Origin of the sequence: Pseudomonas sp., assembly GCF_036387035.1 — a bacterium.
Classification (GTDB): domain Bacteria; phylum Pseudomonadota; class Gammaproteobacteria; order Pseudomonadales; family Pseudomonadaceae; genus Aquipseudomonas.
This window is the reverse complement of record NZ_DASVUM010000025.1, coordinates 1-98,252: the sequence shown is the minus strand read 5'-3', so window position 1 is coordinate 98,252 and position 98,252 is coordinate 1. Positions and strand designations below refer to the sequence as shown.

Annotated in this window: 100 protein-coding genes and 2 tRNA genes; 45 read left to right on the top strand and 57 right to left on the bottom strand. The window is 61.7% G+C overall.

Features of this window, described 5'->3' with window-relative positions; genetic code table 11:
- Positions 1–146 precede the first annotated feature (146 nt).
- Positions 147–1,541 carry a Si-specific NAD(P)(+) transhydrogenase gene (gene sthA, locus VF672_RS02645; protein ID WP_331101162.1) on the top strand — a complete coding sequence of 465 codons (1,395 nt, stop codon included), beginning with the start codon at positions 147–149 and terminating at the stop codon, positions 1,539–1,541.
- Positions 1,542–1,583: 42 nt separating this feature from the next.
- Here sthA and VF672_RS02640 read toward each other — a convergent pair whose 3' ends face one another.
- Positions 1,584–2,306, bottom strand: a complete 723-nt coding sequence (locus VF672_RS02640; RefSeq protein ID WP_331101160.1) for a glycerophosphodiester phosphodiesterase — start codon at positions 2,304–2,306, stop codon at positions 1,584–1,586.
- Between the two features lie 31 nt (positions 2,307–2,337).
- Positions 2,338–2,931 (bottom strand): PilZ domain-containing protein, encoded by a 594-nt coding sequence (locus VF672_RS02635; RefSeq protein WP_331101158.1) that lies wholly within the window; start codon positions 2,929–2,931, stop codon positions 2,338–2,340.
- A gap of 148 nt (positions 2,932–3,079) precedes the next feature.
- Between VF672_RS02635 and VF672_RS02630 the strand changes: the two genes are divergently transcribed.
- The 5 genes from VF672_RS02630 (at position 3,080) to queF (ending at position 7,815) form a co-directional block, all read left to right on the top strand.
- On the top strand, positions 3,080–4,330 hold the full coding sequence (locus VF672_RS02630) for a lipoprotein-releasing ABC transporter permease subunit (protein ID WP_331101156.1): 1,251 nt from the start codon (positions 3,080–3,082) through the stop codon (positions 4,328–4,330).
- A 7-nt stretch (positions 4,331–4,337) separates the two neighbouring features.
- A complete protein-coding gene (gene lolD / locus VF672_RS02625; protein ID WP_331101154.1) occupies positions 4,338–5,021 on the top strand; it encodes a lipoprotein-releasing ABC transporter ATP-binding protein LolD in 684 nt (227 codons plus the stop codon).
- A 78-nt stretch (positions 5,022–5,099) separates the two neighbouring features.
- Entirely contained in the window at positions 5,100–6,344 is a 1,245-nt protein-coding gene (locus tag VF672_RS02620; RefSeq protein WP_331101152.1) for a lipoprotein-releasing ABC transporter permease subunit, read from the top strand.
- Between the two features lie 3 nt (positions 6,345–6,347).
- The gene (locus VF672_RS02615) at positions 6,348–6,902 is read left to right on the top strand and encodes a cupredoxin domain-containing protein (RefSeq protein ID WP_414705560.1); all 555 of its coding nucleotides are present in this window, start codon (positions 6,348–6,350) and stop codon (positions 6,900–6,902) included.
- An 82-nt stretch (positions 6,903–6,984) separates the two neighbouring features.
- Positions 6,985–7,815, top strand: a complete 831-nt coding sequence (gene queF / locus VF672_RS02610) for an NADPH-dependent 7-cyano-7-deazaguanine reductase QueF (RefSeq protein ID WP_331101148.1) — start codon at positions 6,985–6,987, stop codon at positions 7,813–7,815.
- Positions 7,816–8,099: 284 nt separating this feature from the next.
- On the opposite strand, the gene VF672_RS02605 is transcribed toward queF, so the two are convergent.
- Positions 8,100–8,363, bottom strand: coding sequence for a DUF4404 family protein (locus VF672_RS02605; protein ID WP_331101146.1), 264 nt, complete (start codon positions 8,361–8,363; stop codon positions 8,100–8,102).
- 111 nt (positions 8,364–8,474) lie between these two features.
- Complete coding sequence (locus VF672_RS02600) at positions 8,475–9,110, bottom strand: HAD family phosphatase (RefSeq protein WP_331101145.1); 636 nt, start codon at positions 9,108–9,110, stop codon at positions 8,475–8,477.
- 201 nt (positions 9,111–9,311) lie between these two features.
- Here VF672_RS02600 and VF672_RS02595 point away from each other — a divergent pair, with 201 nt between their 5' ends.
- Positions 9,312–10,013, top strand: coding sequence for a VacJ family lipoprotein (locus VF672_RS02595; RefSeq protein WP_331101144.1), 702 nt, complete (start codon positions 9,312–9,314; stop codon positions 10,011–10,013).
- Between the two features lie 98 nt (positions 10,014–10,111).
- On the opposite strand, the gene VF672_RS02590 is transcribed toward VF672_RS02595, so the two are convergent.
- Positions 10,112–10,411 (bottom strand): PilZ domain-containing protein, encoded by a 300-nt coding sequence (locus VF672_RS02590; RefSeq protein WP_331101143.1) that lies wholly within the window; start codon positions 10,409–10,411, stop codon positions 10,112–10,114.
- Between the two features lie 262 nt (positions 10,412–10,673).
- Here VF672_RS02590 and rssB point away from each other — a divergent pair, with 262 nt between their 5' ends.
- On the top strand, positions 10,674–11,855 hold the full coding sequence (gene rssB / locus VF672_RS02585) for a two-component system response regulator RssB (protein ID WP_331101142.1): 1,182 nt from the start codon (positions 10,674–10,676) through the stop codon (positions 11,853–11,855).
- On the top strand, positions 11,855–12,337 hold the full coding sequence (gene rssC / locus VF672_RS02580) for an anti-sigma factor antagonist RssC (RefSeq protein ID WP_237253988.1): 483 nt from the start codon (positions 11,855–11,857) through the stop codon (positions 12,335–12,337). The genes rssB and rssC overlap by 1 nt, the downstream gene beginning before the upstream one ends.
- A 92-nt stretch (positions 12,338–12,429) precedes the next feature.
- On the opposite strand, the gene tal is transcribed toward rssC, so the two are convergent.
- From tal to VF672_RS02545, 7 genes are all read right to left on the bottom strand, one after another.
- The gene (gene tal / locus VF672_RS02575; RefSeq protein WP_331101140.1) at positions 12,430–13,356 is read right to left on the bottom strand and encodes a transaldolase; all 927 of its coding nucleotides are present in this window, start codon (positions 13,354–13,356) and stop codon (positions 12,430–12,432) included.
- A 340-nt stretch (positions 13,357–13,696) separates the two neighbouring features.
- On the bottom strand, positions 13,697–14,002 hold the full coding sequence (csgH, locus tag VF672_RS02570; protein WP_331101138.1) for a curli-like amyloid fiber formation chaperone CsgH: 306 nt from the start codon (positions 14,000–14,002) through the stop codon (positions 13,697–13,699).
- A 7-nt stretch (positions 14,003–14,009) separates the two neighbouring features.
- Positions 14,010–14,519: a curlin-associated protein gene (locus VF672_RS02565; RefSeq protein WP_331101136.1), complete on the bottom strand. Its 510-nt coding sequence runs from the start codon at positions 14,517–14,519 to the stop codon at positions 14,010–14,012.
- On the bottom strand, positions 14,503–15,405 hold the full coding sequence (locus tag VF672_RS02560; protein ID WP_331101134.1) for a CsgG/HfaB family protein: 903 nt from the start codon (positions 15,403–15,405) through the stop codon (positions 14,503–14,505). The genes VF672_RS02565 and VF672_RS02560 overlap by 17 nt, the downstream gene beginning before the upstream one ends.
- A 52-nt stretch (positions 15,406–15,457) precedes the next feature.
- Complete coding sequence (locus tag VF672_RS02555; RefSeq protein WP_331101132.1) at positions 15,458–16,462, bottom strand: hypothetical protein; 1,005 nt, start codon at positions 16,460–16,462, stop codon at positions 15,458–15,460.
- Between the two features lie 62 nt (positions 16,463–16,524).
- The gene (locus VF672_RS02550; protein WP_331101130.1) at positions 16,525–16,953 is read right to left on the bottom strand and encodes a curli assembly protein CsgF; all 429 of its coding nucleotides are present in this window, start codon (positions 16,951–16,953) and stop codon (positions 16,525–16,527) included.
- 11 nt (positions 16,954–16,964) lie between these two features.
- Positions 16,965–17,408, bottom strand: a complete 444-nt coding sequence (locus VF672_RS02545; protein WP_331101128.1) for a CsgE family curli-type amyloid fiber assembly protein — start codon at positions 17,406–17,408, stop codon at positions 16,965–16,967.
- Between the two features lie 491 nt (positions 17,409–17,899).
- On the opposite strand from VF672_RS02545, the gene dusA reads away from it, so the two are divergent.
- Positions 17,900–18,910: a tRNA dihydrouridine(20/20a) synthase DusA gene (gene dusA, locus VF672_RS02540; RefSeq protein ID WP_331101126.1), complete on the top strand. Its 1,011-nt coding sequence runs from the start codon at positions 17,900–17,902 to the stop codon at positions 18,908–18,910.
- A 12-nt stretch (positions 18,911–18,922) separates the two neighbouring features.
- Here the strand turns inward: dusA and VF672_RS02535 are convergent, their stop codons facing one another.
- The 4 genes from VF672_RS02535 to VF672_RS02520 form a co-directional block, all read right to left on the bottom strand.
- Positions 18,923–21,154 (bottom strand): xanthine dehydrogenase family protein molybdopterin-binding subunit, encoded by a 2,232-nt coding sequence (locus VF672_RS02535; protein WP_331101124.1) that lies wholly within the window; start codon positions 21,152–21,154, stop codon positions 18,923–18,925.
- Positions 21,155–21,168: 14 nt separating this feature from the next.
- Positions 21,169–22,152, bottom strand: a complete 984-nt coding sequence (locus VF672_RS02530) for a xanthine dehydrogenase family protein subunit M (RefSeq protein WP_331101122.1) — start codon at positions 22,150–22,152, stop codon at positions 21,169–21,171.
- Complete coding sequence (locus tag VF672_RS02525) at positions 22,152–22,823, bottom strand: (2Fe-2S)-binding protein (protein ID WP_331101120.1); 672 nt, start codon at positions 22,821–22,823, stop codon at positions 22,152–22,154. Before VF672_RS02525 ends, VF672_RS02530 begins: the two co-directional genes overlap by 1 nt.
- 358 nt (positions 22,824–23,181) lie before the next feature.
- Entirely contained in the window at positions 23,182–24,246 is a 1,065-nt protein-coding gene (locus VF672_RS02520) for an NAD(P)-dependent alcohol dehydrogenase (protein ID WP_331101118.1), read from the bottom strand.
- A 387-nt stretch (positions 24,247–24,633) separates the two neighbouring features.
- On the opposite strand from VF672_RS02520, the gene VF672_RS02515 reads away from it, so the two are divergent.
- Both VF672_RS02515 and VF672_RS02510 read left to right on the top strand, forming a co-directional pair.
- Positions 24,634–27,465: a sensor domain-containing phosphodiesterase gene (locus VF672_RS02515; protein ID WP_331101166.1), complete on the top strand. Its 2,832-nt coding sequence runs from the start codon at positions 24,634–24,636 to the stop codon at positions 27,463–27,465.
- A 230-nt stretch (positions 27,466–27,695) separates the two neighbouring features.
- Entirely contained in the window at positions 27,696–28,880 is a 1,185-nt protein-coding gene (locus VF672_RS02510; RefSeq protein ID WP_331101116.1) for a DUF2252 domain-containing protein, read from the top strand.
- A gap of 93 nt (positions 28,881–28,973) precedes the next feature.
- On the opposite strand, the gene VF672_RS02505 is transcribed toward VF672_RS02510, so the two are convergent.
- Both VF672_RS02505 and VF672_RS02500 read right to left on the bottom strand, forming a co-directional pair.
- A complete protein-coding gene (locus VF672_RS02505) occupies positions 28,974–30,245 on the bottom strand; it encodes a PAS domain-containing sensor histidine kinase (protein WP_331101114.1) in 1,272 nt (423 codons plus the stop codon).
- Complete coding sequence (locus VF672_RS02500) at positions 30,235–31,050, bottom strand: alpha/beta hydrolase (protein ID WP_331101112.1); 816 nt, start codon at positions 31,048–31,050, stop codon at positions 30,235–30,237. Before VF672_RS02500 ends, VF672_RS02505 begins: the two co-directional genes overlap by 11 nt.
- A gap of 235 nt (positions 31,051–31,285) precedes the next feature.
- Between VF672_RS02500 and VF672_RS02495 the strand changes: the two genes are divergently transcribed.
- Positions 31,286–31,762 carry a hypothetical protein gene (locus tag VF672_RS02495; RefSeq protein ID WP_331101110.1) on the top strand — a complete coding sequence of 159 codons (477 nt, stop codon included), beginning with the start codon at positions 31,286–31,288 and terminating at the stop codon, positions 31,760–31,762.
- Here VF672_RS02495 and VF672_RS02490 read toward each other — a convergent pair.
- The gene (locus VF672_RS02490) at positions 31,752–32,681 is read right to left on the bottom strand and encodes a polyprenyl synthetase family protein (RefSeq protein WP_331101108.1); all 930 of its coding nucleotides are present in this window, start codon (positions 32,679–32,681) and stop codon (positions 31,752–31,754) included. The two genes, VF672_RS02495 and VF672_RS02490, sit on opposite strands and share 11 nt — an antisense overlap.
- A gap of 200 nt (positions 32,682–32,881) precedes the next feature.
- On the opposite strand from VF672_RS02490, the gene fni reads away from it, so the two are divergent.
- The 5 genes from fni to VF672_RS02465 are packed head-to-tail and all read left to right on the top strand — an operon-like array spanning position 32,882 to position 38,843.
- Complete coding sequence (fni, locus tag VF672_RS02485) at positions 32,882–33,937, top strand: type 2 isopentenyl-diphosphate Delta-isomerase (RefSeq protein ID WP_331101106.1); 1,056 nt, start codon at positions 32,882–32,884, stop codon at positions 33,935–33,937.
- On the top strand, positions 33,934–35,208 hold the full coding sequence (locus tag VF672_RS02480; protein WP_331101104.1) for a glycosyltransferase: 1,275 nt from the start codon (positions 33,934–33,936) through the stop codon (positions 35,206–35,208). The genes fni and VF672_RS02480 overlap by 4 nt, the downstream gene beginning before the upstream one ends.
- Positions 35,205–36,365: a lycopene beta-cyclase CrtY gene (gene crtY / locus VF672_RS02475; protein ID WP_331101102.1), complete on the top strand. Its 1,161-nt coding sequence runs from the start codon at positions 35,205–35,207 to the stop codon at positions 36,363–36,365. The genes VF672_RS02480 and crtY overlap by 4 nt, the downstream gene beginning before the upstream one ends.
- A gap of 1 nt (position 36,366) precedes the next feature.
- Entirely contained in the window at positions 36,367–37,857 is a 1,491-nt protein-coding gene (locus tag VF672_RS02470; protein ID WP_331101100.1) for a phytoene desaturase, read from the top strand.
- Positions 37,854–38,843, top strand: coding sequence for a phytoene/squalene synthase family protein (locus VF672_RS02465; protein WP_331101098.1), 990 nt, complete (start codon positions 37,854–37,856; stop codon positions 38,841–38,843). Before VF672_RS02470 ends, VF672_RS02465 begins: the two co-directional genes overlap by 4 nt.
- Here the strand turns inward: VF672_RS02465 and VF672_RS02460 are convergent.
- The gene (locus tag VF672_RS02460) at positions 38,725–39,264 is read right to left on the bottom strand and encodes a sterol desaturase family protein (protein WP_331101096.1); all 540 of its coding nucleotides are present in this window, start codon (positions 39,262–39,264) and stop codon (positions 38,725–38,727) included. The two genes, VF672_RS02465 and VF672_RS02460, sit on opposite strands and share 119 nt — an antisense overlap.
- A gap of 698 nt (positions 39,265–39,962) precedes the next feature.
- On the opposite strand from VF672_RS02460, the gene VF672_RS02455 reads away from it, so the two are divergent.
- The 3 genes from VF672_RS02455 to VF672_RS02445 all read left to right on the top strand — a co-directional run bounded on the left by VF672_RS02455 (position 39,963) and on the right by VF672_RS02445 (position 41,443).
- A complete protein-coding gene (locus VF672_RS02455) occupies positions 39,963–40,793 on the top strand; it encodes a hypothetical protein (protein WP_331101094.1) in 831 nt (276 codons plus the stop codon).
- A gap of 127 nt (positions 40,794–40,920) precedes the next feature.
- A complete protein-coding gene (locus VF672_RS02450) occupies positions 40,921–41,169 on the top strand; it encodes a hypothetical protein (RefSeq protein WP_331101092.1) in 249 nt (82 codons plus the stop codon).
- Between the two features lie 58 nt (positions 41,170–41,227).
- Positions 41,228–41,443: a hypothetical protein gene (locus VF672_RS02445; RefSeq protein ID WP_331101090.1), complete on the top strand. Its 216-nt coding sequence runs from the start codon at positions 41,228–41,230 to the stop codon at positions 41,441–41,443.
- A 105-nt stretch (positions 41,444–41,548) separates the two neighbouring features.
- Here the strand turns inward: VF672_RS02445 and VF672_RS02440 are convergent, their stop codons facing one another.
- On the bottom strand, positions 41,549–43,957 hold the full coding sequence (locus tag VF672_RS02440; RefSeq protein ID WP_331101088.1) for a glucose/quinate/shikimate family membrane-bound PQQ-dependent dehydrogenase: 2,409 nt from the start codon (positions 43,955–43,957) through the stop codon (positions 41,549–41,551).
- A 254-nt stretch (positions 43,958–44,211) separates the two neighbouring features.
- Between VF672_RS02440 and VF672_RS02435 the strand changes: the two genes are divergently transcribed.
- On the top strand, positions 44,212–44,727 hold the full coding sequence (locus VF672_RS02435) for a hypothetical protein (protein WP_331101086.1): 516 nt from the start codon (positions 44,212–44,214) through the stop codon (positions 44,725–44,727).
- A 76-nt stretch (positions 44,728–44,803) separates the two neighbouring features.
- Here the strand turns inward: VF672_RS02435 and VF672_RS02430 are convergent, their stop codons facing one another.
- Both VF672_RS02430 and VF672_RS02425 read right to left on the bottom strand, forming a co-directional pair.
- Complete coding sequence (locus VF672_RS02430) at positions 44,804–46,159, bottom strand: ATP-binding protein (protein WP_331101084.1); 1,356 nt, start codon at positions 46,157–46,159, stop codon at positions 44,804–44,806.
- Positions 46,156–46,866 (bottom strand): response regulator transcription factor, encoded by a 711-nt coding sequence (locus VF672_RS02425; RefSeq protein WP_331101082.1) that lies wholly within the window; start codon positions 46,864–46,866, stop codon positions 46,156–46,158. The genes VF672_RS02430 and VF672_RS02425 overlap by 4 nt, the downstream gene beginning before the upstream one ends.
- Before the next feature lie 171 nt (positions 46,867–47,037).
- On the opposite strand from VF672_RS02425, the gene VF672_RS02420 reads away from it, so the two are divergent.
- Together VF672_RS02420 and VF672_RS02415 are read left to right on the top strand one after the other, a co-directional pair.
- Complete coding sequence (locus VF672_RS02420; protein ID WP_331101079.1) at positions 47,038–47,826, top strand: VacJ family lipoprotein; 789 nt, start codon at positions 47,038–47,040, stop codon at positions 47,824–47,826.
- A complete protein-coding gene (locus tag VF672_RS02415) occupies positions 47,816–48,133 on the top strand; it encodes a hypothetical protein (RefSeq protein WP_331101077.1) in 318 nt (105 codons plus the stop codon). The genes VF672_RS02420 and VF672_RS02415 overlap by 11 nt, the downstream gene beginning before the upstream one ends.
- On the opposite strand, the gene VF672_RS02410 is transcribed toward VF672_RS02415, so the two are convergent.
- From VF672_RS02410 to VF672_RS02350, 13 genes are all read right to left on the bottom strand, one after another.
- Positions 48,124–48,516, bottom strand: a complete 393-nt coding sequence (locus tag VF672_RS02410; RefSeq protein WP_331101074.1) for a RidA family protein — start codon at positions 48,514–48,516, stop codon at positions 48,124–48,126. The two genes, VF672_RS02415 and VF672_RS02410, sit on opposite strands and share 10 nt — an antisense overlap.
- A gap of 137 nt (positions 48,517–48,653) precedes the next feature.
- Positions 48,654–49,064, bottom strand: a complete 411-nt coding sequence (locus VF672_RS02405) for a RidA family protein (RefSeq protein ID WP_331101072.1) — start codon at positions 49,062–49,064, stop codon at positions 48,654–48,656.
- 85 nt (positions 49,065–49,149) lie between these two features.
- Positions 49,150–50,130 carry an agmatinase gene (locus VF672_RS02400; protein ID WP_331101070.1) on the bottom strand — a complete coding sequence of 327 codons (981 nt, stop codon included), beginning with the start codon at positions 50,128–50,130 and terminating at the stop codon, positions 49,150–49,152.
- 46 nt (positions 50,131–50,176) lie between these two features.
- Complete coding sequence (locus VF672_RS02395) at positions 50,177–50,944, bottom strand: amino acid ABC transporter ATP-binding protein (RefSeq protein ID WP_331101068.1); 768 nt, start codon at positions 50,942–50,944, stop codon at positions 50,177–50,179.
- A gap of 11 nt (positions 50,945–50,955) precedes the next feature.
- The gene (locus VF672_RS02390; RefSeq protein WP_331101066.1) at positions 50,956–51,600 is read right to left on the bottom strand and encodes an amino acid ABC transporter permease; all 645 of its coding nucleotides are present in this window, start codon (positions 51,598–51,600) and stop codon (positions 50,956–50,958) included.
- An 11-nt stretch (positions 51,601–51,611) separates the two neighbouring features.
- Complete coding sequence (locus VF672_RS02385; protein WP_331101064.1) at positions 51,612–52,268, bottom strand: amino acid ABC transporter permease; 657 nt, start codon at positions 52,266–52,268, stop codon at positions 51,612–51,614.
- Positions 52,265–53,650 (bottom strand): MmgE/PrpD family protein, encoded by a 1,386-nt coding sequence (locus VF672_RS02380; protein WP_331101062.1) that lies wholly within the window; start codon positions 53,648–53,650, stop codon positions 52,265–52,267. The genes VF672_RS02385 and VF672_RS02380 overlap by 4 nt, the downstream gene beginning before the upstream one ends.
- A 2-nt stretch (positions 53,651–53,652) precedes the next feature.
- Positions 53,653–54,468: a transporter substrate-binding domain-containing protein gene (locus VF672_RS02375; RefSeq protein WP_331101060.1), complete on the bottom strand. Its 816-nt coding sequence runs from the start codon at positions 54,466–54,468 to the stop codon at positions 53,653–53,655.
- Positions 54,469–54,527: 59 nt separating this feature from the next.
- A complete protein-coding gene (locus VF672_RS02370; protein ID WP_331101058.1) occupies positions 54,528–55,403 on the bottom strand; it encodes a MurR/RpiR family transcriptional regulator in 876 nt (291 codons plus the stop codon).
- Between the two features lie 321 nt (positions 55,404–55,724).
- Positions 55,725–55,991: a hypothetical protein gene (locus VF672_RS02365; protein ID WP_331101056.1), complete on the bottom strand. Its 267-nt coding sequence runs from the start codon at positions 55,989–55,991 to the stop codon at positions 55,725–55,727.
- Positions 55,992–56,163: 172 nt separating this feature from the next.
- Positions 56,164–56,586, bottom strand: a complete 423-nt coding sequence (locus VF672_RS02360; RefSeq protein WP_331101054.1) for a cupin domain-containing protein — start codon at positions 56,584–56,586, stop codon at positions 56,164–56,166.
- A 234-nt stretch (positions 56,587–56,820) separates the two neighbouring features.
- Positions 56,821–57,141: a hypothetical protein gene (locus tag VF672_RS02355; protein WP_331101052.1), complete on the bottom strand. Its 321-nt coding sequence runs from the start codon at positions 57,139–57,141 to the stop codon at positions 56,821–56,823.
- 88 nt (positions 57,142–57,229) lie between these two features.
- Complete coding sequence (locus VF672_RS02350) at positions 57,230–58,135, bottom strand: LysR substrate-binding domain-containing protein (RefSeq protein WP_331101050.1); 906 nt, start codon at positions 58,133–58,135, stop codon at positions 57,230–57,232.
- Positions 58,136–58,249: 114 nt separating this feature from the next.
- Between VF672_RS02350 and VF672_RS02345 the strand changes: the two genes are divergently transcribed.
- The 5 genes from VF672_RS02345 to VF672_RS02325 all read left to right on the top strand — a co-directional run bounded on the left by VF672_RS02345 (position 58,250) and on the right by VF672_RS02325 (position 62,445).
- The gene (locus tag VF672_RS02345; protein WP_331101048.1) at positions 58,250–59,392 is read left to right on the top strand and encodes an FAD-dependent oxidoreductase; all 1,143 of its coding nucleotides are present in this window, start codon (positions 58,250–58,252) and stop codon (positions 59,390–59,392) included.
- Positions 59,382–59,720: a (2Fe-2S)-binding protein gene (locus tag VF672_RS02340; protein ID WP_331101047.1), complete on the top strand. Its 339-nt coding sequence runs from the start codon at positions 59,382–59,384 to the stop codon at positions 59,718–59,720. Before VF672_RS02345 ends, VF672_RS02340 begins: the two co-directional genes overlap by 11 nt.
- Positions 59,713–61,134: an NAD(P)/FAD-dependent oxidoreductase gene (locus tag VF672_RS02335; RefSeq protein ID WP_331101045.1), complete on the top strand. Its 1,422-nt coding sequence runs from the start codon at positions 59,713–59,715 to the stop codon at positions 61,132–61,134. The genes VF672_RS02340 and VF672_RS02335 overlap by 8 nt, the downstream gene beginning before the upstream one ends.
- The gene (locus tag VF672_RS02330) at positions 61,131–61,487 is read left to right on the top strand and encodes a RidA family protein (RefSeq protein ID WP_331101042.1); all 357 of its coding nucleotides are present in this window, start codon (positions 61,131–61,133) and stop codon (positions 61,485–61,487) included. The genes VF672_RS02335 and VF672_RS02330 overlap by 4 nt, the downstream gene beginning before the upstream one ends.
- A gap of 175 nt (positions 61,488–61,662) precedes the next feature.
- On the top strand, positions 61,663–62,445 hold the full coding sequence (locus VF672_RS02325; protein WP_331101040.1) for an ABC transporter substrate-binding protein: 783 nt from the start codon (positions 61,663–61,665) through the stop codon (positions 62,443–62,445).
- 126 nt (positions 62,446–62,571) lie between these two features.
- Here the strand turns inward: VF672_RS02325 and VF672_RS02320 are convergent, their stop codons facing one another.
- From VF672_RS02320 to VF672_RS02290, 7 genes are all read right to left on the bottom strand, one after another.
- Positions 62,572–64,002 carry a DUF2723 domain-containing protein gene (locus VF672_RS02320; RefSeq protein WP_331101038.1) on the bottom strand — a complete coding sequence of 477 codons (1,431 nt, stop codon included), beginning with the start codon at positions 64,000–64,002 and terminating at the stop codon, positions 62,572–62,574.
- 41 nt (positions 64,003–64,043) lie between these two features.
- Positions 64,044–65,030 (bottom strand): lysylphosphatidylglycerol synthase transmembrane domain-containing protein, encoded by a 987-nt coding sequence (locus VF672_RS02315; protein WP_331101036.1) that lies wholly within the window; start codon positions 65,028–65,030, stop codon positions 64,044–64,046.
- Positions 65,027–65,779 carry an SDR family oxidoreductase gene (locus VF672_RS02310; RefSeq protein WP_331101035.1) on the bottom strand — a complete coding sequence of 251 codons (753 nt, stop codon included), beginning with the start codon at positions 65,777–65,779 and terminating at the stop codon, positions 65,027–65,029. The genes VF672_RS02315 and VF672_RS02310 overlap by 4 nt, the downstream gene beginning before the upstream one ends.
- Entirely contained in the window at positions 65,776–67,092 is a 1,317-nt protein-coding gene (locus VF672_RS02305; protein WP_331101033.1) for an FAD-binding oxidoreductase, read from the bottom strand. Before VF672_RS02305 ends, VF672_RS02310 begins: the two co-directional genes overlap by 4 nt.
- Entirely contained in the window at positions 67,089–68,540 is a 1,452-nt protein-coding gene (locus VF672_RS02300) for a UbiA family prenyltransferase (protein ID WP_331101031.1), read from the bottom strand. Before VF672_RS02300 ends, VF672_RS02305 begins: the two co-directional genes overlap by 4 nt.
- A 460-nt stretch (positions 68,541–69,000) precedes the next feature.
- Positions 69,001–69,180 (bottom strand): hypothetical protein, encoded by a 180-nt coding sequence (locus tag VF672_RS02295; protein WP_331101029.1) that lies wholly within the window; start codon positions 69,178–69,180, stop codon positions 69,001–69,003.
- Between the two features lie 101 nt (positions 69,181–69,281).
- Positions 69,282–70,718 (bottom strand): MFS transporter, encoded by a 1,437-nt coding sequence (locus VF672_RS02290; RefSeq protein ID WP_331101027.1) that lies wholly within the window; start codon positions 70,716–70,718, stop codon positions 69,282–69,284.
- A 113-nt stretch (positions 70,719–70,831) separates the two neighbouring features.
- Between VF672_RS02290 and VF672_RS02285 the strand changes: the two genes are divergently transcribed.
- Positions 70,832–72,151, top strand: a complete 1,320-nt coding sequence (locus VF672_RS02285; protein WP_331101025.1) for an Nramp family divalent metal transporter — start codon at positions 70,832–70,834, stop codon at positions 72,149–72,151.
- A gap of 227 nt (positions 72,152–72,378) precedes the next feature.
- Here the strand turns inward: VF672_RS02285 and VF672_RS02280 are convergent, their stop codons facing one another.
- A complete protein-coding gene (locus VF672_RS02280) occupies positions 72,379–72,837 on the bottom strand; it encodes a DUF2214 family protein (RefSeq protein WP_331101022.1) in 459 nt (152 codons plus the stop codon).
- Positions 72,838–73,199: 362 nt separating this feature from the next.
- Complete coding sequence (locus tag VF672_RS02275; RefSeq protein WP_331101020.1) at positions 73,200–74,318, bottom strand: GNAT family N-acetyltransferase/peptidase C39 family protein; 1,119 nt, start codon at positions 74,316–74,318, stop codon at positions 73,200–73,202.
- An 89-nt stretch (positions 74,319–74,407) separates the two neighbouring features.
- On the opposite strand from VF672_RS02275, the gene VF672_RS02270 reads away from it, so the two are divergent.
- Both VF672_RS02270 and VF672_RS02265 read left to right on the top strand, forming a co-directional pair.
- On the top strand, positions 74,408–75,991 hold the full coding sequence (locus VF672_RS02270) for a RimK family protein (protein WP_331101017.1): 1,584 nt from the start codon (positions 74,408–74,410) through the stop codon (positions 75,989–75,991).
- A gap of 4 nt (positions 75,992–75,995) precedes the next feature.
- A complete protein-coding gene (locus tag VF672_RS02265) occupies positions 75,996–76,928 on the top strand; it encodes a magnesium transporter CorA family protein (protein WP_331101015.1) in 933 nt (310 codons plus the stop codon).
- 91 nt (positions 76,929–77,019) lie between these two features.
- Here the strand turns inward: VF672_RS02265 and pbpG are convergent, their stop codons facing one another.
- The 3 genes from pbpG to VF672_RS02250 form a co-directional block, all read right to left on the bottom strand.
- Entirely contained in the window at positions 77,020–77,955 is a 936-nt protein-coding gene (gene pbpG, locus VF672_RS02260) for a D-alanyl-D-alanine endopeptidase (protein ID WP_414705559.1), read from the bottom strand.
- Positions 77,956–78,286: 331 nt separating this feature from the next.
- Positions 78,287–78,469, bottom strand: a complete 183-nt coding sequence (locus VF672_RS02255) for a hypothetical protein (RefSeq protein WP_331101013.1) — start codon at positions 78,467–78,469, stop codon at positions 78,287–78,289.
- Between the two features lie 242 nt (positions 78,470–78,711).
- A complete protein-coding gene (locus tag VF672_RS02250; RefSeq protein WP_331101011.1) occupies positions 78,712–79,062 on the bottom strand; it encodes a hypothetical protein in 351 nt (116 codons plus the stop codon).
- Between the two features lie 239 nt (positions 79,063–79,301).
- Between VF672_RS02250 and VF672_RS02245 the strand changes: the two genes are divergently transcribed.
- Complete coding sequence (locus tag VF672_RS02245) at positions 79,302–80,114, top strand: shikimate 5-dehydrogenase (RefSeq protein ID WP_331101008.1); 813 nt, start codon at positions 79,302–79,304, stop codon at positions 80,112–80,114.
- A 93-nt stretch (positions 80,115–80,207) separates the two neighbouring features.
- On the opposite strand, the gene VF672_RS02240 is transcribed toward VF672_RS02245, so the two are convergent.
- On the bottom strand, positions 80,208–80,885 hold the full coding sequence (locus VF672_RS02240; protein ID WP_331101006.1) for a YceH family protein: 678 nt from the start codon (positions 80,883–80,885) through the stop codon (positions 80,208–80,210).
- Positions 80,886–80,994: 109 nt separating this feature from the next.
- Between VF672_RS02240 and VF672_RS02235 the strand changes: the two genes are divergently transcribed.
- Positions 80,995–81,504 carry a DUF1993 domain-containing protein gene (locus tag VF672_RS02235; protein WP_331101004.1) on the top strand — a complete coding sequence of 170 codons (510 nt, stop codon included), beginning with the start codon at positions 80,995–80,997 and terminating at the stop codon, positions 81,502–81,504.
- Positions 81,505–81,691: 187 nt separating this feature from the next.
- On the top strand, positions 81,692–82,849 hold the full coding sequence (locus tag VF672_RS02230; RefSeq protein WP_331101003.1) for an MFS transporter: 1,158 nt from the start codon (positions 81,692–81,694) through the stop codon (positions 82,847–82,849).
- Here the strand turns inward: VF672_RS02230 and nhaR are convergent.
- On the bottom strand, positions 82,846–83,742 hold the full coding sequence (gene nhaR / locus VF672_RS02225) for a transcriptional activator NhaR (protein WP_331101001.1): 897 nt from the start codon (positions 83,740–83,742) through the stop codon (positions 82,846–82,848). The two genes, VF672_RS02230 and nhaR, sit on opposite strands and share 4 nt — an antisense overlap.
- Positions 83,743–83,858: 116 nt before the next feature.
- Here nhaR and VF672_RS02220 point away from each other — a divergent pair, with 116 nt between their 5' ends.
- Complete coding sequence (locus VF672_RS02220) at positions 83,859–84,623, top strand: TerC family protein (RefSeq protein WP_331100999.1); 765 nt, start codon at positions 83,859–83,861, stop codon at positions 84,621–84,623.
- 128 nt (positions 84,624–84,751) lie between these two features.
- Here the strand turns inward: VF672_RS02220 and VF672_RS02215 are convergent, their stop codons facing one another.
- Entirely contained in the window at positions 84,752–84,928 is a 177-nt protein-coding gene (locus VF672_RS02215; protein WP_331100997.1) for a hypothetical protein, read from the bottom strand.
- A 229-nt stretch (positions 84,929–85,157) separates the two neighbouring features.
- On the opposite strand from VF672_RS02215, the gene VF672_RS02210 reads away from it, so the two are divergent.
- Positions 85,158–85,856, top strand: a complete 699-nt coding sequence (locus VF672_RS02210) for a peptidase C39 family protein (RefSeq protein ID WP_331100995.1) — start codon at positions 85,158–85,160, stop codon at positions 85,854–85,856.
- Between the two features lie 155 nt (positions 85,857–86,011).
- Here the strand turns inward: VF672_RS02210 and VF672_RS02205 are convergent, their stop codons facing one another.
- A complete protein-coding gene (locus tag VF672_RS02205) occupies positions 86,012–87,295 on the bottom strand; it encodes an FAD-binding oxidoreductase (RefSeq protein WP_331100993.1) in 1,284 nt (427 codons plus the stop codon).
- Positions 87,296–87,531: 236 nt separating this feature from the next.
- Here VF672_RS02205 and VF672_RS02200 point away from each other — a divergent pair.
- Positions 87,532–87,608 (top strand) — tRNA-Val (locus VF672_RS02200).
- Positions 87,609–87,718: 110 nt separating this feature from the next.
- Here the strand turns inward: VF672_RS02200 and VF672_RS02195 are convergent.
- Both VF672_RS02195 and VF672_RS02190 read right to left on the bottom strand, forming a co-directional pair.
- Positions 87,719–87,940: a hypothetical protein gene (locus VF672_RS02195; protein ID WP_241043642.1), complete on the bottom strand. Its 222-nt coding sequence runs from the start codon at positions 87,938–87,940 to the stop codon at positions 87,719–87,721.
- Positions 87,941–88,087: 147 nt separating this feature from the next.
- Complete coding sequence (locus VF672_RS02190; RefSeq protein WP_331100989.1) at positions 88,088–88,411, bottom strand: hypothetical protein; 324 nt, start codon at positions 88,409–88,411, stop codon at positions 88,088–88,090.
- Positions 88,412–88,677: 266 nt separating this feature from the next.
- Here VF672_RS02190 and VF672_RS02185 point away from each other — a divergent pair.
- The 3 genes from VF672_RS02185 to VF672_RS02175 all read left to right on the top strand — a co-directional run bounded on the left by VF672_RS02185 (position 88,678) and on the right by VF672_RS02175 (position 90,003).
- Positions 88,678–88,754 (top strand) — tRNA-Val (locus VF672_RS02185).
- A 253-nt stretch (positions 88,755–89,007) separates the two neighbouring features.
- Positions 89,008–89,565 (top strand): DUF4174 domain-containing protein, encoded by a 558-nt coding sequence (locus tag VF672_RS02180; RefSeq protein WP_331100987.1) that lies wholly within the window; start codon positions 89,008–89,010, stop codon positions 89,563–89,565.
- 78 nt (positions 89,566–89,643) lie between these two features.
- Positions 89,644–90,003 carry a 2-oxoacid ferredoxin oxidoreductase gene (locus VF672_RS02175; protein WP_331100985.1) on the top strand — a complete coding sequence of 120 codons (360 nt, stop codon included), beginning with the start codon at positions 89,644–89,646 and terminating at the stop codon, positions 90,001–90,003.
- 73 nt (positions 90,004–90,076) lie between these two features.
- On the opposite strand, the gene VF672_RS02170 is transcribed toward VF672_RS02175, so the two are convergent.
- On the bottom strand, positions 90,077–90,718 hold the full coding sequence (locus tag VF672_RS02170; protein ID WP_331100983.1) for a DUF5666 domain-containing protein: 642 nt from the start codon (positions 90,716–90,718) through the stop codon (positions 90,077–90,079).
- Between the two features lie 276 nt (positions 90,719–90,994).
- On the opposite strand from VF672_RS02170, the gene VF672_RS02165 reads away from it, so the two are divergent.
- From VF672_RS02165 to VF672_RS02155, 3 genes are read left to right on the top strand one after another with little or no spacing between them, the layout of a single operon-like run.
- Entirely contained in the window at positions 90,995–92,089 is a 1,095-nt protein-coding gene (locus VF672_RS02165; RefSeq protein WP_331100981.1) for an ABC transporter substrate-binding protein, read from the top strand.
- Complete coding sequence (locus VF672_RS02160) at positions 92,076–93,074, top strand: ABC transporter permease (protein WP_331100978.1); 999 nt, start codon at positions 92,076–92,078, stop codon at positions 93,072–93,074. Before VF672_RS02165 ends, VF672_RS02160 begins: the two co-directional genes overlap by 14 nt.
- Complete coding sequence (locus VF672_RS02155) at positions 93,068–93,862, top strand: ABC transporter ATP-binding protein (RefSeq protein WP_331100976.1); 795 nt, start codon at positions 93,068–93,070, stop codon at positions 93,860–93,862. The genes VF672_RS02160 and VF672_RS02155 overlap by 7 nt, the downstream gene beginning before the upstream one ends.
- Positions 93,863–93,928: 66 nt before the next feature.
- Here VF672_RS02155 and dacB read toward each other — a convergent pair whose 3' ends face one another.
- On the bottom strand, positions 93,929–95,395 hold the full coding sequence (gene dacB, locus VF672_RS02150) for a D-alanyl-D-alanine carboxypeptidase/D-alanyl-D-alanine endopeptidase (RefSeq protein ID WP_331100974.1): 1,467 nt from the start codon (positions 95,393–95,395) through the stop codon (positions 93,929–93,931).
- Positions 95,396–95,777: 382 nt separating this feature from the next.
- Positions 95,778–96,122 carry a YggL family protein gene (locus VF672_RS02145; protein ID WP_065988787.1) on the bottom strand — a complete coding sequence of 115 codons (345 nt, stop codon included), beginning with the start codon at positions 96,120–96,122 and terminating at the stop codon, positions 95,778–95,780.
- A gap of 453 nt (positions 96,123–96,575) precedes the next feature.
- Between VF672_RS02145 and VF672_RS02140 the strand changes: the two genes are divergently transcribed.
- The coding region (locus VF672_RS02140; RefSeq protein ID WP_331100970.1) for a DUF6531 domain-containing protein at positions 96,576–98,252 on the top strand (1,677 nt) is incomplete at its 3' end.

Below are 98,252 nucleotides of genomic sequence, written 5' to 3'. Positions count from 1 at the left end.
CGGGGGACGCGACCAAGGGTTAATGGTCCTTTTCCTTCGGTGAGACTAGACTGCGCCGCGAGTTTCGACCTTCAAGCCGCCCGCGCGGCGGCATGATTCAGCCGGAGGCACCAGATGGGTGTCTCGGCCAGTTCTGAGGAGTACGCATGGCTGTCTACAACTATGACGTGGTAGTGCTGGGTTCGGGCCCGGCGGGTGAGGGCGCGGCGATGAACGCGGCCAAAGCCGGGCGTAAAGTGGCAATGGTCGACAGCCGTCGGCAGGTCGGCGGCAATTGCACCCACCTGGGCACGATCCCGTCCAAGGCCCTGCGTCACTCGGTCAAGCAGATCATCCAGTTCAACACCAACCCGATGTTCCGGGCCATTGGCGAGCCACGCTGGTTTTCGTTCCCTGACGTGTTGAAAAACGCCGAGAAGGTCATCAACAAACAAGTCGCTTCGCGCACCGGTTACTACGCGCGCAACCGCGTTGACGTCTTTTTCGGCACCGGCAGCTTCGCCGACGAGCGCAGCATCGACGTGGTGTGCAACAGTGGCGTCGTCGAGAAGCTGGTTGCCAACCAGATCATCATCGCCACCGGCTCGCGACCTTATCGCCCCGCCGATATCGACTTTTCCCACAAACGCATCTATGACAGCGACACCATCCTCAGCCTGGGCCATACCCCGCGCAAATTGATCATCTATGGGGCGGGTGTCATCGGCTGCGAATACGCGTCGATCTTCAGTGGCCTTGGCGTCGAAATCGAACTGATCGACAACCGTGACCAATTGCTGAGCTTCCTGGACTCGGAAATCTCCCAGGGCCTGAGCTATCACTTCAGCAACAACAACGTGATGGTTCGCCACAACGAGGAGTATGAGCGTGTTGAAGGGCTGGACAACGGTGTGATCCTGCACTTGAAGTCTGGCAAAAAGGTCAAGGCTGATGCCTTGCTGTGGTGCAACGGCCGGACCGGCAATACCGACAAGTTGGGTCTGGAAAACGTAGGCATCAAGGCCAACGGTCGTGGGCAGATCGAAGTCGACGAAGCCTACCGCACCAGCCAGCCCAACATTTATGGCGCCGGCGACGTGATCGGCTGGCCGAGTCTGGCCAGTGCTGCGTATGACCAGGGTCGCTCGGCGTCAGGCAGTGCGGTTGATAACGGCGCGTGGCGGTTCGTCAACGACGTGCCGACCGGGATCTACACCATTCCCGAGATCAGCTCGATCGGCCAGAACGAACATGACCTGACCATTGCCAAAGTGCCGTACGAGGTGGGCAAGGCGTTTTTCAAAAGCATGGCGCGTGCGCAGATTTCCAACGAGCCGGTCGGCATGCTGAAGATCCTGTTTCACCGCGAAACCCTGCAGATCCTCGGCGTTCACTGCTTCGGCGACCAGGCGTCCGAGATCGTGCACATCGGTCAGGCGATCATGAACCAGCCAGGCGAGGCGAACACCATCAAGTACTTCGTCAATACCACGTTCAACTACCCGACCATGGCGGAGGCCTATCGGGTCGCCGCATACGACGGCCTCAACCGGCTTTTTTGAGCGGCTCCGGCCGGTGGCCTGAGCCGGCCGGGGAAACCGATTTCAGTATTTCCCAAGGGTGGCGCTGGCCAAACCGGGAAAGTCTGTAATCAGGCTGTCGACGCCGAAGTCGGCGAGTCTGCGCATAAGCGCGGGCTCGTTGACCGTCCACACCGACACATGAAGGCCCTGATTCTGGGCCTTCTTCAACCGCTCGGGCGTGCACAGCGTCCAGTTCAGGGCGAGTATCTCGCAGCCATAACCCTGAGCGACTTTCAGCGGATCAAGCCAGGCGTACTCCGCCACCAGCCCGCGTGAAATGTCAGGCGTCAGCTCCAGGGCCGCGCGCAGCACTTCCCGTGAACTGGAGGTGATCGTCACCTTATCCAGCAATCCGTGACGCTGGGCCATTTCGCGTATGGCCAGCACGGTCGTCGCCGCACGGGTGCGTGATGCGCTTTTGACCTCCAGCTGCCAGTGATCGAAGGCGCACTTCTCGAACAGCTCCTCCAGGCGCGGTATGGGGCAGGGCTGCACCCAGCCCGGTCCGCCCTGGCGCGCGTCGTAGGTCACGAGGTCGACGGCGTCGTGTTCAACGACTTTGCCACGCCGGGCCGTGGTGCGCTTGAGGGTCGGGTCGTGAATCACCATCAGTTCGCCGTCACGGGACAAATGCAGATCCAGTTCGCAACGTTTGACGCCGTGCTTGAGGCATTCCTGAAAGCTGGTCAGAGTATTTTCCGGTGCTTCGCCCTTGGCGCCGCGGTGGCCGTAAATAATGGTCACATTCACTCCTTGGGTACGCGTAGGGCTGAAATCAGTTCGGTTTTACGTCGGGGTCGGCGTGTTCACGCGCCAGTCGTCTCTGCGCGGCTTGTCGTTGCAGGATGTGTCGGGCGAGCAACTGGCGCTGGGCGTCGGTGAGGTCGACCCACTCGGTGCCGACGTCAAAATCGCCGATGGCCAAGGCATCGCAATGGGTCACCCGGGCGCGCAGCATCATTCCCGACGCCTGGGGCATCAGGACCATTTTCACGGACAACAGGGTGCCCGCCGGGAAGGGTTGAGCGGTCTCGAATTGCAGGCCGCCCTCCGACATGACCACGCGCTGCGGGGCACCCAGCTTGCCCAGCGCAGTGTGCGCAACCACCTGGCCCAGCAGGTCGATGCGCTTGCTCATCGCACGAAGAAAGCTGTTGGTGGTGCGGTCGCGATCGTCCAGCTGGCGCAGCAAATGCTGGGATTCAAACTCGGCAACGTGCAATTCGCTCAACAGATCGAAGAGCGTGGAGGTGTCGTGGAACCCTGGATCACCTGCCGTGCCGAGGCCGGCAATGGGGTTAATTTCCAGTGCGACGCTGTCCTCGATACGGTAGTATTCGCGGCGTTCTTCTTCATCTAGTGTCGGCATGGCGAACCCATGGTAGCGGCGGTTGTCAGAGTGATTGCTCAAAATCATGGCTCAGCAAATCGAGCAAGATTGGGCTGTGCTTCGAGTGTAAAGCCGCTTGCCCAGGCCCGCCACAAGGACGTTCCCATTCCTCCGAACAAGCCCCTAAATGTTCAGACCTCTTTTCGTATTCATCGGCACGCGTTATACCCGTGCGAAGCGCCGCAACCATTTTGTCTCCTTCATTTCCCTGACGTCGATGATCGGCCTCGCCCTGGGCGTGGTGGTGATGATCGTCGTGCTGTCGGTCATGAATGGCTTCGACCATGAGATGCGCACCCGCGTGCTGGGCATGGTGCCCCACGCTACCATCGAGTCCGGCGAGCCCATCAGCGACTGGCCGGCCCTGGCGGCCCGCGTCAAGCAGAACAAACAGGTCGAAGCCGTCGCCCCGTTCACCCAGATGCAAGGCCTGCTGACCAACAACGGCAACGTGCAGAAGATCCTGCTCAATGCCATCGACCCGGCGCAGGAGCGCAAGGTGTCGATCATTGACGGCTTCATGAAGCAGGGCAGCCTGGACGACCTGGTCGCCGGGGGCTTCGGCGTAGTGATCGGCGACAAGGCCGCGACCAAGCTCGGTGTCGGCATGGGCGACAAAGTCACCTTCGTATCGCCCGAAGTCACCGTCACCCCGGCCGGCATGTTCCCACGCATGAAGCGCTTCACCGTGGTCGGCATTTTTCATGTCGGCGCCGGCGAGCTGGACGGCTACCTGGGCGTCACCAACCTGCAGGATCTGGCGCGGCTGCACCGTTGGAAGCCGGATCAGGTGCAGGGCTTGCGGCTGAAATTCACCGACCTGTTCAAAGCGCCGCGCACGGCGTACGAGATCGCCCAGAACCTCGGTGAGCATCAGTATTACTCCCGTGACTGGACCCGTACCCACGGCAACCTGTATCAGGCGATCGGCATGGAAAAATCCATCATCGGCCTGCTGCTGTTGCTGATCGTGGCAGTGGCGGCGTTCAACATCATTTCCACGCTGGTCATGGTGGTCAACGACAAGCGCGGTGACATCGCCATTCTTCGCACACTGGGCGCGACCCCGGGCCAAATCATGGCGATTTTCATGGTCCAGGGCACGGTCATCGGGGTGGTCGGTACGCTGATCGGCGCCGGTGTCGGCATCCTTGCAGCGCTCAATGTCAGCTCGGCGATTTCCGCGCTGGAAGGCCTGATCGGCCACAAGTTTCTCAACGCGGATGTCTATTTCATCGACTATCTGCCGTCGCAATTGATGACCCAGGACGTGCTGCTGGTGTGCGGCGCGGCGTTGGTCCTTAGTTTCCTCGCCACCCTGTATCCAGCCTGGCGTGCGGCGCGCACCCAGCCGGCGGAGGCGCTACGTTATGAGTGAGTCGGGCATGAGTGATAAAGCTGTATTGAGCTGCCGCAACCTGGGCAAGTCCTACGAGGAAGGTCCGGAATCCGTGGTCGTCCTGTCGGGCCTGCAGCTGGAGTTGCACCCGGGCGAACGGGTGGCGATCGTCGGCAGTTCGGGGTCGGGCAAGAGCACCTTGCTCAACCTTTTGGGCGGCCTCGACACGCCCACCGAGGGCAGTGTCTGGCTGGCCGGCGAAGAGCTTTCGGCGCTAAACGAGAAGGCCCGCGGCCTGCTGCGCAATCGCGCCCTGGGCTTTGTCTATCAATTCCACCACTTGCTGGCCGAGTTCACCGCGCTGGAAAACGTCTGCATGCCGCTGCTGATCGGCAAGACGTCCATTCCCGAAGCCCGGCAACGTGCTACCGCGCTGCTGGAGCGGGTAGGGCTCAAGCACCGTCTGGCACACAAGCCTTCGGAATTGTCGGGTGGCGAACGTCAGCGCGTCGCCATCGCCCGCGCGCTGGTCAATCAGCCGGGGTTGGTGATGCTCGACGAGCCCACCGGCAACCTTGACTCGCACACAGCGCAGGGGATTCAGGATTTGATGCTGGAGCTCAGCACGTCGTCGCGCACCGCCTTTCTGGTGGTGACCCATGACATGACGCTGGCCCGGCAGATGGACCGCGTGTGGCGTCTCGAAGAAGGCCGTCTGGTCGAAGCATGATCCGTACAGCCCCATGCTCGGGGTTTCCCGGGCATCGGCGTTTTTTACCTTTAGCTGCTTAGTTACGGTGCTCCACGAATGTTCAGACCGTTATCCATCTTTATCGGTACGCGCTACACGCGGGCCAAGCGTCGCAACCACTTCATCTCGTTCATTTCAATGACCTCGATGATCGGGCTGGCGCTGGGCGTGCTGGCGATGATCGTAGTGCTGTCCGTAATGAACGGATTCCAGCAGGAAATGAGCTCGCGCATTCTTGGCATGGTGCCCCACGCCGTGATTTCCGGGGTCAAGCCGCTGGACGACTGGCAGCCGGCTGCCAACGCCTCGCTCAAGGACCCACAGGTCACTGCCGCGGTGCCGTTCACCGAAATGGACGGCATGCTGTCGTACAAAGGCTCGATGCAACCCATTCAAATCAACGGCGTGGACCCGGCGCTGGAACCCAAAGTGTCGATCGTGACCCAGCACATCGTGCAGGGCCGTCTGCAGGATTTGAAGCCGGGTGAATTTGGTGTGGTGATCGGCGAAATCACCGCCCGACGCTTTCGTCTGAACGTGGGCGACAAGCTGACCCTGATCGTGCCGGAAATCAGCAGCGCCCCGGGTGGCATTACCCCGCGCCTGCAGCGGCTGACCGTGGTCGGGGTGTTCAAGGTCGGCGCTGAACTGGACGGCTCGATGGCGCTGGTCAACGTGGCGGATGCCGCGGTGATCCAGCGCTGGCAGCCCAATCAGGTGCAGGGGGTGCGCCTGGCGCTGACTGATCTGTATGCGGCGCCGCAGGTGTCCACGGCCATTGCCGCCGGACTCGGCGCGGACTACAAGGCAGATGACTGGACTCACACCCAAGGCAGTCTGTTCAGCGCGATGAAGATGGAAAAAACCATGATTGGCCTGCTGTTGCTGATGATCGTCGCGGTGGCGGCGTTCAACATCATCGCCACGCTGATTATGGTGGTGAACGACAAGGGCGCCGACATCGCGATCCTGCGAACGATCGGCGCTACGCCTGGACAGATCATGGCGATTTTCATGGTGCAGGGCACCGTGATCGGCATCGTCGGGACGGTCATTGGCGGCGTGCTGGGGGTGATCGCGGCGATCAACGTCAGTCAGATTGTCGGCTGGGTCGAGCGCGTGACAGGCCAGCACATCTTCACGTCGGACGTGTACTTCATCAGCAATCTCCCGTCTCAACTTGAAGGTAGCGATGTGGCGCTGATCTGCAGTGCTGGCTTCATTCTCAGCTTTCTGGCGACGATTTATCCGGCCTACCGCGCCGCACAGATCCAGCCGGCTCACGCCCTGCGCTACGAGTAGGAGATGCCCATGTCGCCCCGCTTTTTCGCCGCTGCCGCGTTGCTGAGTGTGAGCCTGTCGTCGCAGGCGAGCCCGGACGGGCATTACGCGTTCGGCCACCCGGCTGCCGCTGAGCAGGCAACGCGTACCGTCGAAGTGACGCTTGGCGACATGTATTTCGAGCCACAATCGCTGACCGTAAAAAAAGGCGAAACCGTGCGGTTTGTGCTGGTCAACAAGGGGCGGTTGCTGCACGAATTCAACCTGGGGGACGCGGCGATGCATGCGGCGCACCAGCAGGAAATGCTGAAAATGGTCGCCAGCGGCGTGCTCACTCCGACCGGCATGAAGCACGACATGGCCGGTATGCAACATGGGATGGCCCACGGCGCAGGCCCGGACGGGGACGCGTCCATGGGTGGCATGAAGCACGACGATCCCAACAGCGTGCTGGTCGAGCCGGGCAAGACCGCCGAATTGACCTGGACGTTTGCCGACGCCACGGGCCTTGAGTTCGCCTGCAATCTTCCGGGGCATTATCAGGCCGGCATGGTGGGCAAGGTAGCGATCAGTCGGTAAACGCTGAAAACCCGTGCCGAACCCGATAAACTCCGCGGCCTTGGTTTTTAACAGCCACTTTTTTCAGGTTCAGGTTCCCGCCATGCATCCCGCAGCCGAACACTCGCCGCTGGGCAAGTCCAGCGAATACATCGCCACGTACACACCGTCTTTGCTGTTCCCGATCCCGCGCGCTGCCAAATGGGCAGAGCTGGGTCTGACCGCCGAGACGTTGCCTTATCAAGGTGTCGATTTCTGGAATTGCTACGAGCTGTCCTGGCTGTTGCCGTCGGGCAAGCCGGTGGTGGCGATTGGTGAGTTCAGCATTCCGGCGGACTCGGCCAATATCATCGAATCCAAGTCGTTCAAGCTGTACCTGAACTCGCTGAATCAAACCGCGTTCGCCTCTGAAGCCGAGCTCATCGCAACACTGGTGAAGGACCTGTCCGCTGCGGCCGGCAAGCCGGTGGGGGTGCGCATTCGCAGCCTGAAGGACATTGAGGCCGAGGGTATCGTCGCGGTACCGGGTGTCTGCGTCGATGACCTCGACGTGACGATTTCCAGCTATGACCGCCCCCAACCCGAACTGCTGCGCTGCGATGCATCGCGGGTGGTGGACGATGCCCTGCACAGCCATCTGCTTAAATCCAACTGTCCCGTAACGAGCCAGCCCGACTGGGGCAGCGTCGCCGTGCACTACCGTGGCGCGGCGCTGGACCACGCAAGCTTTCTGGCCTACATCGTCAGCTTTCGCCAGCATTCGGATTTCCACGAGCAGTGCGTGGAGCGAATCTTCATGGACCTTCAGCGCCTGCTGAAGCCGCAGACTCTGACCGTGCACGCGCGCTACGTGCGACGGGGCGGGCTGGACATCAATCCCTATCGCAGCACGGAGAGGCTGACGCTGGACAACGGCCGCCTCGCGCGGCAGTGAGCCAGTGCTCCCCCATTTGTTGTAGCCGGCTTGGTGGGGAACGGGTGGGTCTTAAACGAAGCTGTCGACTGACCCACCGCACTCACGGGCAAGCGCGCTTCTAAAGGGGATCTCGGCGACGCAGGCGATCGTCGGCGCACACAAAATCCGTAGGAGCCGGCTTGCTGGCGAACCCGAATGCTCAGACGATGGGAGGGTGACTGACCCACCGCCTTCGCCAGCAAGCCGGCTCCCACAGAATTGAGCCGGCCTGTTTCAATGAGGTGAGCGCGCGGATGCCTGAATCAGATCCCCATGCTGCCCAGCGTCACCAGCACATTGCGCAGGGTGCCTGCGATGGTGGGGTGGTCGACCTCAAAGCGCTCGACCGCGAGGTTCACGCCATCGGCAATGCTAGGGTCCTGGGAGACGGTCTCGAGTTCGATCTGCGCCTGGATCTGCTCCATGACTTCGGTCAGATTCCCGCGCTCCTCCAGCGTCAGCTGTGGATTTTGCTCCAGCTGGTCGCGCAGGGTGTTGAGTTGTAGCTGCAAGTCACTGACGGACATGAGGTGTTCCTTACTCTGATTAGTCTCACGATGGACCGCAATGCGCAGGCAAAGGTCCTTGACCGCCTTAGACTAATCCACTCCGGCCCGCCGTGCATGACGTCAGTCAACTCAGGGCTTTTCCGACTTCTGTCGGCGCAGCGTGATATCGGCGAGGCACGATTCCAGCTCGCCCAGATGATCAATGACCGAATGCGCGCCGGCGGCGTACAGCTCCAGCGTGGCACGGCCGCGACGCCGCTCACGCTCCAGGCTGCTCAGCGCTTCCCACTGCTCGGGCGACAAACCGCACAGCGGGCCGCACGACGCCAGCCCGACGGTCCACAGCCCCGCATTGATGCCCGCCATGATCAGGCGCGGATCGCCGCTGACCAGCACGCAGCCGTCCAGCTGCTTGACGCCCAGGGTCATCAGCGCCTGCCAGCACGCATCAGGCGCCGGCCAGCGGTGGCTTGGCGCGCACGTGGGCAGAATCATCGTGTTGAGGGGCGCGGCCAGTTGATCGGTGATGGAGGAGGGGTATTCATCGAGCCACGCGCAGGGAATGCCACGTTGGCTGAGGTGCTTCAGTGCGTTGATTGCACCGGGTGCAAGCGTGGCGAACGGCTGGGCATGCTGCGAGACGAGGGACTTGCCATCGCTGCCCAGCAGCGTCCGGGTCTGGGCACCGAAATCGACGAGGCAGCCGCTCAGTCCGAACAAGACAGCGGTGAACGAAGGCGCAGCGACGGCGACCGGGGCGAGCATGGCATTCCCTCTCAAAGCCGTTGACGGTAGGGGATCGCCATGACAAACCGATGACTGAACGATGACAGTGCCACCGTCTGTTTATTGCCCTACATAACGCCGTCCATTTCAGCGACGTAAATAGTCACAGAAGGCTTTATACTCCCGCCTTTGGTTTGGGGCGTAGCGCCCGCTTGATTACTTTGACTGGGAGTCTCAGCTATGCCCGAGAACGGTGCTGGCTTTATCAATCGTCTGGTTCGAACGTGCGTGTGGGCCAGTCTGGCCGTGGCGCCGATGGCTGCAAACGCGGCGGACGAAGATCCATGGGAAGGCGTCAACCGTGCAATTTTCCGTTTCAACGACACCGTCGACACGTACGCGCTGAAACCCATCGCCCAGGGCTATGAGTTCATCACGCCGCAGTTTCTCGAAGACGGCATCCACAACATGTTCAAAAACGTCGGTGAAGTGACCAACTTTGCCAACGACGTGCTCCAGGCCAAGCCTGAAGCGGCCGGCGTTGACACCGCTCGCCTGATCTTCAACACCACCTTCGGCCTGCTCGGTTTCTTCGACGTCGGCACCAAGATGGGCCTGCAGCGCAACGATGAAGACTTCGGCCAGACCCTCGGCCATTGGGGCGTGGCCAGCGGCCCGTTCGTGATGCTGCCGCTGTTCGGTCCGAGCACGGTGCGTGACGCATTCGCCAAATACCCGGACACCTACACCCAGCCTTGGCGTTACATCGATCACGTGCCGACGCGCAACACTGCGCTGGGCGTGAGCGTCGTCGACACCCGCGCCAGCCTGCTGTCGGCTGAAAAGCTGATCAATGGCGACAAGTACATCTTCATCCGCAACGCTTACTTGCAGAACCGCGAGTTCAAGGTCAAAGACGGCAAGGTCGTCGACGACTTCTGATCCAGCCGTTCCGGAAAACGATGCTAAAAAGGCGACCTCAGGGTCGCCTTTTTTATTTTCGGTATTTTTCGGAAATGTGACGCGGTTCCCGGTGGCGGTTACTTCATTGCCAGAATCGTCAGGCCCAGTTTCTGTTCGCCGCCGTCAACGTCGGCGATCCAGACCACCTCCGTGTCGGCTTCCAGGCCCTTGAGTGCAGCGTGCTCGGAATCGATGCGCACGCTGATCTTGTCGCCGACCTGAAAGGTGCGGGGCGCCTGTATCTGCATGCCGGAGCTGGATAAGTCCACGCACACCGCCGGGATAATCTGGCCGGCGTAGATAAGGTTGATGTCCGCATCGACCCGCATGCGAATGTAATCCCGTTTTTCTTCGTAATCGCGATCGAGCTGGCCCATGACACATCCTTTGTTTTGATTGCTGATTTAACGGTTCTTATAACTCCGGGTGATTTGCGATGTAAAGACACCGCTCGGCAGCGGGGCTACGCTTGAAACGCCAAGCGGATGGGAGTACCGTCTGCGCCTTGAAGGGCAGCTCTGACATGCGAAGCGTTTGACCAAAAGTCCGCTACGCGCCAGAGAGGCTAGAAGCGAATCCAGTACGCGGCCTGACTGCAACCAGCCGCCTACGCCAACCTATCTGGCGCCGTTTGCCCACATGCAAAAAACCAGTGCCACGCTGCTGATCATCGATGACGACGAAGTAGTGCGCGCGAGTCTCGCCGCCTATTTGGAAGACAGTGGGTTCAGTGTTCTGCAAGCCGGTAATGGCTTGCAGGGTCTACAGACATTCGAGCAGAAAAAGCCCGATCTGCTGATCTGCGATCTGCGCATGCCGCAGGTGGGCGGCCTCGAGCTGATCCGTCAGGTCACCAGCCTTGCACCGGAAACGCCGGTCATCGTGGTGTCAGGTGCGGGTGTGATGAGCGATGCGGTTGAAGCGCTGCGCCTGGGTGCCGCCGATTACCTGATCAAACCCCTCGAAGACCTCGCCGTGCTGGAACACTCGGTCCGTCGTGCGCTCGATCGGGCACGGCTGCTCCAGGAAAACCAGGAATACCGACAGAAGCTGGAGACCGCCAACCGCGAACTCGAGGCCAGCCTGCATCTGCTGCAGGAAGACCAGGACGCGGGCCGTCAGGTGCAGATGAATATGCTGCCGACCAGCCCCTGGGCCATCGACGCGTTCGAATTCGAACATGAGATCATTCCGTCGCTGTACCTGTCGGGGGATTTCGTTGACTACTTCCGGGTAGATGAGCGCCGCGTTGCGTTCTACCTGGCCGACGTATCCGGCCATGGCGCATCGTCCGCGTTCATTACCGTGCTGTTGAAATTCATGACCACGCGCCTGCTGTTCGAGTCCAAGCGCGGCGGCAGTTTGCCGGAGTTCAAGCCGTCCGACGTGCTGGGCCACATCAACCGAGGGCTGATCAGCTGCAAGCTGGGCAAGCACGTGACGATGGTGGGCGGCGTCATCGACGAGGAAACCGGCCAGTTGACCTACAGCGTCGGCGGCCATCTGCCGCTGCCGGTGTTCTACACCCCTGGCGACACGCATTACCTAGAAGGCCGTGGTCTGCCGGTGGGGCTGTTCAATGAAGCAACGTACACCGATCATGTGATCGACCTGCCGGAGTCCTTTAGTCTGACGCTGCTGTCTGACGGCATTCTGGACCTTCTGCCAGGTGATACACTCAAAGAGAAAGAAGCCAACTTGCCCGAACTGGTCAAGGCGGCGGGGGGCAGCCTGGATGGTCTGCGCCAGACGTTTGGATTGGCCACACTCGGGGAGATGCCGGATGATATCGCCTTGTTAGTGTTGAGCAGGAACCTTTAATGAGTACCGGTAGAATCCAGTTCGCCGAGCAAGATGGCACGTTCGTCCTCAAATTTGTGGGTGAAGTGCGTCTGACACTGTGCTCGGCGTTGGATGCGACAATTGAACGAATCTTCACCTCGATGAACTTCTCGACGGTGGTCATCGATCTGACCGAAACCCGCAGCATCGACAGCACGACCCTGGGTCTGCTGGCCAAGCTGTCGATCCTCTCGCGCCAGAAGGCAGGGCTGTTGCCAACGGTCGTGACCACCCACGAAGACATCACGCGCCTGTTGCAGTCCATGGGCTTCGATCAGGTGTTCAATATCGTGGGTCGCCCGATTCCGCGTCTTGAAGCCCTTAGCGACCTGCCGACGCAGGATCAGTGCGAAGACGTGGTCAAGGCGAAGGTCCTCGAGGCGCACAAGATACTGATGGGCTTGAACGACTCCAACCGCGAAGCCTTCCGTGATCTGGTCAATGCCCTCGAACACCAATAGCAACGCCTGTAACGGCACGCCCCGGTCCTGAATTGAGGCGATAAAAAAGGGCGGTACCCCTAGGGTGCCGCCCTTTTTACATGCCTGACGCTTTAGGCTTTGGCCGACAGCATCTTTTCCAGCGCGACCTGGTCACGGGCAAACTGACGAATGCCTTCAGCCAGTTTCTCGGTGGCCATGGCGTCTTCGTTGGAAGCCCAGCGGAACTGGCTTTCGTTGAGGGTGACACGCGCTTCGCCGCCATTGCCCGGCTTGAGCTTCTGGACCAGCGGACCGTTGTCTTCGGCCAGCTTTTGCAGCAGGTCAGGGCTGATGGTCAGGCGGTCGCAGCCGGCCAGTTCTTCGATCTGGCTGAGGTTGCGGAAGCTCGCGCCCATGACCACGGTCTTGTAATCGTTGGCCTTGTAGTAGTTGTAGATGCGGGTGACCGACTGGACGCCCGGATCTTCAGCGCCGACGTAGTCTTTGCCTTCTGCTTTCTTGTACCAGTCGTAGATGCGGCCCACGAATGGCGAGATCAGGAACACGCCGGCGTCAGCGCAGGCTTGTGCCTGTGCGAAGGAAAACAGCAGAGTCAGGTTGCACTGAATGCCTTTCTTCTCCAGCACCTCAGCGGCCTTGATGCCTTCCCAGGTGGAAGCCAGCTTGATCAGGATGCGCTCGCGTCCGATGCCGAAATCTTCGTACAGGCCAACGATGCGATCAGCGCGGTCGATGCAGGCCTGAGTGTCGAACGACAGGCGGGCGTCGACTTCGGTCGATACGCGGCCAGGCACCACTTTCAGAATTTCACGACCGATGGCCACGGCGAAGCGGTCGCTGGCAACGTTGATGTCATTGTTGCTGCCGTTGAACGCTTCTTTCAAACGGTCGCTGTTGCTCTCGCTGGAGGCGGCTTTGAGCAACAGGGAAGGGTTGGTGGTGGCGTCAACGGGCTTGAGCTTTTCGATGGCGGCGAAATCGCCGGTGTCGGCGACGACGGTGGTGAATTGCTTGAGTTGTTCCAGCTTGGAAGTCATGAGCGTGCTCTGTCCTGTGGGTTTGCTGACCTTACCCGAGCCCCGCCGGTCACTCAAGGGCGTAAACCGCAACAGATACGCGGGTCTAGACGCCTGCGCTTGCGCAAACAGTGTGCCTGCGCGTTCGCCATGATCCGGGCGCTGCAAGCTTTTTTGAAAAGACAGCGCGGGGTCATGGTCTGTCGGTTCCCGAGGAGGACGGATACTCGAATCCAGACTGCTTGGAGCGCGGACGGCCCGGGATGTTCCCGCTGGCCGGCATCTTATCCGCCGATGGGCTGCTCCGGGCCCGCAGAGGGAAACAAGCGTCGAGTGCCGGCGCCCCTGTCGGATGCCAGGATCAGCGAATGGGCGCTTCCCGGCAGTCGCTGTCGACCGTCTGGATCTGCGTAGCCTGGTCGAAGACTTCGAGGTGAACCTGGCACGTCGCCTCGGCTGGCAGGGTCAGGCTCACGCTGTTCGCCGCGACGCCGGTCTGCAGGTCGCCCTGCTGGTTGATGGACGAGGTGCCTTGGGCGCTGGTCTGCCTGACCGTCATGCGGTAGTGCAGCGTGAGCGGGGCAGGGTTCTCGAGGCGCGGGCGGATGATCACCGTTGAACCTCGGTGCTGGATGTCCAGGCTCGCGATTAGCTGAGTAAAGTCCATCACAGGGTCACCGCTGCGTCGCGCTGGCGTTCATGTTGTCACCGAACTGCTTGATCGAGACGGCACCGCCGAACCCGGCCTGGCTGACGCTGGCCTGGTTGGCCTGACCGTACTGACCGACGAAAGCCTGATTGTAAGCGCCGGTCTGCACCACGCTGGCGGCGTTGTCAGTGCCGTACTGGGCAACGCCGGTCTGGTTGTTATTGCCCGACTGATTGACCTGCGCGGTGTTGGCCGTGCCGTTCTGCTGCGCGGTGATCGCATTGTTCACGCCGCTCTGGTTAACCACCGCCTGGTTGCGACTGCCGGTCTGGATCAGCGCCTGATTCTGCCGGGCCCCGCTCTGATCGACCCGGGCGTTGTTAGAGGCGCCGATCTGCGAAATGGTCGCGACGCTGTTGCCGACGGTGATGTCCGCGTAGCGTGCCTCGCGCACCAGGTCCTGCGCCTGGGCCAGCGTGCCGGTGAGCAGCAGTAGCGCTGCGGCCAAACCGAATCCTTTAGCGTTGCGTTCCATTCTTCTCTCCTGTGGCAACAATGTCCTTGTCCGCATCAGCCAGCGGCAAGGTGGTCATTTGTTCGTCGTAGCTCTGCAGATAGCTCTGCAGGAGCGGCTTGTTCAGGTCGCCCGGGTTTTTCAGATTCCAGCTGCCGTCCCGTGCACCTTGGGCAATCATGTGGATCAGCGCGGTCTCGATGGCTTCGCGCACGCATTGCTGCACGGGTTCGTTGCGCGACAGTCCGGTCTCGACCTCCAGCAAGTGCTTGAGGGAGACGAAGCGGAAGATGCCGAAATCGACCTGAATCGAGAAAACGGTTTTGGTGGTGGTGATGCTCTGGATGATGTCACCGGTGCGGATGTCCACCGCCCTCAGGTTGACGGTCACCTGATCCTGGCGGTAAAGCTCTGACGGCCCGACGCCGAGGTAGCGAACGCCGATGCCGCCGGTGCGCACGTTGCTCTCGTAGGCAACAATGGCGCCTTCGATGATCATGTTCGCCGGTCGCAGCGCAGGCAGTTGCACCTGCGCCTGATCCTGCGGCTGCTCCAGCGCGCGGATGATCTTGCGCTCGGTGAGCAGGTCCTGGAGGTTTTCCCGCTCCACCGGCTTGAACCAGCGGGAGTCGCGCAGCGCGCTGATCAGCAGCGACGCGGCGCCTTGGGTCACCGAGGTGGAAAACGAGCTGTCGGGTGACGGCTTGTACTGACCGGTCTGGTCGCGCAGGCCGTACACGGCGACGCTGATCGGACCGGCGGGTGGCGGCAGATGAGTCAGGTCACGCAGGCTCTGGGTCGCAGGCGAAAGCGTGGCCGGGGAAATGGTCGCGGCAGGGCGAGACGTGGTGCAGCCGGCAATCAGCATGACGGCGGTGAAAATCAACATGAGGGGACGGACGCGCATTCTTTCTCTTCCCGCAAGAAAACCCCGCCAGACCCTGGCGGGGTAAAACATCTTAATGTTGGTAGATCGAGGCGACGTTGCCGCTGCCGCCGGTCTGGCTGACGTTGGCGACCAGGTTGTTGCCGGACTGGGTCAGGCCGACGATGTTGGAGGATTGTGAAGTGCCAGTGCCGGTCTGACTCACGACCGCGCGGTTGTTGTTACCGGTCTGCAGCAGGGTTTCTTCGTTGTTGACGCTGGTCTGAGTGCTGGACGCGTAATTGTTGTTGCCGACCTGCTGCACGTCTGCGGTGAGCGAAGTGCCGTTTTGCGAAACGGAGAGCGTGTTGAAGTCGCCGCGCTGCTGAGCGGTGGCGGTGCTGAAGCTAGTACCCGTCTGCTGGATGGAGCCGACGTTGTTGTTGCCGGTTTGTTGCAGGGTGGCGGCTACCAGCGCCTGGTTACGCTCCTGCGAAACGGCCCCGGTATTGCTGTTGCCCGCCTGGGTGACTTTGCCAGTCACGCTGTTGCTGTTGCCCTGTTGCGAAACGCTCGCCAGGTTGTAACTGCCGGCTTGAGAAATGATCCCGCCAACGCCCGTGCTGTTGCGGGTTTGCGAAGTGCTGGCGGTGTTGTTGTTACCGCCGCCCTGGGTGATGGAGGCGCTGGTGCTGTAGTTGCCCTGTTGATCAATGGTCGCTTTGCTGTAACCGCCGGACTGATCCAGGCTTGCAATTTGCGGTTGTGGACCACCGGCGTTCTGAGTGATCGAGCCGGAGTTGTTGTTCCCGGCCTGCTTGGCGCCGGCGATGTTGTAGTAGCCGGTCTGATTGATGGTCAGGTTGCTGTAGGTCGCGCGCTGGCTGACAGGGGTGCCGCCATTGAGGCTGGAGCCAGCGGTGTTACGGCCGCCGTTCTGATTGACGGTAACGGTCGACTGGGTGGCGCCTTGCTGATCGACGGCCAGTTTGTTGTCAGAACCGGCCTGGCTGGTGTTGACGGTGCTCGAGTCGGCCATGGCCGCGCCGGAGACCGCAAACAGGATAGCCAGCGACAGTAAGGATTTACGTGCGTGCATGATGATCTTCCTTATCAATGTTGTAATGAGTGGGTGTTGCGGGCAAACGGTTGCGGCGGGTCTTACGGTTGATTCACTTGAAACTGGGTGGTCTGGCCGGTGTTCTTGTCGGTCGTGACGATCTGCAACAGGCCGCCCTGCAAGTTGGTGATTGCGATGCGAAAGTCAGTGGTTTCCACGGTGCCCGGCACCAGTTGGCCATTGGCGCCGACGATGCTGGAGGTCACGGCCGACGACACCCGGCTCAGGATGGCGCTCTGCAACATGCTGTTGAACTGGGTCAAGGCGGTTTGCCCCGAAGCGCCTGACGACGAAGACTTTTCGACGTAGTGGTTTTGCGCCTGCGCCTGATTGAGCAGCACCGGACCGTTCAAGGGGTTACCGCCAAACGACGGGTTGTTTGGCACATACGCCAGTTCACTGGCCTGGGCACTTGTACTGATACCGGCCATTAACGCGAGGCTGCCGACAACAAACCAACTGCGTTGCATAGTGAGTCCTCTCATAGCTCGTCTCGTCCCATGTCCGGGTCGCCAAAGAATTGCGCCAACTGATAATCAAGAATGGCCTGGTAGACCTGGCCGGCTGCGTCAGCCGCAATGGCTGGAATCAGCGTCCGGTTAGGCGGCAGGAACATTTGAAACAACCGGCGATTGCCGTAATCAACAAAGACCTGGCTGCCTAAACGGGCGGTCGGGCGTTCGGTAATGGTGACGGTAAACGTCTCGGCTTCATCTTTATCGCGCCAGGTGTTGGCGAAACTGTCATAAAACGTACGACCGGCCAGGGTCATGGTTTGTCCGATCACCATGCCGCCAACATCGCGGTGGTTAAGCGTTCGATGCTGTTCAACGGTCGCAGTCGTATTGACGCTCGGTTGGGCAAATGCCGTGGTTGCGGCGCACAGAAGCACCAGCGGCAGGCCGAGAACTTCAAGTCTTCTCATGGTGTGTACGATTAGGGGGGCAAGTGGTTATTCGTTATATATGAATAATTGTCTTTTGCTAGTACTTGGCCAAAATAAAGCTGCTTTATTTTATTGGCGTCAACTTCCACTAATATTGATGCAGGGCAGGTTGTAAAAGTGGTGACTGGCGGCGTTGCAAATCGGTGGCGTCAATTAATAATCAACAAGTGTTTATTGTAAGAGCGGCCTCTATCGAGCCGGCGATAAAGGCAAGTAAAAACGCCTTCTTGTTAGCGTGCTAACAATAAGGCGTGTATTAAAGCCGGTCAGTAGATTGACTGCGTTTCGGTGGGTGCGTTTTATGCGAATCACGACAATTAACGTTCTTTGCGAAAATCAATTTTGCGCACTTGGGTGGCCAACGCCAGCCTTTCAGCGGCTTCATCGTTCAGGCATTGCCGTTGCCTACAGCTCGCACCTGCGAACTGTTAGACTGCGCGTCCTCTTCGCCCGACCTCTTTATCTGCCTCATGTTGCCGACCACCGCACCTCACGCTGACCATCTGCCGTCCGAGCCTTCACGGCGTTTCTCCGTTGCCCCGATGATGGACTGGACGGACCGCCACTGCCGATTCTTCCTGCGTCTGCTGTCGAAAAACGCGCTGCTCTACACCGAGATGGTCACCACCGGCGCCTTGCTCCACGGCGACACCGAGCGCTTCTTGCGCCACGACGAGGCAGAGCACCCCCTGGCCTTGCAACTGGGCGGCAGCAATCCCGCCGACCTCGCCGCGTGCGCGCGTCTGGCGCAGGCAGCGGGCTATGATGAAGTCAACCTCAACGTTGGCTGCCCGAGCGACCGGGTGCAGAACAACATGATTGGTGCGGTGTTGATGGGCCATCCGCAGCTGGTGGCTGATTGCGTGAAGGCCATGCGTGACGCGGTGACGATTCCGGTCACGGTCAAGCACCGCATCGGCATCAATGGTCGCGACAGTTACGAACAGCTCTGCGCGTTTGTCGGCACCGTGCGCGACGCCGGCTGCACCAGCTTCACGGTGCACGCCCGCATCGCCATCCTCGAGGGCCTGTCGCCCAAGGAGAACCGTGACATTCCGCCGTTGCGCTATGACATCGCTGCGCAGCTCAAGCAGGACTTTCCCGAGCTGGAGATCGTCCTCAACGGCGGCATCAAGACCCTGGAGCAATGCCGGGAGCAATTGAATACCTTCGATGGCGTGATGCTCGGGCGTGAGGCATATCACAACCCGTACCTGCTGGCGGAGGTGGATCGCGAACTGTTCGGCAGCGACGCACCGCAGATCACCCGCGCCGAGGCTCTGTCGCAGCTACGGCCCTATGTCGCCGCGCACCTTGGCGAGGGCGGGTCGATGCACCACATCACCCGTCACGTGCTGGGCCTGGGCACCGGCTTCCCCGGTGCCCGCAAGTTTCGGCAGATGCTGTCCGTGGACATCCACAAGACGGACGATCCCCTGGGCTTGCTGGATCGCGCAGGGGAATTGCTGGAGGGGCGGTGAGTCCGCGGCCGTTTAGACCTTCATCGACGGCGGCCACTCCATCAGTTTATCCAGGGTGATCGGCAGGTCGCGGATGCGCTTGCCGGTGGCGTGGGAGACGGCGTTGGCGACCGCAGCGGCAAGCCCGGTGATACCGATTTCACCGATGCCGCGAGCGCCGAACTCGTTGAGCTCCAGATCCGGGTAGTCCAGCAGAATCACGTCGATGTCCGGCTGGTCGGCATGCACCGGCACCACGTACTCGGCGTAATTGTTGTTCACCGGCATGCCGTTGCGCTCATCAAAGTCGGTGGCCTCGAACAGCGCCATGCCCACGCCCATGACGATCGCGCCTTCCACCTGATTGAGCGCGGTTTTCTGGTTGATCACCTTGCCCACGTCAATTGCACTCACCACCCGCGCCACGCGCAGTCGTGAAATGCCCGGATCCCAGCGCACTTCGACAAAGTGCACGCCGAAGGAGCGGAAAGAGTGCTTGCTGGTGTCGTTCATCCCGGTTTTTGCTTCACCAAAAGCGTTGGCCTGCTTTTGCGCCTTGAGCACGTCGGCGATGGCAAACGCCTTGTCACCGCTTTTCAATTGACCCTGTTCGAAACTCAGCTGATCGGCTTTCGCCCCGGCAAACACGCCCTTGGGCGCGGTCGCAAACGCCTTCAACTGTTCTACGGCCTGGCGTGTGGCTTCAGCGATGGCGGGCAGAACGCTCGCGGTGGCCCATGACCCGCCCGAAACCGGCGCGGGCGGGAACGATGAATTGCCCAGTTCCACTTCGATCTTGTCCAGCGGGATGCCGGTGATGCTGCTGACCACTTGAGCGACGATGGTGTAAGTGCCGGTGCCTATGTCCTGCACACCGCAAATGGCCCAGGCCGTGCCGTCGGCGCGCAGCGACACTTGCGCCTCCGCCGGCGTCCGATAGGCGTCCCAGTTACAGGCGGCCATGCCGTAGCCGATGATCTCAGTGCCGTCTTTCATTGAGCCCGGCGTCGGGTTGCGTTGGCCCCAGCCGAAGCGCTCGGCGGCCTTGTCGATGCACTCCTGCAGGTGATTGCTCGACCACGGCAGGTTCTGGCTTTCGTCGCGCTCTGACACGTTCAGCTTGCGAAACTCCAGCGGGTCCATGCCGACCTGCTCGGCCATTTCGTCCATGGCCGATTCCAGCGCGAACAGCCCCGGCGCCGCGCCTGGCGCACGCATGGAGGTCGGCGTGCCGCGATTGACCTCGATGATCTTATGGGTGACCAGCACGTTCGCGCAGCTGTACAGGCTCTTGGTCGAGGTCCCGCAGTTTTCCTTGTACGGGTCGGTGAAGGATGTGGTGTTGATAGATTCGTGGCGCACCGACACCAGCTTGCCTTTGTCATCGGTGGCCAGGCGCATACGCTGACGGGTTTCCGGGCGGTGGCCTGTGGTAGTGAACATTTGCTGGCGCGGCACGACCAGTTGCACCGGCCGATTGAGCACTTTGGCCGCCGCGCAGGCCGCGACCGAATGGGGCCAGATCCACAGCTTGCTGCCAAACCCGGAGCCAATGAACGGCGCGCGCACCTCGACCTTTTCCGGGATCATGCCGAAGATTTTCGCCAGGGAATTGCGATGGGCAACCACGCCTTGAGTGGCCTCGTAAACGATCAGCCGGCCGTCTTCCCAACTGGCGACCGTGGCGTGCATCTCCATCGGGTTATGGGTTTCCACCGGTGTCGAATAGGTGGTGTCGATGCGGTGGGCCGCGCTGTCGAAGGCAGCGGCGGCGTCACCCCGGCTGTGGTTCGGGCTGCCGTCCTGCAATGAGCCGGCTTTCAAGCCTTGCTCCAGGTTCGCCACCGCGTCGGTTACGCTGTAACTGACCTTGATTTTGTACGCTGCGGCGCGGGCGTGCTCAAAGGTATCGGCCACGACCAGGGCGACGAACTGGCCGGCGTAATGCACGGTGTCGTCTTCGAACGGCAAACGGCTTTCGTCGGACTTGGCCGCCTTGAGGATCTGCGCGAACGACATGGGCAGTGTCGAGTTGTGGTAAAGCGGCGGGAAATTGCCGTGGTGCAGAATCTCCAGCACACCCGGCGATTTACGCGCCGCGTCCAGTTCCAGGCCAGTGATCTTGCCGCTGGCCACCGTGCTGAACACGCCGTAGCCGTACGCCATGTTTTTCAGGTGATGGTCGGACGCGTACATCGCGCTGCCGGTGACCTTGCGCTGGCCATCGATGCGGCGCGGTCCCGAGCCAATCATTGCGTCAGTCATGGTGAATCCTCCGGTCAGGCAGTCAAGGTGGCGAGGTTGCGCACGATGGCCTGTTGGCCTAAAGCGATCTTGTAGGCGTTGTGGCGATAGGCTTTGGCGCCTTTGAGGGCGATGGCGGCGACGTTTTCGAGGGTCTGCGGCGTCAGCGCTTGACCCTTCAACGCTTGCTCGGCTTCCACCGAACGCCAGGGCTTGGTGCCGACGCCACCCAGCGCCACGCGCGCTTCGCGCACGGTGTCGCCGTCCATCACCACGATCACGGCGCTGGACGCCAGGGCGAACTGGTACGAGGCGCGGTCACGCAGCTTCAGGTAAGCGGACTTGTTACCCGGCATGGGGGCGGTGAGCACCACGTGGGTGATCAACTCATCGTCCTGCAGGGCGTGCTCTTTCCACGGCGTCGCGCCGGGCAACAGGTGGAAATCGGCAAAATCGACACTGCGCGTGCCCTTCGGCCCCTGCACCTCGACCGTCGCACCGATGGCGGCCATCGCCACGCACATGTCCGAAGGGTGGGTGGCGATGCACTGATCGCTGGTGCCCAGCACCGCGTGAACGCTGCGGTTATGGCCGTCGATGGCGGCGCAACCCGAGCCCGGTTCGCGCTTGTTGCAGGGCGAATACCCGTCGCGAAAATAGTTGCAGCGCACCCGCTGCATGACATTGCCCGCCGTGGTGGCCTTGTTGCGCAACTGCGTGGTGGCACCGGACAGCAGCGCCTGGGACAGCACGGCGTAGTGCTCGACGACGTACGGGTGATGGGCCAGGTCGGTATTGCTGACCAACGCGCCGATGCGCACGCTGCCGTCCTTTTGCACCTCGACCTGCTTGAGCGAAAGGTGGTTGACGTCAATCACATGATCGGCCGGCATGATGTCCAGCTTGACCAGGTCGAGCAAGGTGGTGCCGCCGGCCAGGTAGAACGTCGCGGGGCTTTTCGCATGGGTCGCCACGGCCTGTTCGACGCTGTTGGCGCGCACGTAATCAAAGGCTCTCATCAGATCACCTCCCGGACTTTGATGCGCGCCGACTGGATCGCCGCGAGGATGTTCTTGTACGCGCCGCAACGGCAGATGTTGCCGCTCATGGCTTCGCGCACGCTGTGGTCGTCGGTGCCGATGTTTTTGTCTTGCAACAACGCGGCCGCGCTCATGATCTGCCCGGAGGTGCAATAACCGCACTGGTAGGCGTCATGCTCCCAGAAGGCTTCCTGCACCGGGTGCAGCGTGCCGTTTTGCGCCAGGCCTTCGATGGTGGTGATGCTGTCGCCTTCGTGCATCGCTGCAAGGGACAGGCACGAATTGATCGCCACGCCGTTGACGTGGACGGTGCAGGCGCCGCACTGGCCATGGTCGCAGCCTTTTTTGGTGCCGGTGAGCTGCAGGCGGTCGCGCAGCACGTCCAGCAGCGCCGCGTTGGCCGGCAGGTTGAGCGTGTGCGCCTGGCCGTTGACCTTGAGGGTCATGCGTCGCTCGTCAGCGGCAGGCGGGTCGAGGTCGTCGGCGACAGCGGCCTGTGCTTCCAGCGCCTGGGTCCAGATCGGCGCGGTCGCGGCAGCGAGGCTGGACACGCCGATGGACTTCAGAAAATTACGGCGGGAGGGAACGGTGAAGGCCTTGAGGTCGCAAGACGCTTCTTTTTTGTCGGGATGATCAGGCTGATCGGTCATGAACAGGTTCCTCGTCAGCGTTGGGACGGACCTGGCGGCCGACGGTGGGCGGACGCGCGGGCAGGGACGACAGATGGAGCGGCTGGAGTAACGGCAGTTTCCAAAGATAACCAATGCGCAGGCAGCGCATTCAGTAGAATTCGTGCATGCCGTTGTGAGTCTTGCTCACGAATCCGTGGGCGCTTGGGTCAGCAGCGAGGGCTGGCGCTTTTTGAGGATCCGTTAAACAAGCGGTGCGGCGGTGGCTAAGGTCTTGTGACCAATGCACCGGGGGATGGTTGCCGATATTTATCAGGCGGAAAAACCACAGCATGTTGCGGTTGACCCGGGCCGGCGAACCGGCCCGCGTCCGCAGGCGTCAGGCGGCTGACGCTTCTTCCTTCAAGGTTGCCATGTCGATGACGAAGCGGTATTTCACATCGCCCTTGATCATGCGCTCGTAGGCTTCGTTGATGTCCTTCATGTGGATCATCTCGATGTCGGAGACGATGCCGTGCCTGGCGCAGAAATCCAGCATTTCCTGGGTTTCCTGAATGCCACCGATGAGCGAACCGGCCAGGCTGCGGCGTTTGAAGATCAGGTTGAACACGCCCGGCGACGGGTGCGGCTGATCCGGAGCGCCCACCAGGGTCATGGTGCCGTCACGCTTGAGCAGGTTCAGGAACGGGTCAAGGTTGTGCGGCGCGGCCACGGTGTTGAGGATGAAATCGAGCTGATTGGTCTGGGTGGCCATTTCATCAGGGTTTTTGGACACGATGACTTCATCGGCGCCCAGGCGCAGGCCGTCTTCACGCTTGTTCGGCGACGTGGTGAACAGCACGACGTGCGCGCCCATGGCATGAGCGATTTTCACCGCCATATGACCCAGACCACCCAGTCCGACAACGCCGACCTTCTTGCCCGGGCCGACTTTCCAGTGGTGCAGCGGCGAGTAGGTGGTGATCCCGGCGCAGAGCAGCGGGGCGACCGCCGCCAGGTTGTCGCTGTGGGAAATCTTCAGCACGAACTTCTCTTTCACCACGATCTTTTCGGAGTAGCCACCGAAGGTGTTCTCGCCGCCAAACACCGGGCCGTTGTAAGTACCGGTGAAGCCGTTCTCGCAGTATTGCTCTTCGCCTTCGGCGCAGGACGCGCAGTGCTGACAGCTGTCGACCATGCAACCGACGCCGGCCAGATCGCCGATCTTGAAGTGGGTGACGTTGGCGCCGACTGCAGTGACCTTGCCGACGATTTCGTGGCCCGGCACCGAGGGGTAAAGGGTGTTGTTCCATTCGTTGCGCGCGGTGTGCAGGTCCGAGTGGCAGACGCCGCAGAACAGGATGTCGATCTGCACGTCATCGGCGCCCGGTTCGCGGCGCTCGATCTGCAACGGGGCCAGCTTGTCAGTGGGTTTTTGTGCGGCATAGCTGTAAGTCTTGATCATTGGAAGATCGTCTCCAGTGGGGCTAAAAAAGTACGACACCCTTCAATGACAGGCGCGGGCGCTCAAAGGTCAGTGTCGGAAGATGAAACCGTTACTGCCGGGCTATGGGTGGGCTATGTGAGGCGCTGCATGACGTGCTGTTCGAGGCGAGAGTGCCTGCTCAATCTTTCCATCCGCAGGCCGCTAAAGGTATAGGGTGAAGCGGAATGCCACCACACGTCGCGGAATTCATTTTTTTCGTCGCGATTAGACCGCAAATGCGAATATGCCGCTTGCAACCATCTGTCACACCCCATGAAGATAGCTCAGTCCCACGCTGGCAATGGAGCGCCTATGAATTCCCCACTCTCAACCCTCTCCGGGTACACGCCGATTGCCGACGCGCGCATGCACGCCTCAGGTAATAGCGGCGCGCTCGCCGTGGCTGGATTGACGGCGGAGAATTCGCTGGATGCCCTGCTTCGCGCCGCTCGGGATGCTGCCCCAACGTTGAATTGGGCCGCCTACCGCGCAGGGCAGCACATGCACTTGTTGGGGCAGGGGAGTCCCGCGACGGCCTGGCCAACCTTGATCCCGCGCGAGGATTTCGACAGTTACTGCCGCGGGCACCAGTTGCAGCGTTGGGTGACAGGCCATGGCGAGTCCGCACTGGGCTGGTTGCTGACCCCCGAGGTGCAGAGCGACGACCCGTTCTTCGCCGAGTTGGCCGGACGTCTTGGGCTGCGCCTGCAAACCGATGCGCTGGCGCGCGCCCAAGCCACCCAACGGGTGCTTTATGAAATCACTTACCTGGCCAGCTCGACCCGCGACCGTTCAGCGTTCCTCCAGGGCGTGCACAAACAGCTCTCGACCCTGATTGACGCGGAAAACTTCTACCTGGCGCTGTACGAAAGCCACAGCGGCAAAATCACTTATCCTTATTACATCGACATCACCGACGTCGATGCCCTCGAAGCGGAAACCTACGAGTTTCTCGATCCCGAGCGGCTGTCCATGACCGGTTACGTGCTGACCACCGAGCAGGCGCTGTTTGTCGACGGGGAGGCGATCGAGCGGGCGCGGGCGCTGGACCGGTTTCATTGCGTGGGCCATCGCCCCGAGTTCTGGATGGGCGCGCCGCTGAAAAACGCGTCTGACGACATCTTCGGCATGCTGGCGATGCAGGTCTACGATGTGGCGCGGGTGTACAGTGTCGAGGACCAGGAGCTGTTTCTGGTGGTGGCCCGTCACGTGGCCATGGCCCTAGACCGTATTCTGCACCGTGCGCAACTGGAAGAAACCGTTGCCCGCCGTACCCTTGAGCTGTCCCGGCTCAACGACGCCCTGAGAAACGAGGTGGCGGACCGCGAACGCGCCGAGCATCTGCAGAGCGCGCTGTTCCAGATCACCGAACTGTCCAGCCAGCCTGGCGACATGACGGACCTGTTCAAGAGCCTGCACGGCATTGTTGGCGAACTGCTGTTTGCCTTGAACTTCTATATCGCGCTGTTCGACGACGCCACCGGTGAGGTGACCTTCCCGTACTACGTGGACGAACGCCTCACCCGACGGCCCGACCCGCGCCGTGGTGAACGCGGCTTTACCGAATACGTCATCCGCCAGCGTCGGCCTTGCCTGATCGACGGCGTCGAGGCGCGCTGGCTGGAAAGCATTGGCGAAATCACCCTGCAGAACGAAGTCAATCGTTCCAGCTCCTGGCTTGGCATCCCCTTGTTCGACGGCAGTGTGGTGCGTGGCGTGCTGGCGGTGCAGAGCTATTCGTCCCACGTCAGCTATTCGCTGCGTGATCAGGAACTGCTGACCTTTGTCTCGCGCCACATTGACACGGCCCTGTCCCGGCGCAGCGCCGCCGAAGCTGTTCACACCGCCAATCTACGTCTGGAAGCGCGGGTTCAGGCACGCACCCGTGAGCTGGATTATGCCAACGCCAAGCTGCAACACGAAAACGCCCACGACGCGCTGACCGGGCTGCCCAATCGCAGCTATCTGCAACAGCGGCTCAAAGGCGCGTGGCAGGATTTTTGCGACAAGGGCGACGACCTGGCGGTGATGTTCATCGACCTCGACCGCTTCAAGATGGTCAACGACAGCCTCGGCCATCACTCGGGCGATCTGTTGCTGATCCAGGCCGCTGACCGCTTGCGCCATTGCATGCGTGAAGGCGATCTGCTCGCGCGCCTGGGCGGCGATGAATTCGCGGTGCTGGCCTACGGCGCACCGCCGGATGTGACGGTGGCGATCGCCGAGGGCATCCTGCTGGCGTTCGACATGCCGTTCTACATCGATGGCCACGCCGTGTTTTCGTCGTGCAGCATCGGCGTGGTCGGCGCTGACCTGCAGTTTCACAACGAGCCGGCGGACCTGCTGCGGGACGCCGACACCGCCATGTACCGGGTCAAGAACGCCGGGCGCGACAGCTACGCCGTGTTCAACCAGGAAGTGCGCCGCGAGGTGTCCGACCAGATGGAGCAGGAGACCGCGCTGCGCAACGCGCTCAAGCGCACCGACGAACTGCTGCCGTATTTTCAGCCGATCATTGATGTGGCGAGCGGCCGGATTCTGGCCCTCGAAGCGCTCATTCGCTGGCGTCAGGCCGATGGCCGGATCGTCGCGCCGGGGGAGTTCCTGCCCGCCCTGGAAGGCCTGCGCCTGATCGGCCGGCTGGACCTTTACATGCTGCAGCAGGTGGTGGTGATACTCGCCCATCCCGATCACGCCCATTGGCCGACGGTTCACGTCAACTGCTCCAGTTACAGCATCACCCGCCCCGAGTTTTCCAGCGAAGTGCTCGGCTTGCTGAGCCAGCATGGGGTGGCGCCGTCGCGCATTTGTCTGGAGTTGACCGAGGGCGCGCTGGTCGCCGAGCCTGAGCTGGCGCGCCAGGCCATGAAGCATCTGGCCGACAACGGCGTGTCAGTGGTGCTCGATGACTTCGGTGCCGGGTTCTCGTCCCTCAGTTACGTGCACCAGTACCACTTTAGCGGCCTGAAGATCGACAAGTCGTTCACCCTTGAACTGACCACCAGCTCACGTAGCCGGGCCATTGTTCGGGCGATCGTGCGCATGGCCGAATCCCTCGGGCTGACGGTCGTGGCGGAGGGTGTTGAAGACGCCGCGACGCTGGAACTCTTGCGGGAAATGGGTGCAGGGCAGGCGCAGGGGTATTACTTCTCGATGCCGGTGCCGCAAGACCGGCTGGATTTGAGCGCATTGCGATAGAGGGTCGCGAAAACGGCTCGTTATCTCCTCGATGCTGCCACCATGTCGCCCCGCCGGCAGGTGAGTGGTTGGGTGACCGGCGAGCGAAAACATGAATGGGATCGTGCCCTTTGTGTAAGCGGTGCAATGACCGTTGCACCTTGAGTGCTCAAAACGCGATATCCAGAAACATTCCGCAACATTTCTCTTCCCCACGAGTCAATGCTACACCTCCCTGCAAAGAATTCTTCATGAAGACCCCTCGACCCTCCGCACGCCTCGAACCGCTCAACGAGTTACGTAATCTGAAGATGGCCCGTTCTGCCCACGCCTACGTGCGCGGCAGCACGGTGCAGTTCTACCAATGGCTGCACAGCCAGTCGGGCCGACGCCTGCCCAGTGGTCCGCCGGTGTGGATCTGCGGTGATTGCCATGCGGGCAATCTGGGCCCGACCGGGGATTCCAAAGGCCGCATCGATATTCACATCCGCGATCTGGACCAGACCGTCATCGGCAACCCGGCCCACGATCTGGTGCGCCTGGCGCTGTCGCTGGCCACGGCTGCCCGGGGTTCTGACTTGCCCGGCGTCGCCACCGCGAGAATGCTCGAAGCGATGATGCAGGGTTACGAACTGGCCTTTGAGGATGGCGACGACGAGGAGCCCGCCCGCCCGGCGCAGGTGAAAGCGGGGATGCGCAGCGCGGTTCAACGGACCTGGAAGCACCTTGCCCAAGAACGCATCGAAGACACGCATCCGACCATCCCGCTGGGCAAACACTTCTGGTCGCTGTCCCGTGCCGAGCGCGACGCGCTGAAGACGCTGTGCACGACGCCGGAGATTCATGCGCTGGTGACGTCGCTGAAGGGCCGATCCCGGGACGACCGCGTCGAGATGCTCGATTGCGCGTATTGGGTGAAGGGATGCAGTTCTCTGGGGCTGCTGCGCTACGCAGTCTTGCTGAGCGTGGGCGATGACGAAGATCAGGAGTATTGCCTGCTCGACGTGAAGGAAGCCGTCGCGGCCGCCGCACCGCGAACCCCGCGTGCCGGGATGCCCCGGGACAACGGCAAGCGCGTGGTGGAAGGCGCGCGGCACCTGTCTCCGGGGCTGGGCAACCGCATGATCGCCACGCGCATCCTTGATCACGGCTTCTTCATCCGCGAGCTGCTGCCTCAGGACATGAAGCTTGAGCTCGATCAACTGAGTGAGCGCGAAGCCATGAAAGCCGCCGGTTACCTGGCCCGCGTCGTCGGCCTGGCCCACGCCCGGCAGATGGACCTGGCGACACGCTCGTCGTGGATGCGCGAACTGCAGCTCAACCGCTCGCAGACGCTCGACGCACCGTCCTGGCTGTGGAGCAACGTCGTGCAATTGGTGGGCAGCCACGAACAGGGGTATCTGGAACACTGCCGGCGTTACGCGCTGGCAAATTGATTCAGGCTTGGACGAGATGATGTCGGACTGATCGAGACAAGGCCTGTGGGAGCCGGCTTGCTGGCGAAAGCGGTTTGCACTCTGGACCCGGTGTCAGGTCCCCCGACGAATCCGGAGGCCGTTCGCTCCCGCACGCTCAGGCGCCGGCATCAACCCTGTCGGCGGGCATGATTCGACGACTTCGACGACTTCGACGGCACGCTGCGCAAACCGTACGGTAAAGGTTGTCCCGTCAACCGCATCCGACATCACTGACACATCGCCGCCATGGGCCCGGGCGATTTCCCGGACGATAAACAGGCCCAGGCCAACGCTGCGTAAATCGGCATGAATGTCCGCGCCGCGGATCAGCGGCTCGAACAGGCTGGCGCGTTGGTCTTCGGGAATAACCGGACCGAAGTTGTGCACGGAGATCACCACCGTGCCCGCATGCAGGGAGGAGGCGATGGTGACGGGCTTTGTGACGTCGCCATAGGCCACGCTGTTTGCCGTGAGGTTGCCGATCACCTGAAACAGACGATCGTTGTCCAGCTGCACGACCGCCGTGCCGTTCGAGCGGTGCTGCAGCTCGGCATGCGGGAAGGCGACACGCAGCTCCTCGACGCAGTGGCCGGTGAACGTGTGCAGGTCCACTTCCGTCGCATTGACGCTGATGCCCCGCCCGACCCGTATCACCGTCAGGTCGAGCAAGTCAGCGATCATCCGGTTGGCGCGCTGGACCGAGTCCCCGACATGCTTGAACAGTCGTTTTTCCTGCGCAGTGCGGTCGCCGCGAGCAAGGAGGTCGGTAGCCATCTTGATCCCGGTCAGGGGATTTTTGAGGTCGTGGCTGGCGATGGCGACCATTTGTTCAGCGAAGGTTGCGCGCCGCTGGGCAGTCTCGTAAGCCTCGCTAAGCTCCGCCTGAGCCTGATGCAACGCGGCTTCGGCAGCGGTTTTTTCCTTCAGCAGGTCTTCCGCCGCCTGACGTGCCTTCAGCAGCTCGCGTTCGTATTTGTCCCGATCGGCAGTGCCGAAAAATGCCAGTTCGTTGTAAGCCTTGCCTTCATGTTCCCGGCGCACGCCGTTGAGCAGCATGATGATCGGGCGCCGGTCGCGATGGATGATGCTCAACTTGACCTCGGCCACCGACCCTTGCAACCGCATCAATGGGGCCCAGTGGGTCTGGTGGAAAATGCGCCCCCCGACCGTGAGCAAGTTCTGAAACGGCCGGCCGCTCAACTCGGCGCTGGTGTAGCCCAGCCAGTCGCAGAACGTGCGGTTGGCGCGCAGAATCCGCCCGTCTTCATCAGTGACCACCAGCCCGCATGGCGCCCCTTCAAACAACTCGACGAGGTCTGGAGGGGTGCAGACGTCACTCGCCATGAAGGGTCACCCACGGTCCGAGAAAGTCGTCCATTGCATCTGAACACGCAGCCGGCGCGCTTAAGTGCGGACAATGCCCGACGTTGTCGACCAGTTTCAGGGTGCTGTCGGGCAGCGCGGCATGCAGGTAATCACCGACGGCAACCGGGGCGATCAAGTCCTCGGTCGACTGCAGGATCAACGTGGGCGTGGTCAGGCCTTCTACGTCCTGACGGTTGTCCGAGAGGAACGTGACCCGGGCGAACTGCTTGGCGATCTCCGGGTCGGTGCGGCAGAAGCTGTTGGTCAGTTCTTCGCCCAGCGCCGGTTGACCCGGTGCGCCCATGATGACCGGCGCCATGGTGCTGGACCAGCCGAGGTAGTTGCTGTCCAGGGTATCGAGCAGCGAGTGCACGTCCTCCTCGGAGAATCCACCGACGTAGCCATCGGAGTCAACGTAGCAGGGCGAGGGGCCGATCATCACATGGGCGGCGATCAGTCCCGGGGTTTGTCGGTCTGCCAATACGCCGATCATCGCGCTGACCGAATGGCCGACGAGGATGACAGGGCTCGTGGCGAACGCGCGGATGAGTTCGGTGAGGTCTTGGGCGTAGCCGTTCAACGTGGCGTATTTATCCCGGTCGTAGGCCCCGAACATCGAATTGCCCGCGCCCACCAGATCGTAGAGCACCACCTTGAAACGATCGGTGTAATGGGGAGCAAGAAAGCGCCACATGGCTTGATCGCAACCAAAGCCGTGAGAAAAAACAAGGGTCGCCCGGCCGTGACCCATGACTTGCACGTTGTTGCGCTGCTGAAGGTTCATGAGGGTCCGAAAAAATAGCCGTAGGCGCGAGAGTCCCGAGCCTATAGGGTTATCGGCGATAAATCACGCAGCAAAACCCATAACGAGCGAACCGCCGGGACCGCTTGCTGGTAAATTGCCGCACGCTTCGTTGGGTGATCCGGAAACTGGCTCCAGGAGACCACAGTGCTATTGGCTCGTCTGGCGCTGTTTGAACGCACCCCTTATTAATCTTCCTGCTAAAGGGATTTACACCATGCGGCAATTTGCGGCCCTTGCTCTGTTCTTCAGTCTCAACGCCTTCGCCCAGGACGCGCCTCAGCCGATCGCCAAATGGACGCTGCTCGACCAGTTCGACAAGGCCTACACGCTGGACGACCAGGCGCAGGTGCTGTTGATCGCGCGCAGCATGTCAGCGGCGAAGATGGTCAACGCCGCCCTTGAAGACGACCCTGAGGGTTATCTGGAACAGCGCCACGTTGTGTATGTCGCCGACATAGAAAAAATGCCGTCTCTGGTGAAAATGGTGGCGGTGCCGGCGATGCGCTCGGCCAAGTACCGCATTATGCTTGACCGTGACGCCCGGGTCGCCTCGGCCTATGACGGCGACCGCGACACCGTGCAATGGCTGATGCTGAAAAACGGCGCGGTCATCCGCCAGGAACGTTTTTCAGACGGCGAGCAACTCAAGCAGGCCATCGCCAGGCTGGCATCACAGTCCGCTAGCCGGTAACGGCGGCCTTTTCGAAAATCAGCCGCAGATAACCGGCGATCGTCGAGGCGTCGCCGTAGACCTCGCGCAAGGCGTGCTCGGCACTGGACAGGTGCAGCGCCAGTTGCCGCTTGACCTTGTCCTCCCCGTAGAGCGAGACGAAGGTCGACTTACCGTCGTCCTTGCCCTGGTCCTTGTCGCTGTCTGCGCAGCGGTCGCGCAGATCGTCGTACATCTGAAACGCTTGCCCCAGTTCCATGGCGAAGTTCTGCAGCCGCGGCCGCTGATCTTCCCGGGCGCCGCTGATCAGCCAGGCCATGTCCATGATCGCCCCGAACAGCACGCCGGTTTTCAGGTTGTTGGTCAGGGCGATCTCGTCAGCGTCGCGGCTGCGCTGGCCGTCACGCAAGTCCTGAAACTGCCCGCGGACCAAACCCTGCATGCCGACGGTGTTGGCCAGCACTTCGACCAGTTCGGTGCGGGTGGTGGCGGCGAGGTCGCTGATGGTGGCGACCACTCCGAACGCGCGGCTGAGCAGGGCGATGGCGGTCAGAATCGCGACGTCTTCACCAAACTTGAGATGGACAGTTGGCTGACCACGCCGTAGCGCGGCGTTGTCCATGCACGGCATGTCGTCGAGCACCAGCGATGCGGCGTGAATCATCTCGACGGCGCAGCCAAGGTCCACGGCCTGACGCCTGATCGTGCGGCTGTTGTCGCGCCCGTTTTCAACCAGCCCTTCGGCAGCGAGCACCAACAGCACCGGGCGCATGCGCTTGCCTGGGGCGAGTGTCGATTCCCGCATGGCCAGCGCTACCAGATCGCGCTCGTTGCCGGATTCGGGCAACAGTTCCGAGAGCCGTGTTTCGATGGCCGACCGGACGTCTCCCAGTCGCCCGGCGAAGCCCGATTTGATTGTTGTGTCGACGTTACCTGCCATCGGTCTTTCCCTATGCTTTAGCGGTAATACTTGTTCGTCGCGGACCAGTCAGGGGGTTCGAGGCTGGTCGTCACGGAACAACTGCTGTTTCTAAATGCCTCAAGATACGGCAAAGTTGTACAGGAAAATCGGTTTTGTACAAGATTGCGTTTTTAGAAGACCGTACAGACCGTTCAATAATTCAGCGGCATGGAGCGAGTATGACTCACAGCGATATGGGTCGTCGCAAAGACGATCACCTCGATATCGTGCTGGACCGGCGCGCCAGTGTGCGTTCGTCTTTCTCCGGACTGGACGACATTCGCTTCGAACACTGTGCGCTGCCGGAGTTGAACCTGGACGAGGTGGACGTCAGCAGCTCGCTGCTGGGCGTAAAGCTGCGGGCGCCGCTGCTCATCAGCTCAATGACCGGCGGCGCCGACCGGGCCACTGCGATCAACCGTCATCTGGCAGAAGCCGCCCAGGCGCTGGGCATCGCGATGGGCGTCGGTTCCCAGCGCGTCGCCCTGCAAAGCGGCGGTGATCAGGGCCTGACCCGGGAGCTGCGACGTCTGGCGCCGGACATTGCGCTGCTGGGCAATATAGGCGCCGCACAATTGATCGAGCCTGACGGGCTGGACATGGCCCGCCGTGCCGTCGACATGCTTCAGGCCAACGCGCTGATCATTCATCTGAACCCGCTGCAGGAAGCGGTTCAGGTCGGCGGTGACCGCCACTGGCAGGGCATTCTTGAGGCGATCCACCGCGTGGTGCTCGGTGTTGGCGTGCCGGTGGTGGTCAAGGAAGTCGGCGCGGGCCTGTCGGCGGAGGTTGCGGTGGCGCTGGTGGATGCCGGGGTGCAGGTGCTGGATATCGCCGGGCTCGGCGGTACCAGTTGGGCGGCGGTGGAAGCCGAGCGCGCGCAGAATCCGGCCGACCGCGAAGTCGCCATGGCGTTTGCCCAGTGGGGCATTCCCACCGCCGTGAGCCTGGCCATGGTCCGCCAGGCGTTGCCGGACACGCCGCTGATCGCCTCGGGCGGTATTCACAACGGCATCGACGTGGCCAAGGCCATACGCCTGGGCGCGGATGTCGTCGGTCAGGCGGCTGGGGTGCTGCGCAACGCGACCCTCTCGACCGCTGCGGTGATCGAACACTTCGACATCGTTATTCGTCAGTTGCGCATTGCCTGTTTCTGCACGGGATCGGCTGATCTTCGCGCGCTTCGGACGGCGCGGCTGGTCTCCCCGGGCACCTTGCAGTCGTTGTTGTCATGACCCATTTTGCCGTCGTGGCGCCAGCGTTCTATAGCCACTTTCAGGCGTTTCAGGCCCTGGCCGGGACGCTGATTGACCGTGGCCATCAGGTTACTTTTTTTCAGCAGGCCGATGCGCGACGCTGGCTGAGCGATCCGCGCATCGGCTTCCATGCCCTTGGCGCCATCAGTCACCCGCCGGGCAGCCTCGAAGGGGCGTTGCGCCGTGCCGCCTGCTCCAACAATCCGTTGCGCCTGCGTCGGGTGATCCGCGACCTGTGTGACACCACCCGAATGTTCTGCGCCGAGCTGCCTTCGGCGCTGGCGGCCCGCCAGATCGAGGCGTTGCTATGCGACCAGATGGAGGCGGCAGGGGGGATGGTCGCCGAAGCGCTGGGCTTGCCCTTTGTCTCGGTGGCCTGCGCCTTGCCGATCAACCGCGAGCCGCACCTGCCGCTGCCGGTAATGCCCTTCGCCTATGCCACCGACGAGCGCAGCCGGCACATGTTCGAAGGCAGCCAAAAGGTTTACGACTGGCTGATGCGGCCGCTGGCCAAGGTGCTGCGTGAAGCCTCGCGACGCCTGGCCATTGAGCCCCGCGCAGGCCTGCATGACTGCCTCTCGCCATACGCACAGATCAGCCAGACCATCCCCGGTTTCGATTTCCCCCGTCAGGCTTCACCTTCGTGTTTTCACGCGGTCGGGCCGCTGCGAACCAATCAGTCGGAACGACAGGGCGAGTGGACGATTGATCCGGCACGGCCGTTCGTTTTTGCCAGCCTGGGCACGTTGCAGGGCGGTCGTTTTGACATGTTCAAGCGCATCGCCGTGGCCTGCCGGGCATTGGATGCGCAGTTGCTGATCGCCCATTGCGGCGGGCTCGACGCGCGGCAAGAGCAGCGGCTGATCAAGGCCGGCGCGAGCTGGGTCACTGATTTCGCGCCGCAGCAATGGGCGCTGCAACACGCCGATGCGGTGGTGACCCACGGCGGTTTGAACACGGTCATGGACGCCATTGTTTCGCGCACGCCGATGCTCGTCATGCCCATCGCCTTTGATCAACCGGGCGTGGCTGCGCGTGTGACTCACGCAGGCATTGGCCTGCAATTGCGCCGGGGCGCCGGGGCCGGGCAGATCCGCCAGCGACTGACGCAACTGCGCGGACTGTCCGCCGAGCCGTTTGAGCGTCTGGCGACTGAGCTGGCACAGGCCGGGGGCACGTCCCGCGCCGCCGATATTGTCGAAGCCGTGGTGCGAACGGGCGAGCCGGTAAGGGCAGGGCAGTTGCCATGACCTATGACTTGATACTCGCCGGCGGCGGGTTGGCCAACGGGCTGATCGCCTGGCGCCTCAAACAGCTGCGCCCGGAGTTGCGTGTGTTGTGCATCGAAGAACAGACGCACCTGGGCGGCAATCACACCTGGTCCTACCACGAAGGTGACCTCACCCCGGAACAGCACCACTGGCTGCAGTCGTTGGTGGTGCAGCGCTGGGCCGCGTATGACGTTCACTTCCCGCAACGTTCGCGCCGGCTGGACAGCGGCTACGCCAGCATCACCTCCGAGCGCTTCGCTCAGGTGATTCAACCGGCGCTGGGCGACGCGCTGCTGACGGGCCGACGCATTACCGAACTCACCCCGTATGGCGTTGTGCTGGACAGCGGCGAGCGGCTTCAGGCCAGCGCCGTGATCGATGGCCGCGGCGTGCAGGCGACCGCACACATGGTGCTGGGGCAGCAGGCGTTTCTGGGTCAACTGCTGCGCCTGAAAACGCCCCATGGCCTGACCGCCCCGATCATCATGGATGCCCGCGTCGCCCAAGGTGAGGGCTACCGCTTCGTCTACGTGCTGCCCTTTTCGGCGGACACGCTGCTGGTCGAAGACACCCATTACGTCGATCAGCATTCGTTTTCCGCAGAGCAGCTCCGTCAGCACATCGCCGATTACGCCGCTGAGCAGGGATGGGAGATCGTCGAATGCCTGCGTGAGGAGCAAGGCGTTTTGCCGATCACTCTGGCCGGGGACTTCGTCGGGTTCTGGCGTGAGGCGGCGGGCCAGCCACGGTCCGGCTTGCGGGCCGGCCTGTTTCATTGCACCACCGGTTACTCGCTGCCCCATGCGGTGCGGTTGGCAGAATGGATCGCCGGTCAGCGCACACTGGATGCCGAGTCGCTGGACGCAGGCATTCGCGCCATTGCTCACGAAGCCTGGCAATCCCAGCGCTTCTACCGGCTGCTCAATCGAATGCTGTTTCTGGCCGGACGTCCCTCCAATCGCTGGCAGGTAATGCAGCGATTTTATGGCCTGTCCGAGGGCCTGATCAGCCGTTTCTACGCAGGCCGCAGCACCGTGGCGGACAAGCTGCGAGTGCTGACCGGCAAACCTCCCGTGCCGATCAACGAGGCGGTCAAAGCCGCTGTTCGTTACTTGCCCAAGCATTATGAGAATTGAAATGACTCAAGCAAAAAGCGCAATTGTGATTGGCGCCGGTTTCGGCGGCCTGGCCTTGGCCATTCGGCTCCAGGCGGCGGGCGTGCAGACAACGCTGCTGGAAAAACGCGACAAGCCCGGCGGTCGGGCCTACGTTTACGAAGATCATGGCTTCACCTTCGACGCCGGTCCCACCGTCATCACTGATCCGACGGCCATCGAAGAGCTGTTCACCGCTGCGGGCAAATCCATCAAGGATTACGTCGAGCTGCTGCCGGTGTCGCCGTTTTATCGCTTGTGCTGGGAAGACGGGACGAAGTTCGATTACGCCAATGATCAGCCGTCGCTGGACAGGCAGATCGCTGCACTGAACCCCAACGACGTCGCCGGTTATCAGCGCTTCCTGGCCTACTCCAAAGAGGTGTTCAAAGAGGGCTACCTGAAACTCGGCGCGGTGCCGTTTCTGTCGTTCCGCGACATGGTCCAGGCCGGGCCGCAGTTGGCGCGGTTGCAGGCGTGGCGCAGCGTGTATTCGATGGTTTCGCAGTTCATCGAGGACGACAAACTGCGCCAGGCCTTTTCGTTTCACTCGCTGCTGGTGGGCGGCAACCCGTTCGCGACGTCCTCCATTTACACGCTGATCCATGCCCTCGAGCGTCAGTGGGGCGTGTGGTTTCCCAAAGGCGGCACCGGCGCGCTGGTTCAAGGCATGGTCAAGCTGTTCGAAGACATCGGCGGGCGCTTGGAGCTGAACGCCGATGTCGCCAGCATCGACACCAGCGCATCGCGGGTCACCGGGGTGCGGCTCAAGGATGGCCGGCAGATCAACGCCGACTGCGTGGCGTCCAATGCCGACGTCATGCACACCTACGCCGAACTGCTGGGTGGGCACCCCCGCGGGGTGCAGGAAGGCGCCCGTTTGAAGGGCAAGCGCTTCAGCAATTCGCTGTTTGTCATTCACTTCGGGCTCAAGCGCCCGCAACCGCAGTTGCAGCATCACACCGTGTGTTTCGGCCCGCGTTACAAGGCGCTGATCCAGGAGATTTTCAAAGGCGCGGCGCTGGCCGAAGACTTCTCGCTGTACCTGCATGCGCCGTGCATCACGGACCCGAGCCTGGCGCCGCCAGGCTGTTCCAGCCATTACGTGCTGTCGCCGGTGCCTCATCTGGGCAACGCCGACATTGACTGGGAAGTGGAAGGGCCGCGCTACCGTGATCGCATCTTCGCGTATCTGGAAAAGCACTACATGCCGGGCCTGCGCGAGGACCTGGTCACCAGCCGCATCTTCACGCCGCAGGACTTCAAGGGTGAGCTTAACGCGCACCTGGGCTCGGCGTTTTCCCTTGAGCCCATCCTGCGACAGAGCGCCTGGTTCCGCCCGCACAACCGCGACGCCAGCCTGAGCAATCTGTACCTGGTCGGCGCGGGCACGCACCCCGGCGCCGGCGTACCGGGCGTGATCGGTTCGGCCAAAGCCACCGCCGGGCTGATGCTGGAGGATCTGCACTCATGAGCAGCGCCGACCAGACGCTGCTCGACCACGCCACCCAGAGCATCGAAGTGGGTTCGAAAAGCTTTGCCGCGGCGTCACGCCTGTTTGACCCGGTGACGCGGCGCAGCGCCGTGATGCTGTACGCCTGGTGCCGCCATTGCGACGACGTCATCGACGGTCAGGAAGCGGGGCATTCGGCGACCGTGGTCAGTCAGCACGAGGTCATCGGGCGCCTGCAACGGCTGATCGCCCAGACCCACGCCGTCTACGCGGGGACACCGACCGACATCCCGGCATTCGAGGCGTTCAGGGAAGTGGTCCAGCGCCACGGGATCAAACAGCGTTACGCCCTGCAGCACCTGGACGGGTTCGCGATGGACGTGAGCCAGCGTGACTATCGACGCATTGAGGACACGCTGGAGTACTGCTACCACGTCGCCGGCGTGGTCGGCTTGATGATGGCGCAGATCATGGGCGTGAGTGACAAGGCGACCCTTGATCGCGCCTGTGACCTGGGCCTGGCGTTTCAGCTGACTAACATCGCGCGGGATATCGTCGAAGATGCCTCAGTGGGCCGCTGTTATCTGCCGGCTGACTGGCTTGATGAGCTGGGCATCCCGAGGGATCAGCTCGCCGATCCGCGCTATCGGCCGCAAGTGGCGGTGCTCGCGCAGCGACTGGTCGACATGGCTGAGCCGTATTACGAGAGTGCCAACGCCGGCCTCACCGCATTGCCGTGGCGGTCGGCGTGGGCGGTGGCGACGGCGGGGTGCGTCTATCGCGAGATCGGCGTGAAGGTCAGGCAGCGCGGCGCGCGTGCGTGGGATACGCGGGTGTCGACCAGCAAGCTGGACAAGTTGCGTCTGGTGTTGCTGGGGGCGTGGAAGGCTAGCGCGTCTCGAGGTCGGCACTGGCCGGCGCGACCTTCGCACCTGTGGCAACGTCCGGGTCGGCTTTGTGCAACGGACCGTCATGCAGCCGGCGAAGCTGGGCGCGCAGCCGAGTGACGCTCGGCGCGTAGAGAAAACCGAACGACACGCAACGCTCTTTGCCCGACACGGCGTGGTGCATCAGATGCGCCTGATACAGGCGCTTGAGGTAGCCATTGCGCTGCACGTATTTGAATGGCCAGCGCTTGTGCACCAGGCCGTCGTGGGCGATGAAATACAGGAAGCCGTAGGCGGTCATGCCCGCACCGATCCACTCCAACGGGTGCGCGCCCTGCGTGCCCAGTGCGATTAGCACGATGGCGAAACCGGCGAACACCACGGCAAACAGATCGTTCTTCTCGAACCAGCCGGTTCTCGGCTCATGGTGCGAGCGATGCCAGCCCCAGCCCCAACCGTGCATCACGTACTTGTGCGCAAACACGGCAAAGCCCTCCATGCCGATCACGGTTGCGAGAAATACCAGGGCGTTGATCATCATGTGTTCATCCGCGAGAAAGTCTCACCGTCAGACCAATAAAGCCCCGACGGTGTTCGGTGCGTGATTGTCGCATGCCGAGAACACAGGCGCAGGCCGGTTTGTCGCTTGATGCCATGCAGCACGGGCATTTGCGGTGTGGCGGCCTACGCTTTCCCGGCTGAAGCCGGTCCCACAGGTGGTAGCGGTGTCAGTGGGACCGGTTTCAGCCGGGAATAGGGCGATTTGAACGCCGCAAAATTCGCGGTGTGACAATTGACGCTTTCCCGGCTAAAGCCAGTCCCACAGGGTGAATGCAATTGTCAGTGGGACCGGCTTCAGCTGGGAAGAGGGCGATTTGAACGCCGCAAAATTCGCGGTGTGACGACTAACGCTTTCCCGGCTGAAGCCGGTCCCACAGGGTGAATGCGCTTGTTAGTGGGACCGGCTTCAGCCGGGAAGAGGGCGGTATTAACACCGCGAGATTTGCGGTGTGACGCCTGACGCTTTCCCGGCTAAAGCCGGTCCCACAGGGCGAATGCAATTTGTTAGTAGGACCGGCTTCAGCCAGTGCCACAGGGCGAATGCAATTTGTTAGTAGGACCGGCTTCAGCCGGGAAGAGGGTCGTGCCGGCGCCATCGGTTTACGGCCTGACGTAGACGTACGGCGTTGAGCAACGGTATCTTCGCGCGCTTTATTCTCCGTCGTTCAAGGATGATCAATGTTGCGCTCCTTTCCATCTTCCCGCCCGTTGATGCTGCGCCCAGTCTGCCGCTGGCTCCGGATGATCTCCATCGCCGGCGTGGTCTGTGCCGTGACGGCCTGTCAATCGCGGCAGGTGGCGTCTCCTGTTCCGGCCTCTGAGTCACCCGTCGCAGCTACCCCGAGCGCTGAGGAGATCAAAAAGCAGCGCTTTAACGCTTTCGTCAGGCGCTTCCAATCCAGCATCGCCGCCAACGCGCTGGAGGCCAACACCAATAGTCTTACGGGTGAGATTCGGCTGCTCATCAGCATCAATCGCAACAACGAGGTGGTGCGTTGCGAAGCCCGGGCCACGGGGCTGCTCACAGCGAATGCGCCGCTGGCCGAGCTCTCAAAGACGGCCTGCTGGAACGCGGTGTTTCCTGCCGTGCCACCCGATCGGCTCGATAAGGACGGTAACCTCGAAGTCGTGGCGCCGCTGATCTTTGTGCCGATGAACGATGCCCAGCGTGCCTCCATGCAGGGCCTCTACCAGCAATACGCGCAGGGACGGTATTTCGCCGAACGCACCTTGCTGAAGGCGCTACCGAGCAGCATTGGCGTGGTCACCTTCGAATACCTGGCGAACAAGCAGGGCAAAGTTGAGGGATGTGTGGTCAACCTTGAACGCCACCGCGAACGCCCGGATGCATTCACGTACGACAACGCCCTGCAGAGCCGGTTGACCGAGCAGTGCAAGCAGCTCGACATTGCGCAGATGCCCGGCTTCCTGGTGGACGAAACCGGGCAGGCCAGAGGCGCGGTGACGTTCAACTACAGCCCGTGGATGGCCGGCCCCGTGCGGCACTGATCGCGCCGCTAATCATGGGCCGGTCTCCTCGCTGACCTCGTCGCCTGAACGCCGTGCGTCTTAACCGACTGAACTGTGCTGGCCTGCTGCGGCCTCAGAATGACAACCGAAGAGGAAGCAGAGGCCAATGAACAACGACGAATTCAACCAGTACGACGCAGAACGCTTCCACGGTCAGGTCGCCGAGCAACTGGGCATCAGCGTGGATGAGCTGAAAACCTGGATGATCAACGACATCGAACGCGTCACTGAGGGCGGCAAGGACGTGGGGCACATGGTGGTGTTCCGCGAGTCCACGCCGGAAGAAGTGCTGGAAAAGCTCAAGAACCGCCAGAGTCATTTCACGGCGATGACCGGGGTGATCGAAAGCGAATAACGCGTCTGCGCAGCGGGGCATGAGCGCAGACCGGTCTGACAGACGGGGATGAGCCACAATGGACGTCTTCAGGATCGAACCGAGCGGTCCTCAGTGGAACCTGCTAAAGGCACACGGGTACAAGGTGCTTTTGTCCGCTGAGGAGCCATCCGCCCTTATCGATTACGTGCTCACGCTCACCCGGGGCAGGGGCGCCGTGATCCGCTTCGACGCCGACGGCGGGGTGCGTGAACTCCGTGTCGGAGCGCTGGATGATCCGGAGCTTGAAGGGTAAGCCCAGCCTCTCCCGGCTCAACGCAGATAACCCAAGCAAAAAAGCCAAAAAACGAGCAAAAAAAAGCCCGATCACTCGGGCTCTTTTTTGCCGCTCAGCCGTGTGTTATTTCGACGGGAGGGCGTAGGCGATCAGTGAGTCGCCCATCTTGGTGCCAAACGAGCCATGCCCACCGGCCATGATCACAACGTACTGCTTGCCGTTGCTCTCGTAGGTCATTGGCGTGGCCTGACCGCCCGCCGGCAAGCGTGCTTCCCAGACCAGGTCGCCGTTGGTGACGTTGTAGGCGCGCAGGTAGTTGTCCTGCGTGCCGGCGATGAACATCAGGTTGCCTGCGGTTGAGATCGGACCACCGAGCATCGGTACGCCGATTTTCAGCGGCGGCAACTGGATGCCCTTGAGGCTGTCGCGAACGGTGCCGATGCGTTTACGCCAGACCACGTCGTGGGTCTTCATGTCAACGCCAGCCACATAACCCCATGCCGGCTCTTTGCACGGCAGGCCCAGTGGCGAGAGGAAGGCGTTGATTTCCACGCCGTAAGGCACGCCGTACTGAGGCTGAATGCCCATTTCGGTACCGGTGCCGGTCCCAGTGAGACCTTCTTTCGGCCACAGTGGGTTGTTCGGCCCACGCGGGATCAGCTTGGACACGAACGGCAGCGCCATCGGGTTCATCAGCGCGACCTGACGGTCAGCGTTCACCGAAATGCCGCCCCACTCGAACACGCCCAGGTTACCCGGGAAGACCAGCGTCCCTTGCTCCGAAGGCGGCGTGTATTGGCCGTTATAAGAAAGCTGCTTGAAGATCACGCGGCAGACCAGTTGGTCGAACATCGTCGCGCCCCACATCTCCTTGTCGGACAACGTCTGAATCGACGTCAGGTTGAGGTCCGAGCGAGGCTGGGTCGGGCTGACCCGATCGCCTGGCGCGGCTTCACCGGCGGGCACTTGCATCTCGTGAACAGGCACGATCGGCTTGCCATCGCGACGGTCCAGCACGAAGAGGTTACCGGCCTTGGTCGGTACGTAGACCGCAGGGACGGCTTCACCCGTGCCGGTCTTGACGTCGGCCAGGGTTGGCTGAGCCGGTACATCCATGTCCCACAAGTCGTGGTGGGTGGTCTGGAAGCTCCACACCAACTTGCCGGTGGAACCGTTCATCGCCACGATCGAGCTGGCGTAACGCTCCATCACCGGGGTGCGGTTGCCGCCCCAGATGTCCGGCGTCGGGTTACCGGTTGGCACATAGACCACGTCGGTTTTAGCGTCGTAGGCCAGCGGTGCCCAGGCATTCGGCGAGTTGTTGACCAGGGTCTTGCCATCGCCCGGGATGGCGTTCGGGTCTTCTGCGCCGGTGTCGAAGATCCACTTCAGCGCGCCGGTGTTGACGTCATAGCCACGGATCGCGCCGGAAGGCTCATGCACCGACAGGTTGTCGGTCACCGAACCGCCGATGATCACCGTGGTGCCGGTCACGACAGGCGGGGAAGTGGGTTCCAGACCGCCCGGATACGGGTAGGGCTGCAAGTGCAACAAGTCGAGCTCGCCGTTTTTGGCGAAGTCGGCGCAGGGCGCCCCATTGTCAGCATTGATGGCGAACAGGCGACCATCGTTGACCGGCAGGAACACTTTGCGTGGGCAGCTGGTGGCGGCCGGCTGGGTGCCTTCCAGGCTTTTTGCAAACTGTGCGGTATCAGCCTGATCGAAGTACGCAACGCCGCGGCAGGTCAGGTGCTGGAACGACGGATCGGATTTGAGCTTGGGATCGAATCTCCACTTCTCTTCACCGGTGGCCGGGTCGAGCGCCACCAGGATCTGGTGGGTGGTGCAAATGTACATGTTGTCGCCGACCTTGATCGGCGTCAGCTCGTTGGTGGTTTCGCCGGAGTCATTGGCGGTCTTCGACTCACCGCTGTTGAAGGTCCAGGCCACCTGAAGGTCTTTGACGTTGCCTTCGTTGATCTGGGTCAGCGGCGAATAGCGCGTGCCCGACTGCGTGCGGCCGTAGGCAGGCCAGTCGCCGTTGGCAATGCCCTCGACAGGCTGATGCTGCGCCGGTTGCGCGGTCGCCATACTGCCGTTGATTTCCTGCGGGTCATTGAAGATGGCGTAGACCATCACCACAATCGCCAGCGCCAGTGTCGCCGATAAAAAGGTTTTGCCAGGCTTCAGGCGATCCGGAATATCCCGCGTGACTCCCGGGATCAGCAGCCACAAGCCCAACACCCCGAGGATGTCGAAACGCGGCACCAGGGCCCAGAAGTCCGTGCCTGCTTCCCACAGGCCCCAGACCACGGTGATCAGCATCAGCGCGCCATAGAGCCAGAGCGATGCAGCGGATCGTCGCCACAGCAGGACGGCGAATGCCAGCAGCGCAACGCCCAGGAACAGGTAATAAAAGGAGCCGCCCAACGTGAGCAGCCAGATACCGCCTACCAGCAGAAACAGGGCAAAGATGCCTGCAATGATGGAAGTGAAACGCCTCAGCCCTGAAGCTTTTGATAAGTCATTCATCGAAGTTCCCCCTTGGGATGTAATGCATGGACTGTGCGACTTATTTGGGGTTCAACTCCCGAAGGTGCTGTTTGGATGAAATGTTCAGGGGGTACTGAACACCTGTTCTTTCCAAGCATAGGCCGTGTTAACGATCTGATCGCGGTCAAAAAGCATTCAGACGGGAAACGCGCAACATTGCGAGGGTAGTCCCTGGGGACTAGAGTGATGTGCACCTTGTGCAAAATCGCATAAAGCCTGGAGGTGGGGCGCTGATGCCGGGCATCGATCTGCCGGCCAACCATGCGCTGGAATGTATGTTCTCTATCCACAACCTATTTAGCGAAACGCGGGCCACGACGGCGCTCTTACTGGCGGCCCTTGTAGTGGGCGCGTCCGGCTGCGCGAGCTCAGACGGCTTGTCTCTGGTGGACTACACCTCGGTAAGCGCCACGTCACCGCCGGCCAGACTCACCGGGCTGTGGTCCGGTCCCCATGCCGGAGGCGTCTTCTTCGTCGAGATTTTTCAGGACGGCAACTTGCGCACCTGCCTGAGCGCGCCTCCTTATTACCGTGCCATGGACGGGAAATTCGCTGACCACGCGTTGCACCTTGAGGACGGTACCCGAATCGAGTTCCGCAAGGTCGGCGGACAGCGCATCACGATTTACTCGCCTCCCGGCAAACCGGTCACGACACTGCAACGCAGCGCACCGGGCGCCACCGCTTCGCAGTGCTTCGCGGGCGCCGCCGACGTTCAGCAGAAGCTTTCCCATTGGGCTGCGCATTAGCCCGAGGCGAAGCGGTCTGCGACCTTCCCGTCATGTCTTTGCTGGCCGACTGACCTAATCGGCACGCCCGTCGCCATCAATCCAGGGGCAACGAGACTTTGACCTCAAGCCCGCCACTTCGCCGGTTGCGCAGGGTTAGCAAGCCACCGTGTTCAAGCACCGTGGCGCGTGCCGCTGATAATCCCAGCCCGACACCGCCGGTATTTTTGTTGCGCGAGCCTTCGATGCGATAGAAGGGCGCAAACACCTGTTCGTGCAGATCGATGGCAATGCCCGGTCCGCGATCCTGCACCAGAATTTCCACCCAATGGGCACGGGTGGTGAGTTCCACCCTGGCGTCGTAACCGTACTTGACGGCGTTATCGATCAGGTTGGCCAGGGCACGCTTGATGCCAACGGGGCGCCCGGTGTAAACGAAACGGCTGGCGCCGACGAATGCGACGTCCACGCCTGCATCCTTGAAATCATCGACCACTGTCAGCAACAGCTCGGCCAGATCGAATGCCGTGGGTGGTTCGAGTCGGGCGTCATCGCGAAAGAAATCCAGCGCGGAATTGACCATGGCCTGCATTTCGTCTACATCCCGGAACAGCTTGGTTTGCTGTTCGACCTCCTCGATGAATTCGCCTCGCAGTCGCATGCGCGTCAGTGGCGCGCGCAGGTCATGGGAAATGGCAGCAAGCATTTGCGTGCGGTCGTTGAGGAAGTGCTGGATCTGGGCCTGCATGGCATTGAACGCCAGGATCGCCTGGCGGATTTCATGGGGGCCGACCACGGCAATCGGCGGCGCGCGAAAATCCTTGCCGAAGCGTCGAGCACCTTCGGCAAATCGCTCCAGCGGTGAGGCCAGATGACGGGTCGCGATCAGCACGACCAGCAACGTCGACAACAGGGCCAGGATGACCACGATCAGATTGCGCTTGAACGGGTCGAGCCCCCACTTGCGTGTGGGCACTGAGAATTGCAACCAGGAGCCATCCGTCAGCTGCAGCATCAAGACGTAAGGCCGCTCGACGTGGCGGTCGCCCCAATCGTCTGGTTCATAGGCTTCGATGGTGGCGTCAGGCATCTCCAGCAACTTGCGCAGCATCTGTTGACCGTTGCTGAAGCCGGGCTCGTTGGTGTCGGGCAGGTACGCGTCTTCGTGGCGCAACAGCCACAGTACGTTGAACGTCTTGTCAGCGGCGGCGCTGGCAACGCTTGCCCGCTGCGGCGCGGGTGCGGCGTTGATAATCCGCCCGATGGTCGCGACTTTTTCCATCAGCCCGGTTTCCAGAATGGGCGGCCGCGCCCACACCCCGGCGAGCAGACTGAAGGCGCCGTTCAGGGCCAGCGACGTCAGCATCGCCAGCAGGGTGGTCAGGGCGATCCAGCCGGCCACCGTGTCGTGGAAACGTCTCAGTCGGGTGCGCCACCCCGCTAACACACTCATCGCCTCGTAACCGACGGGCTGAACAGATAACCGCCATTGCGGATCGTGCGAATCATCGGCTCGCTGTGCAGGTCCGCTTCAAGTTTGCGTCGCAATCGGCTGACCTGTACGTCAATGCTGCGATCAAATGCGTCATAGGCCTCGCCACGTGCCATGTCCAGCAACTGCTGGCGGGTGAGAACGCGCCGCGGGTGCTCGGCGAACACCAGCAGCAGTTCGAACTCGCCCGTGGACAGCGGGATCATGACTTTCTCGGGCGATCGCAACTCACGGCGGGTGACATCCAGCTGCCAATCGGCGAATTCCAGAACCGAGCGCGAGGCATCGCTTGGCACCGTTGCAGCCTCGCCCACGCGCCTCAGCACAGCTCGCACCCGGGCCAGCAGCTCGCGGGCGTCGAAGGGTTTGGTCAGGTAATCATCCGCCCCCAATTCAAGCCCGACGACGCGGTCGCTCAATTCACCCATGGCCGTCAGCATGATGACCGCGATGGGTTGACGGGTGCGCAGTTGCTGACAGAGCACAAGACCGCTTTCGCCTGGCAGCATCACGTCAAGAATGACCAGATCGGGCACCCGCTGTTCGACGGCCTGCCACAGCGAACGCCCGTCGGTGGCGACTGCCACACTGTAGCCATGCTGCTGGAGGAATTTCTGCAGGAGGGTCAGGACTTCAATGTCGTCATCGACCAGTAATAAGTGGCTCACGGATGGGCTCGCTGCGGCGCGTGGATTCATTGCGCACATCTAAGAGCATTCCGCGCGCCGCGTCATATATTTCAACTCGGCAATAAAGCGACAGGGGCGCAATAAAGCGGAAATTTTCAGGCAAGAAAGCGCAGGCAGTATCTCGCCCAGTCCTAGCCGAGATCATCTTGCATGCCCACTCTCAAACACGTTTCAACGGTCGCTCGCCTGTCCTTCGCCGTGGGCGTCGTTGTGCTCGCCAGCGGTTGCGCCGACAGGCCCTCAGTGCCGATCGGGCCTTGCGACGAGGTCCGCTATACGATTCATGACCCCGCCGAGTCGGTCAACCGTGGCATTTTCGCCTTCAACCGCAGCGTTGACGATTACGCCCTGGCGCCGGTCGCCCGGGGTTATCGCCACTTACCCAGCTTCTTTCAGGCAGGCGTTCATAACTTCGTCGCCAACTTTGGCGAGCCCAAGGTGTTCATCAACGATGTGCTGCAAGGCAACGGTAACCGTTCGGTCGCCACCCTCGGTCGCTTCGTGATCAATACCACCGTGGGCATTGTCGGCTTGATCGACGTTTCCGGCAGGATGGGCATCGAGCGCCATAAATCAGACTTCGGTCAGACGTTTGGCGTATGGAATATCGCCAACGGGCCCGTGGTCGAGCTGCCGTTGCTCGGCACGGGCAACCTTCGCGATGCGACCGGCAAAGTGCTGAGCTTCCTGGTCGACCCGCTGGGCAGCAACAGCGACACCGTTCAGGCCCTGGGTACCGTCAATACGGTGGGAGGCATCGTCGACGGCCGGGCCGAGCTGCTGCCCTCTACAGACCGATTGCGCACTCAGCCGGATTATTACGTCGCGTTGCGAGACACAGTGGCCAGCAAACGCGCGCGCCTGGTGCTGGAAGGAAAGGCAGGCGCGGTCACCTCAGCGCGCTCGACGTGTCCGGGGGATGAGCCTGATGACGAATAAAGCGCAAGCGGTGGTTCTGCAGCGAATCACCCGTAGACCCACTCCGGCGACCTTGCACAGCCGGGAAATCGAGCTGCGCCTGACCGATGATGGGCGCTACGTGATGCTCAGCCGATACCTCGAACGCTACGGCGACCCTGAAACCGCCTGGTGTGGCGTTCGGCATCACCGCGTGCCGGTGGCGCGCATGATTCGGTGGATGATCAGCTACGGGATCGCTGGAGCAGCGTTCGCTGAAACGAACGGGCCTGGAACCGATGCACCTGAACGCCGCTCGCAGGGCGGGCTATCCGCTGATCAGCGCTGAACCGCTATGCACTTGATTTCCACCAGCAGGCCCGGCCTGGCGAGTTCGCTCACGCCCAGACACGTCCATGCGCAGGTCCCCCGGGGGAAGACGCGGTCCTTCACCGCCCTGAATACGGGCATGTGACGGTGCAGATCGATGTGGTAAGTCGTCAGATCGACCACGTCTTCAAGGGTGCAGCCTCCAGCGGCGAGCACGAGCCTGAGGTTTTCCCAGGCGGCGATGAACTGCTGCTCCGGGTCTTCGATGACCGTCAACTCGGCGGTGCGACCGACCTGGCCGGCGCAATAAAGGGTTTTGCCGACCTTGACGGCAGGGGCATAGCACGCGCGCTCGGCGAGTAAACGCATTTCATCCGGAACGATGAGTTGACGGTCAGTCATGGAAGCGCAAGCCTGGAAGTCGGTCGGAGCCGCACGCTAGCGCAGGTGGCCGACGTGCGTCCAGGCTGAAGCTGGCATGTCGCTGTGGCCGCCCGGTTCGTCGCCCACGCGCTGCTCAAGGACATTCGGCCTTGCGTCTACGCCGGAATCACTGCAATGACGTCAATCTCCATTAGCCACTGCGGCTGCCCCAGCGCCGAGACCACCAGCCCGGTGGAGATCGGAAACACGCCTTTCAGCCACTTGCCCACCACCTGATACACCGCTTCGCGGTAGCGCGGGTCGATCAGGTAGATGGTGATCTTGACGATGTCCTGCAACTGGCTGCCGGCTTCTTCCAGCAGTTGCTTGACGTTTTTCATCGCCTGTTCCGCCTGGGCGCCGGCATCTCCCAGGCCAATCAAGTTGCCCTCGAAATCGGTGCCCAGTTGACCGCGCACGTACACCGTGTTGCCCGCGCGCACAGCTTGGCACAGGTCGTTGTCGAGCTTCTGGTTGGGGTAAGTGTCCTTGGTGTTGAACATGCGGATGCGGGTATGGGTTGGCATGGTTGACCTTTTCAGCGAAATGAAGGGAAGTGCGAGCGGCCTTCGCGGGTTCTGACCGAGACCACAGGCCGCTCATGTGAAGGCCTTAGATGGCCTGCGCTGGCAGTGGCGGCGCATCGAAATAATCGGCTCGCACGGCGGCCCCGATGAGGTTGACGATCAGGCGTCCGGCGGTGATGCAGCTGATGTTGTTGACGTCGGTGCCCGGAGTGATTTCGACGATGTCCATGCCCACCACCTTGCCCTTGTTCACCAGCCCGTGAATCAGCTTGCGCATCTGTACGTAAGTGACGCCGCCCAGCGCGGGCCCGGCGACCCCCGGCATGATCGATGGATCAAGGCCGTCGGCGTCTATCGTCAAGTAGTAGTTGCCGTTGTCCGGAATCTGATCAAGTACCGCCTGCATGCCATTGTCGTGCACATCGTAGGCGGTGATCAGATGGGCGCCGTAATCCACCGCCGCCTGGAAATCCGCCTGCCGGCCGCTGCCCTGAGCGCGCAGGCCGATCTGGAAAATCTCGCCGATGTGCTCCATTTCTGAAGCGCGACGAATCGGGCTCGAAAGGCCGTCGCGCACGCCATTGATCTCGTCACGCCAATCGAGGTGTGCGTCGATATGGATCAGCGTGATCGGGCCACGGCCCTCGTAGGCGCGAAGAATCGGGATTGGAATGCTGTGGTCGCCGCCGAGGATGATCGGCAGCGCGCCGGCGTCGAGAATTTTGCGGATGGCCTGCTCGGAGCGCAGGCCGTGACTGTTCAGATTGCCGGGATCGGCCGGGACGTTGCCACAGTCCACCACCTTCAGCGCGCGGTTGTCGTAGATCGGGCCGCCGACGTCGAAGTCATAGTGGTGCAGGGCGCGGCAGATGCGGTCGCTCATGGCGCGGATCGCGTCGGGGGCCTTGCTCTGGTCGTTGCTGATGTGCTCGGCGACATAGGCCTTGCCGTAGGGCATGCCAATGATTGCAATGTGGGCGTCAAGGGTGTCGAGGTCGGTGCAGATTGGCGACCACAGAAAGCTCTGGTGTTTTTTCGAAGGCGGAACAGTCAATGGGAAATCCATGGGGTGTCTCCTGAGCAGAATTGATAAAAAATAGCCGCGACAGCGTTCAGGCTTCCATGGAAAGGAAGCGCCGCAGTTCGGGCGTTCGAGGATTGGAAAAGAGGGTTTCGGGAGCGCCTGACTCATGCACCAGCCCCTGATGCATGAAGATCACCCGGTCACTGACACGCCGCGCGAAGGCCATTTCATGGGTGACCATAATCAGCGTCATGCCTTCTCTGGCCAGCCCTTCGACAACCTGCAGCACCTCGCCGACCAGCTCCGGGTCGAGCGCCGAGGTGATCTCGTCACAGAGCAGCACTTGCGGGTTCATCGCCAGCGAGCGGGCAATTGCCACGCGCTGCTGTTGCCCACCGGACAGTTGATCGGGGAGGGCATCGAAGCGCTCGCCCAGACCGACCCGGGTGAGCAGTTTGCGGGCGTGACGTTCGGCGTCGGCACGGGAGGTTCTCTGCACCAGACGCGGCGCGAGCATGACGTTCTGCCCGGCGCTCAAATGCGGGAACAGATTGAAATTCTGGAAAATCATGCCGACGTTCTGGCGCAGTTCGCGCAGCGCGTTGCGGTCATCCGGGCGCACCCGTTGTCCGTCAACCGTGACAGTGCCTGCCTGGTACGCCTCAAGGCCGTTCATGCAACGCAGCAGCGTGCTCTTGCCCGAGCCGCTTTTGCCGATGATGCACACCACTTCCTTGCGCGCGATCTGCAGGTCGACGCCTTTGAGCACTTCGTTGTCGCCGAAGCGTTTGCGCAGGCCTCGGATGTCCACCAGGGCAAAGCCCGGCCGGCGCTCGATATCGGGTAATACGTTCATTTGCAGGTCCTCTATCGGCGCAGTTTCTGTTCGAGCACGCGGCTGTACCAGGACAGCGGAAAGCACAGCGCGAAATACGTCAGCGCGACTGAGCCATAGATAAGAAACGGTTGGAAGGTGGCGTTGGTGATGATCTGTCCGGCGCGCGTCATCTCGACGAAACCGATCACCGACGTCAACGCGGTGGCCTTCACCACCTGCACCATGAAGCCGACGGTGGGGGCGATGCCGACCCGGACGGCCTGGGGCAGAATCACGTAGCGCATCTGCTCGCTGAAATTCAGCGCCAGGCTGCTGGACGCTTCCCATTGGCCGCGCTCTACAGACTCGATGCCGCCGCGCCAGATCTCGGTCAGGTAGGCGCTGGCGTACAACGTCAGGCACACCGACGCGGCCACCAGCGGCGTGGTTTCAATGCCGAAGATGGACAGGCCGAAATAAACCAGAAACAACTGCAACAGCAGCGGCGTGCCCTGGAACAGCTGCACGTAAAGAATCACCAGACCGCGCACCAGACGATTGCCGGTCAGGCGCAGTATTACCAGCAACGCCCCCACCAGGCCGCCGCCGATAAACGCGATTAGCGACAGAACGACGGTCCAGCGCATCGCCAGCAGCAGGTTCCGGGCGATGTCCCACAGGGTGAATTCGAACATGGGTTTAACCCTCAACGACCGAAGATGAAGCGCGGCCCGACCCAGTTGAGCAGGCGGCGCAGGGCGACGGCGAGCATCAGGTACAGGCCTGCCACCACGATGTAGGTTTCGAAATTGCGGAACGAATTACTGGCGATCTGGTTGGCCGCGTAGGTCAGTTCTTCGGTCGAGATCTGGCTGCACACCGCCGAGCCCAGCATGATGATGACGATCTGACCGACCAGCGTTGGCCACACGCGTTTAAGCGCAGGCGGCAGCACTACCCGGGTGAAAATCTGCCAGCGGTCAAGGGCCAGGCTCTGCGCCGCTTCGATCTGGCCGTCCGGCGTGGCCTCGATGCCCGAGCGTGCAATCTCGCTAACGTAGGCTGCCAGATTGATCACGTTGGCGACGATGGCGGCAGTCAGCGCAGTCATCTTCAGTCCCAAACCGGGCAGCCCGAAGAAAATGAAAAACAGCTGAATGATGAACGGCGTGTTGCGGATCAGTTCGACATACAGGCCCACCGACCAGCGCGCCCATTTCGGGCCTTTGCTGCGCACCAGCCCGCAGCCAATGCCCAGCACTGTCCCGAGCGCCGCCGAAAATAACGTCAGGAAAATCGTCAGCAGCATGCCGTCCAGCAGCAGTGGCCACTGCTTGAGTACAACCGAGAAATCCAGAGTCATGAGGCGTGGGCCTTGGCGCAATCAAAGTGAGGAATAAGTGCTCGAACCTTGGGTAAACGCTCTAGGTGGCCGAGCCGCTCAAGCAGCACGTGGGCGTGGTCGGCGCCAATAACCGGCGCTGCGCAGTGCAGAAATTTGCTGTTCAACTGTGCCGCAGAAAGGGGATTGAATGCCGACCCCAGAGGCATGGCGCAGAAGCGTTCCACCCGGGTGCCGTCCTTGCACCTCACGCTGACCCAGGCACCTTCTGGCGCCGACACCCGCAGGTCCGATTGCCAGCGGTCACTGCTGAGCATCTGCACGCGGCGCATCAGCCGTTGCAGGTCGGGGCGGTTGATGGCGGCCTCGGTCAGCGAGTCGAGGGTGATGTCCTCCAGCAGGCAAGTCGCCGCTATGGCGAACGGCATGCTGAACTGCGCAGGCTGACGCTGTGTCGGCGCGTAGTGAATCAGGTTCTGCCGAACAATGGGCGGCACGTCGCAGACAATCTCCACGATCTCGTCAACGCTGAAAGACGCCTCGCGCAAAATGCCTCTCAGCGCATCGACCGCCGCGTGAGAGGACAGGCAAATCGGTATGCGCTTGATGTCAACGCCGGGGCTGAGCAGGCTCCATTCGTGGCCCAGAGCAGGCAACGGCAAGAGTACGCCGTCGTTAAACATCACGGACAGGCCTCGGCTGTGCTCGACGATGTCCAAAGGACCCTGGCTGCCGTGGCTGGCCAACAATGCGGCCATCACGCCGACCTCGCTGGCGCGTCCGGCCATGAGTATTTTCGCGTCGGTGCCGAAGCCGGCTTTCAGTCCGCCGGTGCCGGTCAACGCCAAGCCCAGTGCCGACGCGGTTTGCGCCGCATTCAGCCCAAGTGCATGGCACGCCGCTGCACAGGCCCCCACGACGCCGAGCACGCCGGTGGTCCACCAGCCAAGATCGTAGATCTGCCGCGTCAGCGCCTTGGCCAGGGCGTATTCACATTCGGCGCCGACCACGAACGCGGTGAGCAGCGCAGCGCCGTCCAGATCGCCCATTTGCGTCACGGCCAGTGCCGCCGGCAGGATCACCACCGAGCCATGGACGAAGCCGGCGTAGCAGTTGTCGTCGAAATCCAGCGCATGCCCGGCCGTGCCGTTGACGAACGCCGCTGCCGGCGCGCTGAGCGGTTGGCGGCTGCCAAGCACCGTCGCATCGCCGGTGGCGGCCGTCAGTCGGCTGACCGCGCGGGCCTGGGCGGCGACGTCGCTATGGCTGCCGGCGATCGCCACCCCCAGGGTGTCGATCACGCAACGTTTGGCGGCCAGTTGCACCGTCAAGGGGATGTCTGCCAGCCGTACCGTCGCGCTCCAGCGCGCCAGCTCGACGAGGGTGGGGGAGAGGGCGCCCATGGTTACTCTGGAAGCTCGCCAGCCGGAGCGCCCAGCCATTTCTGACTGATGGCATCGAGGGTGCCGTCGGCCTTGGCTTCACGGATGATCTCGTTGACCCGTGCGCGCAACTCTGGCTGGTCCTTGTTCATGCCGATGTAGTTGGGTGCATTGGACAGCACCACCTTGAGTGCCATATCCATGTTCGGGTTCTTCTGCTTCAGTGCGGCAGCGACAGTGGTGCCGATGGCGACCATTTGAGTCTGCCCGGACAGGAACGCCGAGATGGTGCTGTTGTTGTCTTCAAAGCGTTTGGTCACGGCTTGCGGGGCGGCGTCGGTCAGCTCGCGGTCTTGCATCGAGCCGCGTGTCACAGACACCGTTTTACCAGCCATATCGCCCAGGGTTTTGACCGGCAGGGCGGCTGCGCCGAACACCGCGTCGAAGAACGGCGAGTAGGCGATGCTGTAATCGATAACCTTCTCGCGCTCGGCAGTCTTGCCCAGGGAGGAGATCGTGAAGTCGGCTTTACCCGACTGAATGTAAGCCACGCGGTTGGGCGCGGTGACCGGCACCAGCTGCAGTTTGACGCCGAGTTTTTTCGCCATCAGCGCGGCGACGTCGATGTCCAGGCCTTGAGGGGTCATGTCGGGTCCGACGTAGCCGTAGGGCGGGTAGTCCACCGGCACGGCGACGCGCAGCTGTTTGCTTTTCAGAATGTGCTCCAGCCCATCGCCGGCCTGGGCTGAAGGACTGGAAAGCAGGGCGGTGGCAAACACGCTACAGAGGCCTGCCACAATCAGGGATTTGCTGAACAGCTTGGACGCAGTGAGGTTCATGGTGGTGCTCCAGAGGTCAAGCGGATAGGAATTTATGTCATACGCAGCAGGCTGCGGGTTCAGCCCAGGTCCCACCACTCACCCAGGCTCAACAGCTTTTCTTCGGTCTGTGTCACCGAAGCTTCGGCGTCCTGATTGGAATGGGCCGACATGAGCGCGACCAGCATTTCGCTCACCAGCATCGCGGGCACGATGGTGTCGTAGAAAGATGGGGTCTGGTTCTTGACGATGATGGTTTCAGCGGCCATCCGGGCCGTTGGTGAGGTCACGCTGTCGGTGATGGTGATGATGCGCACGCCTTGCTGGTGCAGGTAGTTGGTCAGGGTGATCAGGCGCCGTGAATAACGTGGCAGGCTGCAGACCAGCGCGACGTCCTTGGCGCTGGTCTGGTTGATGATCGACATTACGCCGCTCTCGCCGGCGCCTTCTACCAGTCGCACGTTCTTCGCGAAATACGAGGCGACATGGGCAAACTGGAACGCCACGCCGAAGGACGAGCGCATGCCCAGGCAATACACCTGTCTGGCGCCGGCCAGCAGGGCCACGGCCCTGGACATCGCGCCAAGGTTGTCGTGGCTGCACATCGAACGGATCTGCTCGATGGCATTGTTAGCCATGTCTTCGATGACCTGATGTTCACCGACGCGCTGTTTGAGTTCGACCAGGCCGTGGGCGCGGGAACCATAGGCGCTGCTGTTGCCACGCAGCGATTCGATGAACAACTCGCGCAAATCGTCATACCCGGGCATGCCCATGCGTTTGGCCAGGCGGGTCATGGTCGACGGCGGCACATTGGCCAGCCGCGCCAGGTCACGCATGGACATCACCGCGACTTCATGCAGGTTGTCGAGAATAAAACTCGCGGCTGCGCGCTCTTGCCGGGGAAAGGTCTCGAACTGCTGCTTGAGCTGGGCGCAAAGATGGTCACGGTTCATCTGCAATGCCACGAATGGAAGCGGGAGATAACGTGAGGATTGCAACAGTTGTGCCGGAATTTTCAGCGGTGATTCAAATGAACCACTTTCAGGTAGCGGGGCTTCGCCGCATGCACCGGTACTCCGCGTGCGGATCGTTCATTTTTGATCGGCTTGGTTCAAAAAACGATTCGGGTGAATGGCTGGCAAAGAGGGAATGGCCGACTGCGCCCCCTGCGGGTCAGCCCGCAAGACGCTATTGTCGCAGCGTGATAGTGCGGGGCACCGTTGCAGTGCGCCCGCAGCGTCAGGTAATCAGTCCTGAATACCCAAGCGGTTGTCTCAATGCACCGCCCACGAACGGGGTGCCGGGGTGTGACTGAATTTGGAAATGCCCTTCACCCAGAAACGACGATGGGGCGTCTGGTCCGGCGGCAGCAACGGCTGGCTCGACCACTGGTGATGACGCTTGGCCTCATCGCGGTACGCTTTCCACTCCATGGCCTCGGCGGTGTCCTGTGCGGCGCGTTCGTCATCGAACCACCCCAAAACAGAAACTTCCCCTTGATCGCGGCCATGCTCTACCAGCAGAAAAATGTTTGTGTACATGCTTTTGCCTTTCACTGATCCGGTCCGACCCGACATTCGGGCTCTACGAATAGCGTATCGACAGCGGCGGCGGAAAATTTAGCCCGGGCTTCAACGGTCCGGGTTCGGCAGCGCGACGCGCAACGCCTTCCCGGCTAAAGCCGGTCCCACAGTCAGGTGTTCAGCCCATGAATCACTGCGGCAGTGGCGTGAGAATGTCGGCCTTGTCGTCGAGCAGGATGAACACCAGCAGCTTCGCAGGCTTGGTGGCGCTGGCGTTTCGCGACTCGTAATGTCTGGAGCCGGCGGGCTCGTACCAGGTCTGGCCTGTCTGGTAGGTCATCGCCTTGCCGTCGTTTACCCGCGATATCACTTCGCCTTCCAGCACATAAGCGATCGCACTGCCGCTATGACTGTGGGCGATGGAAGCCTGGCCTGGCAGATAATCAACCGTCAGCACCATGGCTTTTTTACCCGGCGCATTGAGCATCGGGTGCTCTTCCAGCACGGTGACCTTTTCGTGTTCGGCATCGTGGGCGTTAGCGATGCCAGCGGACATCAAGCCAGCAAGGGTGAGCCAGCAGAGCGGGGCGATGAGGGATTTTGAAGGATTCATGAGGGGATCTTCGGGCGGTGATAGGGTGCCCATCACGTTAAGCCCCGGGCCGGCTCGCGGCGACGTCCAATGGCAAAGAAGATGAGGGGGCCAATCACCCTCGGTGCAACACCCTAAACACCCTCTGGCCGACAATGAACCTGAAACGAAAAAAGGGCCGAATCTCTTCGGCCCTTCATCGTGATCCTTGATGTCCCGCGCGGCTGCGCTCAAACAACTCGCCAGTCAGGCGACTTACTTGCTGCCGCTGGAACCGCTTGCGCCACCACTGCCGCCAGTGCCACCGCCGCTGCCGCCCATGCCGCTGCCGTTGGTCATGCCGCCGCCGTCAGCGTCAGGGCGGTTAGTGCCGTTGGTGCTGCCCATGCCTTTGGTGCCCGGAGTCGACGTGCCAGGTGAAGTGCCGTCGTTGTTCTGGCCACGTGTCGAGCTGCTGCTTGCCGGGCCGTTCTTGTCAACCGGATCGGTCGGGCTGGTGGCGCCGGCGAACGCGGAGCCGGTAGCCACGGCCATCAGGCCAGCGAGAGTGAGCGCAGTCAGTTTCGTCTTGATCATGATGTGAATCCCGTTTTTGTCATGGATACCTATTGGTCAACCGCGCCACTCAAAGGGTGCATTCCACCCGACGGACGGTCGCCTTCTCTCAGAAGCGATAGGCGGCCGGGACATGTGCGGCGATGTAGGCCTGGGTATGCTCCAGGAAAGACGTCTGTAATTTCGACGCGGGCCCGGCCACCGGCAACAGCATGCTGAAGTCCATCTCAATGGCCGGCTCGAAGGGCTTGAAGACCACGCCCCTGCCTCGGTAGTTGATCGCGCTGAGGGCATCCACCAGCGCAACGCCCACACCCAGTTCGACAAATTCGCACATCGGCTGCGACAGCTGGGTCTCCACCCGCAGGTCACGCTCGACCCCGAAAGCAGCGAAGATCGTATCGATCTGCTGGCGTGAACCGATGGAGCTGGGGTAAGAGATGAACGGTTCGCCGCGCAAATCCTGCGGCGTGATCAGAGCAGTATTCGCCAGCCGATGCTGCGCCGGCACAGCACAGAGCATGCGCGTCGCCACGAGTTTTTCGGAGCGAGGGCTCGGGTAGGTGTTGGGTAAAACGATGATGCCCAAGTCGCAGCGCTGGCCCACCACCAGGTCGATAACCTCCGAAGACGAGTGCACCACCAGCGACACCTGCACGCCATCGTGTTCAGCCAGAAACGCCGCGATGACCCGGGGCATGAACACCAGGCCCATCGCCGGGGCGCAGGCGATGTGCAGCGACCCGCGCTTGAGGCTGCGAATGTCGTGCGCGGTGCGCGCGATCCGCTCGACGCCCACCAGCGAACGCTGCACTTCCTGATACAGCGTCATGGCCTCGGCGGTGGGCTGCAGGCGGCCCCTGATCCGGTCGAACAGGGCAAAACCGATGTCTTCCTCCAGGCTTGAGATCAGGCGCGTCGCGGCCGGCTGCGAGATGTGCAGCATCTCGGCCGCACGGGTCACGGTCTGGCCGAGAATCACCGCACGAAACGCTTCCAGTTGCCGCAGATTCATTTCGGTACCCATAACAAAAAGACATGACTGATCGAAAATAAAGCATTTTTCAGCCCGACGACAGGCCACTAGGATCCGGTGATCGAATATTCCTGATGCCGGGGCTTCTACTGAATGCCGCAGAATCGCACGACGCAACAGCCTGACACGGTCGTCATCGGCGGTGGCCTGGTGGGTATGTCCATTGCTTATGGCCTGGCCCTGATCGGACGCAGGGTCACGGTGCTGGATGAGGGCGATGACGCGTTCCGCGCCGCGAGAGGCAATTTTGGCCTGCTCTGGGTGCAGGGCAAAGGCTACGGCAATGCCGCGTACGCCCGTTGGACGCGCGAGGCCGTTGCGCTGTGGCCGCAACTGGAAGCGTTGCTGCGTGAAGACACCGGCATCGACGTGCACCTGCGGCAGCCCGGCGGTTTGCAACTGTGCCTGAGCGATGCCGAGATGGCCGACGAGGCCAGCCGCCTCGCCTGGCTGCGTGAGGCCCTGGACGGCGATTATCCCTACCAGTTGCTCGATCCTGCCGAACTCAAGGCACGGGTGCCCGGCATCGGCGCGGACGTCGTCGGCGCCTGCTTCTCGCCCATGGACGGCCACGTCAATCCGCTGAAATTGCTGCGTGCATTGCATGTGGCCTGCCAGAAGCGCGGCGTGACCCTGGTCGGAGGTGTGCAGGTCGACAGCATTGACCCGCGTGCCGGTGGTTTCGAAGTGCGGGCCGGCGATCGCCAGTGGTGCGCCGAGCGATTGGTCCTCGCTGCGGGACTGGGCAATCGCCCCCTTGGCGCGATGCTGGGCATGACGGTGCCCGTGCGCCCCAATCGCGGGCAGATCCTGGTAACCGAGCGCTTGCGGCCGTTTCTCGACTACCCCACCACCTATGTCCGGCAGACGGACGAGGGCACGGTGCAGCTGGGTGATTCGCTGGAAGACGCAGGGTTTGATGACCGCACTCGCAGCGATGTCCTCGCCACTATCGCTGCCCGTGGCGTGCAGTGTTTTCCAGGCCTGGCCGACGTGCGCATGGTCCGTGCGTGGGGCGCGTTGCGGGTGCTCAGCGCGGACGGTTTTCCGATTTATGAAGCGGCCCAGGACAGTCCCGGCGCCTTTGTGGTGAGTTGCCACAGCGGCGTGACCCTCGCGGCCGCGCACGCCTTGCGCCTGGCTCCATGGATCGGCGGGTTGGTCGGTGACGCCGGGATCCAGCCGTTCAATCTCGCCCGTTTTGACGGCATGGATGAGGTGCCTTATGCCCACTGAACCGCTGTTTCGTCGCCTGCAATTGGCAACCCATCACGTGCGCATCACCTTCGAAGGCCGGCCGCTGACGGTACCGGCGGGCATTTCGGTGGCCGCCGCGCTGCTCGCCAACGGCGTGGGTCATACCCGTGAAAGCCCGGTGAACGGCAGGCCCGGCGCGCCTTATTGCATGATGGGCGTGTGCTTCGAATGCCTGGTGCAAGTCAACGGCCGAGCCAACTGCCAAGGTTGCCTGATCGAGGTCGAGGATGGCATGCGCGTGGCGCGCCAATGCGGTGCGCGGGACCTGCCTGCCGTTTCCGTCGCCAGGGGCGCTGGCGATGAGTAACGCTCTGGTGGATTTGATCATCATCGGCGCCGGGCCCGCCGGCATGAGCGCAGCACTGGAGGCGGCGGCCCATGGCCTGGACGTGGTGGTGCTCGACGAGCAAAGCCGGCCGGGCGGGCAGATTTACCGAAACGTCGACCACGCCGACGCGCAGACGCGGCAGGTGCTGGGCAGCGATTACGACAGCGGCCTGCAGCTGGTCCAGGCGTTTCTCGACAGCGATGTGCGCTACTGCGCCAACGTTGCGGTCTGGCAAGTGACGGACGATCGCTGCGTGCATTTTTTACTCGACGGCCAGGCCCGGGTGCTACAGGGCCGTCAGTTGCTGATCGCAACGGGGGCCATCGAACGGCCCATGCCGATTGCGGGCTGGACCTTGCCCGGGGTCATGACCGCAGGCGCCGGGCAGATCCTGCTCAAAAGCGCTGCGATGCTGCCGCGTAATCCTGTGGTGCTGGCTGGCTGCGGACCGCTGCTGTACTTGCTCGCCGTGCAATACCTGCGCGCGGGTGTGGCCATCTCCGCCCTGGTGGACACCAGCGACCGTTACGCGGTGTTCAGCAACCTGAGGCTTTTGCGCGCCGCGCTGCCGGGCTGGCGTGATCTGCTCAAGGGCGTGTCTTTGCTGCTCACTCTCAAGCGCGCTGGTGTGCGGCATTTCCATGCTGCCCGGCAGTTACGGGTGACTGGCGAAGGACGGGCCGAAGGGCTCAGTTTCGAGGCCGACGGCAAGCTGCAGCACATTTCCGCCGCCCTGATTTTGCTGCATCAGGGCGTGGTGCCGAACAGCCACATCACCCGTTCGTTACGTGCCGAGCACCACTGGAGCGAGCAGCAACTGTGCTGGGTGGTGCGTTGTGACGAGTTCGGAGAGAGCACGCTGCCGGGGATTTTCGTCGCCGGTGACGTGGGCGACATTGGCGGCGCCATGGTCGCCCGCAGCCAGGGCCGCATCGCTGCGCTGGCCATCGCTCATCGTTTGCACGCGCTTGATCAGTCGCAGTTCTCGCGGTTGGTCGCGCCCTGGTTGAAGCGCCTGCGCACACAACAGGCCGCACGGCCGCTGATCGACGCGCTTTACCGCCCCGACGCCGAAAACCGCATTCCTGCGGACCAGACCATCGTCTGTCGCTGTGAAGAGGTCAGCGCCGGGGCGATCCGTGGCTACGTCGACGCCGGCTGCCTGGGCCCCAATCAGACCAAGGCATTCGGGCGTTGCGGCATGGGCCCATGCCAGGGCCGGCTGTGCGGCCTGAGCGTGACCGAGATCATCGCCCACCACCGTCGCGTGCCGCCGGAACAGGTCGGCGCATACCGCATTCGTCCACCCCTCAAACCCATCACGCTGGCGCAACTGGCTGCAGAGCGCGAGCTGGATCCAGCCCCTCCCACTCCTCAAAGGACACCTTCATGAGCACGCCCATCCATCGTATTGAACCCAATCCACGCTTGAGCCGCAGCGTTGTACACAACGGCGTCGCCTGGCTGGCCGGCGTCGTCGCTGCCGATTGCAGTCAAGACATCGGCGGCCAGACCCGGCAGGTGCTGCAGCGCATCGATGAGCTGCTGGCCGCCTCGGGCAGCGACAAGACTCGCCTGCTCAGCGTGCAGATCTGGATGAAAGACATGAACGCCGATTTCGCCGTCATGAATGAAACCTGGAGCGCCTGGGTCGATGCGGCGCAGACCCCGGCGCGGGCCACCTGCCAAGTGATGTTCGATGACCCGCAGATCCTGCTGGAGATCATCGTCACCGCGGCGGTTTAAGCCGAGCGCTGGACCTGGTCGTCTGATTATCTGCTTCAAGGGCAGGGCGCCGCCCGCTTTCGCTGCGCAAACGCGGTCAAGAGCGCCCACCCGCTGTTCACATTGCTGCTGCCATAACGGGCTCGATCCTCTTGCGAGGGCGGCCTGATCTGAACAACACCGTCCGGAGCCATGCATGAACATCAAAACCCTCGTCACCCGACTCGCTTTCTCCTCATTGCTGGCCGCCAGCATTCACGCGGTCGCGGCCGATGCAGCGCTAAAGCTGGGCATTGAAGCAGCCTATCCACCGTTTGCCTCCAAAACAGCGGACGGCCAGATTGTCGGCTTCGATTACGACATCGGCAACGCGCTGTGCGCTGAGATGAAGGTGCAATGTGTGTGGAAGGAAAACGAATTCGACGGCCTGATCCCGTCCCTTAAGGTGAAGAAGGTCGACGCGATCATCTCGTCAATGTCTATCACCCCGGAACGCATGAAGTCGGTGGATTTCAGTGATCGGTACTACCGTATTCCGGCGCGCCTGGTGGTGCGCAAGAACAGCGGCATCACCGAGATACCAGGCCAGCTCAAGGGCCTGCGCATTGGCGTACAGCGCGCGACCAACTTCGAGCGTTACGTGACCGACAGATTCGTGACAGCGGGTGCGCAGATGGTCAGCTACGGTTCGCAGAACGAGGTCTTTCTCGACCTGCTTGGCGGGCGTATCGATGCGACGATGGCCAGTTCGGTGGCCATTGATGAGGGGCTGCTGAAGAAGCCCGAGGGCAAGGATTATCAGTTCGTGGGCCCGACCTTCACCGAAGAGCAGTACTTCGGGACCGGCATCGGCGTGGCGGTGCGCAAGGGTGATCCGCTGCGTGAGCGCTTTAACAACGCGCTGGCTGCCATTCGGGCGAACGGCACTTATGAGCAAATCCGCAAAAAATATTTTGATTTCGATATCTACGGAGAGTAAGGCCGGTTCCGCATGCTGACCGTGCCCACGCGCTGCGTGGGCCTGCATGCCGTCACGCGGCGCGTCACCTTGAGTCGTGCTGCGTGGAGTCGCGCTGCGTGTGTGTGCTGTTTCTCCCCCATTTCGCTATTTCGCCCGCAACGCGTACCCCACCGCCAACGTCTGCAAACTGAAATGATCAGAGATGCTCGAGCAGTAGCTTGTCCGCGACAGGAAGGCGCCGGCGCCGTTCAGGTAAGACTCGATGTTCTCCGCGCCTTCGCACAGGTCAACGGTCCGGCCCTTCAGCAGGCCGCTGGCTTGCGCCGAGCGCAGCGCACCGAGTGGCGTCCAGTCGGCGAGGATCAGCGCGCCTTGCGGGGCCGACTGCTCGTAGCTGTGTGCAAATGCCTCGGCCGAACGATCGCGCAGGTACGGCGCCATGAAGTAATGGATATCATCACGGAAGGGCAGCGCTTCCTTGTGGGTCGGCAGCGCGACGATGCCGCTTGCGTAAATGGCGTACACCGCCAGAATCGTCACCGGACCACTGAGCGGCAGGGCGTAAGCAGCCACGGCGGCGTTATGCCGCGCCAGCCACGCCTGCACATGAATGACGCCGATGATGCTCAGCAGCACCGCGCCCGGCAGAAAGAACGTGAAGCGATCAGTGACGTTGTACGACACCGCGAAGATGAAGTTCATCACCGCCGCGCACCATAACAGTCGCAGGCGCCGGCTTTTCGGGAAGATCACCAGCCCCACCAGTTGCGGGCCGAGCAGCGACAGCATCAGCAGCACCACCGAGTTCTTCTCGTGCCACATTTCGTCGAAGCGAAACAGCGAACCCTGCCAGCTTTGCTCGGCGGTTTTGTCCGGAATGCCGATCAGATAGCGATGGCCGATATCAATCAGGCTCAGGCCGTTCTGCAGCTCATGCATGATGCCGGGGATCGCCACCGCAAAACCCAGCACAAAACCCGGAAGGGTCAGCAGCACCCGCGCCCTGTGCTGCCAGACCATCTGTACGTACAGCGGGAACAGCACGATGAACGTCAATTGATGAATAGCGGCGGCCATGCCGGTGAGCACACCGATGACGAACAGAGCTGTCAGCAGGCCCAGTCGCGATTTATCGCGCAAATGCACCATGTACGCCAGGGTGACCAGCAAGGTGTGCAGTACATACACCTCAGCCTTGGTCGAGACCCAGAACACGCAATGGCACAACGCCGCAGCGGCAACCGCCAGCAAAGCCTGCTGTGAGGTCGCACCGACCCCTTTGGCCAACCGGAAGATTGCCCAACCCAACGGAATCAGCAGCACCGAGTTCATGAAGCTCAACATCAGTGGACCGAAGTGGGCGAACAGCGCGGTCGTGACGAACAGGTAAAGTGGATGATCCAGCGGGCCCAGGGTCTCGCTGAAGTAGCGGCCCTGCGAGGCATCGGCAATAAAGACGCCGTTGTCCATCCATTGAATCGGTCCACTGGAGGCCAGAAAACTCCAGACGACGGCCACCACCGCCAGTAACAGAGGAATGCCAAACAACGCGCGATAACGTACTGCTGCCACCATGACTCTTACTCCTGTCCCTGTATGTGTTGCATCAAAAAGCGTTATTGAATCGGTTGAGCCTCGGGCGTCTTTGTCTGGCTGTTGAGCTTCATCAGCATCACCGCGCCAATGGCCACCGCGAACCACAACGTGGCCAGGCGAATCAGTACGGTGGCGGCCACGGCGTCGGCGCTGTTCATGCCTTTCCAGACCAGTAGGGCGACCATCACCGCCTCTGCGCCACCGAGCCCGCCAGGCATGAAACTCACTGCACCGGCGAGCATCGCGAGGGCGTAGACGAACACCGCGAAGGTCAGCGGGATGTCGGCGCCCATCCATTTCAGAATCCAGTCGAATGCCAGCGCTTCTGCGCTCCAGGCCACCACGCTCAGTGCGGTCAGCCCGAGCATCAGGCGCAGGCGGTGGCATTGCTGCGCATGCACCAGCACCTGCAGCAGATGGCGCAACAGCCCGAGCAGCTTGCCGCCACCGACCGGCACCTGTTCGGTGATCCGCTCAAGCAGGCGACGTTGCGACAACACCAGCAGACCCACCGCCACCAGCGCCACGCCGACCACGATCATCGGCCACGCCTGCGGGTACAACGACAGGCCGAACAGGGTCAACAGGACTACGGCAAAGAGGTCCGACAGCCGCTCACTGAAGAACGCCGCGAAGCTCTGCGGGTAGGGCACGCCCCAGCGTTTGAGCAGCACCCCGCGCAGCGCTTCACCGGCCTTGCCGGGCGTGGTGGTCAGGGCAAAGCCGGCCAGGTAAATGTTCAGGCTTGGCCGCCACGGCATCGAGTGGCCGAGCACCTTCAGGTAGGTCTGCCAGCGCACAAAGCGCAGGCCGTAATTGACCGAGGACATGAACAGCGCGATGGCAATGCCGACCAGTCCGACCTCGCCCACGGCGGCACCCACGGCGTGCCAGCCGCCCCACAGCGAAAAGCCCAGATAGCCCAATGCCGAGCCGACCACCGACAGCACCACCGCGCGGTAGCGCCAACCGGACAGAGGCGAATGCTCAGGTGCGGCTTGGCTCATAGGTTCAGCCTCTTGAACACCGGCTGCGGGATGGAACGAATGACCAGCATGATCAGCGCCCAGAAACCCGGCGCGTAGAGCGTTGGCACCTTGTTGGCGATGCCCTTGACGATGCGCTGGGCAACCTGCGCCGGTTGCGCCAGCAAGGCCGCCGGCAATGAAAGACCCTGGGTCATCGGCGTGTCGACAAAGCCCGGCTTGATGGTGGTGACATGCACGCCGACCTTGAACAGTCGCGCCTGCAAGCCTTCGCAGTACGTCGAGACTGCCGCCTTGGCGCTGCCGTAGAGGTAGTTGGAAGGCCGGCCGCGGTCGGCGGCCACCGAAGAAATGATCGCCAAGCTGCCGCAGCGCTGGGTTTCGAACTGCATGGCCAGGACCGTCAACAGCGCGATCACCGAGGTGCAGTTGTTGGCAAATTCCTTCAGCGCCAGATGCACGTCGCGCTCGCAGGCCTTCTGATCGGGCAGGGTGCCGTGGGCGATCAGCGCGATGTCGATCTGGCCCAGGGCCGTCAGGCAACGGCCCATCATCAGCGGGTGTGCCTCAATGTCGTTGGCGTCCATCTCGTGCAACGTGACATTGGTTGCTCCGCGCGCCTTGAGGTCGGCGGCGGTCTGCTGCAGCTTCTCGACGTTGCGCGCCACCAGAAAAAAATCACTGCCCTGGGTGGCCCATAGACGGGCGCAGGCACTGGCGATGGCGGAGGTGGCGCCGATGATCAGGACTCGCTTTGCGGCAGTTTTCATAAGATCACACGGCTCCAGAAACGGGACATCAAAGAGGGATCGCGCAGTGCTTCCAACTGCTCCCACGCGGGGTAGGCCCGACGGAAATCGGCACCACTCATGTGTGCGTCCTTGGCCGGGTATAGCCGGCCGCCGGCTGCGCGGACGATGTCGTCCAGTCGCGGGAACAAGACGTTTTCCAACGCCTCGCTCTGGGCAAAATCCAGCGCCAGCGAGGTGCCTGGCATGGGAAAAGACAGCAGCCCCGGCGAGGCGATGTCGCCACAGCGCTTGAGCACGGCGAGGAATGAACCCTGGCCGGCATCGGCAATGGTGCGCAGCAGTTCGCCCATGGCCGCTTCGGCATTGGCCTCAGGCACCACGCATTGGTATTGCTGGAACCCCCGGCGACCATAAATGCGGTTCCAATGCAGGATCCGGTCGAGGGGGTAAAAGAACGGTTCGTGGGCGCTGCGGCCTTCTTTGCGCTGGCGGGGGTGCACGCGCCAGTACAGGCTGTTGAAGGCGCTGAGGGAGATTCGGTTGATCAGCGACACCGGCGGCGTCAGCGGCACGCTGAGTTTCTTGCGCTGACCGACCTCAAGTGAACCGTAACGGGCGTGATCGCCGACGATGAACACGCCGCGCCCGGTGTCGGCGCCTTTTGCCAGGCAGTCCACCCAGGCGACGCTGTATTCATGGCGCGCATCGAGTTCGGCAGACAGCGCAAAAAACTCCGCCAGGTTGCCGAAACGCACGGTGGTGGTGTCGATCTGGCTGGCCCGGATCGGCATCAACTGAATTTGCGCCCAGCGAATGACGCCGGTCAGGCCGAGGCCGCCAATGCTTGCCGCGAACAGGGCAGGGTGTGCGTCGGGCGTACAGACCACTTCCGGCTCGCCATGGCGCAACAGCCCGAAGCCAAGCACGTGCCGACCAAAGGTGCCACGTACGTGATGGTTCTTGCCGTGAACGTCGTTGGCGATGGCACCGCCGAGGGTCGCGAACTGGGTGCCAGGCGTGACCGGCAGGAACCAGCCCTGCGGGATGGCGGCCGCCAGCACCTCAGCCAGGGTGATGCCAGCCTCGGCTTTTATCACGCCGGTCGTCCAGTCGGCCTCGATCAGCCGGTCCAGCGAGCGCATGTGCAGCACCTGATCGCTGGCGGCCAGGCAACTGTCGCCGTAGCTGCGGCCATTGCCGTAGGGCAGGCTGCTGCGGTAGGCACCAATGACGCGGTCCATTTGCGCAGGGAGTTCGTCAAGCCACCCGCAGGCGTGACCGCGTTGCGGGCGGTGGGGGAAGCGGCCCCAGGAATACAACGGCGTGCTCATGCGGCGATCCAGAACATCATCAGAAACGCTGCGCCGATCATCTGGCTCGTGCGGTCGCGGATGGCGAACACCACCGGGTCCTCGTTCATCTGGCCGCGATGGGTCAGCATCCACACCCGCGTCACCCAGAACAGCAACAACGGGCAGGCCAGCCAGATGATGTGCGGCGTGACATACAACTCGGTGGTTTTCGCGTCCTGGATGTAGAGCGCCAGAACCATCACCGCGAGATACCCCGACGAGGCCCCCAGCGAGGCGATCATGTCCAGATCGGCAGGGTGATAACCACGGCCGCGGGCGAACGTGTTGATGTCCCGGGCGCGGGCATCACGCAGTTCGGCGTAGCGCTTGACCATCGCCAGGCTGAGGAAGATGAACATCGAAAAGGCCAGGATCCAGAACGTCAGCGTCAGGCTGAATGCCGCCACGCCAGCGATGATTCGCGCGGTGTAGAGCATCGCCAGGGCGATCACGTCCCAGGCCATCAGGCGTTTGAGTCTCAGCGAGTACGTCAGGGTCAGGCCGTAGTAAGCGGCCATGACCGCCGAAAACTGCCACGGCAGGAGCAACAGCGCGGTGCCGAAAGCGATCGCCAGCAACGTTGGCACCATCACCAGCCCGGCCTTGATGGACAGGCGGCCACTGGCGAATGGCCGGTTGCATTTGCTCTTGTGATGGCGGTCGTCGCACAGGTCCAGCAGGTCGTTGAGGATGTAGACGCTCGACGCGCACAGGCCGAAGCAGAGGAAGGCGATGACGCCGTCGCGTATCAACTCCCATTGAGCCAGGCGGTGGGACGCCAGCAGGGGCACGAAGATCAGTGCGTTTTTAAGCCACTGATGCAGGCGCAGGGCCTTGCGCCAGTCGCGCAGCCCTGGCGTGTTGCTGCGGATGGTCGGCTCCACCCGGAGTTTCGCCTTTACCTTTGCCTCGACGCCGCGATCGGGATTGACCACATATGCCTGGCGGGACATATCCCATACCGGGAGATCGTCTTTGGAGTTGCCGATGTAATCGAAACCGCCCTCGCCGAAGTGTGCAACCAGCAGGTCGCGCTTGTTGTTTCCGGACAAGTTACGGCTGGCATTGGACGCCAGCACCAAATCAAATAACTGCAGGTGATCGGCGATGCGCTCGGCCAGGCTTACATGGCTCGCCGTCGCCAACACCACCAGGCGCCCGGCGTCTCTCTCGCGCTGGATCAGCTCGATAATCTGCGGATCGTAAGGCAGCACGCTGACGTCTATATCGGTGCCGAGCGCCAGGCCTTCTTTCAACGCGGCTTTGCCTTTAAGCAGCCAGCCCAGCAATTTCAGGGCTTTCAGCGGCTGGCCCCGGATGAACGCCATGGCCGTTTCCATGAGCAGGTCCGATCGCAGCAGCGTGCCGTCAAGATCTACTACCAATGGGAGAGAGGTTTCAAGAAGTCGTCCCTGAATTCTGGCCATAGTGAGTGCTCCGGTGGGGTGACCGGACTATAAACAAAATAAAATTCTGGCAACTTCATATTAATTAAAGGGTCGTGCCGTTCACGTCGGCGCGGTGACGTCAGAATTAAATGTCGCGGATTGACGTTCCGTTTATCGCCCACGGTCCCATTGTTTTACCGCGCGCTGCCGGGGAACTGGCGTCCAACTAATGGCTTTAGATGAGTGACGGTTTAGTGCCGTGTTTAATTCGACGGTGCGGGCTTGTTATTGCGGGGAAAGTTCTGCAACGCCGGCCACCGGCTCAGGTATTGCGGTGCGCTGATTGGGATTTCACAGTGGTAGCGGTCCTGCCAACGGATTACCGCGATTCCACTGGCGGACCGCAGGCCCCAGCTGGACCCGCTTTGCCGGGAAGGCGTCAGCCCTGACACCTCAGAACATCAGCATTGCGCTGGCGTCTTCCCGGCTGACTCGGGTCTTAGTTGTGCGTATGGAAATCCCCTTTCTCCGGCACCAACTCGGTGCCCGGCTCAAAGCCGTCGGGGTCATTGCCTTCGTCGATGGGGTCGACATCGTCTTCCACAGGGTCCGGAACGGTCTCGGGAAACGCTACGGTCTTGGGGTCGGTGTCGGGGTTTTCAGGGCGCGTGCCGCTCATGGTTTTTCTCGAGTCAAAGTTTCACAACCTGGGTGATGACTGTTTGAAAAGCGGGCCCATGCCCCGTTCACCCCATCGGGATGAACGGTCTCCACGCGGTGCTATTGATGGGCGATGTCTTCGAGCGCCAGATTGCGGGTGCGTGGCCCGAATCCGCCGATGGTGATGATCACAATCAACATACTCATCACAATGAAGGTCAGCACCCCCGGCGTGCCGAAGTGGTCCAGAAACAGCCCGATCAACAGGCTGCTGAAGACCGTCGACAGACGGCTGAATGAGTAACAGAACCCCACTGCCCGGGCGCGGATGTTAGTGGGGAACAGCTCACTCTGATACGAGTGATAACTGAAACTCAGCCACGCGTTGCAAAACGTAATCATGACCCCGCAGAAGATCAGTCCCGCCGCCGTGGTCTGCTGCGCGAACAGCGTGCCGAAGATCATCGAGCCCAGGGCAGAGCCGACAATCTGCCACTTGTTCTCGAAACGGTTGGCGAACTTGACGAACAGCAGCGGCCCCAGCGGATAGGCGAGGGTGATGACGAAGGCATACGCCAAGCTGTGGGTCACGCTCACGCCCTGACCGGAAAGCAGCGCAGGGAGCCAGTTGCCGAAGCCGAAAAAGCCGATCGCCTGAAACACATGAAACACAATCAGCATCAGCGCGCGGCGGCGATACGGCGGCTGCCAGATGTCGGCGAAGCGGCCTTTGCCTTCGACGGCCACGTTATGGGTTTCCGGTTCGTCCAGCGCCTTGCCGTGGTCCTTGAGGCAGCGAGCTTCAAGGTCGTCCATGATTTTTTCCGCCTCGCTGAAGCGGCCGTGCTGCGCCAGCCAGCGCGGTGACTCCGGGAGCCGTGAACGCAGCCACCAGATGATCAGCGCAAACACCGCGCTGGCCAATACCACCCAGCGCCAGCCGGCGATCCCGAACGGGTCCTGCGGCACCAGCCACCAGGACATCAGCGCCACCGATGGCACCGACAGGAACTGCACGAAAAAGGCGAAGGCGAAGGCCGAGCTGCGCATGCGCTTGGGCACCAGTTCCGAGAGATACGCGTCGATGGTCACCAGTTCGATGCCCAGGCCGATGCCCACCAGAAAGCGCATGCAGATGATGCCGAGGGCTGACGTCTGAATGCCCATCAACACCGTGGCGACCGTGTACCAGATCAAGGCGAAGGTGAAGATCGCGCGGCGCCCGTACCGGTCGGCGATGGGGCTCAGCAGGCTGGCGCCGAGAAACAGCCCCAGGAAGGTCGCCGAGGCAAACGCCGCCTGATCGGAGAAACCAAAGACACCTTGCGCCCCGGTGGCGAACAGCCCGTCGCGGATCAGGCCGGGACTGATATAGGCGGTCTGAAACAGATCGTAGAGTTCGAAGAAACCGCCAATGGAAAGCAGCGCCACCAGCTTCCAGATAGTGGCGACGGCGGGCAGTCGGTCGATGCGGGCGGAAATCCGCGCAGCGCGTATGGGGTCGATTCCGTCCTGGGTGGGGCGGGCGTGATCAGGGTTATCAGAAGCGGCATGCATTATTGTTTTTCCGGATCAGTGAGACGCAGCATGTTAGTGCCACAGAGATTCAAGACAAAACATTTCTGCGCGTTTAAGCTCCGGGCCTGACCGCCACCACGTTTCGGATTCCCGTGAAGTACAAACTCCCGACCACCGCCACCGCGCCTTTTTGCCCGTCGGCGACCACCGACAGCGTCGCCATTCCTGCCAATGCCTCTTTCCTGCGCAAGCTGATGCTGTTCGTGGGCCCCGGCCTGTTGATCTCCATCGGCTACATGGACCCGGGCAACTGGGCCACCGCCATCGAAGCGGGCTCGCGCTTCGGTTATGCGCTGTTGTTCGTGGTGGTGCTGGCCAGCCTGTCAGGCATGGTGCTGCAGAATCTGTGCTCGCGCCTGGGCATCGCCACCGGTCGCGATCTGGCGCAGCTGTCCGCCGAGCGCTACAGCCACCGGGTCGGCATGGGACAGTGGGTGCTCGCCGAGTTGTCGATCCTGGCCACGGACCTGGCGGAAGTACTGGGTGCGGCGTTGGCGTTTCACTTGCTGCTGGGGGTGTCGATCACCACTGGCGTTGCGCTGACGGCGTTCGACACGGTCATCGTGCTCGCTTTGCAAGGCGCCAACTTCCGGCGCCTCGAAGCCATCGTGCTGGGGCTTATTGCGACCATTGCGACGTGCTTCTTCATCGAACTGGTGCTGATCAAACCGTTTTGGCCGGACGTCGTTGCGGGGCTCAAGCCGTCGTGGGAGATGCTCAGCAATCAGGAACCGCTGTACATCGCCATCGGCATTCTTGGCGCGACCGTGATGCCGCATAACCTGTACTTGCATTCCTCGGTGGTGCAGACCCGGGTCAACGGCACGTCCCTTGAAAGCAAGGCGAGCGCCATTCGCTACGCCCGTGTCGACACCATTGCCTCTCTGAGCCTGGCGCTGGTGATCAACGCGGCCATCCTGATCCTCGCCGCTGCGGCGTTTCACGGCACCGGCCACACCGACATCGTGGAGATCCAGGACGCTTACCACCTGCTCGATCCGCTGGTGGGCGGCGCCGTGGCCAGTGTGCTGTTCGGCATCGCGCTGCTGGCGGCAGGACAGAGCTCGACCTTCACCGGGACCATCGCCGGGCAAGTGGTGCTGGAAGGGTTTCTCAAAGCCAAGATCCCCTGCTGGCAACGACGCCTGGCAACGCGCGGCCTGGCGCTGATCCCGGCGTTTATCGGGGTCATCTGGTTTGGCGATGGGGCGGTGGGCAAGATGCTGGTGCTCAGCCAGGTCGTCCTCAGTCTGCAGTTGCCGTTCGCCTTATGGCCGCTGATCCGCTTCACCAGCGACCCGCAATTGATGGGCCCGTTCGCCAACAGCCGCCTGACCAAAACCCTCGCCTGGGGGCTGTTCGGACTGATCTCGGCAGCGAACCTGACCCTGATGTTCTTCTGGGTGACCTGAGCGCTGCGCTGAAACTGGAGGCGCCAGCTTGCAGGGATCCGATCCCACGAGCGGCCGCTGCACATTTTCGTAGGAGCCGGCTTGCTGGCGAATGCTGTCTGTCGGCCGACATGTTCATAGCTGACCCACCCCGTTCGCCAGCAAGCCGGCTCCTACAGGCTGCGGTGTGGCAGCACCACAGGCGCAATCGGCAGATCCCTCCCGACGTTGCGGTCGTCCGCAGGCGTTCAACTCAGCAGTATTCCTCGCGCCATGCCCGTCGCGGCAATCACCATGATGACCATCAACAGCGCTTCCAGGTGGCTGATCCGTGCGAAACGGCGCGACAGGGCGGTGTTGATGGGCTGGTTCTTTTTGAACGCGATGCGCCATCTGATCAGCGCATACATCGGCACCACTTCCAGTGCCAGCATGGCGATGAAGGCCGCCATTTTCAGATGAAACAGCGGTTGATGCAGGTAGTAATACGAGCCTTTTTCCAGCCCGCCGAACGCCCGAAACGCCCCTGTGATGAGCAAAATCCCTGCTGACACGCCCCAGATATTGTCGACCACGAACACATCGCGGAACGATCGCGGGTCGTCTGTGCGCAAGCGCCTCAATGCCCGTCCCCTCGCCAGCACCGCCGCAATCGCAAAACCGAACGCCAACAGGTGCAACGCAGCCAGTACCCATTTGATGAGCATGTTCAACTCCCCCGAGCGATATACAAAGCAGGCATTACCTGCACAAGCGTAGCGGGTGGCTGGCGTTACGCCTGGACCGATCAGGCGCGGAGAGAAAAATAACGCGTGGGGCCGTCCTCCGTCATTTCTGCGGCTGCTTGCGCTTGCGACGGGAATGAACGACATCGACGTAAAGCGCCGCAAGACCAAACAGCGCTATCACTGAAAGTATCACCAGACCGATTACCGAATTTTCCATCATAAGTCTCCAACAGCATTCAATAAGTCGCCCACAGGCCGAGCGACTATTGATTCCCTTTGCCCGTTTAACTGCAATGAATACGACGCGATCTTTACGCCAACAGCCTCTGGCCTGACGCTTTTTATATAAGGGCCTCTGTGTGGGGATATAAAACAACCGACGCGCGAAGTTTGTCGGCGCCAAAACAACTCATGCCGGCGAACTCTTTATGACTGACGGGCATGTGTTGGCAGTCCATGGCCTGACGCTGCTGACTGTGATCGATATCGGGGTCGTGCAAGTAGACGAAGTCGGCATCGCACCCGGTGACCAGCACCCAGTGCGGTGCCTTGGAGCGGGTCAGCCGGTAGCTGCTGATCAACACCAGCGCCAGACCGTCATCCTGTTGCAGGCGCCACATATTGAGCGGGGCGCTGCCCAGTTGTCGGACCGTGCTGGCCGCCAGTTCGCGGCTGAATTCCTCATGCACCAGGCGCATGACTTCGCGTTTTTCTTCGCTGCGCACACCGGCGAGAAACAACGGCCCGCGCACCGAAATCTGCAGGCCGACCTCAAACCCGCGGCGTAACGCGGCCAGCGCCAGTCCCTGCGGGCTGCATCCGCCGTGGCCGGAAGTCATGAACACGGTGGTCGCCTCCCGCCAGATCTGTAATTCCTCGTGGCGGTGCATGGCGCGCGGCGGCTGCAGGGCTTTCATGGCCATCAGCAGGCACGCCGGACCGCAGCTGAAGTCCAGCGTTTGCGGGTAGTAGGGCACCTGGCGGGCGGCGCCGGTGGTCTGTTCGCGGATGCGTTTTTCGTAGCGCAGCGCCGGGGCGTGGTCGGCGTAATAGTCGTCGATGCGGTCAAACAGGTGGTAGCCGTTGCGCTCGTACAGCCGGACAGCGGCTGCGTTGTCCGGGCGCACTTCCAGGCGCAGATAGGCGCACTCACGCGTCAGCGCATGCTGTTCGGCCTGCGCTAACAGCTGCTGGCCCAGGCCCTGGCCGCGGGCATCGTCGCTGATCGCCAGCGAGTACAGCCGGCCCAGCGACGTGCCTTGATGAAACAGCACCAGCGCGTAACCGGCCAGGCGTTGGTCGGGGCGCGTGCGCAATGCCACGATCAATCGCGCATTGGCCCTCGTCACCATCCAGTGAAAGCTGCGCGCATTCAGGCGGTCGGATTCAAAGCACTGGTTTTCCAGCGCCAGCAGTTCATCCACGTCGGCAGGCTGGGCGAGGCGATATATAAAGTTCATGTCGGCGACCGTAAAGAGTGAGTAACGAAACGGGACATTTCTACAAAGCCATGTTTTATAGAAAGGACTGTTTCCCGAAGGATCAACTCATGAATGCGGTGCCGGTGAAGACCGACGAAGTATCAGCACACTCTCAGCGTTCGGCAACACTAAATGTCGATTTGCTGAAAGCTGTTTCAACCCGAAGCCAATTAATGATTGTCGTAGAGCGGCTGGAAGACTGGTCGTCTTATTTGCCCAGCGAACACTTGATCAGCGCCCAGGCGTATCTGGAAAACCCGCCTCAGGACAACCCCGCCCGGCGAGTGCAAGTGATCAACCTGTGCCGCAGCTATCGCTACCTGGGCCACGGTTATTACTGCTCGCTGCTGGCCGAGGCGCGCGGACACCACGTGATTCCGTCCGTGAAGACCATCAGCGAACTGACCCGCAAATCCCTTTATGGGCTTGCGCTGGATGACCTCGACAAGCGCCTCGAACACGCGCTGCGTGATCATCCGTACGACGAGACCGAAGGCTTCACCCTGAGCCTGTATTTCGGTCAGACCGATCTGGCGCCGTTGCAGGATCTCGCCCGCCAGCTGTTCGAGGCCTTTCCGGCGCCAATCCTGCTGGTGGAATTTCGCAAGCGTGACAGCTGGCATATCGTTGGCATCAAGACCGGCGCTTTGACCCGCCTGCGCGAGCACCAGCAGGACCAGTTCGCCCTGTCTCTGGACCATTTCAGCCGCAAGATCTGGCGGCAGCCGCGCTCGCGCCGCACCTACCGCTACGACATGGCGATTCTGCACGACCCACAGGAAGCGTTGCCGCCGTCGAACCGCGCGGCGCTGGACCATTTCATTCGCGTTGGCCAGGAACTGGGCGTGGACGTCGAGCTGATCGAGAAGAAGGATTACGCGCGCCTGGCCGAATACGACGCGCTGCTTATCCGCGAAACCACCAGCGTCGACAACCACACCTACCGCTTCGCCAAGAAAGCCGAGAGCGAAGGGCTGGTGGTGATGGATGACCCGGCGTCGATCCTGCGCTGCACCAACAAGGTCTACCTGACCGACCTGCTCAAGAGCCACAAGCTGGGCATGCCGGCGACGGAAATCCTCTACAAGGAGCGACCGGACGATCTCGCGGAGGTGGCGGCCAGACTGGGCTTCCCGCTGGTGCTGAAAATTCCGGACGGCTGCTTTTCGAAGGGCGTGATCAAAGTGCAGGACGCGCAGCAGCTGGAGGAAGCGGCGCGCGAGCTGTTCGAGCATTCGGTGCTGTTGCTGGCTCAGGAATACCTCTACACCGAATACGACTGGCGCATCGGTGTGCTCAACCGCAAACCGGTGTTTGCCTGCCAGTACTTCATGTCCAAGGGGCACTGGCAGATCTACAACCACAAGGCCATCGACGCGGAAATCAACGGCGAGTGCCGGACCCTGGCGGTTCACGATGCGCCACGGGCGGTGGTCGATCTGGCCGTGAAGACGGCAAACCTGATCGGCGACGGTCTGTATGGCGTCGACTTGAAGCAGTCGGGCGATCGCGTGGTGGTCATCGAAGTCAACGACAACCCCAACCTTGATGCCGGCATCGAAGACGCGTGGCTGCAGGACGACTTGTACGCGTTGATACTGGAGGAGTTCATTCGCCGCCTCGACATCAAACGCCGCGGTCTGGCAGGCTAGGGCGGTGATTAGCACCCACCGCCTGGAGGCGGGCAGGTTGCGCGACTGCGCCGACGCCGATGCAAGTGTGTTCTGGTTCAATGACCCGGACGCAGCGGAGAAGGCGCTGCTGCGCGAGCGCTTCAAGCTGGACGACCACGCGCTGGCCTCGGCGCTGGACCCGGACGAGGTGTCGCGTGTCGAGTTTCACCCGGATGCGTTGTTCATGATCTGGAAGCGGCCCGAAAACTATTCGGGCAAGGACACCTTTTCCTTCGACGTCTCGTCGTTCGGGCTGTTGCTCACTCAACAACATCTGGTGCTGATTTGCGCCGACGACAAGCCGTTCAGCGGGCTGGGGCAGCACCGGTCGATGCATACGCCGCTGGACGTGTTGCTGGAAGTGCTGTTCCACAATATCCATCACTACCTGGGCCATCTGAAGGTGATCAAGATGATCGCCCGGGAACTGCAACAACAGTTCAATGCGTCGATGGACAGCCGTCATCTGGTGCAGATGTTCAACCTCAGCGAAAGCCTGGTCTATTACGTCAACGCCATCGACAGCAACGGATCGGTGCTGACTCGCCTGCGCAATCACGCCATCAAGCACCCGTTTTCCGACGACAGCCTGGGGCTGATCGAAGACATGATCATCGAGAACGAGCAGTGCCATAAACAGGCGAACATTTACTCCACGGTGTTCGCCAGCCTCATGGACGCGCGGGGCAATCTGGTCAATAACAACACCAATAACCTGCTGCGCAAGCTGACCTTGATCAACGTGGTGTTCTTGCCGCTGAACCTGTTGGCGGGGATTGGCGGGATGTCGGAATACAGCATGATGACCGCGCCCGTTGCGTGGTGGATCAGCTACCCGGCGCTGCTGGTGGGCATGGCCGGGCTGGGCGTCGGGATGGTGGTGATGCTCAAGCGTCTGGCGCGGGCGAGCCACTGAGCGAGGGCGTGTTTACCCATGGTCCGGCAGTGCGCCGGTGCCTGACAGATCAGTGCGGCACCGGCCCCACGAAGGGGCGCGGCTTGAGGGCTTAATCCGACGCCTGCAATCCCTTCTGCTTCATCACCAGGTTCTTGTCCTTTTTGTACTGCAGCGCCACTTCCGGCGCCGGCCCGCTTTTGCCGGTTTCCATCCACAACCGCATGCGGCTGGCGTCCGCGAAGTGGGTGTATTTGCCGAAAGCATCGAGAATCACCACTGACACCGGGCGGTTGGCCATGCTGGTCAGCAGCACCAGACAGTGGCCGGCCTGATTGGTAAAGCCGGTCTTGGTCAGCTTGATGTCCCAGTTCGATTTACGCACCAGATGGTCGGTGTTGCTGAAACCCAGAATGTAGGTCGGCTTGCGGAAGGTGACGGTCTTTTCCGGCGTCGTGCTCAGCTCGCGCAGCATCGGGTAGTTGCGGGCGGCGAGGGCCAGCTTGGTCAGGTCACGTGCGGTGGAGACGTTGTACACCGACAACCCGGTGGGCTCCATGTACACGGTATGGCTCATGCCCAGCGCTTTGGCCTTAGCGTTCATCGCCCGGATAAACGCCGGGTAACCGCCCGGGTAGCTGTGCGCCAGACTCGCCGCGGCGCGGTTTTCCGAGGACATCAAGGTGATCAGCATCATGTCGTGGCGGTTCAGCTCACTGCCCAGTTTGACCCGGGAGAACACACCTTTCATTTCGGCGGTCTGCGAGATATCGACCTTGATCATCTCGTCCATTGGCAGCTTGGCATCAAGGGTGACCATTGCGGTCATCAGCTTGGTCACCGAGGCGATGGGTACGACGATATCGGGATTGCTTGAGTACAACACCTGACCCGTTTGCAGATCGGTAATCATCGCGCTGCCGGAAGCCAGGTGCAGATTCGCCGGGTCGCGATTGAACGCTGCTGTTTCGTTGGCCAGTGCGACGGTGGAAAGTGCGCAGCCTGTAAGTGCAAATAATAGGCCGATAAGCGTTGGGCGAATTTTCAAGAGCAGAGCTCACTTAAAGATGGAAATAGCGTGGAACGTCGGACTTTCTTCAAGCCCGACAACAAGTTCGGCGCATTTTAGGAGCAAGTTTCTGAAGTTGTCGATGGGGCGGCGCAGGGTTTCTCCAATAAAGGGCAACTGTAAGGCTTAGGTTCAGGTAGCGGATCCAAAAAGCCTGTATTTAAAAGGGTCGACCACCGTCTTCATGCACGTCTGGCGAGCGTCACACGCCCACGACCCGCTGGCAAAAAAAAGCCCGCGTCATTCAAGAGGCGGGCTAAAGGGGTGTGCGGAGCAACGCACGATTCACAAGGAAGAGCGAATAGGGGTATCAGCTGTTGAGCGAGCGGCGCTCAAGCTGGTGTGACAGGGCTTGCGCCGCTGGCAGTGAAGGCAAGGGACCGCTGACGGGCTCGCCGTTCTGCATCAGGTACCAGCACGCCAACAGACCGCGCTCGCGAAGCTGGGCGGGAACTGCGCTGCCGACAACCGACATGATTTGAACCTTGGTCATAACTGCCTCCATCAATCTATGCCGCTACTGTACGGCGCGACCGGTTGATGCAGAAATCACCGCCCTCGATAGTCGTCATTGATGAGCAGGTAGGGACAGTGATGGGGACACGTGCGCAAGACCGTGCTGCGGTCCGGCATCAATCTCCCTGAAACGAAAACCCCGCCGGGGAGGCGGGGTCTGTGTTGGGTGAGGGCTGGCGACAATGGATCGACAGCCCTGTGCTGAGGAGCAAACCGCTGTTACCAGCGACCGCCACCGTGGTAATAGCCCGGTGGTGGGCCGTAATAACGTGGCGGGCCGTAGTAGCGGGGCGCGTAGACGACCGGGCGTTCAACGACATACGCCGGCTGGTAGTAAACCGGCGGCGGTGGCGGTGGCGCGTAATAAACGGGCGCCGGCGCCGAGTAGTAGACGGGAGCGGGCGATGCGTAAGTCGGACCGGACGCCACTGCCGCGCCGACAACACCACCAACGACCGCACCGATCACGGCTGCTCCACCCCAGCCCGGGCCGCCGCCATGGGCTTCAGCCTGGCCTGCAAGGGCGAGGGCGCCTAACAACAAGGCAACTTTGGGGATCTGACGAATCATGACTGTTCCTCGGTGTTCAGTCCCGTTGTCGCGAGCCTGCGTTACGCTCAGGCACTGCCACGGGATAACTTCTCAGACAACGACTTTGGAAATATCTGCGAGGCCGTTGCGTAAATTTTGTGTAAGGTATTCGACAACTTTGATGACACTGGAGAGCGCGGTTGTGAAGTATCAGGCGCCGACCCGCCGTGATTCTACGCCTTTGGCCAGGCTTCTTCTAATACCTTCCGGGAGATTTCATGTTGGTCACTGCCAATAAGGAAACGCTGTTGTGCATGTCGCTGGCCGGACGTCCGGGCAACTTCGGCGTGCGCTTTCATAACCACCTGTATCAGCAGTTGGGCCTGAACTTCTATTACAAGACCTTTTCACCAAACGACCTGCCTGCGGCCATCGCAGGCATGCGTTCGTTGGGCATTCGCGGGTGCGGCGTGTCGATGCCCTTCAAAGAAGCGTCCATTGCCCACGTTGACGAAATGGACGCATCCGCGGCCGCTATTGAATCCATCAACACCATCGTGAATACCGATGGCCACTTGAAGGCCTACAACACCGATTACATCGCCATTGCCCAATTGGTGGACACGCATCAGGTGCCGCGCACCCGCTTCGCACTGCGCGGCAGCGGCGGCATGGCCAAAGCCGTAGCCTGTGCGCTGCGCGACGCCGGTTTCACCGATGGGCTGATCGTGGCGCGCAACGAGCAGGCCGGCAGGGCGCTGGCTCAGACGTGCGGATTCGAGTGGCAAGCTGAACTGGGCCGTGAACGCCCACCGCTGCTGGTCAACGTCACGCCGTTGGGCATGGCTGGCGATCAGGCTGACGCGCTGGCCTTCGAGGTCTCGGCTATCGAGCAGGCTGACACTGCCTTTGACGTCGTGGCCACGCCCGCGCGAACGCCGTTCATTCTAGAGGCCGAGCGGCTGGGGAAACGCGTCGTCACCGGCGATCAGGTGGCGGCGATCCAGGCCCTGGAGCAGTTCATTCTCTACACCGGTGTCACGCCCACAGACGCGCAGTATCAGGCCGCCGCCGCGTTCGCCCGAGGCTGAAACCGAGCCGTGTCAATCAGGGCGCGGCATCGGCGGCGCCGCGCTGCCTTACAGCAATCAGGCTCAAGTCTTGCGTTTCCCTTTGCGCCGCTGTTAACCCTCCAGCACCGCCAGCCGTTCTTCCAGGGCGGCGATTCGGGCGTCGAGTGCTTCGATTCGTTCGGTCAGCGCCGTACTCCCCGAATTGCCGCCGCTGCTGCGCTCAGTCAGGTTCGCCCGGGCGGCGAGGATCGTCTCGACGTCGGCCGGATCGCCCAGGGCGTGCATGTACCGGTCTTCGCGCTGGCCTGCCTGTTTCGGGACCAATACCGCCAGCCCGCGACCGATCAGCCGTTCCAGCTGATGCACCACCGCGTCGGCGTCCTCGAAGTCATGCAGGCGGTTGCTGCGGGTCAGCAGCTCGTTGACGGTTTGCGGCCCTCGCAACAACAGCAGGCCGGTGAGGATTAGTTGCGCCGGGACGAGCTCCAGTGTTTTGTCGACGCGGTGTTCCCAGCGGTCCGCCCGGCTGCCCATCACCAGACGCGTCAATTGCAGGCTTTCCAGTGCGCGCAGGCTCTGGCCGACCTGGCCGGGCGTCAGGTTCATCACCGGCTCACGGCTGGTCTTCTGATTGCAGGCCAGCACCAGTGCGTTGAGGGTCAGCGGGTAGGTCTCGGGATGGGTGGCCTGCTTCTCGATCAAGCAGCCCAGAATACGCACCTCGGTGCTGCTCAGTTGCAGCGCATCCGAGGCCTCAACGGTGTTTTCGCCATCCAGCTCGTCAGACATGACCCATTCCCCAAGCGTTGAAAAGGCTATGAGGGTAGGGGCTGGATGAGGTAAAAGACAAGCCGCGTTCGCGTCCACCTCCGTGCGACCCATTCCCCGAGGAACTGCCATGACCCTTTCTCTCTACGCCGCTTCGATCCCTGTCTTCAAGCAAATGCTCACCGCCCTCAGCGCCGTGCTGGCCAAAGGCGAAGCCCACGCCACCGCCCGGAACATTCAGCCGGACGCCCTGCTGCAAGCCCGCCTGTTCCCTGACATGTTCCCGCTGGTGCGTCAGGTGCAGATCGCCGTCGATTTCGCCAAAGGCGCCGGCGCACGACTGGCAGGCCTGGAGCCACCGAAGTACGAAGACACCGAAACCACCTTCGCCGACCTGCAGGCGCTGCTGACCAAGGTGCTGGCGTTCCTCGACACGATCAAGGCTGAACAGGTGGACGGCAACGAAGCGCGGGAAATCGTGCTGCGCCCCGGCACCGACAAGGAAAAGCGTCTGAGCACCCAGACCTACCTGCTGCACTACTCACTGCCGCAGTTCTTCTTCCACGTCACCACCACCTATGACCTGCTGCGCCACAATGGCGTGGAAGTCGGCAAGCGCGATTACATGGGCGCTTACTGATCGGTCTTACTGCCTGACGGCGTTCGTCGCCTGATGGCGGCGCCGCCGAGTTCGTTCGGTTGGCGACGCCTGCTGCGTCTGCACCTGCCCACCCGGCGCCTGCTCTGATACCCTCCGCGTCCTGCTTAACGCATCATCCGATCGACCGCTCCGCGAGGACTGGTCGTTTCGTCGTTCTGGAGATTTCATGTTTTTCCCCATTTACCTGCTGTCAGCGGCCGGTTTTACCGTGCTGACCACAGAGTTCGTCATCGTCGGTCTGTTGCCGGCCATCGCCCGTGACCTCGCCGTCACCATTCCCCAGGCCGGCTTGCTGGTCACGCTGTTCGCCTTCACCGTGGCGTGTTTCGGGCCGTTCCTGACCGCCTGGTTTTCGCGCTTCGAGCGCAAGCGCCTGTTCATTTCGGTGCTGATCATGTTTGGCGTGTCCAACGCCGTGGCCGCAATGGCGCCCAACATTTGGGTGATGGCCGCCGCGCGGCTGATCCCGGCGCTCGGGTTGCCGGTGTTCTGGGCGCTGGCCAGCGAAACCGCGGTGGACATCGTCGGGCCGGACCATGCTGGCCGCGCGATTGCCAAGATCGGCTTTGGCATCGTCTGCGCCACGGTGTTCGGCATCCCGGTGGGCACCTTGATCTCCGACGCCATCGGCTGGCGCAGTGCTTTCGCCATTCTCTCGGTGGTGGCCTTCGCCAAGGCGATGCTGCTGTTCATCTACCTGCCCCACAGCGTGCACAAGGATCAGGCCTCGTTTCGCAGTCAGTTCCGCCTGCTGCGCAGCCCGTTGATGCAGGGTCATGTGCTGCTGTCGGTGCTGGTGTTCAGCGGCATGTTCACCGCGTACACCTACCTGGCGGACATGCTCGAGCGGCTCGCCGGGTTCAACGGCACGGTGGTCGGCTGGTGCCTGATGGGCTTCGGCGCGGTGGGCTTGCTGGGCAACTCGCTGGGCGGGCGGCTGGTTGACCGCCATCCGTTGGTCGCCAGCCTGATCTTTTGCACGTTCATGATCGGTGCAATGGTCATGCTGGTGCCGAGCATCCATTCACTGCCGGCGCTGGCCCTGGCGCTGGCCGTGTGGGGCGTGACCCAGGCGGCGCTGTTTCTGGTCAGCCACGCCCGGCTGATGAAGGCCGCGCCCCAGGCCCCGGCGTTCGCTGCGTCGCTGAACATCGCTGGCGCCAACCTGGGCATAGGCATTGGCGCCATCATCGGCGGGCGGGTGATCGATCATTTGGGCCTCGGCAGTCTGGGCTTCGCGGCGGCCGGCATCATTCTGCTGTCGATCCTGCTGGCCGCGCTGCTGATGACGGTCCGGCCAAACGCCTCGACCTGCGAGGCCTAGTCCGGGAAGAGCTGGCGACGGGCGCCTTCTGTGATGGCGACGATGCCGGGGTGATTGACCTTGCGCTCGACCGAGATCGCGTAGAACGATTCTGTCACGGCGTCGGTATGGCCGATCAGCTCGACGTCGTATTGCTCGATCACTTCATCGGCAATAACGCTCGGCGCAATGAAGATCCCGCTGCCTGACTTCCCGAACGCCTTCATCAAGGCGCTGTCATCGAACTCCCCGACGATTTTCGGCTGGATATTCTGCTCGGCGAACCAGCGCATGAGGCGGCTGCGCACCACTGTCTGCTGGCCCGGCACCAGCAGGGGCGCGCCTTGCATGCCGTGGGGGAAGTCCTGGCCGTACAGCGCGGCGAGCGTCCTGGTCGCGAAAAAACTCACGCCGCATTCACCCAGTTTCTGGCTATAGCCTTTAATGTCCAAATGAGAGGGCATCGGGCTGTCGGAGATGACCAGGTCCAGGCGCTGGATCGCAAGGTCGGCAAGCAAGCGCTCAAGCTGATCTTCCCGGCAACTGATACGCACCAGCTCGTTGAGCGCCATGCTCGGCGCGATCAGCCGGTAAACGATGGACTTGGGCACGACATCGGCGACGCCAACCCGAAAAAGGATTTGTTGTTCGTCAGGTTGCGCGCGCAAGACGGCTTCGAGTTCGCCGCCCAGCTGAAACATCTGTTCCGCATAGGGCAGGGCGACGCGGCCGGTTTCGGTGAGTTCCAGTTGGCGGCCGACGCGCTTGAACAGTTCGACGCCGTAGGTCTGCTCCAGCAGGCTGATTTGCCCGCTGATGGTCTGTGGCGTCAGGTTCAATTGCTCGCAGGCGCGGACGATGCTGCCCGTCTTGGCCACGACCCAGAAATAATGCAACTGTCGGTAATTGAGCATGGCTGCCGTCACTTCGGGAAAACCGAAGTATACGCCTGAAAAATACGAATTTTACTGAAGTGTTTCCGCCCCTAGAATGCCGCCCATCCCCTGAACTGATCCTGGACATTTGCGATATGGAATACCTTCTGGAACTGGCTGCAAGCCCAACGGCGTGGATCGCTCTGGCGACGTTGGTCGTCATGGAAATCGTGCTGGGTATCGACAACCTGATTTTCATCTCGATTCTCACCAATAAGCTGCCAGTACATCAGCGCACCAAGGCGCGCCGGATCGGTATCAGCATGGCGCTGATTCTGCGTCTGGGCCTGTTGACCACCGTGGCGTGGATCGTCCAACTGACCGAGCCTGTGGTAGACGTGCTGGGCCAGGCGTTCTCCTGGAAGGACATGATCCTGATCGCCGGTGGCCTGTTCCTGGTCTGGAAGGCAACCACCGAGATCCATCACAGCGTCGACATCAAGAGCGAAGCCGAGAAAGCGGCGTCCAATACCGTGACGCTGGGCATGGCCGCGGCGATTGGTCAGATCCTCATGCTCGACCTGGTGTTCTCCATCGACAGTATCGTCACCGCCGTTGGCATGACCGAGCACTTGCCGATCATGGTCATCGCGGTCGTCGCCGCCGTCGTGGTGATGCTGGTGGCCTCCGAGCCTCTTGCCAAGTTCATCAACGACAACCCGACAGTGGTCATGCTGGCCCTGGGCTTCCTGATCATGATCGGCATGACGCTGATCGCTGAAGGTTTCGGCGCCCACGTTCCAAAAGGCTATGTGTACACCGCCATGGCGTTCTCGGCTCTGATCGAAGGCCTCAACATGCTGGTCCGTCGGGCTCGCCAGCGTCGTCTGGATGCTGAAGCGCACGGTCAGAAGGTCTGACATCAAGGTGGGCCTTGCTGGCAGTACTGGCCAGGCACTTAAAAAACAGGCGCTAAAAAACGGTCGGGGATGGGATGCCATCACCGACCGTTTTCATGTGGACCTTTGCCGATCAGACACAGCACTTTTCAGTGGGCGGTGACATGACGGATTTTACGCTGTGCAGGCTGCACGGTTTTTGAAGGTTCGGTTTTCCGGTAATGCGGATGATGGCGACGGGAGATCCGCATGACTCCCCACAACATGGCAGCCGCCACGGCCAGCCAGGCGGCGATCAACATCACAATGGTCATTCCGAGGCCCATGGCTTCCTCCGGCTCTTCTCTTCGTCTCTTTGTTATCGACAGTCTAGCCCGCGCCTTGTTGCCGAAAGTTGACCGATGGTAGCCATTGCATGGCCGATTCGTTCTATCCGCCCGCGTTGACGGCGTTTTCAGCTATACCGCAACCGACGGCAGCTCTATTATCCGCGTTCCGGCCGGGTCTCGGGATCCGCCGCCATCAGTCAAGTGAGTGAAGAACGTGCGCGCATTGATGCGATTGGATAGCGTTGCAGGTCGACGCAAATGGGTGGTACTCGCCGCAGCGCTGGTCCTGGCAGGCTGTTCGAATGCCCATAACTGGAAGCCCGGCTACCCGCCGATGTACAAGACGCTACCCGACCGGGTGGAAATCAATGCCGTGCCGTCGTTCCGCGGCAAGGATTACCGGAGCGCGCCTTTTGCACTGGCCAGCATGCTGACCGTACACGGCGTACAGACCACGCCGGGGCTGCTGGAAAAACCGCTGAAGTTGCCGGGTGCCGAAGAAAGTCTGGACCGCAGCATGCCCGATCTGGCGCGCCAATACGGCTTTGTGGTGTATCCCGTCGATCACGGCCTGCCGGATCTGTTGGCCCAGGTGTCGGCGGGCTATCCGGTCATGGTGCGATTCTCGGATGGCTCGATGTGGTGGAAAGAGCAACGCTACGGCGTGCTCGTCGGGTTCGACCAGAACAAACGCACCGTGCTGATCTACACCGGTCCGGGGCGTGTGACGGCGAGCTTCGAGTCCTTCACCTCCGACTGGAACGACGCCGGTAACTGGGCCGTGCTGGTGCAGAGCCCACGTCAGGTGCCAGTGCCGGTGGACCGTGACCGCTGGCTGAAAGCGGCCAATGATCTTGCCCAGGCCGGGCAGGAACAGGCGGCGGGCGAGGCGGTCAAGGCCCTGAACGGCAAAGCTGACCGCTAAGATGAATGAGGATGATCCCGGTCTGGAGGCAAAGCCTGTAGGAGCCGGCTTGCTGGCGAACGCGGGGATCAGCTACGAGGATGCAAGCTGATTAAATGCGGTTCGCCAGCAAGCCGGCTCCTACAAGGTTAGCGCCCACTGCTTGAGCTGCGAACTCAGAACCCCAGCTTGTCCCGCAAACTGTAATACCAGGCCCCCAATGCGGTCAGCGGCGTGCGCAGCAGCTGCCCGCCGGGGAACGGATAGTGCGGCAGCCCGGCGAAGGCATCGAATCGTTCCGCCTGACCGCGCAGTGCTTCCGCCAACACCTTGCCGGCCAGGTGCGTATAGGTTACGCCGTGGCCGCTGCAACCCTGAGAGTAATAGATGTTGTCCCCCAGCCGGCCGACCTGCGGCAAGCGCGACAAGGTCAGCAGGAAGTTGCCGGTCCAGGCGTAATCGATCTTCACGTCCTTGAGTTGGGGAAACGCCTTGAGCATCTTGGGCCGGATGATGGCTTCGATGTTGGCCGGATCGCGGGCGCCGTACACCACGCCACCGCCGAAGATCAGCCGCTTGTCACCGGAAAGCCGGTAATAATCCAGCAGGTAGTTGCAGTCTTCGACACAGTAATCCTGCGGCAATAACGTGCTTGCCAGCTCCGCGCTGAGGGGCTCCGTCGTGATGACCTGGGTCCCGCACGGCATCGACTTGGCCGCCAGTTCAGGCACCAGATTGCCCAGATACGCGTTGCCCGCGACGATCACGAACTTTGCCCGAACCTTGCCCTGGGCTGTGTGTACGACCGGGCTGGCGCCGCGATCAATGCGGGTGGCGGCCGACTGCTCGTAGATGAAGCCGCCCAGGGACTCGACCGCCGCCGCTTCGCCCAGCGCCAGGTTCAGCGGATGGATGTGACCGCCGCTCATGTCGAGCATGCCGCCAATGTATTGATCGCACGCCACCACTTCACGGATGCGGCGCTGGTCCATCAGCTCCAGCTGGGTGTGGCCGTAGCGCTCCCACAGTCGTTTTTGCGATTCGAGGTGGCCCATCTGCTTGGGCGTGATCGCGGCGAAAACCCCGCCGTCTTTCAGGTCGCACTGAATCTGGTACTTGGCAACGCGATCGCGGATGATCTGTGCGCCTTCGAACGCCATGTGACCCAACAGTTGCGCCTCTTTGGCGCCAACGGTTTTTTCGATAACGTCGATGTCGCGGCTGTAGCTGTTGACGATCTGCCCGCCATTACGGCCCGAGGCACCGAAGCCGACTTTTGCGGCTTCCAGCACGGTGACTTTGAAGCCCTGTTCGAGGAGAAACAGCGCACTCGACAGACCGGTATAACCGGCGCCGATGATGCACACGTCCGTCTCGACGTCCCCCTGCAGCCGCGGTCGAACCGGGACGGGGTTGGCGGAAGCGGCGTAATAGGAATGTGGGTATGGCGTGTTCGTCATCCTGTAACCCCTGTTTTATATTTTTTACGAATGGACGGATCCTACCTGAGATGAAATGTGCCCACCAGTCGGTGCCAGACGTTCGACACCCAGGCCAGGGGCCGGCACCCTAGTTGCCCGTGCACCGGCTTACCGGGATTTGCCGACGTCAGCGCAAATACCTCGGACATTCATAGGCTTAGGGAGTAATCAAAGTTGACAGGAATTCGAATCCCGGTAGAATGCCGCCCCACAGCAGGCACGTAGCTCAGTTGGTTAGAGCACCACCTTGACATGGTGGGGGTCGTTGGTTCGAGTCCAATCGCGCCTACCAAACAAATCCGCTCTGCTGGGCGGTAATAAAAAAGGGTGGCCCGAGAGGGTCACCCTTTTTTGCTTGTGCAGCCCTTGCAGCCTCGGGCGCCGGGCAGTCCGGCGGGGGGATCACTCGGCCTTGGCACGAGTGATACGGCCGGCCCTGATCTCATCCACATAAGCGCGCAGGCGGTCAGCATCCTTGTACTGCTGGTTCATCAGGTGCAGCACCGCAACCACATCCACGTCGTTGACCCGCTCGGCCAGTCGGCTGATTTCGCCTGCTGTGCTTTCCAGGTTGGCCGCAATCGTACTCAGGTCACGCTTGAGTTCCAGCGCTGATTTTTTCATGGCCACCGTGCCGCTCTCCACTGTTGATGACGCCCGGGCCCGCGACTCCGATTCAAGCGCGGCGGCGCACTATACCAAAGCAGGGCAGGCGGGCACGAAAAGGGCGCTCTACTAGCGCCCTTTCTGGTCTCGTGTCGGCGAATCGCCTCAGCCGCCTGCGCCGCCCGCACTGGAGGAGCCGGAGCCTTTGCTGCCGCCGCCAGTGGTGGTGTCGCCACCGGGCAGGTCAGCATCGTTGTTGCTCCCGGTGCCATTGCTCATCGACGTGCCGCCGCCAATGCTGATGCCTTTCTTGGTCTGAGTGTCTACATCAGCGCCCTGGCGGGCCGCGTCGCTGCCCTGAACCCGCGGGTCGATACCGGTCTGGGACGGTGGCGGACCCATGTCCGGCGACGTGGCGCCTGCCAGCGCCGCTAGCGAGGTGCAGGTCAGGGCGCAACCCAGGGCAAGTGCAGCAAGTGATCTGTTCATCGGGTGATCTCCGTGTCGTAATTCCTTACAAGCTTGGGCATCTGAACTTTGGCTATAGTGCCATCACGGCGACGGGCGGCAGCGGTTTGCTCAGCGGAGCGCGTCGGTATGCATGAATACCGAGCAGGAGCGGCTTGTTGCAGACGCCCGTGAGGTTGAAAACGGGGTGCCTGTGCGCTCGCTAAATAATTTGCGTATTCATAGGGTTACTGGACGAGAAAGACGTTGACAGCTAATTGAATATCCGTAAAATGCCGAGCCACAGCAGGCACGTAGCTCAGTTGGTTAGAGCACCACCTTGACATGGTGGGGGTCGTTGGTTCGAGTCCAATCGCGCCTACCAAACAAATCCGCTCTGCTGGGCGGTGACAAAAAGGGCGAATCGAAAGATTCGCCCTTTTTTAATGCCTGAAATTTGAGGGCCGGTCCCGCTTTCCTCACATCAGCCATAGCCCCTATGGCCGCACGTCTCAACCCGGTTTCACAGTGGGTCTCATCGCACGCCGCGAAATAAATCCTGTTTTTTTCCCGCTATCGTCTGGACCTTTTCCTGTGATGCGCGATCATCACTGCATGGAAAACCAGAGGAGGTGTGTATGCTTAGCCGGTCGTTGACCCTTGCCGTTTTGTTCGCCGCGTCGAGCCCCTTGCTGGCTGCCGACGGTGACGGCCCATTGTCCCAGGAGCGCGGCAAGACTCGTCCACTGGTCGTCATCGCGTCGAGTTCGGTGGACCCAACGCTGGTGGGCTTGAAGAAAAACCTCGATGAGCCCGCGAACAAGGACGGTTTCGCCAAGCGCGACATGGTGCTCTACACCATCATCAACACAGTCGGGCAGCGCAACGGCAAAGACCTCGACGCCCAGACCACCATGGCGCTGGTGCGAGAGCTCAAGCTTGGCGCCCAGGCGGGCGGGCAGGCACAGGTGATTCTGGTGGGCAAGGACGGTGAGAAGAAAATGACTCACAACGGCCCCATCGATCCGAAGGAAATTTTCAGCACCATCGACCAGATGCCGATGGCCGAAAAAGAAGCCGCCGCCGCTGCACCTGCTCCCCCCGCGCCCGAGCCGAAGGCCGCACAGCCGTCAGGCAAACCGGGCAAACCTGGCAAGGCCGCGCCTGCTGCGCCGCCGGCCGGGCTGGATGACTAAGCGTTCAAACGGCTTACTCGTGGGGCTCGCTTGGTGTTGCTGGTAACATCGCTCCTTTTTTGCTGAGAAGGACGTGTAATGAACGGGACTGGCATGAAACATTGGGCGGGCGCCTTCGCCTTGGTCGCGTTGTCGGGTTGCATGAGCTTGAATCAAACCCGTTCGGCAGGGCCGGTGAAGGTTTACACCAGTCAAAAGCCCGCCGTCGCCGTTGCGGAATGCATCAAAGTCACGTGGGCGAACGTCCAACTGTTCGGTGACGTGGCGGACGTGTTTATGGCGAAAGGTGATCCTGGCGCCTTCACGGTCTATACCACCGAGGGCGAGTATTTCGCTGATGTGGCGGGCAAGGCTGGCGTGACCAAGGTCGATTTCTACGCCAAGCCGGGCGGCAAGGTGGTTGAGCAACGCGGCGCCGTGCTCGCGACCTGTCTCTGAGTGCAGTCTGAAACAACTGACCTGCGCATGCCGGCCCTGAGTATTTACCGGCTCCGCGCAGGTTCTTAGCGGTTCACATCGGCGGTGTCACGCCATTTTCCCCTGCAGAAACCGACAGCGCGGTCAGTGTGTTGTCAGGTGATTTCTGCGCCTGCAACACCACCTTCACGCCGGGCTTGAGCAAGCTGCGATCACCTGGCACCAGGTTGACGATCGGCACGTCATCGGGGATGACGATCTTCTTCTGCCCACCCTTGTAATTCACGGTGATCGTACGCCCATTGCTGGCGACCAGATCCCCGACCGATCCGTTGGTCATGGTGCTGTCCGGTGTGAGATCGAACGCCCGATGGCCATCCCCCGTGCCGGCCATCTCTGGCGGGAACACGTGAACCTCCAGTGCCTTCAACGAACCGTCCGGCAGCGGCACCGCAGCGGAGCCGATGTAGCTGCCCGGTTTGATCTCCGATACCTGCGCCAGGGTCACGCCGCGAATCGGCGTGTCACGGGTCAGTAAGACGTACACATCTTCACCGCGATTGGTGTGGATCTTCAGCGTGTCGCCGTCGACCGCGGTGATCGCGCCACGCACGCGGGTGGGTTTGGCATCGTCAGCGTGAACCGGCAGGGCCGCCGAGAGCAGCGCGCCGAGCAAGCCCGGGACCAGAAGGGCGCGACGCAGGTTGAGGGTCTTGAAGGTTTGGTGAGGCTTCATGGTGGGCGCGAATCCTGTGATGGGGCGAGGAAGGAGCATAGCGTCAGTCGTCGAGGCGGTGCATGACATTGTCGTCAGCGCGCGCTTTAGGGCGGCAGGCACGCGAGCTTTACCGTCAGATAGATAGACTGTTTGCATAGTCATATAGATCAAAAATGAATTTAATTTATTAAGCGGCCGATGCTAACGTTTTAAGCAGTCGGCGAAACCTTAGGTTTTGGTTATTAGAAAACCTGTTCGGCGACGACCATTTCACTTCTCGGGTAAGGGATCACCATGGCCGTTTTCGATCAACTGAGCCGCCGGCGAGTGCTGGGCCTCGCTGGCGCAGCGCTGGCGTCTCCACTGTTACTGTCGCTGCCGCGTGGCGCGTGGGCTGCAGACGAGCATGCAGGGCATGCCGGGCATGGCGCCGAGGCTGACGGCGGGGCTGGCGCTGAGCCTGCGGGCACAGGCGAGTTCATCAGGCTTGATCAGCCGCGCGCGCTCAAGCTTGCGATCAACCTGAACGCCGTCTGCCTGGCCCCTGTGGTCATCGCCCATGGCCAGGGCTTTTTCAAGAAGCACAATCTGGAGGTCGAACTGGTCAATTTCGGTAACTCGACCGAAGTCCTGCTGGAAGCCATCGCGACGGGCAAGGCGGACGCCGGCATCGGCATGGCGCTGCGCTGGCTCAAGGCGCTGGAGCAGGGATTCGATGTCAAGCTCACTGCAGGGACCCATGGCGGTTGCTTACGTCTGCTCACGGCGGCGAGTGGCAGCGTGACCCGGCTGGAGGACCTCAAAGGCAAGGCCATCGGTGTGACCGACATGGCCAGCCCGGACCGTAATTTCTTTTCCATCCTGCTGAAGAAACATGGCGTCGATCCGGTCCGGGACGTTGAGTGGCGTCTGTACCCGGCCGACTTGCTGGGCACGGCGCTCGAGCGCGGTGAAGTGCAGGCGGTAAGTGGCAGCGACCCGTTCATGTACCGACTCATCAAGGCCGGCAAGGCCCGTGAATTGTCATCGAACCTGGTGGAGGAATACGCCAACCTCAGCTGCTGCGTGGTGGGCGTCACCGGCAAGCTAGCCCGGGACGACAGACGCGCCGTCGCGGCCCTGACCCAGGCGATTCTCGAAGCCCACGATTACTCGGTGAAGCACCCGGAGGAGGTGGCCAAGGGATTCCAGGCCTACGCGCTGAACACCACGACCGAGGAAGTCGTCGCCATTCTTCATGATCACACCCATGGGCATCACGCCGTCGGCGCGGCCTTGACCGCCGAGATCGCCACGTACGTGCGTGATCTGAAGACCGTCGAGGTCATCCGTCAAAGCACCGATGCCAATGCCTTTGCTGCGGAGATCACTGCCGATGTCTTCAGTTGATTTGACCGCCGACGTCCAACGGCTGGAGGCTCCGGCGGGACGCTTCTGGTTGCAGGGGCTGGTGGCGGCTGGCGTCTGGCTCGCTGCGGCGGTGTTGATCGTCTATCTGCCCAACGCTACCCGCCTTTGGCCAATGACACAGGGGCTGGCGAATCTGTGCCTGATCATGACCGGGCTGATTCTCTTGGCGGTGGTGGCGGGGCGATGGTCCCGGCGCGTCGCCGCGCGAACGCGAACACTCGGCCCGTGGCTGATTGCCCTGCCTGTTTTGCTCACGATCTGGGAACTGCTCACCGCCAAATTCGGCGTGTTGCCGGTGCCGTTCTTCGCACCGCCCCAGGCTTTACTGGACGTCTATGTCGAAGACTGGCCGCGCCTCGCCGACAGCCTGTTTCACTCCGCCATTCTATTGGGCAGCGGAGTCGCCCTCGGCGCGCTGACGGGGTTTATCGCCGGCGTCGCCATCGGCTGGTCGCGCAGCATCGGTTACTGGTTGCATCCGGTGTTGAGAATTCTCGGTCCGGTCCCGTCCACCGCCTTGCTGCCGTTGTGCTTCTTTCTGTTTCCCAGCAGTTGGAGCGCCAGTGTGTTTCTCATCGCGCTGGCGACCTGGTTCCCGGTGACGGTGCTCACCTGGTCAGGCGTCTCGAGCGTCGACAAGGCCTACTACGACGTGGCTCGCACCTTGGGCGCCAGTCAACGTTTTCTGATTTTCAAAGTGGCGATTCCAGCAGCGCTGCCCCACGTCTTTGTCGGGTTGTTCATGGGCCTGGGCGCCTCGTTTTCGACGCTGGTGGTGGCGGAGATGATGGGCGTGAAGTCCGGCATCGGCTGGTACCTGCAATGGGCGCAAGGGTGGGCGGCGTACGCCAATATGTACGCAGCCCTGTTGATCATGGCGCTGGCCTGCTCGGGCCTGATCTCGGCGCTGTTTCTGATTCGCGACCGCCTGTTGGCCTGGCAGCAAGGAGCAATGAAATGGTAAATGCAGCCAGAGCGCCAAGCGCCGAGCACAATCGTGGCCTGTCGCTGCGCATCGATAATCTGAGTCACGGTTTCTCCTTCGAAGGGCACAAGCTGCCGGTACTGGAGCGCGTGTCCCTGACGGTTGAACCGGGGGAATTCGTCGCACTGTTGGGCCCCTCGGGTTGCGGTAAATCAACCTTGCTGCGGCTCGTCGCGGGGCTTGAAGGGGCGGACAGCGGAACGATCACGGCGGACGGCGCTGCGATCACCGGGCCTGATCCCACTCGGGTGGTGGTGTTTCAGGACCCGACGCTGTACCCGTGGCGTCGTGTCTGGGACAACGTCGCTCTCGGTCTCGAAGCCCAGGGTTTGCTCAAGACCACCAAAGGCAAGGTCGATGAGGCGTTGACGAAAGTCGGTTTGAGTCAGTTCGCGCGGGCCTATCCGCGGCAGCTGTCGGGCGGCATGGCGCAGCGGGTGGCGCTGGCGCGGGCGTTGGTCAATGAGCCGCGGCTGCTGATTCTCGATGAGCCGTTGGGCAAGCTCGATTCGCTGACGCGCATTGCCATGCAGCAGGAGTTGATCGATCTGTGGCAGCGCCAGGGTTACACGGCGTTATTGGTCACCCATGACGTCGAAGAGGCGTTGCTGCTCGCCAACCGGGTCATTGTGTTCAGTGACCGGCCTGCGCAGATTAAGGCCCAGCTGACCATCGAGCGGCCCTACCCGCGGCACCGCGACGACCCGTATCTGGTCGACCTGCGCAGGCAGATTCTCGGTTTGCTGGGGCTGGGGGAGAGCTGGTAGGCACGGGTGTGGCGTCCGGACTGCGCCGGGATCGTCGAACGATCTGGCACAGCCCGGTGTGGGACATTACTGCTGGAGCGAAATGGAAGTACTCGCCAGTTTCGGCTGGTTGTACAGGCTGACCAGCACTTCATCGAGCACCGAAGACGCACCCCACGGACGGGGGTCGTTGAGGATCGCGACCACTACCCAGGTGTTGCCGTTGCTGTCACGGCTGAATCCGGAGATCGCGCGAACCGTGTTCAGCGTGCCGGTCTTGATGTGGGCTTCACCGCGCAGGGCGGTGCGCTTCAGGCGCTTGCGCATGGTCCCGTCCATGCCGGCCAGCGGCATCGAACTCATGAACTCGGCCTGGAACGGACTGTTCCAGGCGGCCTGGAGCATCTGCGCCATCTCGCGAGCGCTGACCCGTTCCGCGCGCGACAGCCCTGAACCGTTCTCCATCACCAGGTGCGTCGCGATGATGCCTTTCTTCGCCAGCCATTGGCGCACGACACGCTGCGCGGCTTTTGCGTCGTCACCGTCCGCTTCGTTACGGAACTCCGCCCCCAGGCTCAGGAACAGCTGTTGAGCCATGGTGTTGTTACTGAATTTGTTGATGTCGCGGATGATCTCTGCCAGGTCCGGCGAAAAGGCTCTGGCCAGGAGCTTGGCGCTGCCCGGCGTCACGTCGAGACGGTCCTTGCCCAGGATGGTCCCGCCCAGTTCCTGCCAGATGGCACGGACAGCGCCGGCGGTGTAGGTCGGATGGTCGAGCAGCGACAGGTACGTCTGGGAATTACAGCCATCGCCCAACTGGCCGGACACCGTCACGGTGATGCCGCCGTCGGCTTCCGGCACCGGGTTGTACAACACGTCGCCGGTGCATTTGGTCGAAGACAGGGCCTTGACCTGATTGTTGATGTGGATTGCCGCGATGGGCGGCTCTACCGAGACCAGAATCTTGCCGCCGTCGTTGCGAGTGACGAAACGCAGGGCCTTGAGATTGACCATCAACGAGTCGGGACGCACCAGGAACGGCTTGTTCTTGTCGTTGCCATCGTCATCGAAAACGGGCAGCTGAGGTTGCACGAAATGGCTGCGATCGAGCACCAGATCGCCGGTCACCTGCTGCACACCGTTGGCGCGCAGATCACGCATGAGCAGCCACAAGCGTTCCATGTTCAGCTTGGGATCGCCGCCACCCTTGAGGTACAGGTTGCCACGCAGCACGCCATTGCTGAGGGTGCCATCGGTGTAGAACTCGGTCTTCCACTGGTGCGTCGGGCCGAGCATTTCAAGGGCGGCGTAGGTGGTGACGAGCTTCATGGTCGAGGCCGGATTGACCGAGACGTCTGCGTTGAAAACGGTGGGGGTACCCGGGCCGCTGACCGGCAGCATGACCAGCGACAGCGCATCGTTCTGCAGCTTGCTGGCTTTGAGTGCTTCCTGGACCTTGGGCGGCAGAGCGGTGTTGATAGGGGCGGCGGCGATGGAAAAAGAAAGGGGCAAAAGCAGGGTGGCCATAAACAGCGGACGCAAAGACTTGATCATTCAATAAACCCTACTGCACGAATAACGAAGATGAAGAGGGGATGAATTCCCTCGTATTGTGAATCAACGACCAGAAAATGCCTGATGAAAGGGCGTGACACTGGCGTTTCGGTAAAGCGGCATTATGCCCCAAGCTTTGGTGACTTGCGCCGGGGTACTGCCGTCAAGCCGCGCTATTTTTCGCGCGAGCTTCTTCAAAGTCACGTTAAACCGTGATTTTCGCCCATGGCTCGGGAGGGTGATGGGAATTTGGCAATGAATTCGCATCATTCGTCTGGGCTTTGCGGGCGGGTGAAACGTGGATCTTGAGTGCCAGACACAAAAAAGCCACCCCGTGGGGTGGCTTTTCGGTATCAGCGCGGCGGGAAGTCCCGCCCGCTCATCAGACAGCCGCGTTGATCGGCTTTTCCGGGTACCAGGCGTCCTGCAGAGGGCTGACTTCAACTTCAGTCAGTTCGCTGCGGCCCTTGAGCCATGCTTCGACAGCGGCGCGCTGTTCTTCGCTGACCGAACCACGGTTCGCCAGGCAGACCAGACCGAAGTCGTCGCCGCCGACATAGTCCAGGCCGTTAGCGTCCATCGCTTCTGTCAGGAACGCGTCGAGGAAGGCATCGATGGCCTCGTCATCCAGGTCCTCTTTGAAGCCCAACTTCAGCTCGAAGCCCAATTCCTGGAACTCGTCGACACAGAGTTTTTTGCGCAGACGACGGGAGCGGTTAGTGGCCATGAAGCGTTCCTCTTAAGTAATTTCGGGGCGCAGTCTACCAGCTTCCCTTGGAAGGTGCCTGCTTCGTCGGCGGCTTGAGAGATGGGCTTTGTGTCGCGAACAGCAATCGGCTGGGGATTGGGTGTGGGGTTGGTAGAGGCGCTTGGGATTCCTCATGGCCATGGTGCGCAAGATGTGGCGCACGCCTGTGGGCCATTCCTGGAGCTTGATGTCCTGCGAGCGCCGGCGTTAGGGCCGTGCGGACGATTGGGCAGGAACCTGCCCAGCGGTGCGCAACGTCTTGCGCACGTTTGCTTTGTTATAGGGTGTGACGTTCGCTCAGGCCTTCTGTTTCAGTCCCTAAACTATTGATTTTAGTGGTCTTAATGCTTGCTGGCATAACCCTTGATATCTCCGTCGCCCCCGGTTTGGCATCTACGCCTGCCGGATGGTTTTTTAGCACGGAGAGCATCCTTGGCGACCCCCCTAAACCTGCCCGTTGGTGGCGAGATACGTGAGCCTCAAGTGGCGATCGTTCCACTTGATCTAATCCAGCTTGAGGATGTCGGAGCAGGGGCGGCCAGTTTTGACACCTGGCTGCAGGACATCAGCGGCGGCGTTGTGTCGCTTGAGCGGATCAAGAGCGCTGCGGGTTTCTTGCCCGTGGTGGGCAACATCATGGCGCTGGTCGATGCGCTGAATGACATCGCCAGGCTGGCGACCAGTGAGAAGCGGGATCCACTGGATTGGGTCAGTCTGGGCATCAATCTGATTGGCGTGCTGCCGACACCGCCGACCATGGCGGCAGCGCGGATGAGCCTGCGCCCGACGCTGTTTCTGGTGCGCCAGGAAATGCGCCAGGCGGGCAAGTCGGTGCTCGGTGATTCGCTGATCGAGGTGCTGATCGGGCACCTCAATGCTGACATCGTCGGGACGCTTGATGACTTTGTGACTCAGGCGCAGGCCAGGCTCCCCGGCATTCTCGATAACGCGGGGGCGCTGGGCGAAGGCGTGCTTCTAGAGATTGCCAAGGGCCTGGAGTGGGTGGTTAATCCGCAGCTGGATGCTGGCGCCGATTTGCTGGATGCGGAGCAACGGGTTCAGGCCGCTGGCGATCTGTGGGCGTACGACCCCACGGCGGCAATCGGCAACATTTTTGCTGCGGCTGCCGATGTATGCGTTGCAGCGGGTAAGGGCGCGGTCAACGGCGCCGTCGAACACCTTGTCCCGGACGCGGTTAAGGCTGAGGTGCTCAGGCACGCCAATGCGTTGCGCACGATGGCGCCCGAGCTTCGGACCCGGATCAAGGGGCTGGTGGATCCTGGAGCTCAGAACTCGATTGGCGCGTTGTTGCAGACATTGGCGGGCGCGGTCCTCTCCTGGCGGTCGCGCAATGGCCATGGGCAGGCCTTCAACATCAAGCCCGGGGTGGTTAATCAGGCCAAGCGTCAGGCCGGTGAAGGCAAGCTTGAGGTTGTTCAGCGTGAGAGGCCTGCAAAGAGGCGGCCTAACAAGCGGAAGAACTGTAAGTGTGCGTGTCCATGTGAGTGTGCCTGTGGGTCAACGGCAAGAAGCATCAGCTTTGCGATAGGCTCGGAGTTGGTCAGCCATACCGACTTCAGCCTGCCGGGGCCGTTTCCGATTGAATGGACGCGGACTTACTGTTCGAGTCTGGATGCCTACGATGAGGACGTCATTGGCGCACGCTGGATCACGCCTTTTACTACACGCTTTGACTCCGTGGATGACGGTCTTGTATTTCATGACGCGGATGGGCGCAGTCATGAATTCCCGCTGCCCAAGGTCAAGCTGTTTCACTTCAACGCCATTGAAAACCTCAACCTTATCCGCCTCAGCAAAGACAGGTTGCTGCTGTGCCGAGGTTTTGAAAGTCGGGAAACCTACGTTCGACGGGGCGATCGCTTTGTACTGATCAACAAGGTGCTGCGCAATGGCGCGGGGGTGATGCTGCATTACGAGCACCGGCATGATGGGCGTTTGGTGCTCTCCGAGTTGGTCACTTATCGGGAAAAAGACGCCCGTAAAGTCCACTTGCGCCTCGGCACTTTGATTGATGATCAGGGGCGGTTGGCCGGTGTTTGGGAAATTCGCGATGGCGCCGTGCAGCGGCCGTTGTGTGCGTACCAGTAC

What these genes read in the sequence shown, in the direction of transcription:
- VF672_RS02385 (WP_331101064.1), bottom strand. Translation starts at nt 52,268, where the DNA reads ATGACTCTGGATTTCTCGGTTGTACTCAAGCAGTGGCCACTGCTGCTG.
- VF672_RS02250 (WP_331101011.1), bottom strand. Translation starts at nt 79,062, where the DNA reads ATGATTCGTCAGATCCCCAAAGTTGCCTTGTTGTTAGGCGCCCTCGCC.
- VF672_RS02500 (WP_331101112.1), bottom strand. Translation starts at nt 31,050, where the DNA reads ATGAACCTTCAGCAGCGCAACAACGTGCAAGTCATGGGTCACGGCCGG.
- VF672_RS02630 (WP_331101156.1), top strand. Translation starts at nt 3,080, where the DNA reads ATGTTCAGACCTCTTTTCGTATTCATCGGCACGCGTTATACCCGTGCG.
- VF672_RS02440 (WP_331101088.1), bottom strand. Translation starts at nt 43,957, where the DNA reads ATGAATGACTTATCAAAAGCTTCAGGGCTGAGGCGTTTCACTTCCATC.
- rssB (WP_331101142.1), top strand. Translation starts at nt 10,674, where the DNA reads ATGCAAAAAACCAGTGCCACGCTGCTGATCATCGATGACGACGAAGTA.
- dusA (WP_331101126.1), top strand. Translation starts at nt 17,900, where the DNA reads ATGTTGCCGACCACCGCACCTCACGCTGACCATCTGCCGTCCGAGCCT.
- fni (WP_331101106.1), top strand. Translation starts at nt 32,882, where the DNA reads ATGACTCACAGCGATATGGGTCGTCGCAAAGACGATCACCTCGATATC.
- rssC (WP_237253988.1), top strand. Translation starts at nt 11,855, where the DNA reads ATGAGTACCGGTAGAATCCAGTTCGCCGAGCAAGATGGCACGTTCGTC.
- VF672_RS02445 (WP_331101090.1), top strand. Translation starts at nt 41,228, where the DNA reads ATGGACGTCTTCAGGATCGAACCGAGCGGTCCTCAGTGGAACCTGCTA.
- VF672_RS02530 (WP_331101122.1), bottom strand. Translation starts at nt 22,152, where the DNA reads ATGAGAGCCTTTGATTACGTGCGCGCCAACAGCGTCGAACAGGCCGTG.
- VF672_RS02395 (WP_331101068.1), bottom strand. Translation starts at nt 50,944, where the DNA reads ATGAACGTATTACCCGATATCGAGCGCCGGCCGGGCTTTGCCCTGGTG.
- VF672_RS02400 (WP_331101070.1), bottom strand. Translation starts at nt 50,130, where the DNA reads ATGGATTTCCCATTGACTGTTCCGCCTTCGAAAAAACACCAGAGCTTT.
- VF672_RS02555 (WP_331101132.1), bottom strand. Translation starts at nt 16,462, where the DNA reads ATGCACGCACGTAAATCCTTACTGTCGCTGGCTATCCTGTTTGCGGTC.
- VF672_RS02420 (WP_331101079.1), top strand. Translation starts at nt 47,038, where the DNA reads ATGCCCACTCTCAAACACGTTTCAACGGTCGCTCGCCTGTCCTTCGCC.
- VF672_RS02355 (WP_331101052.1), bottom strand. Translation starts at nt 57,141, where the DNA reads ATGATCAAGACGAAACTGACTGCGCTCACTCTCGCTGGCCTGATGGCC.
- VF672_RS02255 (WP_331101013.1), bottom strand. Translation starts at nt 78,469, where the DNA reads ATGACCAAGGTTCAAATCATGTCGGTTGTCGGCAGCGCAGTTCCCGCC.
- VF672_RS02510 (WP_331101116.1), top strand. Translation starts at nt 27,696, where the DNA reads ATGAAGACCCCTCGACCCTCCGCACGCCTCGAACCGCTCAACGAGTTA.
- queF (WP_331101148.1), top strand. Translation starts at nt 6,985, where the DNA reads ATGCATCCCGCAGCCGAACACTCGCCGCTGGGCAAGTCCAGCGAATAC.
- VF672_RS02205 (WP_331100993.1), bottom strand. Translation starts at nt 87,295, where the DNA reads ATGACGAACACGCCATACCCACATTCCTATTACGCCGCTTCCGCCAAC.
- VF672_RS02455 (WP_331101094.1), top strand. Translation starts at nt 39,963, where the DNA reads ATGTTGCGCTCCTTTCCATCTTCCCGCCCGTTGATGCTGCGCCCAGTC.
- VF672_RS02450 (WP_331101092.1), top strand. Translation starts at nt 40,921, where the DNA reads ATGAACAACGACGAATTCAACCAGTACGACGCAGAACGCTTCCACGGT.
- VF672_RS02230 (WP_331101003.1), top strand. Translation starts at nt 81,692, where the DNA reads ATGTTTTTCCCCATTTACCTGCTGTCAGCGGCCGGTTTTACCGTGCTG.
- crtY (WP_331101102.1), top strand. Translation starts at nt 35,205, where the DNA reads ATGACCTATGACTTGATACTCGCCGGCGGCGGGTTGGCCAACGGGCTG.
- VF672_RS02330 (WP_331101042.1), top strand. Translation starts at nt 61,131, where the DNA reads ATGAGCACGCCCATCCATCGTATTGAACCCAATCCACGCTTGAGCCGC.
- VF672_RS02380 (WP_331101062.1), bottom strand. Translation starts at nt 53,650, where the DNA reads ATGGGCGCCCTCTCCCCCACCCTCGTCGAGCTGGCGCGCTGGAGCGCG.
- VF672_RS02595 (WP_331101144.1), top strand. Translation starts at nt 9,312, where the DNA reads ATGCCCGAGAACGGTGCTGGCTTTATCAATCGTCTGGTTCGAACGTGC.
- VF672_RS02210 (WP_331100995.1), top strand. Translation starts at nt 85,158, where the DNA reads ATGCGATTGGATAGCGTTGCAGGTCGACGCAAATGGGTGGTACTCGCC.
- VF672_RS02325 (WP_331101040.1), top strand. Translation starts at nt 61,663, where the DNA reads ATGAACATCAAAACCCTCGTCACCCGACTCGCTTTCTCCTCATTGCTG.
- VF672_RS02340 (WP_331101047.1), top strand. Translation starts at nt 59,382, where the DNA reads ATGCCCACTGAACCGCTGTTTCGTCGCCTGCAATTGGCAACCCATCAC.
- VF672_RS02465 (WP_331101098.1), top strand. Translation starts at nt 37,854, where the DNA reads ATGAGCAGCGCCGACCAGACGCTGCTCGACCACGCCACCCAGAGCATC.
- VF672_RS02245 (WP_331101008.1), top strand. Translation starts at nt 79,302, where the DNA reads ATGTTGGTCACTGCCAATAAGGAAACGCTGTTGTGCATGTCGCTGGCC.
- VF672_RS02600 (WP_331101145.1), bottom strand. Translation starts at nt 9,110, where the DNA reads ATGCTCGCCCCGGTCGCCGTCGCTGCGCCTTCGTTCACCGCTGTCTTG.
- VF672_RS02590 (WP_331101143.1), bottom strand. Translation starts at nt 10,411, where the DNA reads ATGGGCCAGCTCGATCGCGATTACGAAGAAAAACGGGATTACATTCGC.
- lolD (WP_331101154.1), top strand. Translation starts at nt 4,338, where the DNA reads ATGAGTGATAAAGCTGTATTGAGCTGCCGCAACCTGGGCAAGTCCTAC.
- VF672_RS02275 (WP_331101020.1), bottom strand. Translation starts at nt 74,318, where the DNA reads ATGAACTTTATATATCGCCTCGCCCAGCCTGCCGACGTGGATGAACTG.
- tal (WP_331101140.1), bottom strand. Translation starts at nt 13,356, where the DNA reads ATGACTTCCAAGCTGGAACAACTCAAGCAATTCACCACCGTCGTCGCC.
- VF672_RS02220 (WP_331100999.1), top strand. Translation starts at nt 83,859, where the DNA reads ATGGAATACCTTCTGGAACTGGCTGCAAGCCCAACGGCGTGGATCGCT.
- VF672_RS02350 (WP_331101050.1), bottom strand. Translation starts at nt 58,135, where the DNA reads ATGAATCTGCGGCAACTGGAAGCGTTTCGTGCGGTGATTCTCGGCCAG.
- VF672_RS02295 (WP_331101029.1), bottom strand. Translation starts at nt 69,180, where the DNA reads ATGAGCGGCACGCGCCCTGAAAACCCCGACACCGACCCCAAGACCGTA.
- VF672_RS02405 (WP_331101072.1), bottom strand. Translation starts at nt 49,064, where the DNA reads ATGCCAACCCATACCCGCATCCGCATGTTCAACACCAAGGACACTTAC.
- VF672_RS02335 (WP_331101045.1), top strand. Translation starts at nt 59,713, where the DNA reads ATGAGTAACGCTCTGGTGGATTTGATCATCATCGGCGCCGGGCCCGCC.
- VF672_RS02365 (WP_331101056.1), bottom strand. Translation starts at nt 55,991, where the DNA reads ATGTACACAAACATTTTTCTGCTGGTAGAGCATGGCCGCGATCAAGGG.
- VF672_RS02160 (WP_331100978.1), top strand. Translation starts at nt 92,076, where the DNA reads ATGTCTTCAGTTGATTTGACCGCCGACGTCCAACGGCTGGAGGCTCCG.
- VF672_RS02605 (WP_331101146.1), bottom strand. Translation starts at nt 8,363, where the DNA reads ATGTCCGTCAGTGACTTGCAGCTACAACTCAACACCCTGCGCGACCAG.
- sthA (WP_331101162.1), top strand. Translation starts at nt 147, where the DNA reads ATGGCTGTCTACAACTATGACGTGGTAGTGCTGGGTTCGGGCCCGGCG.
- VF672_RS02215 (WP_331100997.1), bottom strand. Translation starts at nt 84,928, where the DNA reads ATGGGCCTCGGAATGACCATTGTGATGTTGATCGCCGCCTGGCTGGCC.
- VF672_RS02495 (WP_331101110.1), top strand. Translation starts at nt 31,286, where the DNA reads ATGCGGCAATTTGCGGCCCTTGCTCTGTTCTTCAGTCTCAACGCCTTC.
- VF672_RS02505 (WP_331101114.1), bottom strand. Translation starts at nt 30,245, where the DNA reads ATGGCGAGTGACGTCTGCACCCCTCCAGACCTCGTCGAGTTGTTTGAA.
- VF672_RS02175 (WP_331100985.1), top strand. Translation starts at nt 89,644, where the DNA reads ATGAACGGGACTGGCATGAAACATTGGGCGGGCGCCTTCGCCTTGGTC.
- VF672_RS02190 (WP_331100989.1), bottom strand. Translation starts at nt 88,411, where the DNA reads ATGAACAGATCACTTGCTGCACTTGCCCTGGGTTGCGCCCTGACCTGC.
- VF672_RS02560 (WP_331101134.1), bottom strand. Translation starts at nt 15,405, where the DNA reads ATGCGCGTCCGTCCCCTCATGTTGATTTTCACCGCCGTCATGCTGATT.
- VF672_RS02290 (WP_331101027.1), bottom strand. Translation starts at nt 70,718, where the DNA reads ATGCATGCCGCTTCTGATAACCCTGATCACGCCCGCCCCACCCAGGAC.
- VF672_RS02515 (WP_331101166.1), top strand. Translation starts at nt 24,634, where the DNA reads ATGCACGCCTCAGGTAATAGCGGCGCGCTCGCCGTGGCTGGATTGACG.
- VF672_RS02565 (WP_331101136.1), bottom strand. Translation starts at nt 14,519, where the DNA reads ATGGAACGCAACGCTAAAGGATTCGGTTTGGCCGCAGCGCTACTGCTG.
- VF672_RS02360 (WP_331101054.1), bottom strand. Translation starts at nt 56,586, where the DNA reads ATGAATCCTTCAAAATCCCTCATCGCCCCGCTCTGCTGGCTCACCCTT.
- VF672_RS02390 (WP_331101066.1), bottom strand. Translation starts at nt 51,600, where the DNA reads ATGTTCGAATTCACCCTGTGGGACATCGCCCGGAACCTGCTGCTGGCG.
- VF672_RS02480 (WP_331101104.1), top strand. Translation starts at nt 33,934, where the DNA reads ATGACCCATTTTGCCGTCGTGGCGCCAGCGTTCTATAGCCACTTTCAG.
- VF672_RS02545 (WP_331101128.1), bottom strand. Translation starts at nt 17,408, where the DNA reads ATGAGAAGACTTGAAGTTCTCGGCCTGCCGCTGGTGCTTCTGTGCGCC.
- VF672_RS02520 (WP_331101118.1), bottom strand. Translation starts at nt 24,246, where the DNA reads ATGATCAAGACTTACAGCTATGCCGCACAAAAACCCACTGACAAGCTG.
- VF672_RS02615 (WP_414705560.1), top strand. Translation starts at nt 6,348, where the DNA reads ATGCCCATGTCGCCCCGCTTTTTCGCCGCTGCCGCGTTGCTGAGTGTG.
- VF672_RS02145 (WP_065988787.1), bottom strand. Translation starts at nt 96,122, where the DNA reads ATGGCCACTAACCGCTCCCGTCGTCTGCGCAAAAAACTCTGTGTCGAC.
- VF672_RS02550 (WP_331101130.1), bottom strand. Translation starts at nt 16,953, where the DNA reads ATGCAACGCAGTTGGTTTGTTGTCGGCAGCCTCGCGTTAATGGCCGGT.
- dacB (WP_331100974.1), bottom strand. Translation starts at nt 95,395, where the DNA reads ATGATCAAGTCTTTGCGTCCGCTGTTTATGGCCACCCTGCTTTTGCCC.
- VF672_RS02195 (WP_241043642.1), bottom strand. Translation starts at nt 87,940, where the DNA reads ATGAAAAAATCAGCGCTGGAACTCAAGCGTGACCTGAGTACGATTGCG.
- VF672_RS02170 (WP_331100983.1), bottom strand. Translation starts at nt 90,718, where the DNA reads ATGAAGCCTCACCAAACCTTCAAGACCCTCAACCTGCGTCGCGCCCTT.
- VF672_RS02490 (WP_331101108.1), bottom strand. Translation starts at nt 32,681, where the DNA reads ATGGCAGGTAACGTCGACACAACAATCAAATCGGGCTTCGCCGGGCGA.
- nhaR (WP_331101001.1), bottom strand. Translation starts at nt 83,742, where the DNA reads ATGCTCAATTACCGACAGTTGCATTATTTCTGGGTCGTGGCCAAGACG.
- VF672_RS02435 (WP_331101086.1), top strand. Translation starts at nt 44,212, where the DNA reads ATGCCGGGCATCGATCTGCCGGCCAACCATGCGCTGGAATGTATGTTC.
- VF672_RS02415 (WP_331101077.1), top strand. Translation starts at nt 47,816, where the DNA reads ATGACGAATAAAGCGCAAGCGGTGGTTCTGCAGCGAATCACCCGTAGA.
- VF672_RS02180 (WP_331100987.1), top strand. Translation starts at nt 89,008, where the DNA reads ATGCTTAGCCGGTCGTTGACCCTTGCCGTTTTGTTCGCCGCGTCGAGC.
- VF672_RS02470 (WP_331101100.1), top strand. Translation starts at nt 36,367, where the DNA reads ATGACTCAAGCAAAAAGCGCAATTGTGATTGGCGCCGGTTTCGGCGGC.
- VF672_RS02300 (WP_331101031.1), bottom strand. Translation starts at nt 68,540, where the DNA reads ATGGCCAGAATTCAGGGACGACTTCTTGAAACCTCTCTCCCATTGGTA.
- VF672_RS02310 (WP_331101035.1), bottom strand. Translation starts at nt 65,779, where the DNA reads ATGAAAACTGCCGCAAAGCGAGTCCTGATCATCGGCGCCACCTCCGCC.
- VF672_RS02460 (WP_331101096.1), bottom strand. Translation starts at nt 39,264, where the DNA reads ATGATGATCAACGCCCTGGTATTTCTCGCAACCGTGATCGGCATGGAG.
- VF672_RS02315 (WP_331101036.1), bottom strand. Translation starts at nt 65,030, where the DNA reads ATGAGCCAAGCCGCACCTGAGCATTCGCCTCTGTCCGGTTGGCGCTAC.
- VF672_RS02165 (WP_331100981.1), top strand. Translation starts at nt 90,995, where the DNA reads ATGGCCGTTTTCGATCAACTGAGCCGCCGGCGAGTGCTGGGCCTCGCT.
- VF672_RS02375 (WP_331101060.1), bottom strand. Translation starts at nt 54,468, where the DNA reads ATGAACCTCACTGCGTCCAAGCTGTTCAGCAAATCCCTGATTGTGGCA.
- VF672_RS02240 (WP_331101006.1), bottom strand. Translation starts at nt 80,885, where the DNA reads ATGTCTGACGAGCTGGATGGCGAAAACACCGTTGAGGCCTCGGATGCG.
- VF672_RS02305 (WP_331101033.1), bottom strand. Translation starts at nt 67,092, where the DNA reads ATGAGCACGCCGTTGTATTCCTGGGGCCGCTTCCCCCACCGCCCGCAA.
- VF672_RS02270 (WP_331101017.1), top strand. Translation starts at nt 74,408, where the DNA reads ATGAATGCGGTGCCGGTGAAGACCGACGAAGTATCAGCACACTCTCAG.
- VF672_RS02410 (WP_331101074.1), bottom strand. Translation starts at nt 48,516, where the DNA reads ATGACTGACCGTCAACTCATCGTTCCGGATGAAATGCGTTTACTCGCC.
- VF672_RS02345 (WP_331101048.1), top strand. Translation starts at nt 58,250, where the DNA reads ATGCCGCAGAATCGCACGACGCAACAGCCTGACACGGTCGTCATCGGC.
- VF672_RS02620 (WP_331101152.1), top strand. Translation starts at nt 5,100, where the DNA reads ATGTTCAGACCGTTATCCATCTTTATCGGTACGCGCTACACGCGGGCC.
- VF672_RS02430 (WP_331101084.1), bottom strand. Translation starts at nt 46,159, where the DNA reads ATGAGTGTGTTAGCGGGGTGGCGCACCCGACTGAGACGTTTCCACGAC.
- VF672_RS02320 (WP_331101038.1), bottom strand. Translation starts at nt 64,002, where the DNA reads ATGGTGGCAGCAGTACGTTATCGCGCGTTGTTTGGCATTCCTCTGTTA.
- VF672_RS02235 (WP_331101004.1), top strand. Translation starts at nt 80,995, where the DNA reads ATGACCCTTTCTCTCTACGCCGCTTCGATCCCTGTCTTCAAGCAAATG.
- csgH (WP_331101138.1), bottom strand. Translation starts at nt 14,002, where the DNA reads ATGGACTTTACTCAGCTAATCGCGAGCCTGGACATCCAGCACCGAGGT.
- VF672_RS02370 (WP_331101058.1), bottom strand. Translation starts at nt 55,403, where the DNA reads ATGAACCGTGACCATCTTTGCGCCCAGCTCAAGCAGCAGTTCGAGACC.
- VF672_RS02635 (WP_331101158.1), bottom strand. Translation starts at nt 2,931, where the DNA reads ATGCCGACACTAGATGAAGAAGAACGCCGCGAATACTACCGTATCGAG.
- VF672_RS02280 (WP_331101022.1), bottom strand. Translation starts at nt 72,837, where the DNA reads ATGCTCATCAAATGGGTACTGGCTGCGTTGCACCTGTTGGCGTTCGGT.
- VF672_RS02535 (WP_331101124.1), bottom strand. Translation starts at nt 21,154, where the DNA reads ATGACTGACGCAATGATTGGCTCGGGACCGCGCCGCATCGATGGCCAG.
- VF672_RS02525 (WP_331101120.1), bottom strand. Translation starts at nt 22,823, where the DNA reads ATGACCGATCAGCCTGATCATCCCGACAAAAAAGAAGCGTCTTGCGAC.
- VF672_RS02155 (WP_331100976.1), top strand. Translation starts at nt 93,068, where the DNA reads ATGGTAAATGCAGCCAGAGCGCCAAGCGCCGAGCACAATCGTGGCCTG.